Origin of the sequence: Streptomyces arenae (genome assembly GCF_022343545.1) — a bacterium.
Taxonomy (GTDB): domain Bacteria; phylum Actinomycetota; class Actinomycetes; order Streptomycetales; family Streptomycetaceae; genus Streptomyces; species Streptomyces humi.
Window position 1 is genome coordinate 1 of the sequence record NZ_JAKQYH010000050.1, and the last position, 106,509, is coordinate 106,509.

Annotated in this window: 88 protein-coding genes and 2 pseudogenes; 48 read left to right on the plus strand and 42 right to left on the minus strand. The window is 72.3% G+C overall.

Annotated features, from left to right (window positions below):
• Positions 1–70: 70 nt before the first annotated feature.
• Both MB828_RS21785 and MB828_RS21790 read left to right on the plus strand, forming a co-directional pair.
• Positions 71–709, plus strand: coding sequence for a TIGR04282 family arsenosugar biosynthesis glycosyltransferase (locus MB828_RS21785; RefSeq protein ID WP_301649722.1), 639 nt, complete (start codon positions 71–73; stop codon positions 707–709).
• Positions 706–1,449 carry a class I SAM-dependent methyltransferase gene (locus MB828_RS21790; RefSeq protein ID WP_301649653.1) on the plus strand — a complete coding sequence of 248 codons (744 nt, stop codon included), beginning with the start codon at positions 706–708 and terminating at the stop codon, positions 1,447–1,449. Before MB828_RS21785 ends, MB828_RS21790 begins: the two co-directional genes overlap by 4 nt.
• Before the next feature lie 331 nt (positions 1,450–1,780).
• Here MB828_RS21790 and MB828_RS21795 read toward each other — a convergent pair whose 3' ends face one another.
• Positions 1,781–3,049, minus strand: coding sequence for a molybdopterin-dependent oxidoreductase (locus MB828_RS21795; protein WP_301649654.1), 1,269 nt, complete (start codon positions 3,047–3,049; stop codon positions 1,781–1,783).
• Positions 3,050–3,162: 113 nt separating this feature from the next.
• Here MB828_RS21795 and MB828_RS21800 point away from each other — a divergent pair, with 113 nt between their 5' ends.
• Complete coding sequence (locus MB828_RS21800) at positions 3,163–4,506, plus strand: hypothetical protein (protein ID WP_301649655.1); 1,344 nt, start codon at positions 3,163–3,165, stop codon at positions 4,504–4,506.
• 18 nt (positions 4,507–4,524) lie between these two features.
• Here the strand turns inward: MB828_RS21800 and MB828_RS21805 are convergent, their stop codons facing one another.
• Positions 4,525–5,064 carry a MarR family winged helix-turn-helix transcriptional regulator gene (locus MB828_RS21805; protein ID WP_301649656.1) on the minus strand — a complete coding sequence of 180 codons (540 nt, stop codon included), beginning with the start codon at positions 5,062–5,064 and terminating at the stop codon, positions 4,525–4,527.
• Between the two features lie 112 nt (positions 5,065–5,176).
• Between MB828_RS21805 and MB828_RS21810 the strand changes: the two genes are divergently transcribed.
• Together MB828_RS21810 and MB828_RS21815 are read left to right on the plus strand one after the other, a co-directional pair.
• Positions 5,177–6,247 carry a substrate-binding domain-containing protein gene (locus MB828_RS21810; RefSeq protein ID WP_301649657.1) on the plus strand — a complete coding sequence of 357 codons (1,071 nt, stop codon included), beginning with the start codon at positions 5,177–5,179 and terminating at the stop codon, positions 6,245–6,247.
• 135 nt (positions 6,248–6,382) lie between these two features.
• Entirely contained in the window at positions 6,383–8,083 is a 1,701-nt protein-coding gene (locus tag MB828_RS21815; RefSeq protein WP_301649658.1) for a purine-cytosine permease family protein, read from the plus strand.
• Positions 8,084–8,279: 196 nt separating this feature from the next.
• Here MB828_RS21815 and MB828_RS21820 read toward each other — a convergent pair whose 3' ends face one another.
• Complete coding sequence (locus MB828_RS21820; RefSeq protein ID WP_301649659.1) at positions 8,280–9,437, minus strand: NAD(+)/NADH kinase; 1,158 nt, start codon at positions 9,435–9,437, stop codon at positions 8,280–8,282.
• A 206-nt stretch (positions 9,438–9,643) separates the two neighbouring features.
• Between MB828_RS21820 and MB828_RS21825 the strand changes: the two genes are divergently transcribed.
• On the plus strand, positions 9,644–12,085 hold the full coding sequence (locus MB828_RS21825; RefSeq protein WP_301649660.1) for a SpoIIE family protein phosphatase: 2,442 nt from the start codon (positions 9,644–9,646) through the stop codon (positions 12,083–12,085).
• Positions 12,086–12,121: 36 nt separating this feature from the next.
• On the opposite strand, the gene MB828_RS21830 is transcribed toward MB828_RS21825, so the two are convergent.
• Positions 12,122–13,108, minus strand: coding sequence for a serine/threonine-protein kinase (locus MB828_RS21830; protein ID WP_301649661.1), 987 nt, complete (start codon positions 13,106–13,108; stop codon positions 12,122–12,124).
• Between the two features lie 126 nt (positions 13,109–13,234).
• The gene (locus tag MB828_RS21835; protein WP_301649662.1) at positions 13,235–13,876 is read right to left on the minus strand and encodes a phosphoribosyltransferase; all 642 of its coding nucleotides are present in this window, start codon (positions 13,874–13,876) and stop codon (positions 13,235–13,237) included.
• A 134-nt stretch (positions 13,877–14,010) separates the two neighbouring features.
• On the opposite strand from MB828_RS21835, the gene MB828_RS21840 reads away from it, so the two are divergent.
• From MB828_RS21840 to MB828_RS21850, 3 genes are all read left to right on the plus strand, one after another.
• Positions 14,011–14,826 carry a polysaccharide deacetylase family protein gene (locus MB828_RS21840; RefSeq protein ID WP_133026427.1) on the plus strand — a complete coding sequence of 272 codons (816 nt, stop codon included), beginning with the start codon at positions 14,011–14,013 and terminating at the stop codon, positions 14,824–14,826.
• A gap of 243 nt (positions 14,827–15,069) precedes the next feature.
• Positions 15,070–15,510 (plus strand): SRPBCC family protein, encoded by a 441-nt coding sequence (locus MB828_RS21845; protein ID WP_301649663.1) that lies wholly within the window; start codon positions 15,070–15,072, stop codon positions 15,508–15,510.
• Positions 15,511–15,615: 105 nt separating this feature from the next.
• Entirely contained in the window at positions 15,616–16,272 is a 657-nt protein-coding gene (locus MB828_RS21850) for a Crp/Fnr family transcriptional regulator (RefSeq protein WP_301649664.1), read from the plus strand.
• A 214-nt stretch (positions 16,273–16,486) separates the two neighbouring features.
• On the opposite strand, the gene MB828_RS21855 is transcribed toward MB828_RS21850, so the two are convergent.
• The 5 genes from MB828_RS21855 to MB828_RS21875 all read right to left on the minus strand — a co-directional run bounded on the left by MB828_RS21855 (position 16,487) and on the right by MB828_RS21875 (position 23,122).
• On the minus strand, positions 16,487–17,644 hold the full coding sequence (locus MB828_RS21855) for an XdhC family protein (protein WP_301649665.1): 1,158 nt from the start codon (positions 17,642–17,644) through the stop codon (positions 16,487–16,489).
• 57 nt (positions 17,645–17,701) lie between these two features.
• Positions 17,702–19,162, minus strand: coding sequence for an NCS2 family permease (locus MB828_RS21860; RefSeq protein ID WP_301649666.1), 1,461 nt, complete (start codon positions 19,160–19,162; stop codon positions 17,702–17,704).
• Between the two features lie 83 nt (positions 19,163–19,245).
• Positions 19,246–21,657 (minus strand): xanthine dehydrogenase family protein molybdopterin-binding subunit, encoded by a 2,412-nt coding sequence (locus MB828_RS21865; protein ID WP_301649667.1) that lies wholly within the window; start codon positions 21,655–21,657, stop codon positions 19,246–19,248.
• Positions 21,658–21,662: 5 nt separating this feature from the next.
• The gene (locus MB828_RS21870; protein WP_133026433.1) at positions 21,663–22,232 is read right to left on the minus strand and encodes a (2Fe-2S)-binding protein; all 570 of its coding nucleotides are present in this window, start codon (positions 22,230–22,232) and stop codon (positions 21,663–21,665) included.
• Positions 22,232–23,122, minus strand: coding sequence for an FAD binding domain-containing protein (locus MB828_RS21875; protein WP_133026434.1), 891 nt, complete (start codon positions 23,120–23,122; stop codon positions 22,232–22,234). Before MB828_RS21875 ends, MB828_RS21870 begins: the two co-directional genes overlap by 1 nt.
• Before the next feature lie 353 nt (positions 23,123–23,475).
• Between MB828_RS21875 and MB828_RS21880 the strand changes: the two genes are divergently transcribed.
• Entirely contained in the window at positions 23,476–25,170 is a 1,695-nt protein-coding gene (locus MB828_RS21880; RefSeq protein ID WP_301649723.1) for a PucR family transcriptional regulator, read from the plus strand.
• A 168-nt stretch (positions 25,171–25,338) separates the two neighbouring features.
• The gene (locus tag MB828_RS21885; RefSeq protein ID WP_301649724.1) at positions 25,339–26,106 is read left to right on the plus strand and encodes a hypothetical protein; all 768 of its coding nucleotides are present in this window, start codon (positions 25,339–25,341) and stop codon (positions 26,104–26,106) included.
• A gap of 505 nt (positions 26,107–26,611) precedes the next feature.
• On the opposite strand, the gene MB828_RS21890 is transcribed toward MB828_RS21885, so the two are convergent.
• Positions 26,612–27,379, minus strand: a complete 768-nt coding sequence (locus tag MB828_RS21890; protein ID WP_301649668.1) for a GntR family transcriptional regulator — start codon at positions 27,377–27,379, stop codon at positions 26,612–26,614.
• 163 nt (positions 27,380–27,542) lie between these two features.
• Between MB828_RS21890 and MB828_RS21895 the strand changes: the two genes are divergently transcribed.
• Together MB828_RS21895 and MB828_RS21900 are read left to right on the plus strand one after the other, a co-directional pair.
• Positions 27,543–28,367, plus strand: coding sequence for a (2Fe-2S)-binding protein (locus tag MB828_RS21895; protein ID WP_301649669.1), 825 nt, complete (start codon positions 27,543–27,545; stop codon positions 28,365–28,367).
• Positions 28,368–28,684: 317 nt separating this feature from the next.
• Positions 28,685–29,716, plus strand: a complete 1,032-nt coding sequence (locus tag MB828_RS21900) for a DUF2637 domain-containing protein (RefSeq protein WP_133026438.1) — start codon at positions 28,685–28,687, stop codon at positions 29,714–29,716.
• Positions 29,717–29,798: 82 nt separating this feature from the next.
• On the opposite strand, the gene MB828_RS21905 is transcribed toward MB828_RS21900, so the two are convergent.
• The 3 genes from MB828_RS21905 to MB828_RS21915 all read right to left on the minus strand — a co-directional run bounded on the left by MB828_RS21905 (position 29,799) and on the right by MB828_RS21915 (position 31,749).
• Positions 29,799–30,248, minus strand: coding sequence for an ATP-binding protein (locus tag MB828_RS21905; RefSeq protein ID WP_133026439.1), 450 nt, complete (start codon positions 30,246–30,248; stop codon positions 29,799–29,801).
• Positions 30,249–30,554: 306 nt separating this feature from the next.
• Positions 30,555–31,016: a hypothetical protein gene (locus MB828_RS21910; protein ID WP_301649670.1), complete on the minus strand. Its 462-nt coding sequence runs from the start codon at positions 31,014–31,016 to the stop codon at positions 30,555–30,557.
• A gap of 112 nt (positions 31,017–31,128) precedes the next feature.
• Entirely contained in the window at positions 31,129–31,749 is a 621-nt protein-coding gene (locus MB828_RS21915) for a hypothetical protein (RefSeq protein ID WP_301649671.1), read from the minus strand.
• Between the two features lie 177 nt (positions 31,750–31,926).
• Here MB828_RS21915 and MB828_RS21920 point away from each other — a divergent pair, with 177 nt between their 5' ends.
• Entirely contained in the window at positions 31,927–33,432 is a 1,506-nt protein-coding gene (locus MB828_RS21920) for a helix-turn-helix domain-containing protein (protein WP_301649672.1), read from the plus strand.
• A gap of 9 nt (positions 33,433–33,441) precedes the next feature.
• Here the strand turns inward: MB828_RS21920 and MB828_RS21925 are convergent, their stop codons facing one another.
• Positions 33,442–35,184 carry a pyruvate dehydrogenase gene (locus tag MB828_RS21925; protein ID WP_301649673.1) on the minus strand — a complete coding sequence of 581 codons (1,743 nt, stop codon included), beginning with the start codon at positions 35,182–35,184 and terminating at the stop codon, positions 33,442–33,444.
• A gap of 78 nt (positions 35,185–35,262) precedes the next feature.
• Positions 35,263–36,717 carry a protein phosphatase 2C domain-containing protein gene (locus tag MB828_RS21930; protein ID WP_301649674.1) on the minus strand — a complete coding sequence of 485 codons (1,455 nt, stop codon included), beginning with the start codon at positions 36,715–36,717 and terminating at the stop codon, positions 35,263–35,265.
• Between the two features lie 449 nt (positions 36,718–37,166).
• Here MB828_RS21930 and MB828_RS21935 point away from each other — a divergent pair, with 449 nt between their 5' ends.
• Positions 37,167–37,652, plus strand: coding sequence for a DUF456 domain-containing protein (locus MB828_RS21935; protein ID WP_301649675.1), 486 nt, complete (start codon positions 37,167–37,169; stop codon positions 37,650–37,652).
• Between the two features lie 4 nt (positions 37,653–37,656).
• Here MB828_RS21935 and MB828_RS21940 read toward each other — a convergent pair whose 3' ends face one another.
• From MB828_RS21940 to rsgA, 4 genes are all read right to left on the minus strand, one after another.
• A complete protein-coding gene (locus MB828_RS21940) occupies positions 37,657–38,838 on the minus strand; it encodes an SGNH/GDSL hydrolase family protein (RefSeq protein WP_133026531.1) in 1,182 nt (393 codons plus the stop codon).
• 146 nt (positions 38,839–38,984) lie between these two features.
• A complete protein-coding gene (locus MB828_RS21945; protein WP_301649676.1) occupies positions 38,985–39,488 on the minus strand; it encodes a methylated-DNA--[protein]-cysteine S-methyltransferase in 504 nt (167 codons plus the stop codon).
• Between the two features lie 83 nt (positions 39,489–39,571).
• A complete protein-coding gene (locus tag MB828_RS21950; protein WP_301649725.1) occupies positions 39,572–40,954 on the minus strand; it encodes a bifunctional transcriptional activator/DNA repair enzyme AdaA in 1,383 nt (460 codons plus the stop codon).
• An 87-nt stretch (positions 40,955–41,041) separates the two neighbouring features.
• A complete protein-coding gene (rsgA, locus tag MB828_RS21955) occupies positions 41,042–42,136 on the minus strand; it encodes a ribosome small subunit-dependent GTPase A (protein ID WP_301649677.1) in 1,095 nt (364 codons plus the stop codon).
• 317 nt (positions 42,137–42,453) lie between these two features.
• Between rsgA and MB828_RS21960 the strand changes: the two genes are divergently transcribed.
• The 3 genes from MB828_RS21960 (at position 42,454) to MB828_RS21970 (ending at position 46,077) form a co-directional block, all read left to right on the plus strand.
• Positions 42,454–43,773 carry an acyltransferase family protein gene (locus MB828_RS21960; protein WP_301649678.1) on the plus strand — a complete coding sequence of 440 codons (1,320 nt, stop codon included), beginning with the start codon at positions 42,454–42,456 and terminating at the stop codon, positions 43,771–43,773.
• A 198-nt stretch (positions 43,774–43,971) separates the two neighbouring features.
• The gene (locus MB828_RS21965) at positions 43,972–44,175 is read left to right on the plus strand and encodes a cold-shock protein (RefSeq protein WP_046734107.1); all 204 of its coding nucleotides are present in this window, start codon (positions 43,972–43,974) and stop codon (positions 44,173–44,175) included.
• A gap of 87 nt (positions 44,176–44,262) precedes the next feature.
• On the plus strand, positions 44,263–46,077 hold the full coding sequence (locus MB828_RS21970) for a DEAD/DEAH box helicase (protein ID WP_301649679.1): 1,815 nt from the start codon (positions 44,263–44,265) through the stop codon (positions 46,075–46,077).
• A gap of 94 nt (positions 46,078–46,171) precedes the next feature.
• Here the strand turns inward: MB828_RS21970 and MB828_RS21975 are convergent, their stop codons facing one another.
• On the minus strand, positions 46,172–47,182 hold the full coding sequence (locus tag MB828_RS21975; protein ID WP_343236185.1) for a LacI family DNA-binding transcriptional regulator: 1,011 nt from the start codon (positions 47,180–47,182) through the stop codon (positions 46,172–46,174).
• A 200-nt stretch (positions 47,183–47,382) separates the two neighbouring features.
• On the opposite strand from MB828_RS21975, the gene MB828_RS21980 reads away from it, so the two are divergent.
• The 3 genes from MB828_RS21980 to MB828_RS21990 are packed head-to-tail and all read left to right on the plus strand — an operon-like array spanning position 47,383 to position 50,230.
• Positions 47,383–48,177 (plus strand): ATP-binding cassette domain-containing protein, encoded by a 795-nt coding sequence (locus tag MB828_RS21980; protein ID WP_301649680.1) that lies wholly within the window; start codon positions 47,383–47,385, stop codon positions 48,175–48,177.
• Positions 48,174–49,205: an ABC transporter permease gene (locus tag MB828_RS21985; RefSeq protein WP_301649681.1), complete on the plus strand. Its 1,032-nt coding sequence runs from the start codon at positions 48,174–48,176 to the stop codon at positions 49,203–49,205. The genes MB828_RS21980 and MB828_RS21985 overlap by 4 nt, the downstream gene beginning before the upstream one ends.
• A 23-nt stretch (positions 49,206–49,228) precedes the next feature.
• Positions 49,229–50,230, plus strand: a complete 1,002-nt coding sequence (locus tag MB828_RS21990; RefSeq protein WP_133026451.1) for an ABC transporter substrate-binding protein — start codon at positions 49,229–49,231, stop codon at positions 50,228–50,230.
• An 89-nt stretch (positions 50,231–50,319) separates the two neighbouring features.
• On the opposite strand, the gene MB828_RS21995 is transcribed toward MB828_RS21990, so the two are convergent.
• The 5 genes from MB828_RS21995 to MB828_RS22015 all read right to left on the minus strand — a co-directional run bounded on the left by MB828_RS21995 (position 50,320) and on the right by MB828_RS22015 (position 56,333).
• Positions 50,320–51,825 carry a cellulose-binding domain-containing protein gene (locus MB828_RS21995; RefSeq protein ID WP_301649682.1) on the minus strand — a complete coding sequence of 502 codons (1,506 nt, stop codon included), beginning with the start codon at positions 51,823–51,825 and terminating at the stop codon, positions 50,320–50,322.
• Positions 51,826–52,142: 317 nt separating this feature from the next.
• Positions 52,143–53,462, minus strand: coding sequence for a radical SAM protein (locus MB828_RS22000; RefSeq protein ID WP_133026453.1), 1,320 nt, complete (start codon positions 53,460–53,462; stop codon positions 52,143–52,145).
• Positions 53,463–53,520: 58 nt separating this feature from the next.
• Positions 53,521–54,183, minus strand: coding sequence for a pyridoxamine 5'-phosphate oxidase family protein (locus MB828_RS22005; RefSeq protein WP_301649683.1), 663 nt, complete (start codon positions 54,181–54,183; stop codon positions 53,521–53,523).
• A gap of 24 nt (positions 54,184–54,207) precedes the next feature.
• Entirely contained in the window at positions 54,208–55,296 is a 1,089-nt protein-coding gene (locus tag MB828_RS22010; protein ID WP_430381413.1) for a LacI family DNA-binding transcriptional regulator, read from the minus strand.
• 29 nt (positions 55,297–55,325) lie between these two features.
• Positions 55,326–56,333: a hydroxyacid dehydrogenase gene (locus tag MB828_RS22015; protein ID WP_301649685.1), complete on the minus strand. Its 1,008-nt coding sequence runs from the start codon at positions 56,331–56,333 to the stop codon at positions 55,326–55,328.
• Between the two features lie 142 nt (positions 56,334–56,475).
• On the opposite strand from MB828_RS22015, the gene MB828_RS22020 reads away from it, so the two are divergent.
• The 5 genes from MB828_RS22020 (at position 56,476) to MB828_RS22040 (ending at position 61,847) form a co-directional block, all read left to right on the plus strand.
• Positions 56,476–57,729 (plus strand): FAD-binding protein, encoded by a 1,254-nt coding sequence (locus MB828_RS22020; protein ID WP_301649727.1) that lies wholly within the window; start codon positions 56,476–56,478, stop codon positions 57,727–57,729.
• A gap of 92 nt (positions 57,730–57,821) precedes the next feature.
• Entirely contained in the window at positions 57,822–59,057 is a 1,236-nt protein-coding gene (locus tag MB828_RS22025; RefSeq protein WP_301649686.1) for an ROK family transcriptional regulator, read from the plus strand.
• 180 nt (positions 59,058–59,237) lie between these two features.
• Positions 59,238–60,236, plus strand: a complete 999-nt coding sequence (locus MB828_RS22030; RefSeq protein WP_301649687.1) for an ABC transporter ATP-binding protein — start codon at positions 59,238–59,240, stop codon at positions 60,234–60,236.
• Between the two features lies 1 nt (position 60,237).
• Positions 60,238–61,041 (plus strand): ABC transporter permease, encoded by an 804-nt coding sequence (locus MB828_RS22035; protein ID WP_301649688.1) that lies wholly within the window; start codon positions 60,238–60,240, stop codon positions 61,039–61,041.
• Between the two features lie 5 nt (positions 61,042–61,046).
• Complete coding sequence (locus tag MB828_RS22040) at positions 61,047–61,847, plus strand: ABC transporter permease (RefSeq protein WP_133026460.1); 801 nt, start codon at positions 61,047–61,049, stop codon at positions 61,845–61,847.
• Here MB828_RS22040 and MB828_RS22045 read toward each other — a convergent pair.
• From MB828_RS22045 to MB828_RS22055, 3 genes are all read right to left on the minus strand, one after another.
• A complete protein-coding gene (locus MB828_RS22045) occupies positions 61,826–63,115 on the minus strand; it encodes an MFS transporter (RefSeq protein WP_301649689.1) in 1,290 nt (429 codons plus the stop codon). The two genes, MB828_RS22040 and MB828_RS22045, sit on opposite strands and share 22 nt — an antisense overlap.
• Before the next feature lie 99 nt (positions 63,116–63,214).
• Positions 63,215–64,912 carry a DUF2264 domain-containing protein gene (locus MB828_RS22050; protein ID WP_301649690.1) on the minus strand — a complete coding sequence of 566 codons (1,698 nt, stop codon included), beginning with the start codon at positions 64,910–64,912 and terminating at the stop codon, positions 63,215–63,217.
• A 69-nt stretch (positions 64,913–64,981) separates the two neighbouring features.
• Positions 64,982–66,037 (minus strand): rhamnogalacturonan acetylesterase, encoded by a 1,056-nt coding sequence (locus MB828_RS22055; protein ID WP_301649691.1) that lies wholly within the window; start codon positions 66,035–66,037, stop codon positions 64,982–64,984.
• A gap of 199 nt (positions 66,038–66,236) precedes the next feature.
• On the opposite strand from MB828_RS22055, the gene MB828_RS22060 reads away from it, so the two are divergent.
• Positions 66,237–67,916 carry a rhamnogalacturonan lyase B N-terminal domain-containing protein gene (locus MB828_RS22060; protein ID WP_301649692.1) on the plus strand — a complete coding sequence of 560 codons (1,680 nt, stop codon included), beginning with the start codon at positions 66,237–66,239 and terminating at the stop codon, positions 67,914–67,916.
• Between the two features lie 40 nt (positions 67,917–67,956).
• Positions 67,957–69,030 carry a pectinesterase family protein gene (locus MB828_RS22065; protein ID WP_301649693.1) on the plus strand — a complete coding sequence of 358 codons (1,074 nt, stop codon included), beginning with the start codon at positions 67,957–67,959 and terminating at the stop codon, positions 69,028–69,030.
• A gap of 18 nt (positions 69,031–69,048) precedes the next feature.
• On the opposite strand, the gene MB828_RS22070 is transcribed toward MB828_RS22065, so the two are convergent.
• A complete protein-coding gene (locus MB828_RS22070; protein WP_301649694.1) occupies positions 69,049–70,458 on the minus strand; it encodes an RICIN domain-containing protein in 1,410 nt (469 codons plus the stop codon).
• A 207-nt stretch (positions 70,459–70,665) separates the two neighbouring features.
• Here MB828_RS22070 and MB828_RS22075 point away from each other — a divergent pair.
• The 3 genes and pseudogenes from MB828_RS22075 to MB828_RS22085 all read left to right on the plus strand — a co-directional run bounded on the left by MB828_RS22075 (position 70,666) and on the right by MB828_RS22085 (position 75,030).
• A pseudogene (locus MB828_RS22075) lies at positions 70,666–72,767 on the plus strand (autotransporter).
• Between the two features lie 110 nt (positions 72,768–72,877).
• A complete protein-coding gene (gene mmuM, locus MB828_RS22080; RefSeq protein WP_301649695.1) occupies positions 72,878–73,795 on the plus strand; it encodes a homocysteine S-methyltransferase in 918 nt (305 codons plus the stop codon).
• 176 nt (positions 73,796–73,971) lie between these two features.
• A complete protein-coding gene (locus MB828_RS22085) occupies positions 73,972–75,030 on the plus strand; it encodes a LacI family DNA-binding transcriptional regulator (RefSeq protein ID WP_301649696.1) in 1,059 nt (352 codons plus the stop codon).
• On the opposite strand, the gene MB828_RS22090 is transcribed toward MB828_RS22085, so the two are convergent.
• From MB828_RS22090 to MB828_RS22120, 7 genes and pseudogenes are all read right to left on the minus strand, one after another.
• Entirely contained in the window at positions 75,004–76,560 is a 1,557-nt protein-coding gene (locus tag MB828_RS22090; RefSeq protein WP_301649697.1) for a carboxylesterase/lipase family protein, read from the minus strand. The two genes, MB828_RS22085 and MB828_RS22090, sit on opposite strands and share 27 nt — an antisense overlap.
• Before the next feature lie 108 nt (positions 76,561–76,668).
• The gene (locus MB828_RS22095; RefSeq protein WP_301649698.1) at positions 76,669–77,907 is read right to left on the minus strand and encodes an alginate lyase family protein; all 1,239 of its coding nucleotides are present in this window, start codon (positions 77,905–77,907) and stop codon (positions 76,669–76,671) included.
• Positions 77,908–77,936: 29 nt separating this feature from the next.
• Positions 77,937–81,059, minus strand: coding sequence for an alginate lyase family protein (locus tag MB828_RS22100; protein WP_301649699.1), 3,123 nt, complete (start codon positions 81,057–81,059; stop codon positions 77,937–77,939).
• Positions 81,056–82,582 (minus strand): glycosyl hydrolase family 28 protein, encoded by a 1,527-nt coding sequence (locus tag MB828_RS22105; RefSeq protein ID WP_301649700.1) that lies wholly within the window; start codon positions 82,580–82,582, stop codon positions 81,056–81,058. Before MB828_RS22105 ends, MB828_RS22100 begins: the two co-directional genes overlap by 4 nt.
• 37 nt (positions 82,583–82,619) lie before the next feature.
• A complete protein-coding gene (locus MB828_RS22110; protein ID WP_301649701.1) occupies positions 82,620–83,471 on the minus strand; it encodes a carbohydrate ABC transporter permease in 852 nt (283 codons plus the stop codon).
• A pseudogene (locus MB828_RS22115) lies at positions 83,468–84,459 on the minus strand (carbohydrate ABC transporter permease). The gene MB828_RS22110 and the pseudogene MB828_RS22115 overlap by 4 nt, the downstream one beginning before the upstream one ends.
• Positions 84,456–85,799, minus strand: a complete 1,344-nt coding sequence (locus MB828_RS22120; RefSeq protein WP_301649702.1) for an extracellular solute-binding protein — start codon at positions 85,797–85,799, stop codon at positions 84,456–84,458. The pseudogene MB828_RS22115 and the gene MB828_RS22120 overlap by 4 nt, the downstream one beginning before the upstream one ends.
• 332 nt (positions 85,800–86,131) lie before the next feature.
• On the opposite strand from MB828_RS22120, the gene MB828_RS22125 reads away from it, so the two are divergent.
• The 6 genes from MB828_RS22125 (at position 86,132) to MB828_RS22150 (ending at position 92,394) form a co-directional block, all read left to right on the plus strand.
• On the plus strand, positions 86,132–87,460 hold the full coding sequence (locus MB828_RS22125; protein WP_301649703.1) for an ABC transporter substrate-binding protein: 1,329 nt from the start codon (positions 86,132–86,134) through the stop codon (positions 87,458–87,460).
• A 7-nt stretch (positions 87,461–87,467) separates the two neighbouring features.
• Positions 87,468–88,352 (plus strand): carbohydrate ABC transporter permease, encoded by an 885-nt coding sequence (locus MB828_RS22130; RefSeq protein ID WP_301649704.1) that lies wholly within the window; start codon positions 87,468–87,470, stop codon positions 88,350–88,352.
• Positions 88,352–89,257, plus strand: a complete 906-nt coding sequence (locus tag MB828_RS22135) for a carbohydrate ABC transporter permease (RefSeq protein ID WP_301649705.1) — start codon at positions 88,352–88,354, stop codon at positions 89,255–89,257. The genes MB828_RS22130 and MB828_RS22135 overlap by 1 nt, the downstream gene beginning before the upstream one ends.
• Positions 89,254–90,894 carry a family 43 glycosylhydrolase gene (locus MB828_RS22140; protein WP_301649706.1) on the plus strand — a complete coding sequence of 547 codons (1,641 nt, stop codon included), beginning with the start codon at positions 89,254–89,256 and terminating at the stop codon, positions 90,892–90,894. The genes MB828_RS22135 and MB828_RS22140 overlap by 4 nt, the downstream gene beginning before the upstream one ends.
• Before the next feature lie 201 nt (positions 90,895–91,095).
• A complete protein-coding gene (locus MB828_RS22145; protein WP_301649707.1) occupies positions 91,096–92,160 on the plus strand; it encodes a LacI family DNA-binding transcriptional regulator in 1,065 nt (354 codons plus the stop codon).
• Between the two features lie 30 nt (positions 92,161–92,190).
• The gene (locus MB828_RS22150; protein ID WP_301649708.1) at positions 92,191–92,394 is read left to right on the plus strand and encodes a hypothetical protein; all 204 of its coding nucleotides are present in this window, start codon (positions 92,191–92,193) and stop codon (positions 92,392–92,394) included.
• Positions 92,395–92,517: 123 nt separating this feature from the next.
• Here the strand turns inward: MB828_RS22150 and MB828_RS22155 are convergent, their stop codons facing one another.
• From MB828_RS22155 to MB828_RS22165, 3 genes are all read right to left on the minus strand, one after another.
• A complete protein-coding gene (locus tag MB828_RS22155; RefSeq protein WP_301649709.1) occupies positions 92,518–92,772 on the minus strand; it encodes a hypothetical protein in 255 nt (84 codons plus the stop codon).
• Positions 92,769–93,641, minus strand: coding sequence for an isocitrate lyase/PEP mutase family protein (locus MB828_RS22160; RefSeq protein ID WP_133026481.1), 873 nt, complete (start codon positions 93,639–93,641; stop codon positions 92,769–92,771). Before MB828_RS22160 ends, MB828_RS22155 begins: the two co-directional genes overlap by 4 nt.
• Before the next feature lie 226 nt (positions 93,642–93,867).
• A complete protein-coding gene (locus MB828_RS22165) occupies positions 93,868–94,413 on the minus strand; it encodes a membrane lipoprotein (RefSeq protein ID WP_301649710.1) in 546 nt (181 codons plus the stop codon).
• A gap of 118 nt (positions 94,414–94,531) precedes the next feature.
• Here MB828_RS22165 and MB828_RS22170 point away from each other — a divergent pair, with 118 nt between their 5' ends.
• Positions 94,532–94,927 carry a VOC family protein gene (locus MB828_RS22170; protein ID WP_301649711.1) on the plus strand — a complete coding sequence of 132 codons (396 nt, stop codon included), beginning with the start codon at positions 94,532–94,534 and terminating at the stop codon, positions 94,925–94,927.
• Here the strand turns inward: MB828_RS22170 and MB828_RS22175 are convergent.
• Both MB828_RS22175 and MB828_RS22180 read right to left on the minus strand, forming a co-directional pair.
• Positions 94,916–95,587 carry a helix-turn-helix transcriptional regulator gene (locus MB828_RS22175; protein WP_301649712.1) on the minus strand — a complete coding sequence of 224 codons (672 nt, stop codon included), beginning with the start codon at positions 95,585–95,587 and terminating at the stop codon, positions 94,916–94,918. The two genes, MB828_RS22170 and MB828_RS22175, sit on opposite strands and share 12 nt — an antisense overlap.
• Before the next feature lie 112 nt (positions 95,588–95,699).
• Positions 95,700–96,845, minus strand: a complete 1,146-nt coding sequence (locus MB828_RS22180) for a YihY/virulence factor BrkB family protein (RefSeq protein ID WP_133026485.1) — start codon at positions 96,843–96,845, stop codon at positions 95,700–95,702.
• A 172-nt stretch (positions 96,846–97,017) separates the two neighbouring features.
• Here MB828_RS22180 and MB828_RS22185 point away from each other — a divergent pair, with 172 nt between their 5' ends.
• The 10 genes from MB828_RS22185 to cysD form a co-directional block, all read left to right on the plus strand.
• The gene (locus MB828_RS22185; RefSeq protein ID WP_301649713.1) at positions 97,018–98,652 is read left to right on the plus strand and encodes an acyl-CoA dehydrogenase family protein; all 1,635 of its coding nucleotides are present in this window, start codon (positions 97,018–97,020) and stop codon (positions 98,650–98,652) included.
• Between the two features lie 305 nt (positions 98,653–98,957).
• Positions 98,958–100,235: a GAF domain-containing protein gene (locus tag MB828_RS22190; RefSeq protein ID WP_301649714.1), complete on the plus strand. Its 1,278-nt coding sequence runs from the start codon at positions 98,958–98,960 to the stop codon at positions 100,233–100,235.
• A gap of 185 nt (positions 100,236–100,420) precedes the next feature.
• Entirely contained in the window at positions 100,421–101,755 is a 1,335-nt protein-coding gene (locus MB828_RS22195) for a hypothetical protein (RefSeq protein WP_301649715.1), read from the plus strand.
• Between the two features lie 43 nt (positions 101,756–101,798).
• Entirely contained in the window at positions 101,799–102,386 is a 588-nt protein-coding gene (locus MB828_RS22200) for a GNAT family N-acetyltransferase (protein ID WP_301649716.1), read from the plus strand.
• 109 nt (positions 102,387–102,495) lie between these two features.
• Entirely contained in the window at positions 102,496–102,579 is an 84-nt protein-coding gene (locus MB828_RS46915; protein WP_430381414.1) for a putative leader peptide, read from the plus strand.
• Between the two features lie 126 nt (positions 102,580–102,705).
• Positions 102,706–104,403 carry a nitrite/sulfite reductase gene (locus tag MB828_RS22205; RefSeq protein ID WP_301649717.1) on the plus strand — a complete coding sequence of 566 codons (1,698 nt, stop codon included), beginning with the start codon at positions 102,706–102,708 and terminating at the stop codon, positions 104,401–104,403.
• The gene (locus MB828_RS22210; protein WP_301649718.1) at positions 104,400–104,588 is read left to right on the plus strand and encodes a hypothetical protein; all 189 of its coding nucleotides are present in this window, start codon (positions 104,400–104,402) and stop codon (positions 104,586–104,588) included. Before MB828_RS22205 ends, MB828_RS22210 begins: the two co-directional genes overlap by 4 nt.
• Positions 104,585–105,295, plus strand: coding sequence for a phosphoadenylyl-sulfate reductase (locus MB828_RS22215; protein ID WP_301649719.1), 711 nt, complete (start codon positions 104,585–104,587; stop codon positions 105,293–105,295). Before MB828_RS22210 ends, MB828_RS22215 begins: the two co-directional genes overlap by 4 nt.
• Positions 105,296–105,333: 38 nt before the next feature.
• Positions 105,334–105,870 (plus strand): adenylyl-sulfate kinase, encoded by a 537-nt coding sequence (gene cysC, locus MB828_RS22220; protein WP_301649720.1) that lies wholly within the window; start codon positions 105,334–105,336, stop codon positions 105,868–105,870.
• Positions 105,867–106,509, plus strand: a 643-nt coding sequence (gene cysD, locus MB828_RS22225) for a sulfate adenylyltransferase subunit CysD (protein ID WP_301649721.1), incomplete at its 3' end; no start/stop codon positions are given. The genes cysC and cysD, both read left to right, overlap by 4 nt.

Consider the following 106,509-nt stretch of genomic DNA (forward strand, 5'->3'; position numbering starts at 1 on the left):
CCGCGCCCCACCCCCACCGCACCAGCACCCGCACCCGCACCCGCACCCGCACCCGCCGAGGACCCTCCACATGACCACCCTCAAGACCACCCTTCTCGTCATCGCCAAGGAACCGAGGCCCGGCCGGGTCAAGACGCGCCTCACACCGCCCTTCTCCCCGGAACAGGCCGCCGCTCTGGCCGAGGCCTCGCTCGCCGACACCCTGGACGCGGTGGCCGCGGCCTCCGCCGCCCGCCGCGTCCTCGTCCTCGACGGCAGCCCCGGCCCCTGGCTGCCGTCCGGCTTCGACGTCGTGCCGCAGTGCGGTGGCGGTCTCGACGCGCGGCTCGCCGACGCCTTCGCCGGCTGCACCGGACCCGCCCTGCTCATCGGCATGGACACCCCCCAGGTCACCCCGGCCCTGCTCACCGTGGACTTCGCCGACTGCGACGCGTACTTCGGACCGGCCGAGGACGGCGGGTTCTGGGCTCTGGGGCTGGCCGACCCGGATCCCGGGCTGCTGCGCGGTGTGCCGATGTCCGCTCCGCAGACGGGTGCCGTCCAGCGGCGGCGGCTCGTCGCCGCGGGACTGCGGGTGCGGGACCTGCCACTGTTGCGGGACGTGGACACCGCGGCGGACGCGGCCGCCGTCGCCGCGCTCGTCCCGCACGGCCGGTTCGCCGCCCGGTTGGCCCGGTGCTCGGCGCAGCGCGGTACGGAACGCCGGTGACCACCTGGGCGCCCCTCGCCCGGACCGGCGCCGACCCCTACGCGGCGGCGCTGCGCGCCGGGCACGGCCCGCTGTTCCTGCGGCGCGCCGACGGCTGGCTGCTGCCCCTGGAGGTCGAGCGCTGGTGCGCGCGGGCCGACCCGGTCGACCGGGCGGTCCTGGACCGTTGTGAGGGCGCCGTCCTGGACGTCGGCTGCGGCCCCGGCCGGCTGGTCGCCGAACTCGCCGCCCGGGGCCGTACCGTCCTCGGCGTCGACGTCAGCACGGCCGCCGTCGACCACACCGTGCGCCTCGGCGGGCAGGCCCTGTGCCGCTCGGTCTTCGAGCCGCTGCCCGGCGCGGGCCGCTGGGGCACCGTGCTGCTCATGGACGGCAACGTCGGCATCGGTGGCGATCCCGGCCTGCTCCTGGACCGTGTCGGTCAACTCCTCGCACCCGGAGGCCTGTTGATCGCCGAGACCGCTCCGGTGGACGTCGACGAGCGGGTTCACGTCCACCTCACCGACACCCGTGAGGCCGTCGGGGAGCCGTTCCTGTGGGCGCGGCTCGGCACCCCGGCCCTGCTGCGGTACGCGCGCGGCTGGACGCCTGCTGGTCAGTGGGCGGCCGGTGGCCGCCGCTTCGTGGCCCTGCGCACCCGCAGTGCCAGCAGCAGCGCCGAGCCGCCGAAGAGCACGGCGGTGATCAGCAGCCAGCGGGCCGCGAAGCCGTCCGGGGACTGGCCGGTGGCCGACCGGTAGTGCCCGGCGACCGTCCCGCTGATCAGCGGGAACCACACCAGCAGGAGCAGCCCGGAGAGCGCGGCGGGGACGCGGACGTACATGGTCCACTCCCGGTGCCCCGCGACGCCGAGACCGCGTGTCACCGTCCGGTCGGCCAGCGCGTACAGCGGCAGCAGCACCAGGTCGTGCAGCAGGGCCGCACCCACGATCCACAGCGCCACACCGAACCAGTCGCCGGCCAGCAGCCGTACACCGGCGTAGGCGGCGAGCGCGAACGAGCAGGCCAGCAGCAGGATCTGGAAGGGGCTGCCGACGGCGAGGCGGGGGCGCGTCACGAGACGGGGGCGCATCACAGGTCTCCGAAGGTCATCCGGGCCACCCACTTGGTGTTGAGCACACCGGGAGCGGCCGGCACGATCACGCGGGCCGGGTAGCCGTGGTCGGGGGACAGGTCCTCGCCGTTGACCTGCAGGGCGAGCAGCGAGCGCGGGTCGGCGACCTGGTTGGCGCGCAGCGCGGCGCGGCGGAAGGCGCCGTGCAGTTGCAGGGACTCGACGAGGACGTCCGGCGGATCGCCGTCGTGTCCGACGAGGGCGGCGAGGTCGCGGAGCCGTACCCCGCGCCACCACTGGTCGGCGGTCGACCAGCCCTCCACGCAGGCGATGGGCAGGGCGGCGCTGTGCTGCGGGAGCCGGAGGAGGTCGGCGCGGGTGAGCCGGACGGTCCGGCCGCCCCGCCCCGTGACGACGAGCCGCCAGGTCTCCGCCGCGGTCTGCTTCGTGCCGACGCCGGCGTACGCGGCCGTCTTGTTGATCTGGAAGCCGTTCGGACCGCCGCCCGGGTCGGCCCAGCCGTGCGGGGCGAGCAGCGCGGTGCGGCGCAGCGCGCCCCCGATGCTCTGTCCGGCCGTCGTGAGGAACAGCAGCAGGGACGCGCCCCCGACGAACCACAGCGCACCCCGCCGGTCCACCGTCGGCGCGTCCGGCCGCGGTGACGCCGGTCCGTCCTCGTCGGGCCCGGGTGACGCCTGCCCGTCCTCGCCCCGGCGCCGCTCGCGCACCGCCCGCAGCGCCTTGGGCGTCTTCAGGGCCGCGTGGGCCAGGAAGGCGGCGAAGAACACCCAGGCGCCGTAGAAGTGCAGGGGGTAGAAGGAGCCGGGGAAGACGTAGTCCAGCTGGACGTTGAGGACACCGGTGGTGAACTCGAACAGGCCGCCGCCGACCAGCAGCAGCAGCGAGATCCGCTCCAGGGCGTGGGCGAGCGAGCGGGCCGGGGGCAGCGCGAACAGCTTCGGCACCACGGACCACAGCTTGGCGAGCAGCACCGGGATCAGGGTGATCCCGAGGGTGACGTGCAGGCCCTGGGTGAGCCGGTAGAGCCAGGACGGATTCGTCGGCCAGGAGAAGAGGTAGAAGCCGAGGAGGCCCTTGTCCGGGGTCTGGTCGTTCACCGGTGCCAGGTCCGGGTTGTACGCGGCGTACGACACCAGTCCGGTCACGAACAGCACCGTGACGCCGACGAGCAGCACCAGGCCGAGCACCGAGGTGAACCAGGTGCCGCGCAGCGGACTGCGCCAGAATCCGGGTGAGGTGGGAAGCCGTGGATCGTCGTCTCGCATGTTCCGACCGTAGGCCGGGGAAACCCCTGGATCCCGTACCCGGCCCATGACGAAAGTCTGACGTCGGCCCACTGATCCACGGCGCCCCCGGCTCGCGGGCCTAGCGTTCCGGTGTGACCCGCGATTCCCTCCGCGGCCGGTACGCCGATCTGTCCGCCGTGCTCGCCGCCGCCCTGCTCGTACTCGCCGCCGTCCTGGTCGGCCGGCACATCCAGGACACCTACCGCACCCTGTTCGTGCACTGGCCGCCGCTGTTCGCCGACTGGGACCCGCACGTGGGCCCGGGGACACCGGCCGCCGTGCTCGTCGGGGCCGCGGTGGTGGCGTACGGGCCGAACCTCGCCGTACGGCTGCCGTGGCGCGGGCTGCTCGCCGCGGCCTGGGGCGGCTCGCTGGCCTGGACGTGGTCGCTGGCGCTGGTCGACGGCTGGCAGCGGGGTGTGGCGGGCCGGCTCACCAGCCCGAACGAGTACCTCACGGTCATCGGGCGCTTCCACGACATCCCGGCGACCCTGCGGGACTTCACCCACCACATCGTCAGCGGCACGCCCGCGCCCTGGCCCGCGCACATCGCCGGGCATCCGCCGGCGGCCACCCTCACCTTCGTCCTGCTGGACCGGGCCGGGCTGCACGGCGGCGGCTGGGCCGGGGCCTGGTGCGTCACCGTCGGGTCCACGGCCGGGGCCGCCGTACTGGTCGCGGTGCGGGCGCTCGCGGCGGAGCGGCTCGCCCGGCGGGCCGCGCCCTTCCTCGTACTGCTCCCGGCCGCCGTGTGGGTGGGCGCCTCGGCCGACGGGTACTTCGCGGCGGTCGCCGCCTGGACGGTGGCGCTGCTGGCCCTGGCGGTGACGGGACGCTCCGTGGCCTGGGCCGCGGCCGCGGGACTGCTGTACGGGCTGACCTGCTATCTGTCGTACGGTCTGACGCTCTTCGCGCTGATCGGGGCGGCGGTGCTGATGATCGGCCGACGGCGGGTCCGGGCGCGGCCGGTGATCCTGGTCCTGCTGGTGGCGGGGGCGGCGGTCGTGCCGCTCGGCTTCACGTTCGCCGGGTTCGACTGGTGGCAGGGGTACCGGCTGCTGGTCACCCGCTACTACCAGGGCGTCGGCGGGACCCGGCCGTACGGCTACTGGGTGTGGGCCAACCTGGCCTGCACGGTGATCATCACCGGCCCGGCGACGGTGGCGGGGCTGCGCCGGGCCGGCGCCGTGCTGGTCCACCGCCGTACCGCGCCCGGGCCGGAACTCCGGCTGGCCTTCCTGGTGTGCGTCACCCTGCTCGCGCTGCTGATCGCCGACCTGTCCGGGATGAGCAAGGCGGAGACGGAGCGGATCTGGCTGCCGTTCGCGATGTGGCTGCCGGCCGCCGGTGCGTTCCTGCCCGGGCCGCGGATCTGGCTCACGGCACAGGCGGTGCTCGCGCTGCTGCTGAACCATCTCCTCTTCACCGGTTGGTGAGCCGGCGCGCCCACCGGCTCAGGCGGTGGCCGGGCTCGGCGCGGACGGGTGCCGTGGGGCGGCGGTAGTGGCGGTGGCAGCGGGGCCCGGGGCGGCGGTGGCGGCGGGGTCCGGTGCGGCGGTGGCGGCGGGGTCCGGGGCGGCGGCCTTGGTCAGTTCGGGGAGCAGGCGGGTCAGTGCTCCCCCGTCGGCCATCTCGGCGAGCAGGCGGGCCTGGTCCGCGTGGACCCGGAGGGCGGTGCGCCGGTGCAGGTCGGCGCCGCGCGCGGTGAGGTGGAGCAGGACGCGGCGCCGGTCGTGCGGATCGGGGCGCCGGTGGACGAGGTTGTCGGCGACCATGCGGTCCACCAGCTTGGTCAGGCTGGGCGCCGGCATCAGCGCGTGGCCGGCGATCTCCGACATCGGATGCCCCGCGCCGTCGCCGACCAGCGACAGCACGCGCCACTCCTCGACGGTGCAGTCCTCCTCGGCCAGCACCGCCGCCAGCCGCCGGACGACCCGGCGTTCGGCGTGGCTGAGGAGGTGCGCGAGGTCCGGCGAGGAGGGTACGGACGGCATTGCCGGTGTCCTTCCGTCAGGTCTACTGTGCGACGCAGGATACGAGCCCGGGCGAGGGCGCCGGGGCCCGGGACCGTGGTCCGCGCTCTCCCGCCCGCACGGAGGTGGCCCGATGCGTCCGCCGCCGCGCGGGACGCGTACGACACTGAACGTCGCCCTCGTCGTGCCGTTGCAGGGTCCGGCGGGCGTCTTCGGACCGTCGTGCGAGTCGGCCGCACTGCTCGCCGTGGAGGAACTGAACGCCTCGGGCGGGGTGCTGGGCCGGGAGGTCCGGCTGGTCACGGTGGACGGCGGTGGTCCGCCGGCGCGGGTGGCGGCCGAGGTGGGGGCGCTGGTCTCGCTGGGCGCCGTGGACGGGGTGGTGGGCTGGCACACCTCGGCGGTCCGGCAGGCGCTGCTGCCCCGGGTCGCGGGCCGGGTGCCGTACGTCTACACCGCGCAGTACGAGGGCGGTGAGCGGACACCGGGCGTGTTCCTGACCGGTGAGACGGACGCGGCCCAACTGCTGCCCGCCATGCGGCTGCTGGCGGAGTCCGCCGGGGTGCGGCGCTGGTGCACGGTGGGCAACGACTACGTCTGGCCGCGGGTGACCGCCCGCGCGGCGCGCGGGTTCGCACGGGAGTGCGGCGGCCGGGTGCGGGACGAGGTGTTCGTGCCGCTGGGGACGGAGCAGTTCGGGCCGGTGCTGCGCCGGGTCGAGCGGTGCGAGGCGGACGCGGTGCTGATGCTGCTGGTCGGGGCGGACGCGGCCCGCTTCAACCGGGCGTTCGCCGGATACGGGCTGCACCAGCGGTGTCTGCGGCTGAGCACCCACATGGACGAGAACATCCTGCTGGCGACCGGCGCGGACGGCACCGACGGGCTCTGGGCGGCGGCCGGCTTCTTCGAGACCCTCGCCACCGCCGAGAGCCTCGACTTCGGCGCCCGCCACACGGCCCGGTTCGGCATGGGCGCACCCGTCGTGGGCAGTCTCGGCGAGTCCTGCTTCGAAGGGGTGCGACTGCTGGCGGCGCTGGCCGAACGGGCGCGGTCACTGGACGTGCGGACGATGTGCGCGGTCGGGGACGCGGTGTCGTACGAGGGCCCGCGCGGTGTCGTACGGCTGCGCGGCAACCATCTCGCGCAACGGCTGTACCTGGCGCGGGCGGACGTCTTCGACTTCCACGTCGTCGCCCAGCTCTGAACCCGACCGCCGCCTCGGGACCGATACTTCCCACGGGAAGTATCAAGCTTTGTCTTTTAAAGCAGGTGCAACGTCCGGGAAACAGCGTGCCGCGACTCTTCCGTGCAACGACCGGGGACGAGAGAGGGAAGAGTCGTGACGGAGATCGTCGGCAACGAGGCGCCGCCCGCCGTGGCGGAGGGCCGGACGGACGGCAAACGGACCTACAACGACTGGGCGAAGAACGACACCCTGGAGGACTACTCGCTGCGCTACGCGCCGAAGTCCTTCCGCCGCTGGACCCCCTACGTCGTGGCCACCACCGCGCTCGGCGGCATCGCCTACCTCGCGGACTTCGCGATCGGCGGTTCGATCGCCATCTCCAACGGCTTCTCCAGCGCCATGGTGGCGATCCTGACGGCCGCGGTGGTCATCTTCCTGACCGGGATCCCGATCTCCTACTACTCGGCCAAGTACTCCATCGACATGGACCTGTTGACCCGGGGGGCCGGCTTCGGCTACCTCGGCTCGACGCTCACCTCGGTCATCTACGCCAGCTTCACCTTCATCTTCTTCGCGCTCGAAGGCTCGATCATGGCGCAGGCCCTGGAGCTGGGCCTGCACATCCCGCTGGCCGTCGGGTACCTGATCTGCTCCCTCATCATCCTGCCGCTGGTCATCTACGGCATGACCGCGCTGTCGAAGATGCAGGTGTGGACACAGCCGGTGTGGCTGGTGCTGATGGTGGCGCCGTTCGTGTCCATCGCGATCCAGGAGCCGGGCAAGTTCTCGGAGTTCACGCACTTCGCGGGCAACTCGCCGACCGGGTCCGGCATCAGCATGCTCGGGGTGGGCGCGGGTGCGGGCGTCGCGCTGTCACTGATCGCGCAGATCGGTGAGCAGGTCGACTACCTGCGGTTCATGCCGGACAAGACACCGGAGAACGGCAGGAAGTGGTGGGGCGCGGTGCTCTCCGCCGGTCCGGGCTGGGTGGTGCTCGGCGCGGCCAAGCAGATCGGCGGGGCGTTCCTCGCCTTCTACATCGCGGGCAGCGTGGGCCTGGCCAAGGCCAACGAGCCGATCCAGCAGTACGTGTCCGGGTTCAGGACGTTCGCCGCACCCGTCGCGCTCGGCCTGGCCACGTTCTTCGTGATCCTCTCCCAGATAAAGATCAACTCGACGAACGCCTACTCCGGTTCGCTGTCCTGGTCGAACTTCTTCTCCCGGCTGACGCACCGGCACCCCGGCCGGGTCGTCTACATCTTCCTCAACGTCGGCATCGCGCTGGCCCTGATGGAGGGCGGCGTCTTCGGTTTCCTGAACACCGTGCTGGGCTTCTACTCCAACGTGGCGATCGCCTGGATCGGCGCGGTCGTCGCCGACCTGGTCATCAACAAGCCGCTGGGGCTGAGCCCTTCGTACATCGAGTTCAAGCGCGCCCATCTGCACAACTTCAACCCCGTCGGGTTCGGCTCGATGCTGATCGCGTCGGCGGTCTCGATCGCCGCGTACTTCAACGCGTTCGGGGAGTACGGCAAGGCGTACTCGCCCTTCGTCGCGCTGTTCCTGGCGATGGTGCTCTCGCCGTTGTTCGCGGTGCTGACCAAGGGCAAGTACTACATCGCCCGCGTCGACGACCTCGCGGAGCCGTTGCTGGGCGCGGACGGGCTGCCGTCGGCGGCCTTGCTGACCTGCACGGTGTGCGCGACCGAGTTCGAGCGGCCGGACGTGGCGGGCTGCCCGTTCCACTCGGGCGCGATCTGCTCGCTGTGCTGCAGCCTGGAGAAGGACTGCCACGACTCCTGCAAGAGCGGACCGGTCGCGCTCGGCATCCCCGCGGTGCGGTCCACGGACTGACCCGTCCCCTCGCTCACCGCTCCGGCCCGCGCCCCTCGGCGCGGGCCGGAGCCGTTGCCCGCAGGCCGTCCATCAGGAGCCTGATCTGGCGGTCGGCCTGGCCCTGCCATTCGTGCGAGCGACCGCCTGGCGGAACCGGCGCCGCGTGACCGGCGCGGGCCGGGTCGGGGGCGGCTCCCGCGCCGTGCGGACCGGGTCAGGGACGGCTCCCGTGCCGTGCGTGGCTCGGGACGGCCGGCTCTACCGGCGTGGGCTCGGCGCCGTCCTCCCCGTCCGCGCACCCCTCCGCCTGGGCGCGCTGGGCGGCCAGGAGCGGGAAGGAGAGGTGGTCGAGGTCGCCCGGCGGAGGCGCGGTCAGCGACCAGAGGGGGGCGGGGGTGCCGTCGGCGACTGCGGCCGGGGCGTCGGTCAGGTTCATGCGCTCGCGCAGCCGGCCGTAGAAGTCCATCGGCGCCAGCCGGACCACCCGCAGCCGGCTGGGGGCGGCGTACACCCCGATCCAGTCGCCGGGCTGCAACACACCGCGCACCTGGCCGTCGACGCTGACCGCGGCCGGCCCCGAGCGTTCCAGGACGCGCAGGCCGACGGCCTCGTCGGGGGCGGTGACGACCGAGCGGTCGAACGCCATGTGCGGGGCGACCGGGGTGAAGACCAGCGCCTCCGCGCAGGGCGACACGACCGGCCCGCCGGCGGCGAAGCTGTACGCGGTGGAGCCGGTGGGGGTCGCCACCAGCAGCGCGTCGGCGGAGTACGAGGCGAGCAGCCGCCCGGAGATGTACACGCCCACCGACACCTGGCGGTCCCGGGACAGCTTCTCCAGGACGATGTCGTTGACGGCGGTGATGTGCAGCGGGACACCCCACTCGGCGTCCTGTTCGCAGTCGGTGCGCACCTGGGGCGGGGGCAGCAGCGGCCCGCGGCCGTACTGCATCAGGTCCTCCATGTCGGCGGGCACCTCCAGCCGGCGGGAGGAGCGCATGGTGAGCAGCAGCCGGCGGTCGACGCTGAACCGGTTCTCGTACACCGCGTCCAGCGCGTCCGTGACCGAGCGGACCGGCACGTCGGTCAGGAAGCCGACCCGGCCCAGGTCGACGCCGAGGACCAGCGCGTCGTTGTGGGCGGCGAGCCGGGCGCCGCGCAGGAAGGTGCCGTCGCCGCCGAGGGTGACGATCAGATCGGGGTCACCGGCGGCCGCGACCTCCTCACCCGAGCTGTGCCGGCCGCCGTCGTGCCACACGTCGATGTCGGTACAGCGCACGTCGTGCGCGGCGGCCCACGCCCGTACGGCACCGGCCGCTTCCACCGCCTCCCTGCGCCCTCCGTGCACCACCAGTCCGAGCCCGTTCACCGTCATCTCCGCCTCCAGGACGCCATGGCCGCCACTGCTCCCACGCTGTCACGACGCGGGCGGATCTGTCGGGCGGAGCGCGAGCACAGCCCGAGGAAGCGCGATCGCGGCCCGAGGAAGACGACCAGCCGGAGCGGATTGGTGCTCCGTGGCGGCCGGGATCATCCTGGGGAGGAGAGCGGCCGTGCAGGTTCCGCGAAGGATGAGCGGCGATGGAACGACGTCCCACCCCTGCCAGCGACCCGGCGCAGACCCCCGCCGTGTCCCGGGGCGCCCGCACCGCGGTGGTCACGGTCGACGAGCGGGGCGTGGTGACCGGCTGGAGCGACGGGGCCAGGCTGATGCTGGGCTATCCGCCCGCCGAGATCCTGGGGCGCAGCGCCGTCGAACTGCTCGCCGAACCGGACGGGGACAGCTGGCGGGAGGCGGCCGCCGGGCCCCGCTGGAGCGGCACCGCGGCCCTGCGCCACCGCGACGGACACCGGCTGGACCACGACGTACTGGTCCACCGCAGACCCACGTCCGAGCGGCCGGGCGGCATCGAGTGGCTGGTCGTCTCGGCCGTCACGGGACTGCCCCCGGGCACCGGCCACGAACTGGGGGAATGGGCCTTCCACGAATCCCCCTGCGTCGCCGCCGTCTTCGACGAGGGGCTGCGGCTGGTCCGGGCCAGCGCGGGGATGCAGCGCGCGCTCTCCCTGGCCGAGGGGACGATACGCGGGCTGCGGCTCACGGACATCGCCCCGTACGAGGGCAGCGCCGAGGCCGAGGCCGGCATGCGGCGGATCCTCGACGGCGGCGCCCCGCAGGACGTCCACCTGCACCTGGACCCGGCCGACCCGACGCGCGACTGGCACGCCCGGATCGTCCCGCTGACGGACCCGGGCGGCCGGGTGCGGGCGGTCACCGTGACCGCCCACTCCGACCCGTCCGAACAGCTGGTACGGCAGCGGATGCTGCTGCTGAGCGACGCGGGGACGCGCATCGGCACCACCTCCGACGTGCAGCGCACCGCACGGGAACTGGCCGAGGTCGCGGTGCCCGGTTTCGCCGACGTGTGCGCCGTCGACCTGCTGGACACTCCCCCGCGCTCGGCCGAGCTCGTGACCCGGCGCGCCGGCCGGGACGGCACGCCCGAGCCCGGCGACCTGACGCTGCGCCGGGCGGCCGTACGGTCGGTGCCCGACGCTCCGCCGCCGCCCCACCCGACGGGCGACGTGCTGCGCTGCCCGCCCTGGTCACCGTCGGGCCGCTGTCTGGCCGACGGGCGGGGCTCGGTGTACACGGGGGACGACGAGAGCGTGGTCCGCTGGGCGCGGGAGGACCCGCCGGCCGCCGACTGGATCCGGGCGAGCGGGGCGCACTCACTGATGGCGGTGCCGCTCACCGCGGCCGGCGCCACCTTCGGGGTGGCCCTGTTCGGGCGGAACCGGCGGCCCGAGCCGTTCGACGAGGACGACCTGTGGGTGGCCGAGCAGCTGGCGGCCCGCGCGGCCACCAGCATCCACGGCACCGCGCGCATCGAGCGCCAGCACACCACCACGATGACGCTGCAGCGCAGCCTGCTCCCCCACACGCTGCCCGAGCAGTCGGCGCTGGACATCGCCACCCGCTACCTGCCCTCCGTCAGCCAGGCCGGCGTGGGCGGCGACTGGTTCGACGTCATCCCACTGTCCGGCACCCGGGTCGCGCTCGTCGTCGGCGACGTCGTCGGCCACGGCATCCGGGCCGCCGCCACCATGGGCCGGGTGCGCACGGCGGTCCGCACCCTGGCCGACGTCGACCTGCCGCCCGACGAACTCCTCAGCCACCTCGACGATCTGGTCGTCCACCTCTCCGCGGAGGAGGCGGGCGCCGAAGACGCCGAGGAGACCGCCGGTGGTGTCGGCACGACCTGCCTGTACGGCGTGTACGACCCCGTGACCCGGCGGTTCGACGTCGCCCGGGCCGGCCATCCGCCGCCCGCCGTGGTCACCGGGGGCACCGTCCACTTCCTCGACGTCCCCGCCGGTCCCCCGCTGGGCCTCGGCGGGCTGCCCTTCGAGTCCTTCGAGACGGAACTCCCCGAGGGCAGTCTCATCGCCCTCTACACCAACGGCCTGCTCGAACCCCGCGACCACGACATCGACGACGCCCTGGGCAAGATGTTCGCCGCGCTCGCCCGCCCCGCGCAGAGCCTGGACACCGTCTGCGACCGGGTACTGACGTCCATGCTCACCCACCGCCCCGACGACGACATCGCCCTGCTCGTGGGCCGCACCCGCGCCCTGCACGCGGACCGGGTCGCCACCTGGGAGCTGCCCTTCGACCTCGCCGCCGTCGCCGAGGCCCGCAAACAGGCCACCGACCAGCTGATCGCGTGGCGGCTGGAGGACGCCGCGTTCATCACCGAGCTCATCGTCAGCGAACTCGTCACCAACGCGTTCCGGTACGGCCGGCCTCCCGTCCGGCTCCGGCTCATCCACGACACCCACGCTCTCACCTGCGAGGTCTTCGACTCCAGCAGTACGGCACCCCACATGCGCCGGGCCCACACCTACGACGAGGGCGGGCGCGGGCTGCTCCTCGTCGGCCAGCTGAGCCGGCGCTGGGGCACCCGGCACGCCAGCACCGGCAAGACGGTCTGGGCCGAGCAGTTCCTCACCGCGGACTGAGCGCCGGGCGCGCCACTGAAACGAGCCGAGGCGGCTCTAGTGGCCCGGGCGGCCGCCGCCGAGCACGGGGCGGGCCCAGTCCGGCGGCGGTGGCGGTGGCGTAGGCGGCGGCGGTGTACGGACGGTGTGCCGGCCGACCGTGGGGGTCCTGTCGGCGGGCCGGCCCTGCATGTCCGGACCGCCCGGACCGGCGCCGTACGCGGCGAGCCGCAGCGCGCCCATGAACTCCAGACAGGTGCCGTAACGGTCCGCGGGGGTCTTGGCCAGCGCCTTGGCGAACACGTCGTCGAACCCCGCCGGCAGCCCCGACCGCACCTCGCTCAACGCGGGCGGGCGGTCGTGCTGGTGCGCCCACAGCAGCGCGATGTCCTCGTCCCGCACGAACGGCGGACCGCCGGTCAGCATCTCGAAGACCACACAGGCCAGACTGTAGAGGTCGCACCGCCCGTCCACCGCGCGGCCCGAGATCTGTTCCGGCGCCACGTAGTCCAGCGTGCCGACGAACTGGCCGGCGGTCGTGAACCCCGTCAGCGACAGCGACTTCTTGGTCAGCCCGAAGTCCGTGAGGTACACGTGTTCGGGATGGTCGCTGTCGGTGCCCTGCGCCACCAGGACGTTGCCGGGCTTCACGTCCCGGTGGACCAGATCGTGCTGGTGGGCCGCGTCCAGCGCGGAGGCCACCTGGGCGGCGATGCGCAGCGCCGTGGCCACCGGCAGCACCCCCTCCCTGTCCAGCAGTGCGCGCAGATCCGGACCGGACACGTAGCGCATCGCGATGTACAGCACTCCGTCCGTCTCACCGGCCTCGAAGACCGGCACGATGTGCGGGTGGTCGAGAGCGGCCGCCACCCGGGACTCGTGGCTGAAACGGCGGCGGAAGGTGTCGTTGCGGGCCAGCTCCGGGGCGAGCAGTTTCAGGGCGACGGTCCGGTCCAGGCGCAGGTCCCTCGCGCGGTAGACGACGGCCATGCCGCCGCGGCCGATCTCGCCCTGGACCTCGTAGCCCGCGATGCGCGTCGCCATCACACGTCCATCCCGTGACGTCCGGAACCTGCCCAAATGGTATCCAGCGGCGCGGTGGCGCGCCCGCGCTGGCGCGTACGCGACGGCTTGTGCTTCCAGAAAGCCGTGGGAGATCCGGCGTCTTCCTCAGGCCCCGCGCAGGGCGTCCAGCACGTCGTCGTCCGTCAGCTGCCCGAAGTCGTCGTACCACTGGCCGACCGAGCTGAACACGGCCGGCCGGTACGGGCAGACCACGAGGTCGGCCTCGGCGGCGAGCGCGTCGAGGGAGTCGGGCGCGCCCACCGGGACGGCCAGCACGGTCCGGGCGGGGCCGCGGCCCCGTACGTGGCGCAGGGCGGCACGGGCGGTGGAGCCGGTGGCCAGGCCGTCGTCGACGACGATCACGGTACGGCCGCGCAGCACCGGCGGCGGGCGGCCCTCCCGGTAACGGCGCTCGCGGCGGCGCAGCTCCCGCCGCTCCCGCTCCACGACGGGGGTCAGCGCCTCCGCGCTCAGGCCCAGGTGGGCCAGGGTCTCCCCGTCGAGGAGCGGCGGTTCGTCCCCGGTGATCGCGCCGACACCGAACTCCTCGTGGTGCGGGGCACCGATCTTGCGTACGACGAGCACGTCCAGCGGCGCCGGCAGCTCCCGCGCGACCTCCGCGGCCACGGCGGCACCGCCACGGGGCAGGGCCAGCACGATCGGTTCCGGCAAGGCGCCCTCGTCCCGCAACTCCCCCAGCACGGCGGCGAGTTCACGGCCGGCCTGGGCGCGGTCCCGGTAGCGCACGGTGTGTCCTCTCGGGCGGGTTCGATCCCTTTCGGGCCCCCCTCCGTCCATCGTCACACCGGGAGCCGCCGACGGCCGAGTCCTCCCGCAATAATTCGCACACGCTTTCTATAAACTGTGTGTATAGTCCCCGCATGCCACTTTGGAGCAAGCATCCGATCAGGAAGAGGGAAAGACAGCCCGGCGGGTTCCGCTCCGCCCGGCTTCGTGTCCCCGCCGTCACCGCCGCCGCCGTCTCCCTCGCCCTGACCCTGTCCGGCTGCGCACAGGTCGACACGACGTCCCCGGCCGCCGAGCGCGCCCGTCCCGTGCCGGCGAACGAGACCCGGTTCGGGACCGTCGACTGCCGTGAGGCCAAGTGCATCGCGCTCACCTTCGACGCGGGGCCCAGCGAGAACTCGGCCCGGCTGCTCGACATCCTCAAGGAGAAGCACGTCCCGGCGACCTTCTTCCTGCTGGGCAAGCGGCACATAGAGAAGTACCCGCAGCTGGTGAAGCGGATGGCGGCGGAGGGCCACGAGGTCGCCAGCCACACCTGGGACCACAAGATCCTCACGCAGATCTCGGACACGCAGATACGCGGCGAACTGGAGCGCACCGACGACGCGATCGAGCGCCTCACCGGCCGCAAGCCGAGGCTGATGCGCCCGCCCCAGGGCCGTACCGACGCGAACGTGCACCGGATCTGCCGCGAGCTGGGCCTGTCCGAGGTGCTGTGGAGCGTGACCGCGAAGGACTACCAGACCACCGACTCGGCGCTGATCGAGAAGCGGGTCCTCGACCAGGCGTCCCGGGACGGGATCATCCTGCTGCACGACATCTACCAGGGCACCGTGCCGGCCGTACCGGGGATCATCGACGCCCTCAAGGAGCGCGGGTACGTCTTCGTGACGGTCCCCCAACTCCTCGCCCCCGGAAAGCCGGAACCCGGGAAGGTGTACCGGCCCTAGGTCTGCCGAACCCGCCCGGCCCCCAGCCCCACCTCCGTCCTCGCCCCCAACCGGCCCGCGTCGCCGCGGCCACCCCCGCACGTGGGTGTCCGCCGGTACTCGCGCAGGCGGGCGGTTTGCCCGTCCATGGTGTGAATCGTGCGGGCCGGGGGCCGGTCCCCGCCTGGCTGAGACGATTCCGCAGCTCATGTGAACACTCTGTGTGTGCCCCGTTCACGGTGGCCGGGTCCCTACGATCGTGCCGTGGTCACTTTCCTTCTCCAGCGGACGGCTCCGCTGCCGATCGACGAGGCGTGGCGCCGGCTCACGGAGTGGTCCCGGCACGCCGACGTGGTCCCGCTGACCCGGGTCACCGTGCTCACCGATCCCCCGACCCACGAGGGCACCGTCTTCGTGGCCCGTACGGGCGTCGGGCCGCTCTCGTTCGACGACCCCATGGAGGTGACCGTCTGGGAGCCCCCGCGGGACGGCGGACCCGGGCGGTGCCGCCTGGTCAAGCACGGGCGGATCGTGCGCGGTTGGGCCGAACTCGCGGTGTACCCCGGGCCCGGCGGCCGCACCCGGGTGACCTGGCACGAGGAGCTGAGCGTCCGCGGACTGCCGTCGGCGTTCGACCCGCTGGTACGCCAGGCGTCCCGCGCGGTGTTCGGCCGTACGGTCAACACCCTGCTGCGCACCCCGTGACCGGCCGCCGCCGACCGCCCCTTGGCAGATCCCGCCCGCACGATGGACAGTGGCCCTCCGGTGCCGAACGGTCACCGTGGGTCGGCGCGGCCGGGAGGCTCGGAGGTGGCGTTCTTCTCGTCCGGTGAGGTCAGTCTGTTACGGGAGGCCGGGCACCCGCGTACCTGGGTGCGCGGCGAGGTGCTGATGCGGGAGGGCGAGGCGGCCGACTCCGTCGTGCTGCTCACCGGCGGCCTGGTGAAGGCGACGGTCGACTCGGCCAACGGCTACACCAGCCTGCTCGCGCTGCGCGGCCCCGGTGAACTCCTCGGTGAACTCGCCTGCATCGACGGCCGGCCCCGGGGCGCCACGGTCACCGCGATGCGCCGCTCGGCGGGTCTGGTGGTCGCCGGGGAGGCCTTCCTGCGGCTCCTGGAGCGGGACCCCGCGCTGTGCCTGGCGGTGCTGCGCAGTGTCGTGGGCCGGTTACGGGACTCCGACGGGCTGCGCGCCGATCAGGGCGCCCGCACCACCGGCGCCCGGGTGGCGGGGCTGCTGGTGAAGCTCGCCGTCAAGTACGGTTCGGCCGCGCCGGAGACGCTGCCCGGGGCCGTAGCCGTCCAGGTCAACCAGCGTGAACTGGCCTCCGCCACGGGGGCGTCCCGGGAGTCGGTGGTGCGCTGCCTGCGGGCGATGCAACGGGCGGGCCTGGTGGCCACGGGCCGGGGCCGGACCGTCGTACTCGACCTCGCGGGGTTGCGCCGCTGGGCCGAGGAGGAATGACCGGCCCCGCGCGCGCCGGCCCCGTCCGTGTTGCCTCGCTTGCACGGCAGACGCATGAGAACGGAACTCCCGGCGCCGAATGCGTCATTTGACGCTGTACGCCGGACCCGAAGACGCTTCGATCGTCCCCTGGCGCCCGGACCGGTTCGGCTGATCGGGGGAAACGGACCGGGCGCTCCGGGGGCCCACACCCGGTGGCCGCGCAGGGGGAGAGCTAGGCCACCGAACCGATCCGCCGCGCGGGGGACTGCGTCGAGGTGGTGTCGTGGTGGATCGGGGTGTGGGCGCCGGTCAGGGAGACGCCGGTGCCGCCCCGGCGGGCGGCGACGATCTCGGCGGCGATGGACAGCGCGGTCTCCTCCGGGGTGCGCGCGCCGAGGTCGAGGCCGATGGGGGACCTGAGGCGGGCCAGTTCCAGTTCGGTGACGCCGACCTCGCGCAGCCGGCTGTTGCGGTCCAGGTGGGTGCGGCGGGAGCCCATCGCGCCGACGTAGGCCACCGGGAGGCGGAGGGCGAGCCGGAGCAGCGGGACGTCGAACTTGGTGTCGTGGGTGAGGACGCACAGGACGGTACGGCCGTCGACCCGGGTCCGCTCCAGGTATTCGTGGGGCCACTCGACGACGATCTCGTCGGCCTCCGGGAAGCGGGCCTTCGTGGCGAACACGGGGCGCGCGTCGCACACCGTCACGTGGTGGCCGAGGAACTTGCCGACCCGGACCAGTGCCGACGCGAAGTCGATCGCCCCGAAGACGATCATGCGGGGCGGCGGGACGGACGACTCCACCAGAACCGTGAGCGGGGCTCCGCAGCGTGAGCCCTGCTCACCGATCTCCAGGGTGCCGGTACGGCCGGCGTCCAGGAAGGCGCCCGCCTCGGCGGCCACCGTGCGGTCCAGTTCGGGGTGGGCGCCGAAGCCGCCCTGCCAGGAACCGTCGGCCCGCACCAGGAGGGCGCGGCCCGTCAGCTCGGGCGGCCCGGTGACGATCCGCGCGACCGCCGCCGCGTCTCCCTGCGCGGCGGCGGCCAGCGCGGCCGCGATCACCGGCCGGACGGGATCGTCCGCCCGTACCGGGGTGACGAGGATGTCGATGACTCCGCCGCAGGTCAGACCGACGGCGAAGGCGTCCTCGTCGCTGTAGCCGAAGCGCTCCTGAACGGTTTCGCCGTCCTCAAGCGCCTGCCGGCACAGCTCGTACACGGCGCCCTCCACGCACCCGCCGGAGACCGAGCCGACAGCCGTGCCCGCGCCGTCCACCGCGAGCGCGGCACCGGGCTGACGGGGAGCGCTGCCGCCCACGGCCACCACCGTGGCCACGGCGAAGTCCCGCCCGTCGACGGCCCACCGGTTCAGCTCCTCGGCGATGTCCAGCATGTCTCGGTCTCCTTGACGGCGTCTGCGTGGAAGTTCCCGCGAGGGGCGGCCCGGCGTCTAGTGGACGCCCAGCCAGCCCTCGATGGGACTGAGTGCGAAATAGACCAGGAAGATGCCTGTCAGGCCCCACATGAATGCCCCGACCTCCCGGGCCCTGCCCTGGGCCGCCTTGATGGCGGTGTACGAGATCACGCCCGCGGCCACCCCGGTGGTGATGGTGTAGGTGAAGGGCATCAGCACGACCGTCAGGAACACCGGGACGGCGGTGGCCCGGTCGGCCCAGTCCACGTGCCGGGCGTTCATCAGCATCATCGCGCCGATGACCACCAGGGCGGCCGACGCGACCTCCTGCGGGACGATCGCGGTGAGCGGGGTGAAGAAGAGACAGGCCGCGAAGAACAGGCCGGTGACGACGGAGGCGAGACCGGTCCGGGCGCCTTCGCCGACGCCCGTGGCCGACTCGATGAAGACGGTCTGGCCGGAGCCGCCGGCCACCCCGCCGATCGCGCCGCCCGCGCCGTCGATGAACAGCGCCTTGGACAGCCCCGGCATCCGGCCCCGGTCGTCGGCGAGTTCCGCCTCGGTGCCGACGCCGATGATGGTGGCCATCGCGTCGAAGAACCCGGCGAGCACGAGAGTGAAGACGATCATCGCGACCGTCATCGCGCCCACTCTGCCCCAGCCGCCGAACTCGACGTGCCCGAAGAGCGAGAAGTCCGGCATGGAGACGGCGGAGCCGTGCAGCGCGGGGGCGGCGCCGCCGGCCCACTGCCGGGGGTCGACGACCCCGGCCGCGTTCAGGACGGCGGCCACGACGGTGCCGGCGACGATGCCGATCAGGATGGCGCCGGGCGTGTTCCGGGCCTGGAGCATGAAGATCAGCAGCAGGGTGCCGGCGAACAGCAGCACCGGCCAGCCGGCGAGTTCACCCGCCGGGCCGAGGGTGAGCGGGGTGGCCCTGCCCTGGTGCACGAAGCCCGACTTGTAGAAGCCGATGAGGGCGATGAACAGGCCGATGCCCATGGTGATGCCGTGCTTGAGCGCGAGCGGGATCGCGTTCATGATCATCTCGCGGAGGCCGGTGACCACCAGCAGCATGATGACCACGCCGTACATCACGCACATGCCCATCGCCTGCGGCCAGGTCATCTCCGGGGCCACCTGCGAGGAGAGCACGCCGGAGACGGAGAGGCCGGCGGCCAGCGCGAGCGGCACCTTGCCGACGAAGCCCATCAGGAGCGTGGTGAAGGCAGCGGCGAACGCGGTCGCCGTGATCAGCGCCTGCTGCCCGAGCGTGTCGCCGGCCGCGTCCTTGCCGGACAGGATCAGGGGGTTGAGCAGGAGGATGTACGCCATCGCCATGAAGGTGGTGACGCCGCCGCGCACTTCACGCGCGACGGAGGAACCTCTTGCGGATATGTGAAAGTAACGGTCGAGCCAGGAACGTCCGGCCGGGACGCGGGTGCCTGCTCCCGCGTCGTCGGCCGTGGTCCTGGGCTCCACTGACTGCTGGGTCACGGTGCCGTCTCCCAAGGTTCAAAGGGGGTTGGGATGTGCACGACCCGGGGGACGGCCCGAGACGAACGATGGTGCCGGCGCGCCTAGGCGTTGCCGGTCAGGTGCTCCGGGCGTACCGGTGTCCGGTTCAGCTCCAGGCCCGTCGCGTTGCGGATCGCCGCGAGGACCGCCGGAGTCGACGACAAGGTCGGTGCCTCGCCGATGCCGCGCAGGCCGTACGGGGCGTGGTCGTCGGCGAGTTCGAGGACGTCGACCGGGATGGTCGGCGTGTCGAGGATGGTCGGGATCAGGTAGTCCGTGAAGGACGGGTTCCTGACCTTCGCGGTCTTCGGGTCGACGATGATCTCCTCCATCACCGCGACGCCCAGGCCCTGGGTCGTACCGCCCTGGATCTGGCCGACGACGGAGAGCGGGTTGAGCGCCTTGCCGACGTCCTGGGCGCAGGCCAGCTCGACCACCTTGACCAGGCCCAGCTCGGTGTCGACCTCGACGACCGCGCGGTGCGCGGCGAAGCTGTACTGGACGTGGCCGTTGCCCTGCCCCGTGCGCAGGTCGAAGGGGACGGTCGGCCGGTGCCGCCACTCCGCCTCGACCTCCACGGTCTCGTCGCCGAGGACGTCCACCAGGTCGGCCAGCACCTCGCCGCCGTCGGTGACCACCTTGCCGCCCTCCAGCAGGAGTTCGGCGGTGGCCCAGGCGGGGTGGTAGGTACCGAACTTGCGCCGGCCCAGCTCCAGGACCTTCTCCCGGACCAGTTCGCAGGCGTTCTTCACGGCGCCGCCGGTGACGTACGTCTGCCGGGAGGCCGAGGTCGAACCCGCCGAGCCCACCTGGGTGTCGGCCGGGTGGATGGTCACCTGTGCCACGCCCAGCTCGGTACGCGCGATCTGCGCGTGGACGGTCACCCCGCCCTGTCCGACCTCCGCCATCGCGGTGTGCACGACGGCGACGGGTTCACCGCCGGCCACCTCCATGCGCACGCGGGCCGTCGAGTAGTCGTCGAAGCCCTCGGAGAAGCCGACGTTCTTGATGCCGACCGCGTAGCCGACACCGCGTACGACGCCTTCGCCGTGGGTGGTGTTGGACAGGCCGCCGGGCAGCTGCCGTACGTCGGTGCCCTCGCTGCTCTCCCACTGGCGCTCGGGCGGCATCGGCATCGCGGTGACCCGGCGCAGGAGTTCGGCGACGGGGGCGGGCGAGTCCACCGGCTGCCCGGTCGGCATGAGGGTGCCCTGCTCCATGGCGTTCAGCTTCCTGAACTCCACCGGGTCCATGCCGAGTTCCCTGGCGACCTTGTCCATCTGCGCCTCGTAGGCGAAGCACGCCTGGACCGCGCCGAAGCCGCGCATCGCGCCGCACGGCGGGTTGTTGGTGTAGAGGGCGATGGCCTCGATCTCGACGTCGTCGACGACGTACGGCCCGATGCCGAGCGAGGAGGCGTTGCCGACGACGGCCGGGGAGGCGGAGGCGTAGGCGCCGCCGTCCAGCACGATCCGGCACCTGACGTGCGTCAGCTTGCCTTCGCGGGTGGCCCCGTGCTCGTAGTAGAGGCGGGCCGGGTGGCGGTGGACGTGCCCGAAGAAGGACTCGAAACGGTTGTAGACGATCTTGACGGGCTTGCCGGTGCGCAGGGCCAGCAGGCAGGCGTGGATCTGCATCGACAGGTCCTCGCGGCCGCCGAACGCGCCGCCGACGCCGGCCAGCGTCATCCGCACCTTGTCCTCGGGCAGGCCGAGGACGGGCGCGATCTGGCGCAGGTCGCTGTGCAGCCACTGGGTGGCGATGTAGAGGTGGACACCGCCGTCCTCCTCGGGCACCGCGAGCCCGGACTCGGGGCCGAGGAAGGCCTGGTCCTGCATGCCGAAGTAGTACTCGCCCTTGACGATGACGTCGGCCCGCCGTGCGGCCTCGTCGGCGTCGCCGCGGATGATCGGCTGGCGGTGCACGATGTTGGGGTGCGGGACGTGGCCGATGATGGGGGTCCCCCCGGTCGAAGACTGGGGGAGGTCGTCGCGGTTCTCGTGGACGAGGACGGCTCCCGGGGCGGTCGCCGAGGCCTCGTCGGTGATGACGGGCAGCTCGCGGTACTCGACCTTGATCTTCGCGGCGGCACGGCGGGCCGTCTCCGGGTGGTCGGCGGCGACGATCGCGACCGGCTCGCCGTGGTGGCGTACCTTGCCGTGCGCGAGGACCGGGGTGTCCTGGATCTCCAGGCCGTAGTTCCGCACCGCGGTGGGCAGGTCGTCGTAGGTCATGACCGCGTACACGCCGGGCTGGGCGAGGGCCTCGCTCGTGTCGATCGACACGATTTCCGCGTGCGCGACCGTGGAGCGCAGGATCTGACCCCAGAGCATGTCCTCGTGCCACATGTCGGACGAGTACGCGAACTCGCCGGTGACCTTGAGGGTGCCGTCGGGGCGCAGCGTGGACTCGCCGATGCCGCCCTTGGTCCCCGAACCCTGGGTGATCTTCGTGGGAGCGCCGTTGGTGGGCATCCGGTTCAGACCGCCTCTGACTGCCGGGCGGCCGCGAGGCGGACCGCGTCCATGATCTTCTCGTAGCCGGTGCAGCGGCACAGGTTGCCCGACAGCGCCTCGCGGATGTCCGCGTCGGTCGGGTTGGGGTTGTGCTCCAGCATCTCGTCGGCGGCGACCAGCAGGCCCGGGGTGCAGAAGCCGCACTGGACGGCGCCGGCGTCGATGAACGCCTGCTGGACCGGGGAGAGTTCGGTGCCCTCGCCGGTCTGCGAGTCCTGGCCCTTCGCGGCCCAGCGCCGGGCCTGGTCGAGCGGGGTCCCGCACGCGGTGCCGCGGTCACGCTGCCTGGCGTGGTCGGCGAGGCCCTCGACGGTGACGACCTCCCGGCCCTCGGCCTGGCCGGCCGCGACCAGGCACGAGCACACCGGCACGCCGTCCAGGCGGACCGTGCAGGAGCCGCACTCGCCCTGCTCACAGGCGTTCTTGGAGCCGGGCAGGCCGAGCCGCTCGCGCAGCACGTAGAGCAGGCTCTCGCCCTCCCAGACGTCGTCGGCTTCCTGCGGGCGTCCGTTGACGGTGAAGTTGACGCGCATCAGGCGACACTCCCCTTCTGCTGAGTGGTGCCGCGGTACGACTCCCAGGTCCAGGTGAGGGTGCGGCGGGCCATCACGCCGACCGCGTGGCGGCGGTAGCTCGCGGTGCCCCGGACGTCGTCGATGGGGTTGCAGGAGGCGGCGCACAGGTCCGCGAACTGCTTGGCGACGGACGGGGTGATGATCTTTCCGTTGTCCCAGAAGCCGCCCTCGTCGAGCGCCGCGTCCAGGAACTCCTCGGCGGCCTTCGCCCGGACGGGCGTCGGGGCGGCCGAGCCGATGCCGGTACGGACCGTCCGCGTCGCGGGGTGCAGGGCGATCCCGAACGCGCACACGGCGATGACCATGGCGTTGCGGGTACCCACCTTCGAGTACTGCTGCGGTCCGTCGGCCTTCCGCACGTGCACCGCGCGGATCAGCTCGTCGGGGGCGAGCGCGTTGCGCTTCACGCCGGTGTAGAAGTCGTCGATCGGGATGAGCCGGGTGCCGCGCACCGACTCGGCCTCCACCTCCGCGCCCGCCGCGAGCAGGGCGGGGTGGGCGTCGCCGGCCGGGGAGGCGGTGCCGAGGTTGCCGCCGACGCCGCCGCGGTTGCGGATCTGCGGGGAGGCGACCGTGTGCGAGGCGAGGGCGAGGCCGGGCAGCTCCGCGCGCAGGTGCTCCATGATCCGGGTGTACGGCACGGAGGCGCCGAGCCGCACGCTCTCCTCGCCGACCTCCCACTCGTAGAGATCACCGATGCGGTTGAGGTCGAGGAGGTACTCGGGCCGGCGGTGGTCGAAGTTGATCTCGACCATCACGTCGGTGCCGCCCGCGATCGGCACTGCGGTGGGGTGCTCGGCCTTGGCGGCGAGCGCCTCCTCCCAGCTGGCGGGGCGAAGGAAGTCCATGACCGGCTCTCTTCTCCGTCTCGTTGAGTCTCGTGAGTCGTGCGGATTGAGCCAATCCGTGTGCGGCGGGCGAGGCTCGTTCATGTCCTGTTCACGCGGAACGAGGTCAGTACACCGCTCCGTACTCCAGCGGGGTCAGTCACCGAAACCATGAAGGAGTTGGCTGGCCAGCACGGGCATCTTGTAGATTCGTATGAACGGAGGTCATCAGTAACCTCTTGGTTTTCCCGTGGAAACGCGGGAAACGCTCAGGTGCCACGCGGTAGCGGCCCGTGACCACGCACGCCGGGCACCTCACCCACGACCCTCCAAGACTCATCGTAGATTTCGAGACACAGAACGGCGGCGACGAGATGCGGCTGCGCGCACTGCTGGACACCGATGCGCTGGGCCTGCGGCTGCTCGGCGGCGAGGACGAGCTGGACCGCACCCTGCGCGGGGTGATGACGACCGACCTGCGCGACCCGAGCCGCTATCTCGCGGGCGGGGAGCTGGTGCTGACCGGCCTGGCCTGGCGGCGGGACGCGGCGGACTCCGAGCCGTTCGTACGGCTGCTCGTGCAGGCCGGGGTGGTCGCGCTGGCGGCCGGCGAGGCCGAGCTGGGCGCCGTCCCGGAGGACCTCGTCGTGGCCTGCGCACGGCACCGGCTGCCGCTCTTCGCGGTCCACGAGTCGGTGGCCTTCGCGACGATCACCGAGCATGTCGTACGGCAGGTCAGCGGGGAGCGCGCCGGGGACCTGGCGGCGGTCGTCGACCGGCACCGCCGGATGATGACCTCGGGCCCGGCGGGCGGCGGACCGGACGTGGTCCTGGACCTGCTCGGCTCCGACCTGGACCTGCGGGCCTGGGTGCTCTCCCCCACCGGCCGGCTGATCGCGGGTTCCAAGGTGGCGGGGCCCGCGCTGCCCGCCGACGTCTGCGCGGCTCTGGCCGCCGAACACCTGGCGGCCACCCGCACCGGCCGCCGCGGCCCGTACCGCGTGCTGCTGGGCACGGTGACGTACTCGCTCTTCCCGATCCGGTGGGGGCACCTCCCGGCGGCAGCCGGCGGCCGCTCCGCGCAGGGCGCGCGGGACGTGCGTGAGTCGGTGCTGTCGGACTGGCTGCTCGCGGTCGAGGCGGACGCCGGTGACTGGCCCGCGGAGCGGCTCGACCTGCTCCAGGGCGTCACCCAGCTGATCGCCGTCGAACGCGACCGCCGGGACGCGGCGCGCACCGTGCGGCGCCGGCTGGCCCAGGAGGTCCTGGAGCTGGTGCAGACGGGCGCGGCACCGGCGGAGATCGCCGCGCGGCTGCGGGTGGCGGCCCCCGTCCTGCTGCCGGGCCTCGGCGCGGCCCCGCACTGGCAGGTGGTGGTCGCCCGGGTCGAATGGGCCGGCGGAGAGGTCGAGGGCGGCCCGGTCGCGCAGTGCCTCCTGGAGGAGATCCTGGTCGACCCGCTGGCCGTCGGTCCCGAGCCGTCCGACCGGATAGCGGTGGCCCACACCGGGGACGAGGCGGTCGCCCTGGTCCCGCTGCCCGCCGTCACCGCCGAGCACGACGGCTCCGAGGCCGGAGTCCACGCCGACGTCCTGCTGGCGGCCGTGCGCGACCCGCTGACGGCGGGGCTCGACGACGACGGCCGGCTCACCCTCGGTGTCAGCGCGGCCGTGCACTCGGCGGAGGGACTGCGCGGTGCCCTGGAGGAGGCCAGGCACGCCCGCCGGGTGGCCGCCGCCCGGCCCGGCCGGGTCTGCGCGGCCGGCCACCAGGAACTGGCCTCGCACGTCCTTCTCCTGCCGTTCGTGCCCGACGACGTCCGCCGCGCCTTCACCGCCCGGCTGCTGGACCCGCTCCGGGACTACGACCGCCGGCACCGCGCCGAACTGATCCCGACCCTGGAGGCGTTCCTCGACTGCGACGGCTCCTGGACCCGCTGCGCCACCCGTCTTCACCTGCACGTCAACACGCTGCGCTACCGCGTGGGCAGGATCGAGCAGTTGACGGGCCGGGACCTGTCCCGGCTGGAGGACAAACTCGATTTCTTCTTGGCGTTGCGGATGAGCTGAGGTCACGCGGGCATGCGACGGGCTCGTGCCAAGTGCCGTCGGTGTCCCACGACTTTGTGAAATTATTCACCCACCCTCTTGGCCCCGCGCGGCGATCGATGCTGGAATGCCGCCACCACTTCACTGCTCGACGGCGCGCTAGGGGAGGGCAACGTGGCGTACTCCGCCATGTCTGGGAACGGAACGACCGCTGGTGACGATCCGCTCCAGACCGCGGTATGGCGGCTGCGCTCGCGGGCCTGCTGGGCCGACGCGGCGGCCCTGCTGCCGTCGGACACCCCGGCGTACTCGCTCCAACGGGCGGGGCTGATGGTCGAGCGGTGCCTGTACACCGAGCGGGGCTGGGAAGAGGCGGAGGACGCGCTGCGGACGGCGGAGGCGCAGGCCCGTACCGACGAGGAGCGGGGCGCCGCCGCCTGCGAGCGCGGTCAGCTCGCCTACGCGGCCACGCTGCACGGGGTGCGCGACCGGGCCGACGAGGCGCGGGCCGCGCTCGGCAGGGCGGCGGCGCTGATCCCTCCGGGGGCGCCGGGGCGCGCCCTCCTCGACTTCCGCCGGGGTCTGCTGGCGGAGAACCTGACCCTGTCCCCGCAGGCGGCCCGCGCCGCCTACCGCCGGGCGCATGCGGCGGCCACCGCGCACGCCGACCCGCTGCTGCTCTCCTTCACCTGGCGGCACCTGGCCGGACTGGCGCTGCGGGACGGCGAGTTGACGGAGGCCCGGCACGGCTTCGCCGAGTCGCTGCGCATCAGGGAGGAACTGGGCTACCTGGTCGGCACGGCCCCGGCCCTCGCCTCGCTCGCCGAAACGGAACCCGAGCCGGAGGCGTCACGCCTACGGGAGGAAGCGGGCCGCCTGTTCCGCCTCCTGGGCGGCGTCCCGACCTGGCTGGCCCGACAGCTGACCCCACCAACCCCGGGCGCGGCAACGGCGTGACAGCTGGGGCCGGGGGTGTCACTCACCGGCGCTCACCAGGTGCCGCCGCGCCCACCCGTGCCGCCCCGCGGCACGCCTGCCCACAGCAAAGCACCCCCACCAGAGCCACGAGCCCCCACACGAACGCCCCACACCCGCACCCACGCACCCACACAAGCCCCGTCAGGGGCGCGGGGAACTGCGCGAACGACCCCCACGCACCCGCAGCCGGCTCAGCACCCGCATGGCCACGGCGGAACTCCGTGAACGCCCCACACACCCGCACCCACGCACCCACCCAAGCCCCGTCAGGGGCGCGGGGAACTGCGCGAACGACCCCCACGCACCCGCAGTCGGCTCAGCACCCGCATGGCCACGGCGGGACTCCGCGAACGACCCCCTACACCCGCACCCACACAAGCCCCGTCAGGGGCGCGGGGAACTGCGCGATCGGCCACGACGTGCCCGCGGCCGGCTCAGCACCCGCACAAGCTACGGCGAGACTCCGCGTAACCGGCCTCGCCCCTCACCCCGCGTCGGCGAAATGGCCGGCCACCAGCGCCCGCACCCTGTCCAACTCCCCCTCGACCAACGCCTCCAGCAACGCGGCATGCTCCCCGGCGTCCGACATCAGGTCGGCCCGGCCCCCGCGCAGCGGAACCGCCCGCCGGTGCAGGTCCTCCGCGATCCGCACCAGCTGCGCGTTCCCCGCCAGCCCCAGCACCGCCCGGTGGAACGCCCGGTCGGCCTCCGCATACGTCGCCCTGCACCCCGTCGCCGCCGCCCGCACCGACTCCTCGGCCAGCGGCCGCAACGCGGCCCACCGCTCGGCCGGCACGCTCCGCGCCAGCCGCATCATCACCGGCACCTCGATCAGCGCCCGCACCTCGGCCAGCTCGGCGAGCTCCCGCGCACCCCGCTCCACGACCCGGAAGCCCCGGTTGGGGACGACCTCGACGGTGCCCTCCAGGGCCAGCTGCTGCATCGCCTCGCGCACGGGCGTCGCGGACACCCCGAACCGCTCCCCCAGCGCCGGCGCCGAGTACACCTCGCCGGGCAGCAGCTCCCCGCCCATCAGCGCGGTGCGCAGCGCGTCGAGTATCTGCCCCCGCACGGACGCCCGCTGCACGACGGGCCTGGACTGCGGGATCGGCCGCTCGCCGTGGGTGTGCTCACCGCGCACGGCCGCCCCGCCGACGGCGTACCCGGCCGCTTCCCGCGCCGTCTCCTCGGACCGCGACTGCGCGGGCACCCGGGCCGTCTCGGCGGAAGCCGCGTGCGCGCGCTGGTTCACGGGTCCTCCTCCGGGCCGTCGGCACTTGGGTCATTAACGGCGGGTTGTTACTTGTCCGTCAAGCACCTTAGGCGCACAAGGCGCTGGTTCAAATTTCCGAACGGATGGGTAAGGTAAGGCTTACTTATCCGGCAGTCGGCCCGCACCCGATCGGTGGTAGCCCATGACGTCCCCCGTCTCCGCCTCCTACGCCCGCCTCGCCGAGGCCTGCCCCGACCTGGCGGTCACGGAGCTGGCGCCGGGCGAGGCGGCACCCCGGGGCGGCGGCTGGGTCGGCGCGGCCGAGCTCGCGGCGGGTGGCCCCGGCCTGGACGCCTTCCTCGCCTGGGACGAGGAGCAGATCCTGCGGGACTACGGCCGGCCCGGCCGCCCCGACGTGGTCGCCAGTTTCGGCCTGCACCGCTACGGCTGGGCCGCCTGCCTGCTGATCACCCTCCCCTGGTTCCTGGACCGCCGGGTCCCCCGCCTGCCCGCCACCGAGGTGTCGTACGACCGCACGGCGGGCCGGCTGGCCGTGCGCGTCGAATCCTTCGCCTGCCTCCCGGGGGATCCCGCGGCGGCACTGCCCGGCGCGGTCGTCGTCGGCGACGAGGAGGCGCTGCGGGCGGAGGTCAGGGCGGCCGTGGCCGAGCACCTGGAACCGGTCCTCGGCGGCTTCGGCCCGCGTATGCGGCGTCGCGGCCGCGCCCTGTGGGGCATGGCGACCGACGAGGTGGTGGAGGGCCTCTGGTACGTCGCCGGCGTCCTCGGCGAGGAGGAGCGGGCCGTCCGGGAGCTGGCGGCGCTGTTCCCCGGGACCACCAAGCCGTACGTCGGCTCCGCCGCCTTCCGGGTGCTGTCCGGTCCGGCCGGCGAGCCGCTGCCGACCCGGGACCGGGCGAGCTGCTGCATGTACTACACCCTGCGCCCCGAGGACACCTGCGCCACCTGCCCGCGCACCTGCGACGACGAGCGGATCGTCAAACTCGCGGCGGCCGCTGCGGCCTGAGGAACCCTCAGACCCCCCGGGTGGGCGAGGCACCGTCCCGGATCCACTAAGATCACGGAGGGTCGAGGTCGCCCCTGCGCCGACAGGGAATTCACAACTTCCTCACTTGCCGCAGGAACTTTCCGAGGAACCACCCGTATGGGTAGTCTTACTCGAACTCAACCTCCGCCCCTCAAGCGGCAGTTCGAGCAGAATGCCGCCCTGGGCATCCCCTTGCACTTCGTTGGCGGCCTCTTGCCCCGAAACCCCCTGAGGGTCTGTGGGATTGGGCCACTATGGCGGGCGATACGCCCTATCCCAATGCAAGGGACCCCTAGATGAGACTGACCGACATATCGCTGAACTGGCTGCTTCCCGGCGCCGTACTGCTCCTGGGCATGCTGGTCGCGGTGGCGGTGCTCGCGCGCTCCAAGCGGTCCGGCGGGGAGCACGCGAAGGACGACTCGTGGGAGCGCAGCGAGGAGCGGCGTCGGCGCAAGGAGGCCATATACGGCACCGTCTCCTACGCGCTCCTGTTCGCCTCCGCGTCGGTGGCCGCGGCTCTCTCGTTCCGCGGACTGGTCGGCTTCGGCCAGCAGAACCTCGGACTCTCCGACGGCTGGGAGTACCTGGTGCCGTTCGGCCTGGACGGCGCGGCGATGTTCTCCTCCGTCCTCGCGGTGCGCGAGGCGAGCCACGGTGACGCGGCCCTCGGCTCCCGGATGCTGGTGTGGACGTTCGCGGGTGCCGCGGCCTGGTTCAACTGGGTGCACGCGCCGAGGGGCGTCGACCACGCGGGCGCTCCGCAGTTCTTCGCCGGCATGTCGCTGTCCGCGGCCGTCCTCTTCGACCGCGCGCTGAAGCAGACCCGCAAGGCCGCCCTGCGCGAGCAGGGCCTGGTGCCGCGTCCGCTGCCGCAGATCCGCATCGTGCGCTGGCTGCGGGCCCCCCGTGAGACCTACAAGGCCTGGTCGCTGATGCTCCTGGAGGGCGTGCGCAGCCTGGACGAGGCGGTCGAGGAGGTGCGCGACGACCAGCGCCAGAAGGAGCAGAACCGGCTGCGCCGTCGCGAGCAGGACCGTCTGGAGCGGGCCCAGCTCAAGGCGATAAGCCGCGGCCACCGGGGCTTCGTCGGGCGCGCCGGCCGGCAGGAAGAGGTGCACCAGGTCGAGCGGGCGCCCGCCCAGGCCTCCGCGGAGCCTGCCATATCGGCGGCGGAGCTGCCCGTACGCCAGCGGCCCTCCCTTCAGCCCGTCCGCAAAGGGTCTGAGATGACCGTCGACCTGACCGCGGAGGACGACACAATGGCCCTGCCGCGCCTTGACTCCCTGGAGCGCAAGCTCAAGGACCTGGAGCAGCAGTTCGGCTGATCGCCCGCTGCCGTACGACACCTCGGGACGGGGGCGTGACCATGAAGGTCACGCCCCCGTCCCGTTGTCACGTGCGCGAGGGCTAGGCGGCCTCGGCGTCGAGTTCGAACCACACCGACTTGCCGACGTCGTGCGCCTGGACCCCCCACGCGTCCGCGAGGGAGTCCACCAGCACCATGCCCCGGCCGTGCGTGCCGTCACCGGTGTCCGGAGCGCACAAGCGGGGCCTGCGGGTGACGAAGTCCCGTACTTCCACCCGTAGTTGGTCCGGCTCCACGACGGCTGTCAGGACCGCCTCGCGGTCGGTGTGGACCAGTGCGTTGGTGACGAGTTCGCTGGTGAGCAGTTCCGCTATCTCGGAGCGGCCCGGACGGCCCCAGTGCCGCAGCAGTTCCCGCAGTTCCCTGCGCGCCTCGGGCACCGCCCGCAGGTCCGAACACCCCAACCGCCGCCTGAGCTGCGGCGGGTGTCCCCGTTCCGTCGTGTCGGTCTCTTCCCCCGCCGTCTGCGCCGAGGAGGCCCCGATGGCCACGGGACCGCCCCCTCGTGCCTGACTGTTCATGACCCCCGCCCGCACGTTGTTGCCGGATCCCCTCCTGATCGAACACGTTCACGGGGATCCATGCCCGCTCGGGCACGCGCCAGTCATGTCACGTCGATGACGACCGGGTGTTCGGCCAAGTCCTGGATCCGCCCCCGTGCGTACGCCGTCGCCCGGACCGTCCCGTACGCGCCAACGGTGCCGTGGACCGGCGCGAATCAGCCCCTCACGCGACCTCCTGGGCTGATTCCCCCGGTCCACGGCACAGGCGAACCTGGCCGAAACCCGTCCTCGCGGCTACTTGCTCCCGAGGCCCTTGGTGCCGATGTTGACGATCTTGTGGGTGTCGCGGGTCATGTCGACGACCAGCTTCGTCGTGGTGTTGCGGCTCCAGGTGAGCGTGACGACGGCCTCCGTGTACTTCCCGGTGCCGTTGTCCGTGACCTTCCACTTGAGCGGGGTGTTCTGGGCCCGCAGCACCCCGTCCGCGTGCTCGCGGTTCTCCCAGGCCTTCAGCTTCTTCAGGTAGGTCGGGGCGATGTAGTAGGTGCGCAGCGCCGTGGGCAGGCTGCCGCTGCCGTCCGGGTCGCTCTCCGCGTCGATGTAGGCGCCGTAGAAGTCGGCGATCCGGCTGATGTTGTCGGACGGGCTGCCACTGACGGTGCGCGGTGCGCCGGCCGAGGCCTGGGCGGTGGCGCCGAGCCCGAGGGCCACGGCGAGGACGCCGGCGGTGAGGACGGCGCGGGTCTTGCTGCTCATGTCTGTTCCCCGTTTTCTGTGGGTGGGTCTGCTGTGTCCGGGGCCGTCCTCTCCTCCCCCGAGCAAGAGGACGGCCCCGGTTCGAGTACCGGTCGTGCGTGCTGACCGCCGGTCAGTGGAGCTTGTTCACGGCCGTGGTGGTGGTCTTCTTGAAGGCCTGCACGGGCGCGTCCACGAAACCGCCGAGCTGCCCCCAGTCCACGACCGTGACGGTGCGCCCCTCCCGGCCGATGGAGATGAGCCGGATGTCGCTGGTACCCCAGGCGGTCACGGTGCGCAGGGCGTAGACGTGGGCGCCGTCCCCGACCGGGAGGGTGCCGTGGTCCTGGAACGTGGCCTGGATCTGCGGGTCCGCCATCTCGATCCGGTCCGCGCAGGACACGATGTCCTCGTCGAGCTTCGCGAATCGGCCCTTGGCCAGGCGGACGCTGGGCAGCTCGGCGCTGACCTGACGGGCGCTCGTGTCGAGGTCGGTCCGGAACTTCCGGTACCAGGAGTCCTGGCCGCCGCCGAGTCCGACGCCGATGCACATGTCCTGCTTGACCTCGTCCGGAATGCCGGCGGTGACCTTGCCGGCCGTCCAGGAGGTGCCGGCCCGTGGCGGCAGGTCGGCCGCCTTGAGGAAGCCGGGCGCCTTCGGCGCGGCCGCCGCGGGAGCGGCGAGTGCGGTGCCTACGACGAGTGCGGCGCCGGCGAGTGCGGTGAGCGCGCCTGCTCGGGTGCGCTTGGGCATGGGTGATCCCCCGTGGGTCGGTACATGGGTGTGGGCTGTCGCCGACGCGGCCGACTGGTCGGTCCGGCCCCGCTCGGTGCGACACCAAGAGCATCGGCCGTCACCTGCGTGGACCGCAACGGCGACCGCCCGTTTCCCCGGCCTGGAACCATCCCAGCCCTGTTGACGTGCAGGTATATGAGGGCCTGGGATGGCCACGACCGGGGGAAGGTGTCCGTGCGCGACGATGTCGAGGAGTTCGCGGCGCTGCTGCGGCAGCTGAAGGACCGTACGGACCGGAGCTACGGCTCCCTGGCCCGTCGGCTGAACATGAACACCTCCACCCTGCACCGCTACTGCGCGGGCGAGGCGGTGCCGCTGGACTTCGCCCCGGTGGAGCGGTTGGCGGCGTTCTGCGGAGCGACACCGCGGGAACGTCTCGAACTCCACGAGCGCTGGCTGCGAGCGGTGGCGGCCCGACAGCGACCGCGCGGAACGGACGCCGAACAGCCGCCCGCGGCACCCGCACGGGAAGCACGACCGGAGCACGCGACGGAGGCCGGGGCGGGATCAGCGGCAGGGCCGGGGGCCGAGATGGAGGCTGACGCCGAGCCTATGACGGAGGTCGACGCCGCGTCCGTAGTGGAGGCCGGCGCCGAGTCAATGACGGAGGTCGACGCCGCGTCCGTAGTGGAGGCCGGCGCCGAGTCCGTCGTGCGGCCGGTGGGTGTGGGAGGCGCGGGGGCGGCGGAGGCGCCCGGTGGTTCGCGGCGTTGGTATCGGCGGCGGCGCACACTGGTCGCCGCGGCCGTGGCCACCGTTCTGCTGTCGACGCTGGGCACGCTGGCCGCGCTCCCGGACGACCCGCCGCCCGCCGACGCGGCCGCCCGGCACCCGGGCTCCGCCGCCCCCACGACCGCCGCCGGTGACACCGGACGCCGGGAGGCCGCCGCGTCCACCGGTCCGGCCGCGGCCCCGACGTCGGCCACACCCTCGCCGTCCCCCTCGCCGAGCGGTGCCCGGCCCTCCGCGTCCCGCTCCGGCGGGGCCACCCCCACCGCCCAGGCCCCCACCGGCGTCCCGCTCACCTGGACCGCGAACTCCCAGCTGTGGGACCTGGGCTGCGACCACGACTACGTCATCGACAAGCAGCCGGCGCAGGTCCCGCCGCCGCCCGCCCCGCAGGACGCGGGTACCTGGGCGGCCACCCAGAACGCGGTGCACGGCGGCGACACCATCGTGGAGGTCTCGGTGCAGGGCCGTTCGTCGACCGCCGTGGTCCTGGAGGACCTGCGGGTGCGGGTCGTCGGCCGTACGGCGCCCGCGCCGGGCATCGCCTACTCCATGGCCGACGGCTGCGGCGGCGGGCTCACCCCGCGCTACTTCGACGTGAACCTGGACAAGGACCGCCCGATCGCCCGCCCGGTGGCCGGTGAGGGCCCGGACGGGAAGACCGTCTCCACCATGCACCTGCCCTACCGGGTCTCCGCCACCGACCCGGAGGTGCTGCGGGTGCAGGCGAACACCGTCGGCTGCGACTGCCGCTGGTACCTCGAACTCGACTGGTCCTCGCAGGGCCGCTCCGGCACGGTCCGGGTCGACGACCACGGGCAGCCGTTCCGCACCAGCTCCATCAAGGGCCTGCCGCACTACTGGTACGGCTTCGTGGACGGCGTCCGCCAGTGGGTGCCGACCGTCGGCTGAGCGACGGGCCTACGGACGCGGCACGTTGCGCAGGTTGGAACGGGCCATCTGGACCATCCGGCCCACACCCCCGTCCAGGACCATCTTGGACGCGGACAGCGCGAAGCCGGTGACCATCTCGGCCTTGATCTTGGGCGGGATGGAGAGCGCGTTGGGGTCGGTGACGACGTCGACCAGCGCCGGGCCCTTGTGCCGGAAGGCGTCCTTGAGGGCACCGGCCAGCTGCTTGGGCTTCTCCACCCGCACCCCGTAGGCGCCGCAGGCCTGGGCGACGGCGGCGAAGTCGGGGTTGACGTTGTGGGTGCCGTGGGCGGGCAGACCCGCGACCAGCATCTCCAACTCGACCATGCTCAGCGAGGAGTTGTTGAAGAGGACGACCTTCACCGGCAGGTCGTACTGGACCAGGGTCAGGAAGTCGCCCATCAGCATGGTGAACCCGCCGTCCCCGGACATCGACACGACCTGCCGTCGCCGGTCGGTGAACTGGGCGCCGATGGCCATCGGCAGCGCGTTGGCCATCGAGCCGTGCGAGAACGAACCGATCACGCGGCGGCGGCCGTTGGGCGAGATGTAGCGGGCCGCCCAGACGTTGCACATCCCGGTGTCCACGGTGAACACCGCGTCGTCGTCGGCGAGTTCGTCGAGGACCGAGGCCACGTACTCCGGATGGATCGGGACGTGCTTCTCGACCTTCCTGGTGTACGCCTTCACCACCCCCTCCAGCGCGTCGGCGTGCTTCTTCAGCATGCGGTCGAGGAACCGCCGGTTCTCCTTCGCCCGTACGCGCGGCACGAGACACCGCAGCGTCTCCCGTACGTCGCCCCACACCGCCAGGTCCAGCCGGGAGCGCCGGCCCAGCACCTCCGGGCGCACGTCGACCTGGACGATCTGCACGTCGTCGGGGAGGAAGGCGTTGTACGGGAAGTCGGTGCCGAGCAGGATCAGCAGGTCGCACTCGTGGGTGGCCTCGTAGGCGGCGCCGTAGCCGAGCAGCCCGCTCATGCCGACGTCGTACGGGTTGTCGTACTGGATGTGCTCCTTGCCGCGCAGGGCGTGGCCCACCGGGGACTTGACCTTCTCCGCCAGCTCCATGACCTCCGCGTGCGCGCCGGCCGTGCCGCTGCCGCAGAAGAGGGTGACCTTGTCCGCCGCGTCGATCATCTGGACCAGCTTGTCCAGTTCGTCGTCGCCGGGGCGGACGGTCGGACGGGAGGTGACGACGGCAGCCGAGGCGGACCGCTCCGGCGCGGGCTGGTCGGCGATGTCGCCGGGCAGGCTCACCACGCTCACCCCGCTGCGGCCGACCGCGTGCTGGATGGCGGTCTGGAGCAGGCGGGGCATCTGCTTCGGGCTGGAGATCAGCTCGCTGTAGTGGCTGCACTCCTCGAAGAGCCGGTCGGGGTGGGTCTCCTGGAAGTAGCCGAGACCGATCTCGCTGGACGGGATGTGGGAGGCGAGGGCGAGGACCGGGGCCATCGAACGGTGGGCGTCGTACAGGCCGTTGATCAGGTGCAGGTTGCCGGGGCCGCAGGAGCCGGCGCAGGCCGCGAGCCGGCCCGTGACCTGGGCCTCGGCGCCGGCCGCGAAGGCCGCGGTCTCCTCGTGGCGGACGTGGATCCAGTCGATGGCGGAGTTGCGGCGGACGGCGTCCACGACCGGGTTGAGACTGTCACCGACGACGCCGTAGAGACGGCGCACTCCGGCGCGGACGAGGATGTCGACGAACTGTTCGGCGACGTTCTGCTTGGCCATGGCGGTCGGGCACCCTTCGGCTCCGCGGATCTCGGTACTCCCCCGGCATGCCCTTCCATGTATCCACAGCGGCCGCCGTCACGCCTCCCAGACGGCCGCCGCCGTACGGTCGTCGGCGTACCCCTTGACCCGTACCTGGGTGTCCGCGAGGAACGCGGCGAGACCCGGCGGGGTACGGCCGGACCAGCGTCGTGCCAGGTAGGCGCAGAGGGCGGGCTCCCCGCGCAGCGGGTCGGCGAGGCCGCCGGTGCACATCACGAGGGCGTCACCCGGGCGGGCTACCGAGGCCCGGAAGAGGAAGGGGTCGCGGGGCGGCTCGGGGGCCGGTTCGTACGGGCTCGGCGGGGTGGGGATACCGAGGTCCATGGTGAGCCGGTCGCCGGACGGGGTCTCGGCGGGCGGCGAGCCGAAGCCGAGCACCGGTTCGCCGGCGGTGTCGGTGTCGACCCGTGGCTCGATGTCCTGCCACTCGCCGTCCCGCAGCCGGAACAGCCCGCCCTCGCCGACGCCGAAGAACACCCGGGTACGGCACTGGGGGTGGCCGGGGATGAGCAGGCAGCGCAGGCTGGCCGCGTACTCCTCGGCGGCGACGCCCTGTTCGGCGGCGCTGGCGCGGAGCTTGCCGAGGCTGCGGTCGGTGAGCCGGTGCAGTCCGGACTTGAGGTCGCCGCGGCGGGCGGCCTGGATGTCCTCGGTGAGCCGCTGGTGGCTGCGGCCCACGGCCCGCGCGATCAGCTCGCACACCTCGGCGGCGGCCCGGTGCGCGCCGGGCGTGGCCCGGGCGCCGGTGGCCATCGCGACCAGCACCAGTGCCTGGTCGCCGGTCCCGAACCGGGCGGTGAGCAGCGCGTCACGGCGCGGCTCGCCCCGGTACCGGGCGGAGTCGCCGCGCTGCGAGACGGCCCGCAGGGTGCAGGCGCCGTAGCGGGCGCCGTCCAGCACGGTGTCGGAGACCAGGTCGTCGAGCCGGTCGGGGTCGGCGCCGGGCAGGGCGGTGGGCTCGGCGTCGTAGGTGGGCGGACCGGAGCCGACGTACTCGACGGAGGAGGCGGGCGCGGCCCCCGCGGAGTGCGACGGGAGCGGGACCAGGTCCGGCCCGGTGGCGGGATGGAAGTCCACCGGGGTGTCGTCGTCCGCGTCCAGCGGCTCCTGCTCCTCCACGTCCCACGGCCAGGGCTTCGGACCGACCGACGCCCCCTGATCGCCACCAAACGACTCAGGAACCGCAGTCCCCTGCACGGGCGGCTCGGGAACGGCGGAGCTCTGCACGGGCGGCTCGGGAACGGCGGGGCGCTGTGCGGGCGGCTCGGGGGCGGGGGTGCGCTGGGTCGGTACGGACGGTGGTGGTGGGTCGGTCTGGTCCGGGTCCGCGGTGACGCCCCGACGTCCCCCCACCGTGTTCTTCGCCGAGGCGAACCGGTCGTCCAGGGAATCGGGTGCGGCCGTGGGTCCGGTGTCCTCCGTGGAGTCGTCGTACAACTGCCCCCACCAGTCGTCGTCATGACGGGCGGGCCTACCCCCTGGCTGGCTCATGCCCCTAATTGTCCACCGCAGGGGCCGGATGAAAACGGGGCATCCGGAAAATCCCCGCACACGACCCGGTCTCGAACGGCGTGTCGAGGGACAACCTGAACACCCGTACGAGGAAAGGGAGTCGTGCGCGCCCGGGAGCCGGACGGTGCCGCTGACACGTGTGAGTCGCCGGGTGATCCCACCCCCCACGGGAGAACCACCCGGCGACACCGGAGTGACCCGGCCCCAGATCCCCTGCGCGTGCGCGCGTCGTGGGCCCGGGTCACCGTTCGGCAGGCCGGACGCGGGGGCGCCGGCCGGAGGCCAGATTGTGACGGGTCTTCCTGGTGAACAGCTGTGAATCCCGGGTCGGAATCCGGTGTGAAGGCTTGGCGGTGCCGTGCACGCGCGGGACCGTGCACGCGCGGGGCCGGGTGGCCCGGGAGTGACCCGCACGGCACTCTGGGCAGATGGGAGCAGGAGAACTCCTGCTGGTCGGCCTGGTGCTGGTGCTCGGCCTGTGCGGGGTGCTGGTGCCCGGGGTGCCGGGTTCGTGGCTGGTGTGGGCCGGGGTGCTGTGGTGGGCGCTGTACGACCCGCGCCCGGTGGCCTGGGCCGTCCTGGTCGGCTCCACCGCGGCGCTGCTGCTGTCGCTGGTGGTGCGCTGGGCGCTGCCGCCCCGCCGGCTCCGCGCGAGCGGCGCGACCCCCCGGATGGCCGTGTACGCCGGGACCGGCGCGCTGCTCGGCTTCGTACTGGTCCCCGTGCTGGGCGCGGTCCCCGGCTTCATGGCCGGGATCTACCTGCATGAACGTCTGCGCCTCGGCCGGCGCGCCGAGGCGTGGGCCGCGCTGCGCAGCACGATGAACGCGGGCGGCTCCAGTGTGCTGGCCGAGTTCTTCGCCTGCCTGCTGATCACGGCGGGCTGGCTGGCCGCCGTGGTCTGGACCGGCTGACCGCTCAGAGCAGGTCGACGAGCGGGACGGCGGCGGCGAGGGCGCGCATGCCGGCGTCGTTGAAGTGCAGGTGGTCGCCGGGGTCGTAGGCGGGCCGGATGCGTTCGGGGTGCCGCGGGTCCCGCACGACGGCGTCGAAGTCGACGTACGCGTCGAAGACGTGCCGGGTGCGGATCAGCGCGTTGACCCGTTGCCGTACGGACTCGCCCGCCTCGGTGTACTCGCCGTATCCGGCGTAGGGCGTGAGGGTGGCGCCGACCACCCGGATCCCCCGCTCGTGGGCGCGGGTCACGATCGTCCGGTACGCCCGCACGAAGTCGGCGGGGTCGGTCGCCCGCGGGGTGCCCTTGATGTCGTTGATGCCTTCGAGCACGACCACGGTCCTGACCCCGGCCCGGGTGAGCGCGTCGGCGTCCAGGCGCCGCAGGGCCGCCGGGCCGCCGGTGCTGTCGGCCAGCAGCCGGTTGCCGGAGATCCCGGCGTTGAGGACGCCGATCCGGTAGGGCCGTAGCCGGTCGGCGAGCCGGTCGGGCCAGCGGTGGTTGGCGCCGAAGCTGGATCCGTTGCCGTCGGTGAGGGAGTCGCCGAGGGCGACCACGCTGCCGAGGGTGACGCTCCGCACGTCGACCCCGGTGACGTAGTACCAGTTCCCGGTGGTCCGGGTGTAGCCGTCCCCGTTCTCGTCGGCGGCCCGCCCGGCCCCCTGCCCGGCGACGTAGCCGGTCTGGAGGGCGACCCGGTGGTAGGTGGCGGGGCCGGAGTCCCCCGGCGTCTCGACGCTCACCAGCAGATCGGCGCCGGCCGGCACGGCGAGGGGTACCGGATCGCTGACCAGGTCCTGTCCGGCGGGTACGACGGCGGTACCGGCGCCGTCGAAGGTGGCCACGCGCATCGAACCGGGTACGGCGTCGGGCCCCGCGCCCTGCCGGCGGGCGACGGTGACCGCGCCGAGCCGCAGGGGGGCGCTGCCGAGCCGGTTGCTGATCCGCACGCGTACGGCCGCGCCGCCGACACTCAGATGGACGACGTTGCGGAACGCGGCGCCGGGGACGGCCGGGACGGTACCGGAGGGCGCTGCCTCCCAGCTCCCGGCCCAGAGCGAGGGGGCGGGGCCGGCGCCGGCCCGCGCCGTCGCACCCCACACCAGCAGCAGCGCCGCCGCGAGCACCTGCCCGGCCTTGCCCATCCGCACGTCCGCCCTCCGGAGATCCACTGAGGGGGAAGGTGGCACATCGGGGGGTGGCCGGTGAGCCGACTCGACGGTCAGTGCACCCGGCTGGCGGAGCGCGACAGTGAACGGCGGACGGGGCCCGTCGCGCCGTTTCCGCGCTCCTACGGGACGCTGTCCAGCCCCTCCAGCCCCTCCAGCCTCAGCAGGTGGACCTTGCGCTCCAGTCCGCCCGCGTAGCCGGTCAGCGAGCCGTCGGCGCCGATCACCCGGTGGCAGGGCCGCACGATCAGCAGCGGGTTGGCGCCGATCGCGCCGCCGACCGCGCGGACCGCCATCCTGGCCGCCCCGATGCGCGCGGCGATCTCCCCGTACGTCGTCGTCGCCCCGTACGGCAGGTCGTCGAGCGCGGCCCACACCCGTTCCCGGAACTCGGTGCCCCGCGCCCGCGACTCCAGCCGGAACTCCTTGAGTTCGCCGGCGAAGTACGCGCCGAGCTGTTCCTCGGCCGCCGTGAAGGGGCCGGGGTCCTGCCGCCATCCCGCCCCGACGCTCCTGCCGCCCTTCTGCCCGGGTACGGACAGGGACGTCAGCGCCCCGTCCGCGTCGGCGGTCAGCAGCAGCTCGCCGACGGGTGAGGGGATCCGGGTCCAGTAGGTGACGTCCATCAGTTCCTCGACTCTCCTTTTATGAGCCTTCAGGGAATGCGAGCGAGCCTTGCATGAGCCTTTTCGGGCGTTCCACGGGCCTTCTACGGGCCTTCCGCGAGCAGGTGCCGGACGGCGTACGAGCGCCACGGCCGCCATGCCTCCGGTACGTCCAGGTCCGGCGGGGCGACATCGGGGTCACCGAGCGCGCGGACGCGGATCACGGCGACGGCCGCCGGTGACATGCCGGGCAGGGCCCGCAGCGCCGCCTCCGCCGCGTCCCGGTCGGCGCCCGGGTCGAGTCGTACCGTGCCGTCCGCGAGCGCCGCGGTCAGCTCGCCGAGCGCACCCGCGGGCTCGGCCCCGGCGAGCACGGCGGGGTCCGGGAAGAGGTGGGTGAGGCTTCCGGACGGGGCGTCCAGTGTCTTGCCGTACCGCTGGACCAGCCGTTCGGCGGCGGGGCCGGCCAGCGCCCGTACCGCTGCCTCGGCGGGATCCGCGGCGCCGGGCGACCGCAGCCCCGGCCGGGCGGCGACCAGCGGAGCGAGCCGTGGGTCGGCGGCCAGCCGCTCGTCGACGGCGTACGGGTCGGCGTCGAGGTCGAACAGCCGGCGCAGGCGCTGCACGGCGGTGGTCAGGTCACGCGGGTCGCTGAGGCGGAGCAGGGCGTCGAGCCAGCCGCCGGGGTGGGCGCCGGTCCCCGCGGCGGCACGGGCGGTCCGCTCCTCGACGGCGACGACGGCATGGCCGTAGGGCAGCCGGAGGGTACGGCGGTAGGTGCGGGCGCCGGGAGCGCCCGTGACCTCTTCCACACCGGGCACGGCCTCGCGGGCCAGCAGGTCGAAGACGGGGCCGGCCTGGTAGGGGCCGCGGTGGGCGAGCCGGAGCGGGATCCCGGCGACCGGGTCGCCCCGCCGGGCGCCGCGGCCGCCGGGCGCCGCCGCGCGCAGGGCGCTCGGGGTCGTGGCGTACACGGCGCGGACGGTGTCGTTGAACTGGCGCACACTGGCGAACCCGCTGGCGAACGCGATCTCCGTGACCGGCAGCCCGGTGGTCTGGAGCAGCACGCGTGCGGTGTGGGCGCGCTGGGCGCGGGCCAGGGCGACCGGCCCGGCGCCCAGCTCCGCGGTGAGCTGCCGCTGCACCTGGCGTGCGCTGTAGCCCAGCCGGTCGGCGAGGCCGCCGACGCCCTCCCGGTCCACCACGCCGTCGCCGATCAGCCGCACGGCCCGGCCGACGACGTCCGCACGGACGTTCCACTCGGCCGAGCCGGGGACGGCGTCGGGGCGACAGCGCCGGCAGGCCCGGAAGCCGGAGCCCTGGGCCGCGGCGGCGGTGCGGAAGAAGCGCACGTTGCGCCGCTTCGGCGTGACCGCCGGGCAACTGGGGCGGCAGTAGATCCCGGTCGTCTCGACGGCGAAGAAGAACGCGCCGTCGAACCGCGCGTCCCGGCTGCGCACCGCCTCGTACCTGGTGTCCTCGTCCATCACGCGTTCCAGTGTGAGCGACGCCGGACCACGGCACTGGCGGAAAACGGACACGGCACTCCCGCCTCCGTCCCCACCCCAGGACGGCTACTCCCACCGCCCCCTCTTCGCCTCCATCGCCGCCTTGCCCTCGGCTCCCCTCTTCTTCCAGTCCTTCTTGATCTCGGCCCGGAGCCGCGCGTCCGTCTTGGCGACGATCCACTGGTTCTCGCGCACGAGCTTGCGGTAGCTCTCCAGCCGCCGCACCGGCAGTTCCCCGTTCTCCACCGCGAGGCGGACCGCGCAGCCCGGCTCGCTGTGGTGCGCGCAGTCGGCGAACCGGCACCCGTCGGCCAGCTCCTCGATCTCGGAGAAGACCTGCCCGACCCCGCCCTCGGCGTCGAAGAGGCCGACGCCCCGCAGACCCGGCGTGTCGATCAGCACGCCGCCGCCCGGGAGCGCCAGCAGGTTGCGGGTGGTCGTGGTGTGGCGGCCCTTGCCGTCCACGTCCCGGGCCGCCCGGACGTCCAGCACGTCCTCGCCGAGCAGCGTGTTGGCGAGCGTGGACTTGCCGGCGCCGGACTGGCCCAGCAGCACCGACGTACCGGAGCCGACGAGGGCGACGAGGACGTCGAGGCCTTCGCCCGCGAGTGCGCTGACGGTCAGGACGGGCACGCCGGGTGCCGTCGCCTCGACGTCCTGGACGAGGTGCGCGAGGGTCACCGGGTCCGGGACCAGGTCAGCCTTGGTGAGTACGACCACCGGCTGCGCCCCGGACTCCCAGGCCAGCGCCAGGAACCGTTCGACGCGGCCGAGGTCGAGTTCGACGGCGAGGGACACCGCGACCACGGCGTGGTCGACGTTGGCCGCGAGGATCTGCCCCTCGGACCGCTTGGAGGAGGTGGAGCGCACGAAGGCGGTACGGCGCGGCAGACACGCCCGTACGTAGCGCGGGTTGCCGCCGGGTTCGACGGCGACCCAGTCACCGGTGCACACGACGCGCAGCGGATCGTGCGGGGTGACGAACGCGGTGTCGGCGCGCAGCGTCCCGCCGGCGGTGACGATGTCGCACTGCCCGCGGTCGACACGGACGACGCGCCCGGCCAGCAGGCCTTCGGCGGCGTAGGGGGCGAACTCCGTCGCCCAGGCCTCGTCCCAGCCGTAGGGAGCGAGCGCGGAGAGGTCAGCAGAGCTGGAAGTCAAGGGTGACCCTTCACAAGGGCGGCCCCGGGAAAGAGAGTTGGTCAGCCGGTGGCCGCGGAGGTGGCATGGATGAACTTCTGGTCACGGGCAGCGCCCATCGCAACGACAGCCATCGGTCACACCTCCTGTTGTCCCGCTCGGCAGACGGCAGCGGCCCTCGGCCACTGCGTGAAGCGGGGCTCAGCCTAGGGGCGCGCGTGGAGGAGCGCCAACGAATTACGGGCCGGTGGTGCGGGGGGTGTCGTACCGGGCACGGAATGGTTGCGGCACGGGCGTCCCGGCCCGTCGGCGCCGGGGCTGCGGCAGCATGTCCGCTCATGAGCCGAGACCGCTACGTCGACTTCCTGCGTGCGTGGGCGATCGGGCTGGTGGTCCTCGGCCACTGGCTGATCACCGTCCTGGTCCGGGAGCCGGACGGCCGGATCGTCGCCCCGGAGCTGCTGGCGACCGTGCCCTGGACCCAGTGGCTGACCCTGGCGTTCCAGATCATGCCGCTGTTCTTCCTGGCGGGCGGCCATGCCGCGGGCGGCTCCTGGGCGCGGGCCCGGGAGGGCGGCGCCACCGCCGCCGGATGGCTGGGGCGGCGGGCCCTGCGGCTGCTCCTGCCGGTCGGCGTCTACAGCGGTCTGGTGCTGCTCGCCGTCGGTGTCGGCGCGGCGGCCGGCGTGGACGCGGACACCCTGGCGCTGGTGGGCTGGGCGATGGCGATGCAGTTCTGGTTCCTGCCCGTGTACCTCCTGCTCAGCGCGCTGACACCGGTGATGTACGCGGCGCACCGGCGCTGGGGGGCGGGGGTGCCGCCGGCGATGGGTGCGGCGGCCCTGGTGGTCGACGTGCTCGTGGTGCGGGAGCACGTGCCGTACGTGGGGCTGCTCGACTACCTGCTCGTCTGGGGGGTGGCCTATCAGCTGGGCTTCTGCTGGCGCGACGGGCTGCTGACCGGGCGGCGGCTCCTGCCGACGGTGATGGCGGCGGGCGGTGTGACCGCGTTCGCCGCGCTGGTGACCCTCGGGCCGTTCCCGGTCAGCCTGATCCTGGTCACCGGGCAGCACCCCGGCAACACCGATCCGCCGTCGGCCGCGATGCTGGCGTGGGTGGTGGCCCAGGCCGGGCTGTGTCTGCTCGTGGCGCCTCCGGTACGGCGGCTGCTGGAGCGCGAGCGGGTGTGGCGCGTGGTCCGTCCCGTGGGCGCGGCCAGCATGACGCTGTACCTGTGGCACATGCTGCCGGTGCTGGTCGCCGCCGCCGCGTTCTACCTGACCGGCCTCGCGCCCGAGCCGGGTGTGGGGTCGGCCGCCTGGTGGGCGCTGCGGCTGCCGTGGCTGCTGGTGCTCGGGGTGGTCCTGGCCGGGGTCGTGACCGTACTCGGTCCGCTGGAGCGCGGGCTGGGCGTGCTGTACGAGCGGACCAGTCCGGACGCCGGCCTGCGGCGCGCCTGGCCGCTGTGGCTCGGTCTGGCCATGACCGTCGCCGCCCTGAGCCGGCTGGCCGTGCGGGGCTTCGCGCCGGACGGCCGGCTCCCCCTGCTGCCCGCCGCGGGCCTGACGCTGGGCACCGCGCTGGTGCTGCTCACCGGGTGGACCGCGGCCCGCCGTCCCGGCCGGTCCGCGGTGCCCCGTGTGACGGACCGGGTGTGAACCGGATGTGAGGAGCCGACCGGGTGAACGGCGGCGCGTTCACCGACACGGTCCGGCGAGCTGTGCTACGGTCATTGAGTCGCAGTTGTGGTACCCATGAACTTATGTGCGCCTGACGGGAATGCTTCATCCATCAGGCGCATTGTTTGTTTTTCCGGCTTCTCCGGATGGGGCCTCTGCCTACTGAAGGAGAATGTCATGGCACAGGGAACCGTGAAGTGGTTCAACTCTGAAAAGGGCTTCGGTTTCATCGAGCAGGACGGCGGCGGCCCCGACGTCTTCGCCCACTACTCGAACATCAGCGCCCAGGGCTTCCGTGAGCTCCTCGAGGGCCAGCGGGTCAGCTTCGACGTCACGCAGGGCCAGAAGGGCCCGCAGGCGGAGAACATCGTCCCCGCCTGATCACCGGACGCGTATCCGCTGACCGGGGTCCGCACCGTCAAGGTGCGGACCCCGGTTTGTGCTGTTTCCAGGAAGGCAGACCACCGCATGTCCCGTAGGCCCCAGAAGCCGAACCGGCGCACCGCCCCGGCCAGACCCGCCGCATCGTCGTCGACGGAGTTCCGGCTGCCGGAAAGCACGACGCCCCCGCTTCCCGCCGTCGAGGACTTCGCGGCCCTGGACATGCCCGCAGGGCTGCTGAAGACCCTCGCCGCGCAGGGCGTGACCGACCCGTTCCCCATTCAGGCCGCCACCCTGCCCAACTCGCTGGCCGGCCGTGACCTGCTGGGACGGGGGCGTACCGGGTCGGGCAAGACCCTCGCGTTCGGTCTGGCGGTGCTGGCCCGCACGGCAGGGCTGCGCGCGGAGCCCAGGGCGCCGCTCGCCCTGGTGCTGGTGCCCACCCGGGAACTCGCCCAGCAGGTGACGGACGCGCTGACCCCGTACGCGACCGCGGTGAACCTGCGGGTGGCCACCGTGGTCGGCGGGCTCTCCATCACCAAGCAGGCCGCCACGCTCCGGCGCGGCGCGGAGGTGCTGGTCGCGACCCCCGGCAGGCTGAACGACCTCGTGGAGCGCGGTGACTGCGTGCTCGACCGGGTCGCCGTCACGGTGCTGGACGAGGCCGACCAGATGACCGACATGGGCTTCCTGCCGCAGATCACCAAGCTGATCGAGCTGGTACGGCCCGGCGGGCAGCGCATGCTCTTCTCGGCCACCCTGGACCGCAACATCGACCGGCTGGTGCAGCGGTTCCTGACCGATCCCGTGGTGCACTCCGTGGATCCGTCCGCGGGAGCCGTGACCACCATGGAGCACCACGTGCTCCACATGCAGGACGAGACCGACAAGAAGGCCGTCACCACGCGGATCGCGGCCCGTGACGGGCGGGTCATCCTCTTCCTCGACACCAAGAGGTCCGCCGACCGGCTCACCAAGCGGCTGCTGGCGGCCGGTGTGCGCGCGGCCGCGCTGCACGGGGGCCGCTCCCAGCCGCAGCGCACCCGGACCCTGGAGCAGTTCAAGAACGGCCAGGTCACGGCGCTGGTGGCGACGAACGTCGCGGCCCGGGGCATACACATCGACGACCTCGACCTGGTCGTGAACGTCGATCCCCCCACCGACCACAAGGACTACCTGCACCGGGGCGGCCGCACGGCCCGCGCCGGCGGCTCCGGCAGTGTGGTCACCCTGGTCCTGCCCGACCAGAAGCGGGACGTCACCCGGCTGATGTCCGACGCCGGCATCCGCCCCCGGACGGCCCGCGTCACGTCGGGCGACGCGGAACTGGCCACCCTCACCGGTGCCCGCGAGCCCTCCGGCGTGCCCGTCACCATCGAGGTCCCGCAGCCGACGCCCCCGCAGTCGTCCCGCCCGGACCGCAGGTCCGGCACCGACACCGGCCGCCGGTCCACCCGCCGCCGCGGCGGCACCCGCGGCTCCGGCTCCCCGGACACCACGACCCGGACGGCGAACACCACCGGCCAGGCCACCGGCACCGGCACCGGCACCGGCAAGCCCCGTGGCACGTCCACCGGTCAGGCCCGAGGCACGTCCACCGGTCAGGCCCGTGGCACGTCCACCGGTCAGGCCCGAGGCACGTCCACCGGTCAGGCCCGGACCGCGTCCACCGGCCAGACCCGGGGCACGTCCTCCCGCAGCACGAAGGGAAGCTCGTCCCGTACGGCGGGCGCCGCCGCCCAGCCGAGGTCGGCGGGCAACCGGGCGACGGGCGCCGGCGCCCGTGGCACGTCGGCCGCCACCCAGCGTGGCGCGGGCTCCCCGGCCCGCACGACCGGCGGCGCCTCCCGCACCAGGGGCTCCGCCACCCGCACCAGAGGCACCTCCACCCGCGGAGACTGACCGGACCCCGGCCCCCCGGCCCCCGGGCCCCCGGGCCCCCGGGCCCCCGGGCGAGCTTCCCGGATCCCGCCCGTGAGCACTCCGCCCGGCGGCCCTACGCGGCGAACGGGCCCGGGATTTCGCCTGAGCCTCGTTGGATCAGGCGGGTCGGCATCACCACGGTGCGGGCCGGGGAGGCGTCGCCGTGGATGCGGGCGAACAGCAAGTGGGCCGCGCTGGTGGCGAGGGCGACCGGGTCCTGGGCGATCACCGTGACGGGCGGGGTCAGCCGGGCGGCCAGCGCGAAGTCGTCGAAGCCGACGAAGGCCAGGCCCGGCGGGAGCTCGGCGAGGGCGCCGAAGGCGAGGATCTCGTTGCCGGCCAGCAGTGCCGTCGGCGGGTCGGGCAGCGCCAGCATCCCGGCGACCGCCCGCGCCGCCTCCGGCCCCGACCGCGCGCCCTCCCTGACCAGCGCCGGGTCCGCCGCGATCCCCGCCGCCGCCAGCGCCGCGGCATAGCCCCGCCGGCGTTCGCCGAACGTCCAGATCTCCGGCCTGTCCCCGACGTACCCGATCCTGCGGTGGCCGTGTGCCACCAGCGCCCCGACCGCCTCCCGCACCGCGCCGAAGTTGTCGACCACCACGGCGTCCACGTCCAGGCCGGGTGCCGCCCGGTCCACACAGACGATCTTCGTGCCCTGGACCTGGGCGGGGCGCAGGAACCGGTGGCTGCCGGCCGCCGGGGTGAGGATCAGCCCGTCGACACGGCGGGCGGTGAACGCGGCGATCACCTCGCGCTCCCGGCGCAGGTCGGCCCGGCTGGAGCCGATGAGCATGACGCTGCCGCGCTGCCGGGCCACGTCCTCGGCGGCGGAGGCGACCGCCGCCATGAAGGGGTCTGCCACATCGTCGACCAACAGCCCTATGGTCTGGCTCAGTTCATGGGTGCGGCGCAACTGCCTGGCCACGTCGTCCCGTTGGTAGCCCAGTTTGCGGACCGCGGCCTCCACCCGTGCGGCGGTCCGCGGGGCGACGGCCGAATCGCCGTTGACGACACGGGACACCGTCATCGCGCTGACGCCCGCTTCCGCGGCAACGTCCTTCATGGTCGGCCGGGTGGCTGCCACGCCACGTCCTCCACCTGCGTCACGTTTGAGCGTCGACTCGTTAACGTTACCAACTCGGCGGCATATCAACCGCCATGCAAATAAGGGAAATTGAGGGCCCGGCGGCGCGACGGCCGGCCGTGTGCACCACCCTTGACACCCCGCTGTGGGCGCCCCAAGAATCAGCCAAGCTGTTAACGATACCAACCAGAAGGCACAACATGGCCTCTGCAAGGGAACCACTGCTCACCGCACACGGCGTGGTCAAACGTTTCGGCCACGTCGAGGCGCTCTCGGGCGCCGATTTCACGGCATATCCCGGCGAGGTCGTCGCCCTGATCGGCGACAACGGCGCCGGCAAGTCCACTCTGGTGAACGTACTGTCCGGCGTCCTCGCGCCCGACGCCGGCGAAGTCCGCCTGGACGGGGCATCGGTGCGGTTCTCCGGCCCGATGGACGCCCAGCGGCACGGCGTCGAGACGGTGTACCAGGACCTGTCGCTCGCCCCCGATCTCGACGCGGCGGCCAATCTCTATCTCGGCCGGGAGATCGTGCGCGGCGGGCTGCTCGGCCGCATCGGCGTCCTCGACCGGCCCGCGATGCGCCGGGAGGCGGTCCGGGCGTTCGCCGAACTCGGCGTCGAACTGAAGGATGTGACGGCTGCTGTGACAACGTTGTCGGGTGGTCAGCGGCAGTCCGTCGCGGTGGCCCGCGCGGTCGCCTTCGCACACAAGGTCATCTTCATGGACGAGCCGACCGCGGCCCTGGGCGTCGTCCAGCGCGCCCGGGTCCTGGAGACCGTGCGCAGGGTCGCCGACCGGGGCATCTGCGTCGTGCTGATCAGCCACAACATGCCCGAGGTGCTGTCGGTGGCGGACCGGGTGGAGGTGCTGCGGCTGGGCCGGCGCGTCGCGTCGTACACCGCGGCCGACACCACGATCGAGGAGCTCGTCGGGGCGATGACCGGGTCACTGGACGGCCCGAACGGGGGCAGGGAAGCGGAGGGCGTGCGATGACCGCAGAGAGCCAGAAGGCGGCGGCCGTCGACGGCCGTCCGGGCGTGCCGGACTGGCTCCGGCGTGCCGCGACCCTCAACGAACTGTGGACCTTCGTGATCCTGGTGGCCCTGGTGGCGTTCTTCACCATCGCCGCCCCGGGCAAGTTCTTCACCACGTACGACATCACCCAGATCGCCGTGAACGCGGCCATCTACCTGGTGCTCGGTGTCGGCATGACGTTCGTGATCATCACGGCGGGCATCGACCTGTCGATCGGTTCGGTGCTGGTGCTGGCCGCGGTGGCGGCGGGTGAGTACAACCTCCATCACGGCGGCCCGAATTCGGGCTGGGGCACGGTCGCGTTCTGTGTCGTCATCGCGCTGGCGGTGGGCACGGCGTGGGGCGCGCTACAGGGCGCGGTGGTGGCGAGCGGCAAGGTGCCGCCGCTGATCGTGACGCTGGGCGGGCTGGGCGCGGCGCTGGGGATCGCCGAACTCGCCACCGGTGGCCAGGATCCCGCCGGAGCGGCCTCCACCCATCTGCAGAACAGCCTCGGTTTCGGGAAGGTGCTCGGCATCCCCTGGATGGTGATCCTGGCCGCGGTGGTGACCGCGCTGTTCGGCGCGGTGCTGGCCGGCACCCGGTTCGGCGAGCACACGCTCGCCATCGGTTCGAACCCGACTGCCGTACGGCGGGCGGGCATTCCGGTGGGCCGGCAGCTGGTGAAGGTGTACGGGCTGATGGGGCTGCTGGCCGGGCTCGGCGCGGTGATGTGGCTGGCCTCGTACGGTACGACGTCGATCGCCGGGCACTCCACCGACAACCTGAAGGTGATCACCGCGGTGGTGCTCGGCGGTACCAGCCTGTTCGGCGGCCGCGGTTCGGTGCTGGGCACGGTGATCGGCGTGTTCATCCCGGCGGTGCTGACCACCGGGCTGATCGTGATCGGCGTCCAGCAGTACTGGCAGGACGTGGCGGTGGGCGTGGTCCTGGTCGTGGCCGTGTACGTCGACCAGCTGCGCAGGAAGACCCGGGAACGCGCATGACGAGGGACAAGGAGAACTCTGTGATGGGGAGCATTCGCAGCAGGCGCGGGTTGCTGGTCGCGGTGGGCACGGTGCTGGCCCTGGGCGCGGCCTCGGCGTGCGGCTCGTCGGACGACGGTGGCGGCTCGGGGAGTTCGGGCGGCGCCAAGGGCAAGAAGGTGCGGCTGATCACGGGGGTGAAGAGCGACCCGTTCTACATCACCATGACCTGTGCGGCGCAGCAGGAGGCCAAGGCCAAGGGGATGGACTTCACGGCCGACGGTTCCGCCCAGTGGGACGTGTCGGTGCAGCGCCCGCTGCTCGACTCGGTGGCGGCGGCCCGCCCGGACGGGCTGCTGATCTCGCCGGTCGACACCAGCGCGCTGACGCCGTCGCTGAAGCAGATCCAGTCGGCCGGCACCAAGGTGGCGCTGGTGGACACGACGGTGAGCGACGACTCCGTCGGTATCACCAGGATCTCGTCGGACAACGAGAAGGGCGGCCGGGTGGCCGCCGACGCGCTGGCGAAGCTGATGAACGAGAAGGGCTCGGTCATCGTCATCAGCGTCAAGCCCGGCGTGTCGACGACCGACGCGCGGATCAAGGGCTTCACCGAGGAGATGGGCAAGTACCCGAACATCAAGGTGCTGCCCACGCTCTACGACAACGACCTGCCGGCCACGGCGGCCTCCCAGATCCAGTCGACGCTCGCCGCCCACCCGGACCTGGGCGGGGCGTTCGCGGGCAACACCAACACCGGGACGGGTATCGCCACCGGGCTGAAGCAGGCCGGCAAGCAGGGCGCGGTGAAGGTGGCCGCGTTCGACGCGGAGCCGGACGAGGTCGCCGCGCTGAAGGCGGGCACCCTCCAGGTGCTGGTCGCGCAGGACCCGGCGGCGATCGGCAGGCAGGCGGTGGACCAGCTCGCCGACGCCTTCGAGGGCAAGTCGGTCAGCAAGTCGATCGGCACCGACATGGTGGCGATCACGAAGGACAACATGAACGACGCTTCGGTCAGCAAGTACTTCTACAAGTCGCAGTGCTGACGCGGTACTCGGCAGCACTCTGACATACCGTCAGCGGCCGGGTCGACCCGCCCTCGTGGGTCCGCCCGGCCGCAGGTCGTACGAGCGGCTCAACTCAGCGAGCAGGATTCGCCGTTCAGGGTGAAGGCGTACGGCGCGGAGTTCTCGCCGCTCCAGGTCCCGAGGAAGCCGAAGGAGAGGCTGCCGTTCGCGGAGACCGACTGGTTGTAGTCGGCCGCGTCGGCGGTGACCTGCCCGCCGCTCTGGCTGACCGTGGCATCCCACATCTGGGTGACCTTCTGGCCGTCCCGGAAGGACCACTCGACCCGCCAGCCGGACAGCGCCTGGGTGGTCGTGACGGTGACGGTGGACTGGAAGCCGTCGGTCCACTGGTTGACCAGGTCGTAGGAGGCGTGGCAGGTGCGCGCCGTCGGGGCGGTGGGGCTCGCGGAGCTGGTGGCCCGGTGGTCGGGGCCGGTGCTCGCGGTGGACGAGGAGGTGCCCTGCGGCTCCGGGTCGGGGTTCTTGTGCTGCTTGCCGGTGGTGGCCGAGGAGGACGGGGCGGCCGAGGCGGTGTGCGTGGGCGCCGGGTCCGAGGCGGAGGGCAGGACGGAGGTGGGATCGGCGACCGGCTGACGGTCGTCGTGGGAGGCGGCGGCCGTGTCGTCGCCGGCGCCGCCGCCCATCGGCATCATCGAGACGCCGAGCGCGACCAGCGAGATCAGCACCGCGGCGCCGAGCAGGCCGTGGCGCAGCACCTTGCTCCGGCCGGCGCCCTCCTTGGGGTCGCCGCCGTCGCTCTCGGGGGCGGCCGGGCGGCCCGCGCCGAGCCGTACCTCGGCGGCACGGCGGCGGCGCTCCAGGTAGGCGAGGCCGCCCCAGCCTATGACCCCGCCGGCGAGCGCCGCGGGCAGTCCGCCGCCGTGCAGCCGCAGACAGGCGGCGGCCTCGGCGCACTGCACACAGGTGGCGAGGTGCCGGGAGAGGTCGTCGGGCGTGTCGGCCGCCGAGGAGCGGGTGACCGCGTCGAGCAGCCGGGCGTAGCTGCGGCACTCCGCTTCCATGGGCGTGTCGAGATGGGCCCGGTGGGCGCGGTCGCGGAAGAGTCCGCGTACCTGCTCCAGTTCCTGGGCGGCGACGGCCGGGTCGAGACCGAGCCGGCGGGCCACCGAGGGCAGCGGCAGCGCCTCCACCTCGGCCAGCCACAGCAGCGAGGCGTCCGCCTCCTGCATGTCCCGCAGGCCGCGCAGGGCGACGGGCCGCTGCAACGGCAGGCCCGTGTAGCGCGCGGCCTTCTCGGAGTTGAGCCACAGCCTCAGGTCCGGGTCGAGCTTGTGCCCGAGTCCCTGCGCCTCCCAGCCGGCGGCCGTGTTGCGGACCGCGGTGAGCAGCAGCGGGATCATCGGCAGCCGGGCGGCGCGCCGTCCGCTGGTGCGCGGGGGCGCGAAGTCCGCTTCACGGGCCTCGCGCATGCCGAGCGTGAAGGCCTCGGTGGCCAGCTGATTGGCCGTCAGAGAGCCGGACGTGCACAGGTCGGCATAGGAGAGCACCGCGTCCCAGCATTCGGAGAACAGCGCTGCCTCAGCGGCGTCCTGAGGGGTCGGCAGGTCAGGCATGGGTCTCCTGCATCCAATGCGAGGTCAACTCACCATATCGGCAATGGAGTTGGGGGGAACCTCGCGGCAGGACCCGAGCTTTTCACGTCTCCTGCACAACTGACAAGCGGCATATTCAAAACCGGTGACCGATGGTCGTCCGACAATTCCTTGCCGTCACCCATACCATCGGTCACCGGTGTTGCGTCAAGCCGCCGTGCTCAGTGCCGTGCCCAGTGCCGTACTCGGTGCCGTGACCCACAACTCCGGCCTCTTGTACGGACCGCGACCGCCATTCGACTCACCGTTCCCGGAAGTCTCGTACGAACAGTTCCGGATCAGGCCTCCACCGGCGTCTGCGCGGGGAGGCTGTCCATGAAGGAGCTCACCGAGAAGACGGCGCGGCCGGGGCCGGGCGGGCCGTAGCCGGGGGGCGAGGAGAGACCGAAGTCCTCCATGGTCTGGCGGTAGGCCTGGAGCAGCCGGATGTGGTACTCCAGCGGCGCGCCCGCCGGGTTGGCCTTGCCGAGCGGGGTGGTGGGCTCGGGGCACCAGGTGGTGAACCGGGGCGTGATGCCCTGGGACATGAAGAAGCGCAGGCCCTCGGTGGTGGAGGCGATCGCCTCGTCGACGGTCTTGAAGCCGAACGGCTCGGCCATCTCCACGCCGGCCACGAAGTTGGGGATCACGTTGCGGGCGCCGAAGATCTCGGCGGAGTCCAGGATCCGCTTGTGCCACTCGTCCCGGCCGACGTACCGCTCCTTGCCCGGGCAGTACATCTTGAACAGGTACTCGTCCCACACCTCGTAGTTCGGGTGGTAGATCTGCACGCCGTAGTCCTTGAACCGCTGCACGTCGTCACGCGGCAGCGCCTGCGCGACCACCTTGCCGATCCAGCGGCCCGGGAAGCGCTCCTCGATGGCCTTGGCGTAGTGCCCGTAGAAGTCGGCCTCGTCGCGCCCGGAGACGGTCTTGGTGATCGCGCCGCCGGTCAGCGTGTAGGCGGTGGAGGTCTTCGCGGTGTCGTACCGGTCGATGATCTCCAGCGCCTCCAGGACCTCCTCCACGTCCTTGACGCCGGTGTAGGGCCGGCCGGCCGCCTTGTGCTGGCGCCAGTTGTGGTTGATGTCGCAGTACTGGCACTCCTCCTTGGCGCCGAAGTACTGGCAGACCCGGAAGACGGTCAGGTAGATCAGGTAGCCCCACTGGATGGTCGGGGCGACCTCCATCACGGACTTCCCGTTGGCGAGCTTGTGCCGGTAGTACTCCGGCATCGGGGGCACGCCGACGTCGGCGATCCGCTTCCCGTCGAGGTAGAGGCCGAGCATCCCCTCGTCGTCGGCCGCGACCCGGTACGGCGAGGTGGGGTTCACCCGCACCGAGACCACGGTCCGCCGCAGGTCGTAGGGGCCGCCGGTGAGGATGATCTCCTCCGGGGGCCGGCGCAGCGCGGCCTCGCCCAGCTCCGGCAGGGTGCCGTGGTCGAAGGAGAAGATGAAGTACGACTTCGGCTTGACCTCGCCCCCTTCGTTGTCGCTCAGCGCGGAGGGATCGAAGGCCACACCGCCCCGAAGCAGGTCCTCCTTGAAGACGGCTTCCCGTGGTACGTGCGGGAACCTCTCCATCAGATCCTCGACCAGCGCGGTACGGCTGCCCATCCCGTGTCTCCTCCCGGCTCAGGCGTTCGACTCCTCACGGTATGCCCCCGCCCGGCCGTCAGCCGTGCCGGGTCCCCCCTCGACGCGCGATATGTTCCGGTACGGGGTGGTTCGGGGGCAGTGCGGGATCCGTCACGGGGTCACCCCAGACTGAGGTCAGCGGCAGGACACCCGCCCACAGCCCGAGTTCCGCGTCCGGTCCCTCCCCGTCCTCCGGGGCGCCGGTACGGATCTTGACGGACGCCTCTTCGAGGGAGAGGGCGAGCAGGGTGGTGGCGGCCAGCTCCTTCCGGTTCGGGCGGCGGGCGTACGTCCACTGCCCCGGGGCGGAGTGCTCGGTGAGCAGGCGCAGCCCCGCCAGTTTCTCCTCGGGGTCGGTCACCTTGCGGGCGGTGCCGTGGATCATGGCGCTGCGGTAGTTGACCCCGTGCTCGAAGACCGACCGCGCCAGCACCAGACCGTCCACATGGGTCACGGTGACGCACACCGGGGTGCCGCCCGCGAGGCTGCGGCTGGCGACCGAGCCGTGCAGGTACAGCTGCCGCCCGTCGCGCCCGTACACCGTCGGCACGACGAGCGGCCGCCCCTCGACCACCACGCCGAGATGGCAGACGAACCCGGCGTCCAGGATCGCCTCCAGATCGGCGCGGTCGAGGCTGCCCTGCTCACGGAGCCGGCGGTGCCGGGTGAGGTCGGTGTCGGGAAGCCGGTCTGCGCTCATGACGCCAAAGCTACCGGGGTCGCGCTACTGGGCCCCCGGCCTGCGTGTCGACTCCCGCAGCACCACATGGGTGCCCAGGACCAGGTGCTGGCCGTCGGGCAGTTCGTCGCGGTGCAGGGCGAGGCGGACCGCGGCGCGGCCCAGCTCCTCCTGGGGCACGTGGACCGTGGTGAGGGCCGGGTGGACGTCCCGGGCCACCGGGATGTCGTCGTACCCGGCCACCGCGATGTCCTGCGGGATACGGCGGCCCGCCTCCCGTACCGCCTGGATGACGCCCGTGGCGATCATGTCGGTGGCGGCGAAGATCGCCGTGAACTCCTTGCCCGAGGCGAGGAGTTCACGGGTCGCCTGGTAGCCGTAGGAGCGGGAGAAGACACCGTCCAGGATCAGCTCCGGATCGGGGGCGAGGCCGAGGAGTTCATGGGCGCGGGTGAAGCCGGCGATGCGCTGGGCGCTGGTGGACAGGCCGGGGACGCGGCCGAGGTAGGCGATGCGCCGGTGGCCGCCGGAGAGCAGGTGGCCGGTGAGGGCGAAGGCGCCGCCCTCGTTGTCGTAGTCGACCACCGTGGCGGGGACGCCCGGGCCGAGCGGCGGCCTGCCCACCAGCACCAGCCGGGATCCGGCCCGGTCGAGGGCGTGCGCGAAGTGGGTCATCCGGTCGTGGTAGGCCTTGTCCTGGAGGGCGCCGCCCACCACGATCACGGCGTCGGCCCGCTGTTCCCGCATGGTCTCCACGACGGCGAGGATGCGCCGGGGATCGCCGTGCGTGGTGCAGAGCATGCACAGCCGGCCCTCCGCGGAGGCCTGCTCCTCGACCCCGCGGGCGATGTGCGCGTAGAACGGGCCGGTGACGTCGTCCACGACGAAGGCGACCGTGTTGTTGGTGGCGCCGCCGAGCGCCCGGGCATGCGCGTTGACCACGTAGTCCAGTTCGCGCATCGCCTTCAGGACCCTGGCGCGGGTGGCGGTGGCCACCGGGTAGGTGCCGCCCAGGACCCGGGAGACGGTCGACGCGGAGACGCCGGCCCGCGCGGCCACGTCCCGTACCGTCGACGCGTCCCCGTTCAGTGCCGGCTGGGTCCTCTTCGCCACCGCTCGGCTCCCCTTCGTCATGTCGTTCACGTCACCCTACGAGACGGACCTCACGCGGCCCGCTCCAGGACCGAGTGGTCGATCGCGTACCGCAGCCCGTCGCCGGTCAGCAGCCGTTGCGCCTCTTCGACGACGGTGATGCCGAGCCGCGCCACCTCGTTGCCCTGGGAGCCCGCGAGGTGCGGCGTGAGGAAGGCGTTGGGGAGGTCGAAGAGCGGGGAGTCGGCCGGCAGCGGCTCGGGGTCGGTCACGTCGAGGACGGCGCTCAGCCGGCCGGTGCGCAGTTCCCCGACGAGGGCGTCGTGGTCGACCAGTGAACCGCGCGCGGTGTTGATCAGCACCGCTCCGTCGGGCATCAGGGCGAGTTCGCGGGCGCCGACCAGGTGCCGGGTCTCGGGGGTGCCCGGGGCGTGCACGGTGACGGTGTCCGAGGTGCGCAGCAGCTCGTCCAGCGGCAGCAGCGGGACCCCGAGCCGGGCGGCCTCGGCCTGGTCCACGTAGGGGTCGGCGAGGCTGACCGACAGGTCGTGGGGGCGCAGGAGTTCGATGAGACGGCGGCCGATGCGGGAGGCGCCGACGATGCCGACCCGGCGGTGGAAGTTGCCGATGCCGGGGACGATGTCGCCGTACGGGAAGGAGCGGCGGCCGCGCAGCAGGTCACGGAAGGCGAAGACGTCCTTCCCGGCGAGCAGGATCATCGCGAGGGTGTACTCGGCGACGGGCAGCGCGTTGGCGGCGGCCGCCGAGGAGACCAGGATGCCGCGCCGCCAGACCTCCGGTGTGGTGAAGCCCTTGACCGAGCCGGCCGCGTGCAGCACCGCGCGCAGCCTGGGCGCCGCGTCCAGCACCGCCGGGTCCAGGACCGGGCAGCCCCAGCCGGTGACGAGGACCTCGGTGCGGGCGAGCGTCTCCCGGACCCGGGGATCGGTGAAGTCGTGCGCCACCAGAGTGGGATCGATTTCTACGCACTCACGCAACCGCGCGAGCACCTCCGGCGGGAAGATGTGCGGCACGTTCTGGGCTGTCATGGCGAACAATGCCTGGGGACGCTCGGGCAAGGAAGTGACCTTCCGGCTCGGTGACGCACGGATAGCAACCGGTCTCTACCGTAGGTCTCGGCGAATGAGAGGGTCAATGGACAAGCACTCCCCGGAGCCGGTCCCGGCCGCTTCGGAGGACGACAGGAAAGGCACGGCGCAGATGACGGATCCGGTGCAGACGGTCACCAACTGGGCGCGCAACATCACGTACACCGCCGCGGAGTTCCACCGCCCGGACTCGCCCGACGCGCTGCGGTCCCTGGTGGCGGGCAGTGCACGGGTGCGGGTGCTGGGCAGCGGGCACTCCTTCAACCGCATCGCCGACCCCGGCCCGCGGGGCGTGCTGGTCTCGATCGCCGGGCTGCCGCCGGAGACCGAGGTGGACACGGCGGCCCGTACGGTACGGGTCGCGGGCGGGGTGCGGTACGCCGAACTGGCCCGCGCGGTGCACGCGCGGGGCCTCGCGCTGCCCAACATGGCCTCGCTGCCGCACATCTCGGTGGCCGGTTCGGTCGCCACCGGCACCCACGGCTCGGGTGTGACCAACGGGCCGCTCGCGGCGCCGGTCCGGGAGGTGGAGCTGGTCCTCGCCGACGGTTCGACCGAGACCGTCGCCCGCGGGGACGCCCGCTTCGACGGCGCGGTGACCTCGCTGGGCGCGCTGGGCGTCGTCACCGCGCTCACCCTGGACCTGGAACCGGCGTACGAGGTCGAGCAGACCGTTCATGTGGAACTGCCCTTGGAGGGGCTGGACTTCGGGGCCGTGGCCGGGGCCGCGTACAGCGTGAGCCTGTTCACCGACTGGCGGGATCCGGGGTTCCGGCAGGCGTGGGTGAAGCGGCGCACCGACCAGGCGCCCGTGGAGTTCGGGTGGGGAGTGCCCGCCAAGGTGGCGATGCACCCGGTACCGGGCATGCCGGGCGGCAACTGCACCGAGCAGTTCGGGGTGCCGGGGCCCTGGCACGAGCGGCTCCCGCACTTCCGCGCCGAGTTCACGCCGAGCAGCGGCGACGAACTCCAGTCGGAGTGCCTGCTGCCGAGAGCGACGGCCGAGGCCGCGCTGCACGCGGTCGACGGCATCCGGCGGACGGTCTCCGCCGTGCTCCAGACCTGCGAGGTGCGGACGGTCGCCGCCGATCCGCAGTGGCTCAGTCCGGCCCACGGGCGGGACTCGGTCGCCCTGCACTTCACCTGGATCGACGACCTGGCGGCCGTGCTGCCGGTGGTGCGCCGGCTGGAGGAGGCGCTGGAGCCGTTCGATCCGCGCCCGCACTGGGGCAAGGTGTACGCGATGTCCGGCGAGGCCCTGCGCGACCGCTATCCGCGGCTCGCCGACTTCCGCGCCCTGGCCCGGCAGCTGGACCCCGAAGGGAAGTTCACGAACCCCTTCGTCGCGGAGGTCCTGGAGGACTGACCCGTACACGGCGGCGCGGAGAGACGGACTTAATCCAACCCTTAAGGTAATGGCTTGTCGAAAGCGCTTCCCAGGCCATAGCCTTGCGCCGCGTGAAGCACACATCACGTGACATCCGCACCGCCAACCGCTATGAGGTGCTTCGGCACATCATCGCCGAATCTCCCACCTCGCGGCAGGAGCTGGCGTCCGTCACCGGGCTGAGCCTGGCCACGGTCGCCACGCTCGTCGGGGAACTGCTCGACCTGCGGATGATCACGGAGGTGGGGTTCGAGGACTCCGCGGGCGGCCGCCCCCGCGGCCTCGTCGCGGTCAACGCCTCGGGAGGCGCGCTGATCGGCGTCGACATCGCGGAGACGTACGTCCACGTCGAGCTGTTCGACCTCGCGCTGAACGTGCTGGCCCGCGCGGACGAGGACATGCGTCCCGGCGCCGACCGGCCCGAGCAGGTGGTGGGCCAGGTGGCCGCCGCCGTCGGGTCGGTGGTCGCCCAGGCCGGGATCGAGGGCGCCCGGGTGCTGGGGGTCGGGGTGAGCGTGCCCGGACAGGTGGACCGGGACACCGGCGTCGCCGAGTACGCGCCCAACTGGGACTGGCACGACGTGCCCCTGCTCGACCTGCTCTCCGACCACATCGCCTACCCGCTCCACCTGGACAATCCGCTGCGCGCCTGCGCGGTCGCCGAGCAGTGGTTCGGGGCGGCCCGCGGGCGCGGGGACGCCGTGGTGGTGAACCTCGGCACCGGGGTCGGCGCCGGGCTCGCGCTGGGCGGCGGGCTGCACCGGGGCGTCAGCAACAGCGCCGGCGAGTGGGGGCACACGACGCTCGTGCTCGACGGGCGGCCCTGCCACTGCGGCAACCAGGGCTGCGTGGAGACCTACGTCGGCGCGCCCGGCATCATGCTCAACCTGCGCGAGACGAGCCCGGACAGCCCGCTGCTGCGCCCCGACGACCAGACCGCCACCATCGAGGCGCTGGCCCGGGGCGTGGCGGACGGCGACCCGGTCGCCGTCCAGGTGGTGCGGGACACCGCCCGTTACATCGGCGCCGGCGTCGCGAACCTGGTCAACCTGCTCAACCCCGAACTGGTCGTGCTCAGCAGCTGGGTGGCCCGCAGGCTCGGCGAACCGCTGCTCGACGAGGTGCGCGAGGCCGTGCGCCGGCACGCGCTCGGGCGGCCGTTCGCCGCGACCGAGATCGTCCTCTCCCCCATCCCCAGCGACCCGGTGTGCCTGGGCGCGGCCACCTTCGCGCTGGAGGGCGCGCTGCGCTCGGTGGGGCTGCGCAACGGCGGACGCCCCGGCCGGGCACCCTCCGCTTCCCGGTGACCGACGCGGCATTTCCCTGCTGAGCGACCCGCCCGCACGGTGATCGAACAGTCCAATTCGCCCGTCGATTAATCCATTGCCGGGCCCTTCGGCGCTCTGCGAACGTCGTGACGTATCCGCGGCCGGTCGGCCTCCACCCGACCGGCCGTACGTCGTGTACGGAACGAGGGAGGTCCCGGCGTGGCCGGAAACATCGAGGTCCGCGGTCTGTCCCGCACCTTCCACACCACTGTCAGGCGCCCGGGCTTCGCGGGCGCCCTGCGATCCCTTGTCAACCCCGAACGCGTCGAGAAGCACGCGGTCTCCGACATCTCCTTCGACGTCGCCGCCGGCGAACTCCTCGCGCTGCTCGGCCCGAACGGCGCCGGCAAGTCGACCACCATCAAGATGCTCACCGGCATCCTCACGCCGACGTCCGGCGAGGCCCGGGTCGCGGGCGTGGTGCCGTACCGGGAGCGGGAGCGCAACGCCCGCAACATCGGCGCGGTGTTCGGGCAGCGCACCCAGCTGTGGTGGGACCTGCCGGTCCGGGAGTCGTTCGCGATCCTGCGCGACATCTACCAGGTCCCTCAGGCCGAACACGCGGCGCGGCTGCGGGAGTTCGACGAGCTCCTTGAGCTCTCCGCGTTCTGGGACACCCGGGTGCGGCATCTGTCGCTGGGCCAGCGGGTGCGCTGCGACCTGGCCGCCGCGCTGCTCCACGACCCGCCGGTGGTGTTCCTGGACGAGCCGACCATCGGCATGGACGTGGTGGTGAAGGAGCAGGTCCGCGAGTTCCTGCGGTACCAGGTGGCCGAGCGCGGCCGTACCGTGCTGCTGACCACCCACGACATGACCGAGGTGGAGCGGCTCGCCGAGCGGGTGGTGCTCGTCAATCACGGGCTGCTGGTGCTCGACGGCACCCTGGACGAGATGCGCCGCAGGTTCGGCTCGACCTGGCAGGTGCGGGCCACCCTCGCCGACGCGCACACCCCGGTCGGCCCGCTGCCCGGCGTCACGCTGGTGCACCGGGAGGGCCCGCAGGTGGTGTTCGGCCCGGACGGCGCCGCCGCACCCACGGTCCACGAGGCACTGAAGCTGGTCATCGAGCGGTACGAGGTGACGGGCGTCGCGGTGGACGAGGCGGACCTGGAGGACGTCATGCGGGCGGCCTACGCGCAGGCGAAGGCCGAGGTCTGAGATGGCCCTCCTGTACGCCTGGCGCGCCGCCCGGGTCACCCCGCTCGGCGAGCTGTACACCCCGCCCCGGATGACCGGGGTCCTGCTGCGGCTGACCGTGCAGGTGGTGCTGGTCGCCTCGCTGTGGCGCGGTCTGTACGCCCAGTCGGGTACGACCGCGGGCCTGGACCGCGGTCAGGCCGTCACCTACGCGGTGCTGGCCGTGCTCGCCTCCCGGCTGCGGGAGCTCGATCAGTACGCGGGCCGGGACTCGGTCATGCAGCACATGCACTTCGGCACCATCGGCTACTGGTATCTGCGCCCGCTGCCGCCGCAGCGCTACCACGCGCTGCGTGCGGTGGGCGAGCAACTGTACGGGCTGGCCTGGGCGTCGGCGGGGTACGTGGTCTGTCTGGCCGCCGGCGTGGTGGATCCCCCGGGGTCGGCGGCGGTGGCGGCGGTGTCCGCGCTCAGCCTGCTGCTCGGCCAGCTGGTCCTGTACTACGTCATGCTCCTCATCGACCAGTTCTGCTTCTGGACGCTGCGCAACAGCGCCGCCATGCTGATCCTGGTCTTCGCGCAGAACCTGCTGTCCGGGGTGTACGCGCCGCTCTGGTTCTTCCCCCACTGGTTCATCACGCTCAGCTCCTTCCTGCCCTTCCAGGCGACGCTGAGTGTGCCGTTGTCGCTGTACGTGGGCCGGATCCCGTTGTCGGACGCCGGTCTCCAGCTCGGTGTCCAGGCCGGCTGGGTCGTGGCGCTGTATCTCCTCACCCGTTTCGTGTGGCGGCGCGCCGCCCGCCGTGTCATCTCCCAGGGAGGCTGAGGCCGTTGAACGCCGTCCGGATCGCATGGCGCATCACGCGCCTCAACTTCCGCGCACAGCTGGAGTACCGCACCGAGTTCCTGATGATGATCGCGATCGGCGCGGTCTGGCAGGTGTCGGTGATCGTGTTCGCCACGGTGCTGCTCACCCGGTTCACCGGGATGGGCGGCTGGGACAGCTCGGAGGTGCTGCTCATCCCGGCGACGCGGATGCTGGCGCACGGTCTGTTCGTGCTGCTGCTGGGCCGGGTGCACGGGGTGGGCCGGTACATCCAGGAAGGCAGGATCGACGCCTATCTGCTGCGTCCGCTGCCCGTGTACCGGCAGGTGCAGCTGGAGTACTTCCCGACCAACGCCATCGGCGACCTGACGGTGGCCGCCGGTCTGATGGCGGGCGCGCTCGGCCGCAGCCATCTCGACTGGACGACGGGCCGCGTCTCGTACCTGATCGCGGCGGTCCTCGGCGGGATGCTGCTGGAGGCGGCCCTGTTCACGGTGGTGGCCTGCGCCTCGCTGCGCTACCCGGCCGCCGACTACTGGAGCCGCTGGCTGGAGGAACTGCTCGGCACCTTCGGCAGCTACCCGCTGAACGTGCTGCCCCGGGCGGTCGGCGGCCTGCTCACCTACGGCCTGCCGCTCGCCTTCGTCGCCTACCTCCCGGCCGCGGTCCTCACCGGCCACGGCCACGACACCGTCGTCCCCTACTGGCTGGCCGCGGCCTCGCCCCTGGTCGGGCTGCTGGCCTACCTGGCGTCGCGGTGGCTGTGGCGCTGGGCGCTCGGGCACTACACGGGCGTGAACGGCTGACCTGATGCCGGGGCGCGCCCCGCGCCCCGGATCGGGGTGCCCAGTCCGGCGAGGCCGGTCAGAGCGCAGCAGGCTCCGGCGACGGCCGCCACCCGGGCGGTGCCGTACTGCTCGGCCGCCCAGGTCAGGACGGCAGCGCCGACCGGGGCGACCGAGTACTGAAGCGTCCAGTGGGCGGAGGTGACCCGGCCCAGCAGCGGTTCGGGGGTGATCTCCTGACGCAGGGACATGGAACAGGTGCCGGCCATCCCGGCGCAGCCGAGGTAGACCGCGGTGAGCACGGCGACGGCGGGGACCGGGCGGACCCAGCCGAGCCCGGCGAAGGCCAGTCCGCACAGCGCGGTCGAGCCGATCCAGGTCGGTCCGAAGCCCAGCCGCCGCCGGAGCCCGGCGACCAGCAGCGCACCGGTGATGGTGCCGACGGCGCCGACCGCCAGCACCGTGCCGACCGTGCCGTCGTCGTGGCCGAGGTCGTGCTTCAGGTGGTAGATGACCAGGTCGGTGATGCCGAGGCTGAGGAAGCTGAAGACGGCGAGGAGGCCGGTGAGCGAGCGCAGGACGGGCTGGCGGACCAGGTGGTCGATGCCGGTGCGCAGGTCGCGCCACAGGCCCCTGCCCCGCGCCGCGTGCTCGTCACCGGCGCGTTCCCCGACCCGCACGAGGAACAGGCAGCCCGCCGAGACCGCGTAGCTGGCCGCGTCCACGGCCACGGCGTTCGCGGGGCCGGTCCAGGCGGCCACCAGGCCCGCGCCGAGCGGCCCGAGGACACCGGCGGCGGCCGCGGTGGCGTTCAGCCGGCCGTTGGCCTCGGTCAGCCGGCCGGTGCCGACGAGTCCGCGGACGACGGTGACGTACCCGACGGCGAAGAGCATGCCGACGCCCTCGCACAGGGGCAGGACGACGTACAGCAGCCAGAGCTGCGGACCGACGAGCCAGACGACCGGGACCAGTCCGTACAGGACCATGCGGACCAGGTCGCAGGCGATGAGGAGCCTCCGGCGGTCGACCCGGTCCACGACCACCCCGGCGAAGACCGCGGCCACCACCATCGCGGCGCCGCCGACACCGGTGAGCAGGCCCATCCGGGCCACCGAGCCGGTCGCCTGGAGGACCAGCAGGGGCAGCGCGATCAGGCTGAAGGAGTCACCGAGGACGGACAGCGTCTGGGCGAGCCAGAAGCACCCGAAGTCCCGCTGCCGCCACAACGGCCGCCCGTCGGCATCCCGTTCGCCCACCACGCGCGCCACCCGCCGCACCCGGTTCACCACGACTCCCTCCTCCCACCTCCGCGCAACCCTATGCTCCGCCGCCGACGCCCCGTGCGATACGGCCGGCCGGCGCCGGCCCGTGCATCACCCGGAGTCCGCTCAGTCCCGCGCGGCTTCCGCCACCTCCACTTCGGCGCCCTGCCACCGGACCCGGAGGGCGGCGCCGTCCCGCCACCGGACCGTCAACTCCCGCTGCCCGTCCGCGCGTACGGTCACCGTCTCGCCCAGCGGCTCCGCGTCCGCGGCACCCGTGAGCCGGCTCAGCGCGACGAAGAGGGTCGGGCCCTCCTTCGTGACCCCGGCCATCGTGTCGTCGAGGCCCACAACGGGCAGCAGTTCGGTCCGCAGTCCCGGCGCCGCCGCCCAGCCGGTCACCCGCACCGGTGTCCCGGGTTCCGCACCCGCCACCAGGAACGCCCGTACCTCCACGGCCCCGTGCACGAGCACGACGGTCGTCACCCGGGCGCCCGCACCGGCCGTGTGCCGGGAGGCCGCCCAGCCCTCCCCCACCCCCAGCGGCTCGATGTCCGTCCGGCCCGGGTCGTCGCCGACGATCACACTGTTGTCGTACGACGCCGAGGGCACCGTCACGGTCGAGTAGCCGAGCCGGGTGTAGTAGGGGTCGTAGCGGACGTCCTCGCTGCCGTGGTTGTGGAGACGGACGATCCCGTCCGAACGCGTCGACTGGAGAAGCCAGTTGGCGGGGGCGACCGGCGTGACCGCGTCCGTGCGCTCCACCGGCCCCGGTTCCTCGGTCGCGGTCCACACCTCGTGATCCGGCGGCAGCAGCAGGCCGATGAAACCCTTGCTCGCCCAGTAGGGGGACGCCGGACCCGAGTAGCCCTGGAGCACCGCCGTGTCGGGGCCGTGCCAGCCGAGGGTCAGGAGGCCGTGCGGATCCACCGCGCCCCGGTCCAGGAAGTACCTCAGCGCGCCGGAGGCGAGCCGCCGGGTCTCGCCGGGGGCCAGCGGGGTGCGGCCGGTGAGCGCGCCCAGCCACAGCGGGGCCGTCGTCGCGAAGCGGTAGGTCAGCGAGCGGCCCTGGTGCATGGGGGCGCCGTCGCCGCCGAACAGCCGGGCGTAGTCGGCGAGATGGCGTTCCAGCCGACCGCCGTACAGGTCGAGGAGTCCGGTGTCCGCGGCGAGCCAGGCGTGCAGCACCGGGTACAGGTGCATCGCCCAGCCGTTGTAGTAGTCGAACTTCCGGCCGTCGCCGTCGGTGTACCAGCCGTCGCCGAGGTACCAGTCCTCGATCCGGGCCAGGCCGTGGTCGACGGCCTTGTGCGCGGCCTCGGTCGCGTGGCCGATCTCCGCGAGGAAGCCGCCGACCGTGACGGGGAACAGCTCCCAGTTGCAGGGCCAGGGTTCGGCGGTGAGGGCGTCGGTGAGCCAGGCCGCGGCGCGCTGTCGGACGGCGTCGTCGAGCCGGTCCCAGAGCAGCGGGCGGGTCAGGCGCAGGGCGAGGGCGATCGAGGCGGCCTCGACCAGTGGCTGGCTGCGGTCCTCGATGCGCGGCCAGACACCGGACACACCGGCGGCGAGTCCGTCCGCGTACCGCTGGAGCGCGGTCTCGTCCCGCCGGAAGGCGGCGAGGAGCAGGGTGCGGGCGTAGCCCTCCAGGCCGTCGGAGAGCCGGCCCGACCAGCTCTGGTGGTCGCCGGGAAGGTGGTAGAGGGCGCGGTCCCCGGTGGCGTACGGCTCCACGGCGGCGAGCAGGGTGTCGGCCGCCGCCTCCCAGTGGGCCCGGGTGTAGCCGGTGCGCGGGCTGGAACGGCGGTCCTCGGGAGGCAGGTGCATCGGGGCTCTTTCTCGCTCGTACCGTTCGGACCTGGGGCGCCCCGGTTCCGGTCGGGACGCCCCAGGGGCTCAGTGCGCCCGCACGGTGCCGCGGGGCACCAGGTGCTGGGCGAGGAGTCCGTCGCGCACCAGGCCCGCGTAGACGGTGGCGCCGTACTCCGAGGTGTGCGTGTTGTCCTTCTTCTCGTTGTACAGGTACAGCGCCTTGGAGCCCTCCACGCCGAGCGACTCCACCAGCGCCTTGGTCAGCGCCGTGAGGTCGATCAGCGGGACGCCCTCGGCGGCGGCGACGGAGCGGATCACCTCAGGATGATTGACGCCGAGCCCGTTGACCAGAAGCGCGGTGTCGTTGTTCAGCGTGCCGTCGGCGTTGAACCAGCGGCGCACGATCGGGGTGACGAGCACCGGCCGCCCGCCTTTCTCCCGGGCGCCGGCCACCAGGGTCTCCAGGTTGGCGCGGTAGGTCGCCTCGTCCGTCGTCTTGTCGTTGTGCGCCAGCTGGATCAGGACCAGGTCACCGGTGCGGATCAACGGCTGGACGGTACCCCAGAGTTGGGGGTTCTGGAGGTAGGTCACCGTACTTTCGCCGGAGTCGGCGTAGTTGGCGACGGCGACCCCCCTGCGCAGGAACTGCGGGAGCTGCTGGCCCCAGCCGGTGTAGGGGGCGGCCGGCTGGTCGCAGACGGTGGAGTCGCCGACGAGGAAGAGCTGCCGGGTGTGCCGGGCGGGGGTGACGCTGATGCCCGCGAGGGCGGGCGCGGAGCCGCCGATCGTCAGGTCCAGGCCCGGGGTGCCGTCCGGGCCCGTCGGCTCGCCCTCGGGGGTACGGACGTCGACGGTGAAGGCGCGGGTGACGTGCCGGTCCGCCGCCACCGCCGTCTCGGGCAGCAGCGCGCGCCGGGTCTCCCCGCTGACGCTCGTGCTGGACGCGGCCGCGCCGCCGAGCCGGACCGTGACGTCGTAGTCGCCGGGCGGGACGTCGAAGTGACAGGCGGTGGCCGTGCAGTCGGCGAGACCGGGCGGCGGCTGCCGGGTGTCGGCCCCGGCGGCGGGAGCGGTCGTCAGGCAGGCACTGAGGACGGCCGCCGCGAGGGCGGCGACGCGAACACCGTTGAAACGTCTCACTCGGGACTCCTCCGTCACGGGACAGGGCACGCCGACAGGTCTGGCGGGGACCGTACCGCTGCTCGCAAGCGCTTTCTAGACCTTGGACCGATTTAGCGAGATTGCCAACTCCATGAAGACGAAAGCCCTTTCGCGAAATCGATTCAACTGTCACTCTCAGGGACACCCGCACCTCCGCCCCACCGAAGGAGGCACCCCCATGTCCGGATCCACCGGGAGGCCGCTCGGACGCCGCACCTTCGTCCTCGGCAGCGCGGCCGCGGCCGGTACCGCGGCCCTCACCGGACCGCTCGCCCAGACCGCCTCGGCCGCGGCCTTCGGCTGGTCGGACGACGGCTCCAACTACGTCGTCGACACCGGCGCGAGCCTCGTCTTCAAGGTCAGCAAGACCAACGGCGACCTGACCTCGCTGGTCTACAAGGGCACCGAGTACCAGGGCTACGGCGGTAAGAACTCGCACGTCGAGTCGGGCCTCGGCACCTCCACGGTGACCATCGCCCAGTCCGGCTCCACGATCCTGGTCTCGGTCACGTACGGCACGCTGAAGCACTACTACGCGGCCCGCAGCGGCGAGAACAACGTCTACCTGTGGACCAACAAGGCCGACTCGTCCGTCACCGCCACCCGCTACATCGTGCGTGTCAAGGCCGGCCTGTTCCTCAACGACGAGCCGGACTCCTACACCTACGCGCCCACCGTCATCGAGTCCGCGGACGTCTTCGAGAAGTCCGACGGCCAGACCCGCGCCAAGCACTACTCGAAGCTGCGGGTGATGGACTACAGCTACATCGGCTGGACGACCGGCAGCGTCGGCCTGTGGATCGTGCGCAGCAACCACGAGAAGGCGTCCGGCGGTCCGTTCTACCGCTCGCTGCTGCGCCACCAGAGCGCCGACGGCGGCGGGCTGTACGAGATCCTGTACTACGGCGAGAACCAGACCGAGTCGGAACGCTTCGGCCTCCAGGGCCCGTACGTCATCGCGTTCACGGACGGCGGCGCGCCCTCCTCGTCCCTGTACCCGGGCACCCTCACCACCTCCTGGGCGGACTCGCTCGGCATCTCCGGGTACGTGGCGGCGAGCGGGCGCGGACGGGTGGCCGGGGTCGGCATCTCGGGCCGGGACACGGCGTACGCGTACACCGTGGGCCTCGCCAACTCGGCTGCCCAGTACTGGAGTTCGGTGCGCTCCTCGGACGGCTGGTTCTCGATCGCGGGGGTGCTGCCGGGGACGTACACGCTGACCGTCTTCAAGGGCGAACTGGCTGTCTACACCGGCTCGGTGACCGTGACTGCGGGTGCCACGACCACCCTCAACACGATCGCGATCGCGTCCTCCAACGACCCCAGCAACGCCACCGCGATCTGGCGGATCAACAACTGGGACGGCACGCCGGGCGGGTTCAAGAACGCCGACCTGATGACGTACGCGCATCCGTCGGACGTGCGGGCCTCGTCCTGGACCGGGAACGTGGTGATCGGGAGCGGCACCGAGACCTCGTCCTTCCCCTGCTACCTGTGGAAGGACGTCAACAGCGGGATCATCGTCTACTTCAAGCTGACCGCCGCGCAGGCCGCCGCCGCGCACACCCTCAGGATCGGTGTGACGACGGCCTACGCGAACGGCCGGCCGCAGGTCGTCGTCAACGACACCTGGACCTCCGCCGTGCCCTCGCCGCCCACCCAGCCGAGCACCCGGTCGCTGACCGTGGGCTCCTACCGGGGCAACAACAACACGTTCACCTACAGCGTCCCGGCGTCCGCCTGGCTGACGGACACCAGCTCCTACAACACTCTGAAGATCTACGTGGCGAGCGGCTCGGGGACGACGTCCTTCCTCAGCGCCGGCACCGCGATCGACGCGATCGACCTGCTGGCCTGAGACCCGGCAACCCCCCGCGGCCGGGCGGCGACCTGAGGGCATGACCCCCTCGAACGAGCAACCCCCCACCTCCGCCCGGCGCCACACCCGCGCGCTGGCCGCCGGCACCGCGGCGGCCCTCGGGCTGGCCGCGGTGTCCCTGGCCGGGCCCGCCAGCGCCGCGTCCACCCTTACCGTCGCCAAGGACGGCTCCGGGATGTACACCACCGTCCAGGCGGCGGTGAACGCGGCCGCCTCCGGTGACACGGTCTCCGTCGCGAAGGGCACGTACCAGGAGATCGTCAACGTGCCGGTGACCAAGGCCGGGCTGACCCTCAAGGGCGCCACCGGCAACGCCGAGGACGTCGTCATCACCTACGACCGCGCGGCCGGTTACCCGGACTCCAGTGGCAACAAGTACGGCACGCTGGGCAGTTCGGTGGCGACCTTCTCCGCGAACAACGTCACCGTCACCGGCCTCACGGTCCAGAACACCTTCGACAAGGACGCCCACCCGGAGATCACCGACACCCAGGCCGTCGCCGTGACCGCGCAGGGCGACCGGCAGACCTTCCGCAACGACCGGTTCATCAGCCGCCAGGACACCGTGCTGAACTGGGCGCCGTCCGCCACCGGCCAGTACCGCCAGTACTTCTACTCGTCCTTCGTCACCGGGGACGTGGACTTCGTCTTCGGGAACGCGACGGCCGTCTACGACCGGGTGAACATCCAGCTGCGTGACTCGGGCGCCGCGGCGGGCGGCCTCAACGGCTTCCTGTCCGCGCCCGACACCAGCTCCGCGAAGACGTACGGCATCCTGGTCACCGGCAGCAGCATCACGAGTTCCGCGGCGGCGAACACCTACTACCTGGGCCGCCCCTGGCACCCGACCGCGGACGCCGTCGGGCAACTGGTGATCCGCCAGACCTCCCTGCCGGCGGCCGTGAAGACCGCCGGACCGTGGACCGACATGAGCGGTTACTCCTGGAAGAACGCCCGTTTCTTCGAGTACGCGAACACCGGAGCCGGTGCCGGTGTGAACGCCAACCGCCCGCAGCTCACCGACTCACAGGCCGCGAGCTACACGGCCCAGCAGTACCTGGCGGGTACGGACGGCTGGAATCCCGTCGGCTGACCGTCGGCTGATGTCGGCTCAGCTGCCGCGCGTCCACTGCTGGTTCGTGCCGCTGTTGCACGTGTACGTGATGACGGCGGCCGAGTTGGCGGTGGACGCGCCGTTCACGTCCAGGCACTCACCGGTCGTACGGGCCTTGATGTTGACGTAGGAGCCGGAGGTGACCACCGACCACTGCTGGGTGGTGCCGCCGGTGCAGTCCTCCTGGGTGACGTTCGTGTCGTTCTCCTGGAGGCAGAGCGAGCTGCCCCGGCCCATCAGCTCGTAGTAGCCGGTGCCCAGGTCCTTGAACCACCACTTCTGGTTGGTGCCGCTGTTGCAGGTGTACTGGCTGATCGCGACGCCCTCCCAGAGGGACTGGTCGGGGACGTCGGCGCACTTGCCGCTGTGCCGGGCGATCAGCGTGTTGTACGTGGCGCTGGTGCCGCTGACGGTGCCGGCGGCGGTGTCGACGGAGACCTCCGGGTACCAGGACATCGACATCGAGGTGCTGGTCGGGAAGGTCAACGGCAGCCAGACGTAACGGGAGTCGTTGACCGTGCCGCCGAAGGAGTTGCCCCAGCGGTCGCCCATGTAGAGGTACGAGGTGCCCGAGGTGCCGGTGACCGGGAGGACGTAGGCGGTCTGGGAACCGTACGCCGTGGAGTCGCCCACGTTGGCCCAGGAGGTCCAGGGTCCGGCGAGCGAGGTCGCGGTGGCGTACTTCTGCTGGTTGGGGCTCCAGCCGGTGGCCGCCGAGGTCAGCATGAAGTAGACGCCGCCCCGCTTGAAGAGCGCCGGGGCCTCACGGCTGGAACCGGCCCAGGGGTTGGCGACCAGGCTGTCGACGGCGGTGTAGTCGGCGGTGAGCCGGTAGATCTGCAGGTCGGCGTTCTCGTTGGCCGCGGACACCATGTAGGCGGTGCCGTCGGTGTCGACGAAGGTCGTGATGTCCCGGGACATGTACTGGCCGAGCGGCCGGAAGCTGCCCTGGTAGGTGTAGTTCCCGTCGACGGAGTCGGAGACGGCGACGGCGGCCTTCGCCTCGCTGTAGTCGACGCCGTTCTCCTTGTGCATCCACATCACGAACTTGCCGGTGGAGGCGTCGTAGATGACCTTCGGGCGCTCGATGTAGGCGGTGCCGAGCTCGGTGGCGGAGGACTGGGTGAGGACGTGGTTGCGGAACTCCCAGGTCTTCAGGTCGGTGGAGCGGTAGGCGTCCACGTACCTGAAGGTGTTGTCGGCGTTGCGGTCCTCGCCGAACCAGTAGTAGTAGCTGCCGACCTTGACGACCCCGCCACCGTGGGCGTGTACGACGTTCCCTGAAGTGTCGGTGAACCGGGTGCCGTTGGTGACGGTCTGGGAGGCGGCCGCGGCCGGCCCCGCGGTGGCCAGGGCGCCGATCACCGCCAGACAGAGGGACAGCAGGATCGCGTACGCACGTCTCAACTCACACGCTCCTCGGGGGGAAGGCATGCGGTTCGGGATGCCGAACGGCATGTGGTATGGCGAACGTTGTGATCGCCGAAAAGGTAAGGGCGTGTTACGCGTGGGTCAACGGGTCCGACGCGACACGGGGGAAAGCGATTTCCAGCCGTTCGCCGGCACGGCTCGTTTTTCTGTTATCGAGGCCGGTCGCCCGCCGTCTCCTCTCACGTGCGCACCCACCTCCACACCACCGCGGCCGCCGTCGGCGCCCTCGCCGCCCTGCTGGCCTCCGCTCCCCCGGCCCTGGCCGCCGGCGCCCGGGACGTCACCGCCGACGTCCTCGCCGGCCGGGACGTGACCCTCACCGGTGACACGGTCGTCACCGTGCCGGCCGGGACGACGACGTACGACGGCGCCTTCCACGGCGAGGGCACGCTCACCGTGCGCGGCGGCGGCACCCTGATCCTCACCAGGGACAGCGACTTCACCCTGCCGAAGTCCCGGCAACGGCAGGTCGTACGCACCCAGGGCGGCAACCACCCGTACACGACCGTCACCCACCCAGACCCGCCGGCGATCACCGTCGAGCGCGGTGCGACGCTGCAGTACGGCACGGGCGGCGGCACGGGACTGATCGGCCACTTCCCGTACGACACGCCCGGGTACCGGCTGAACCAGCTCAACGTCCGCGTCGACGGCACCCTGCGGCTGTCCCTGGCCCGCACCTTCAACATCGGCACGATCAGCGGCTCGGGCCTGGTGACCCAGCCCCGGAACACGTGGGGCACGCTGGACCTGGCGGGCACCCACCCCTTCTCCGGGGTCATCGACAACGGCACGGGCATGGCCGTCGGCCGCCCCGAGTACCCGGTGGCACTGTCCGCCGCCCGCGCGATCCTCAACCAGGGCTCCTGGATCATCGACACCCCGCTGTACCGGACGATCACCCTGCGCCAGGACTTCTACCAACGGGAGTACGGCAGCGACGTCAACGTCCATTCGCGGCCGGGCAGCAAGGTGGTGCTCACCGGGCAGTACAGCTACAGCGACCGGGGCGGCGACACCGACCCGGCGTTGAGCGACCCTTCGCTCAACTGGAAGGCGCTTCCCCACCAGTCGAACAAGCGCGGCACCAACATCGAGGGCGCCGACGTGCACTGGGGCGACGGCACCACCCATCGCATCTTCATGCCGGGCACGAAGGACACCGTCTACATCAACCTGCACGCGGCGAGCGGCCACCGCTCGAAGCTCACCTTCGACTACGACGGCCCGGTGACCCTGGGCGCCCCGATCGGCGGCGGCCGCTACCACGACACCCTGGCCGCCCCCGGCGCCGGCGACGTCGTCATCGCCGGGACCCGCGGGAACGACGTGACCTTCGCCGCCGCCCAGGACTACGACGGCTCCACGACCGTCGAGAAGGGCGCGGTGCTGCGGCTCGGTTCGGGCGCGAAGGGCGGCGACGGCTCCCTGCTGACCGGCACGGGACAGCGCCGGATCGTGAACGACGGCACGCTGTACGTCCGGAACACGTCGACCCCTGTGACGCTGGCGTACCTAGGGGGTCGGGGTCGTTCGTCCAGTCGGGCGGGGCCACCACCACCCTCACCGGCAGCGCGGTGTCGTACACGGGGACGACGACCGTCAGCAGGGGCACGCTGGCGCTGCGGTCCGGAGCGACCCTGGCGCACAGCAGGGCGATCCGGCTGACGTCGGCGGGCGCCCGGCTGGACGTGGGCACGGCCGGCCTGCGGGTCACCACCAGCCTCACCGGCAAGGGCACCGTACGAGGCTCGGTGACCAACGACAGCCTGGTGACGAGCGGGTTGACGGTGCGAGGGCACTACACCCAGCGCAGGCAGGGCGAACTGGTGCTGCGTGACCGGCCGTTGACGGTGACGGGCCGACTCGCCCTGGCCGGCGCCCTGGACCTGTCCGACGCGGGCACGTCGGCCGCCCGCCGCATCACGCTGATCGACCACACCGGCACGGACCGGACGACCGGCGCCTTCGACGGCCTGCGCGAGGGCACCGAGGTGAAACTGGCCGACACGGTCTACCGGATCACCTACCGGGGCGGCGACGGCAACGACGTGGTCCTGGTCGCGCGGACGGCCGAGGCGACGACGAAGTCCGACGCCACGGACTCCGGCACGTCGTCCGGCGCTTCCCCCGGCGTGACCACCCGCACCGCCGCCGACTCCACGGACGCCTTCGGCTGGTGGCCCTACGCCCTGTCCCTCGGCCTCCTCGGCGGCCTGATGGTCCCGGCAGGCCTGCGCACCCGGCGCGGGGGCCGCCGCGGGCCCGGCCGCCACGCGGGCTGACCCCCTGCCCGCGCCGTCCCGCGCCGGCGGTGGGTGCTCGGGGCGCGGGCGGTGCGGTCAGGGGGTGGACGGGGGCGGTCCGGTCGATCCGGGTCGGTTAGCGTCGGGGTATGAGCAGCGACAACTCCCTCAGTCTCGCCGACGCCCTCGCCGCCGGAACGGTCGTGCTCGACGGCGGCATGTCCAACCAGCTGGCGTCCGCCGGGCACGACCTCGGCGACGGGCTCTGGTCGGCGCGGCTGCTGGCCGACCGGCCGGACGCGGTCAGTGACGCGCACCTCGCGTACTTCAGGGCGGGCGCCGATGTCGCGATCACCGCGAGCTACCAGGCCACCTTCGAGGGCTTCGCCGAGCGCGGGATCGGTCACCAGGAGGCCGCCCGGCTGCTCGCGCTCAGCGTGGAGCTGGGGCGGGACGCGGTGCGTCGGGCGCGGGCGGAGGGGATCGTACGGCCGTTGTGGGTGGCCGCGTCGGTCGGGCCGTACGGGGCGATGCTCGCGGACGGCTCCGAGTACCGGGGGCGGTACGGGCTGAGCGTCGACGAGCTGGAGGCGTTCCACCGGCCACGGCTCGAGGTGCTGGCCGCGGCGGAGCCGGACGTGTTCGCGCTGGAGACGGTGCCGGACGCCGACGAGGCTGCGGCCCTGCTGCGGGCGGTGCGCGGGCTGGGGGTGCCGGCATGGCTGTCGTACAGCGTGGCGGAGGGGCGGACCCGGGCGGGCCAGCCGCTGGCGGAGGCGTTCGCCCTGGCCGCCGACGTGGACGAGGTGATCGCCGTGGGTGTGAACTGCTGCGCGCCGGAGGATGTGCCGGGGGCGGTGGAGGTGGCCGCGCGGGTGACCGGGAAGCCGGTGGTCGTGTACCCCAACAGGGGGGAGGCGTGGGACGCGGAGGCGCGGGCGTGGACGGGGCGGTCGACGTTCGGGGCGGAGCAGGTCGCGGGATGGCGGGCGGCGGGGGCCCGGCTGATCGGGGGGTGCTGCCGGGTGGGGCCGGAGGGGATCGCCGGGATCGCTCGGGTGGTGTGAGGGCGGCGCGCCGGTTCGCCGTAGGGGTGCGGCTGTTCGGCGGCTGACCGCCGTCGTCAGCCGGTCGCGCAGTTCCCCGCGCCCCTGACGGGACGCCGCGGCCCCGTTCCCTGTGTCCGGGACGGGGCGCTAAGGTCCCGTCGGGAACCGGTTGCCGTTCCCGGGAGGCGGGGGACGTGACCAGAAAAAGCGGGGACGCCGGGCGCAGCACCATTCGTGATGTCGCCGCTCGGGCCGGGGTGTCCGCCTCCACCGTGTCCCGGGTGCTCGCCGGTGACTATCCCGTCAGTGCCGCCGCCCGCGGCCGGGTGCTGCGGGCCGTCCGCGAGCTGGACTACGTCGCCGACGCCCGGGCCAAGGCCGTCGCCGGGGTGGGCACGCCCACCCTCGCCTTCGTGCTGGAGGACATCACGGGGCCGTCGTTCGCGCACATGGCGCACGGGGTGGAACGGGAGGCGGCGCGGCTCGGGCATCTGTCGCTGGTGTGCAGCACCGACGGCGACGTCCGGCGTGAGCTGGAGTTCATCGAGATGATGCGCGCCCAGCGGGCCGCCGCCGTGATCCTGGTGGGCGGGGCCGCGGACACCCCCGAGTACCGGGAGCGGACCGGCCGGATCGCCGACTCGCTGGCCGCGGCCGGGTCGCGGCTGGTGCTGTGCGGACGGCCGCCGCTGGGGCCCGGCGCGCCGGTCACGGTCATCGAGTACGACAACGAGGGCGGCGCCTACGCCCTGGTCGCCCATGTGCTCGCGCAGGGCCACCGGCGGGTCCTGTTCCTCGGCGGGAAGCCGGACCACACGACGGCGATGGGCCGGGAGCGCGGTTATATGGCCGCGCACCGGGCGCGGGGGCTGGAGCCCGACCCGGCGCTGCTGCTGCACGGCGACTTCACCCGGGACTCCGGACACCGGCTGATCCGGCGGGCCCTCGCCGCGGGGCTGGAGTTCAGCGCGGTGGTCGCCGCCACGGACATGGTGGCGGCGGGGGCCCTGACCGCCCTGCACGAGGCGGGGCTGGGCGTGCCCGGGGACGTGTCGCTCGCCGGGTACGACGACATTCCGTTCGCCCGCGACCTGCACCCCGCCCTGACCACCGTGCACGTGCCCTACGAGGAGCTGGGGCGGCTCGCGGTGCGCACCGCGCTGGGGCACGGCGAGGCGTCGGCCGCCGAGCACCTGCTGCTCGGCACGCATGTCGTCGTGCGGGACTCAGTGGCGGCGCACGGCGGCCACTGAGCGGCGCAGCCGCCGTACCGCCAGGGTCAGTTCGGCCGTCCTCTCGATGCGTGGTGCCGGGCCGGGCTTCCACAGGGCGAACTCCTCGTCCCGGGTGCCGGACTCCGTGCGGGGCGCGCCGTCCCCGAGGACGCGGACCGGGTGGGTGTCGTCCCAGGGCTGCCAACCGGGGTCGCCGCTGGTGACGAAGCGGACCCACGCGCCGTGCATCGTGTCGGCCAGCGACTGCGGGGCGCCGTCGCCGGCCAGCAGCGCCGAGTCCGGCAGCGTACCGGTGTCGAAGACGAAACCCAGCTCGAGGCCGTGGCAGGCGCCGAGACCGGGCCGGTTGGACGGCCAGGCGAACTCGTACAGGTACGACGAGCCGGGGCGGGCCTCGGCCAGCCGGTGCAGCGGGCGGCGCAGCAGGTGGTCGGTGACCATCTGGCCGACGATCTCGGCGGGGCCGGCGTCGGGGTGCAGGGCCCGGTAGCCGCGCGGCACCTCGTGGCCGGCGTGGCAGCGGGCCATGGCACCGGCGAGGGCGACCGGTCCGAGCCGGTCGACGTGGTCGACCAGGCCGCCGGGGACCAGCCAGAGCCGGTACTCGTCGCGGGTCCAGCCCATCAGGAGGTCGACGCCCCTGGCCGCGTCACCGTCGAGGAGGGCCCGCAGCGGGTCGCGCGGGACGAGGTCGCCGTCGACGACGATGCCGAAGGCGGGGCCGCCGAGGACGGGGCTGCTCAGCCGGCCCACCTCCGCCTGGGTGCGCAGGAGCAGTTCGCGGTCGATCCCGGCGAAGGCCTCGGCGGTGGCGGGGACCTTCAGGCGGCCGGCCATCCGGCGGACCATGCGCCGGACCTTGTCGCGTTCGGCGGCCTCGGGCGGGCCGCTCTGCAGGACGGCCCGCCGGATCAGCCCCTGGGTCTGGGGCGCGGCGAGCAGGGCGCCGGTGCTGATGGCGCCGGCCGACTGGCCGCACAGGGTGATGCGGTCCGGGTCGCCGCCGAAGCCCGCGATGTTCGCGTGGACCCAGCGCAGGGCGGTGAGCTGGTCGTGCAGGCCGGGGTTGGGCGGGGCGTCCGGGAACAGGCCGTAGCCCTCCACGCCCAGCCGGTAGTTCACGGAGACGAGGACGACACCGTCGCGGGCGAACGCGTGCCCGTCATACACCGGAACGGCGGAGGACCCCCTGGTCAGGGCGCCACCGTGCAGCCAGACCAGTACCGGGAGCCGGGCGCCCGGGCCCGGTTCCGGGGTCCATACGTTCAGGTTGAGGCAGTCGTCGCCGGGGACGGCCGGGTCGGACAGGTACTGCGCGAACGCCTCCGAGTACGGCGGTTTGGGCGCCGTCGGCCCGAAGGCGCCCGCGTCCCGGACGCCGTCCCAGGGTTCGGGCGGACCGGGTGGCCGGAACCGGTGGGCCGCGAACGGCGGGGCGGCGTACGGAATGCCGCGGAACACCGCGATCCCCCGCTCCCACCTGCCCCGCACGGCCCCGTACGGGGTGTCGGCCACCGGGTCTCTCGGGTCCGTCCCGTCTGCCGTCATCCGCCCACCAGCTCCTCCCGCCGCGTGTGCCAGTACGCCGGTACGACAAGAGCACCACATCCGCTCCCGGTATTCCGGCACACACGGCGTCCGAACGCGCACTCGGGGCTACTTGGCGTACATCAGGGTGCCGAAGCCGAGCTGGTCGTAGCCACCGCTGTCGGAGCCGTAGTCACCTCCTCCGCCCTCGGGGGCGACCAGGTCGTAGTACATGGCCGAGATGTACTTGTCGTCGAGGTTGACACGCCGGTTGTAGTGGAAGTGGAGCATGGCCCACACCGGGCGGATCTGGCCGCGGGAGGAGGCGGAGACCACCGTCTGGGAGGACTGGGCGCAGCTCTGCCCGGTGCCCCAGGTGTAGGTGGTGAACGGCACGTCCTGGCCGAGGTTGTACTTGGCGACGTACTGGGCGGCCTTCATGAAGCGCCGGCTGTCGTACGAGTACAGGTCGTCGCCCTGGTTCCAGGCCATCTCGCAGATCGCGCCCAGCTGGCCCATGCCCATGACGGTGTGGCCCTGGTCGCGGCCTGACTCCTGCCACTGGCCCAGCGCGTAGCCGTCGGAGTCGGTGTACAGGTAGGGCACGGCATGGGCGATGGAGCCGTTGCCGGCGCCCGACTTGAAGTAGGCGACCGCCTGGTCGTACTTGGCCTTGTCCTCGTTGAGGATGCCGATGGCCAGGACCGAGGCCATGTTGCACAGGTCCCAGTTGGCCCAGTAGTTGGTGATGCAGGCGTCGTTGTGGTTGGTCAGGAAGCTGTTGTTGAGGGGGTAGAAGACGTTCGCCAGCATGGACCGGGCGGCGGCGAGGTCGAAGCCGCCGTAGTCGCGCATCAGCTCGCACGCGTTGGCGAACTGCCAGCCGTAGAGGCCGGCGGCGAGGAACCGGTCGGCGTTCCCGGTGACCGTGGTCAGCGTCCTCGACCAGGCGTTGAGGATGTCGGCGGCGCACACGGCGTTCGCCTCGGTGCCGGCGACCTTCCAGCGCAGGGCGTTCTGGTAGGCGGCGGCGATGTCGTTGTACAGCAGGCTGTAGTTCTGCCCGTCGCCGCCACGGATGATCGTGGCCGTCGCCCGGTTGGTCCAGGTCGACTGGGAGTGGGAGTTGGCGGTCAGCCTGTTCCAGCCGGACAGCCAGGGGTCGGTGCCGGCTGCGACCCGCACCTTGGCACGGTTGATGTCACCGGCGTTGTGCAGCATTCCGGGGTGGGTGAAGGTGGCCGGTGCCGCGTCGGCCACCGTGGGGGCGGCGGCCGAGGCGGCGACGGCAAGCGCGGCGGCGGACTTCAGGACACCGCGGCGGCTCAGTCCGCTGGTTCCTGACCGGGGTGGTACGCGGCGGCTCATCGCGTGGTTTCTCCTTCGGTGGGGGGAGTTCAGGTGAGTCGGACGCTCACCTCTTCGAACTGCGCGGTGCCGAGAGCCAGGGGCGTGCGGGAGCACACCACCAGGCCCACGTGGTAGGGGGCGTCACCGAAGGTGGGGATCGTGCCCGAGGCGAGCGCGGTCCAGGTGACGCCGTCGTCGGTGGAGACGGCCGCGGCGAAGGCGGTCCCGGTGCGCTTCAGCCGCAGCAGCAGGGGCAGTCGGACGGTCGCGGCGCCGGTGAGGGCGGAGGCGCCGGCGACCGTGGGGCGGAGCATGAGCTGGGCGGTGCCGCCCGCGGTCACGACGGCCCCGGCCGCCTGGTCGAACGGCGACAGCGACTTGGCCATCAGCAGTCCGATCCGGTCGGCGGTGGCCCCGGAGCGGGACACCAGCCGGGCGGTGACCTCGCAGTCGCCGGTGACCTCCTGTCGTACGAACTGGCCGGTCATCGCTTGCGAGTTGACGTTGAGGTCCACTCCGGCGCCGCGCACCGTGAAGGTGCCGTCGGCGTGGACCGCGTCGCCCGGGGTGAGTACGGCGACGACCCCGAGGGTGCCGTACGCGCTCCGGTCGAGGACGACGTCGCCGAGGTCGCCGTTGGTCCAGGGCGCGGGCAGGGCCGACGGAGGGACCTCCGTGGGTTCGGTGGGCGTCGCGGTGCCGGCGGGTGCCACCGCGGTCACCGGTGCCGAACGCGGTCCCCGTCCCGCGCAGTTGGTCTTGGCGACGGAGTAGCGGTACGTCGTCCCGGACGTGCCGCTCGTGTCCGTGTACCGCACCCGGGTGCCGAAGCCGACCGCGCCCACGTCCCGGGCGAGGGTCCGGTACGAGCCGTGGGCACCGGGTGCGCGCAGGACGGTGTAGCGGGCCGACGGGTCCGGATCGGTCCAGGTCAGCCGGGTCCCGGCCGGGTCGGCGGCGGCGCGCAGGTCGGTGGCGGCGCGGGCGGGGCGGGGCACGCGCCACACCGTGCCGCCGCTCCCGGACACCACGCTGACGTTGTCGAAGGCGCCGGTGCCGGTCTCGGCGTACTCCTCCTCGACGCCCAGACAGGAGGTGAGGACGAGCCCGGCGTACGCGGTACGCGGCAGCGCGCACACGGTGGACCCGACCTCGGTCCATCGCACCCCGTCCGCCGAGATCGCCCCGGTGCAGTGGTCCCCCTCCCGGGTCACCCGCACCCAGTACGGGGCCCGGAGCCGGTAGCCGTCCCCGGCCCCTTCCACGTACGGGGCCGCGAGCGGGGTCGCCGACTCGGGCAGCGCGCCCAGGTCGGAGATCGGGAAGCCGGCTCCGGTGGTGATCGTCATCTGCTGGCTGGGCGGCACCGGTGTGCTCCCGGTCGCCGTGATCCCGGCACCGGCCGCGGGCCGTACGCTCCACACCCCGCTCCAGGTGTGCAGCGGCAGCCCCTGGATCAGCATCGAGGCATGGGCGCCGGCCGGGTCGAGCGAGCCCCTGAGCATGACGCCGGTCTTCGCGTACTGCGAGCTGAGCGGCCAGACGACGCGGGCGGTGACACTGCCGTCGCCGTGCAGCGGCAGGTGCGCCAGGCGGTAGGTGTCCGCGGTGCCGCTCGCTTCCAGCACGAACCGCTCGCCGTCGAAGCGCGCGGATCCCGGGACGCGTACGGCGCCGAGGTCCTGGGTCCGCCAGGCGTCCGGGAGCCCCGCGGTCGCCGACGCGACGGCCGACGTCCCGCTTCTTCCCAGTGAGTTGGTGGCACGGACCGCGTAGTGGTAGGTCCGCCCGGGCCGTGCGCGGCCGTCCGTGTACGACGGCGACTCCGTGTCGGCGACTCGCTCGTAGGGTCCGTCGGGGTGTCCGGCGCGCCGCACCTGGTAGCTGGTCGCGCCGGCCGACGGCAGCCAGGACACCGTGACGGCCCGCTCGTCGCCGTCGGCCGTGACGCCCGCCGGTGGTGCCGGGACGCTCGGGTCGGGGGGCGTGGCGCCGGCGTAGGCGAAGGTGCCCCAGCCGGGCAGGTCGTCGTTGCCGCCCTCGACGACGCGGGTGCCGCCGGTGCCCCGGAGGACGGCCGCCGTGGTCCAGGGGGTGTCGAGGCCGCGCACCCCCGCGTAGTGGGCCTGGTACATCTCGTAGATCGGGGGCAGGGTGGAGCGGGAGACCGCCGACACCGTCTTCTTGATGTACTTGCCGGTGCGGTCGAGGTCAGGGGTGAAGGGGACGTCCTGGCCGAGGTTGTAGCGGGCGGCGTACTCGGCGTTGGCGAGGATGCGGTTGCCGTCGTGGGCCCAGAGGTCGACGCCCTGGTTCCAGGCGACCTGGGCCGCGTCGCCCATGAGGCCGACGGCGAGCTGTTCGTGGCCCTGGTCGCGGCCGGACTCCTGGCCCTGGCCCGCGTCGGTGACCACCCGGTGGCGGACACTGCCGTTGCCGGCGCCCGCGGCGGCGAACCGCAGGGCGTCCTCGAAGAGGGTGCGCTCCTCGCAGAACACGCCGATGGCCAGGACGGTCTGGAGAGCCGTCAGGTCCCAGTTGCCGTTGGCGTAGAGCATGTAGCCGGAGACGGCCGGATACCAGACGTCGAGGAAGGACGCCTCGCAGCGGGCGACACCGGCGTCGCTCCAGCCGTCGTAGCCGGTGTGCCGCAGGAGTTCGGCGGCGTTGGCGAACTTGAAGCCCTGCAGGCCCGCGCCGAGCGGGCCGTCGGCGCCGGTGACGACGGTGAGCGAGGCCGACCAGGCGTCGAGGATGTCGCGGGCCTTGTCGGCGTGCGCGCGGTCACCGGTGACGGCCCACAGGAGGGCGTTCTGGTAGGCGGCGGCCGAGTCGGCGACGGCCTGGTTCTGGAAGTTGGCGGGTCCGCGGCCCCAAGAGGTGATCTGGCCGCTGTTCTGGACGGTGTACGACGCCTGGGAACGGGCGTGGGCGGCCAGGGCGAGGTAGCCGTCGTACACGGGTGACTGCCTGTCCTCGACCGCGGACCGCATCCGGGCCAGGTCACCGGCCGAGTGCAGGAGGCCGGGGTGGGTGAAGGTGAAGGGGCGGCCGCTGTCGTCCCCGTCCGCCGCCCGGGCCGCCGCGGGCACGAACAGGGTGTTCGCGCCCGTGGCGAGCAGCAGGGCGCCGGAGGACCTCAGCAGGCCGCGGCGGCTGAGCGGGTTCACCGGGCGGCCGCCTCCGCCTCGGCGGTCGTGATGAACCTCAGGTTCGTCACGTGCTCGTTGGCGAACCACTGGACGGTGTCGGTGGTGTAGTACCAGCTCGGCTTCTTCATCGAGTCGGCGATGACGACCCCGTTGACCACCAGGTTCTCGAAGGTGACGTTGTCGATGCCGTGCTCGGCGTCGTAGCCGAGGAAGAGCGACGGGTTGGCGCGGGTGCCCGTGTAGGTGAGGTTCTTGACGTACACGTCCTGGATGCCCCGGCCGACCGAGGTGTTGTACTTCGGGTTGTACATGACCTTCATGTAGATGACCTGGCCCCAGCGGAAGTCTTCGATCCGGACGTCTTCGATCCGGACGTTCCTGATCAGGTTGGAGTCACCGGGGTTGAGGGCGATGCACCCCTGGTAGTTCATCTGGGGTTCGCGGTGGTCGAGGATGTCGAGGTTCCTGATGACCAGGTTCTCGATGACCTCGGGGGCGTCGGTGTTGCCGTGCGTGCCGATGTTGACCGGGTGGGCGACGTCGGCCCACAGGGAGCAGTTCTGGACGGTGATGTTCCGGGTGTCGCCGTAGTAGTCCCAGCGGTGGGCGTACACGGCGATGCAGTCGTCGGAGTTGCGCAGGAAGCAGCCGTCGATGAGGACGTCGCTGGAGGAGAAGATGTCGATGCCGTCGCCGTTGCCCTTGGAGCTGAAGCCGCGGACCTTCCTGATGCGGACGTTCTGGGCCTCGCCGAGCGTGGCGATGTAGTTGCCGGGGTTCATGATGATGACGTCCTCGACCCGGATGTCCCTGCTGCCCTCGCACAGCACGCCCTGGCCCGAACTGGCCCAGATCATGCCGTGCCCCCTGAGGGCGGCCTTCTCCACGTCCTTGAAGTACACGGTCGCCTTGAGGACGGCGCCGCCCGCCAGGTAGACGGTCTTGCCGCTGGGGACGGTGAGGACCCCGCCGCTGACGGTCCCCACACCGGGGCCGAAGTAGATGACGTCGGGGTCGTCGGCGGCCGGGGCGTGGTGCTCGACCCGGTTGGTGACGACGTGCAGGCAGTCGAAGATCTCGTCGTTGATCTGGACGACCAGGTCCTTCGGCTCGTCGAGGGTGAACCGCAGGGTGTCGCCGAGGAGTTCGGGCCTGATGCCGTACGAGTCCGGTCTCACCCGGGCCTTGGTGGTGCCGCCCTTCAGGTACGTCACCTCGATCTCGACGGAGCACTGGAAGTCGAAGTACACCAACGAGGAGTTGTAGACCTTGCCGCCGCCGGTGCCGGCGTTGATCTCCTCGAACTGCGGCCGGTAGACGTCCAGGGTCTGCCAGTCCCCGGCCGGGGAGGTGCGCACCCGGACCTGGAAGCTGGTGTTGGTCGGCACGGCGGACGGACGGGGGTAGGTGACCAGTCGGGGCGCGGGGCCGCGGCCCTCCGCGTGCGCGGCGGCCGCGGTCGGCCCGCCGGACAGTCCGGCGGCGAGCGCGGTGGCTCCGGCGGCCTGCAGAGCGGTACGGCGGGACAGGGGAGCGTTCATGGGTGACTCCTTGCGGCGAACGGGTCGGCGGGCGGGACTACTTGAGACCGGACGTCGACATGCCGGCGACGAAGCCGCGCTGGGCGACGAGGAAGACCAGCAGGATGGGGACGACGTACATGACGGAGGCGGCGGCCTGGAGATGGGTGACCGGCTGGCCGGCCTCGGTGACGTAGGTGGTCATGACGGCGACCGCGAGCGTGGTGCGGTCGGTGGACAGCAGCAGTTGCGGAGCGATGTAGTCGCCCCAGGTCCAGGTGAAGGCGATCACGAAGCTCGCGGCCAGCACCGGCCAGGACTGCGGCAGGAAGATCCGCCAGAAGATCCCGGCGTAACCGCAGCCGTCGACGATCGCGGCCTCCTCCAGCTCACGCGGCAGCCCGGCGAAGAACTGCCGGAAGAGGAACACCAGATACGGGGTGGCGGCCAGCCCCCACAGCACCCAGGGCCAGTAGGTGTCGACCATGCCGAGCTTCGCGAAGATCAGATAGGTCGGCAGCAGCGTGACCATCTGGGGCAGCATCATCGAGCCGAGCAGAACGCCGAACAACGCCTTCTTGCCGGGCGCGGTCAGCCTGGCGAAGCCGAAGCCGACCCAGGCGGAGCTCAGCGTGACGAGGGTGGCGTAGACCGTGGCGATGATCAGGGAGTTGCGGGCGTAGCCGAGGAAGTCGATGAGCTGGTAGGCGTCGGCGAAGTTGTGCCACTGGACGTGGCCGGGCAGCCAGTGGACGGGGGACGCGGCGAGTTCCGTGGGGGTCTTGAGGGCGGTGAGGACCAGCCAGCCGAAGGGCCCGAGGAAGAGGCCGGTGATCACCACCAGGACGGTGTAGAGGACGACGCGGCGGCCGTGGATCCGGGCCCGCGGCCCGGGGAGGGTGGCGGTCACTTCTTCGCCTCCGGGTCGACGTTGTAGAACACCACGCCGGACGTGGTTCTGAAGATGACCGCGGTCACCAGCAGGATCAGCACGAAGAGCACCCACAGCAGCGCCGAGGCGTAGCCGTAGCGGCCGAGCGCGAAGTACTCCGCGAAGACGTGCATCATGTAGAGGTAGTTGGACTGCGGGATGGCGGTGACGCCCGCGGTGGTGCCGTCCGGGGCCAGCAGCAGCGGCATGATGGTCTGCACCGAGGCGATCACACCGGTCACGGTCTGGAAGAGCAGGACCGGTGACAGCAGCGGCACGGTGACACCGCGGAAGCTGCGCCAGGCACCGGCACCGTCGATACGGGCCGCCTCCAGGAGTTCCCTGGGGATGTCCTGGAGCCCGGCCAGGGAGATGATCATGATGTTGCCGGCGGCCCACAGCACGGTCATCAGCAGGACGTAGCGGGCGTGGGGTCGGCCAGCCAGCCGACCGCGTCGAAGCCTAGACCGGTCAGCACCCCGTTCGCGGCGCCGGAGTTCTGGTCGAAGAGCCATTTGAAGGCGAGGCCCGCGCCCACCGGCGGCACCACGGCCGGCAGGTACAGCAGCGTCCGGAACCATCCGCGTGCCCGCAGCGGCCGGTTGACCAGTACCGCGAGTCCGAGACCGGCGACGATCGACAACGGGACCGAGGTGACGGCGAACAGGCCGGTCCGGCCGAGCGCCTGCCAGGTGACCGAATCACCCAGTAACTCGCGGTAGTTGGCGAGCCCGACGAAGCGCCAGCGGGGCGAGAGACCGTCGAAGGTGGTGAGGCTCAGCCACAGGGCGTAGCCCATGGGAGCGACGGTCAGCAGCAGGAAGCCGATGATCCAGGGCGCGGTGAAGAGGTAGAAGGCGCGGTGCCTGCGCGCGGTCATCGAGGAACGGGGACGCGCCGCCGTGCGGGTCCGGCCTTCCGCCGTGCCGGTCCGGCCCCGCACGGCGGGTATCCGCTCGACGCTCATCCCACCTGCTCCTTACCGCGCTTGAGCTGCTCGTTCATGGTCGAGTTCAGGCGCCGGGCGAGGGTGTCGACGGACATCTCGCCGCGCATCGCGGCCGGGGCGGCCTGGTTGAAGAGGGCATCGAGGGAGTCCGTCCGGGCGTACGGCGTGAAGGAGATCACCGAGAAGTGCTTCAGTTCGGCCTCCTGCACCTTCAGCACGTCCTTCTGGTAGCTCTCCTGACGCGGCATCAGAGGCCGCAGCGACTTGAGCGTGGGTATCCCCCAGCCACCCGACGCGCGTGCCTTCGCCGGCGCCTCGCCGAAGAACCACTCGAAGACCCGCCAGGCCGCGTCCTTGTTCCTGGCCTTCTTCGGCATCCACATCCCGGTGCCGCCCTGGCACGAGCTGATGCGCGGACCGCCGGCGAAGACCGGGGCCGGAGCCAGCCGGGAGACGGCGGCGAGCTTCTTGTCGGTGTTGATCAGACCGCCGAGCCAGTAGCCCGAGTTGGACATGGCCATCCGGCGGGCCTGGTAGGTGGGCCCGTCCCAGCCGTTCGGGTCGGGCTGGACGAGACTCGGCCCGACCTTGGCCCGGCACAGCTCGATGTACCAGTTCAACGCCTTGCGGGCCTCGGGGGCGGTGAAGTCGATCCGGGAGAAGTCGGCGCTGAAGAGGCTGCCGCCGGCCGACGCGGTCAGTCCGGCGAGCAGGGTGGAGGCGCCGAGACCGTTGTAGCTGCCGCCGAACACGGTCGTCTGGCCCTTGCTGGTCCGGGTCAGCCGCTTCGCCTTCGCCAGCCACTCGTCGAAGGTGACCGGCTCGGTCTCCGAGGGGTGGCCGACGCCTGCGCTGTCGAACAGGACGGTGTCGTACCAGTACATGGAGTCCTGGGAGAAGTCCTTGGCCATGCCGTAACGGGGCCCCTTGCCCTGGGTACGGCCGTCGTAGCGCCACAGGTCGTTGACCGGGTCGAGGTCATCGACCCTGAGGACGCTGCTGCGGGCGAAGTAGGAGTCGAGTTCCTGGGCCACACCGCGGGCGGCGAGGTACGGCGTGTCGACGGCGCCGACACCGCGCACCAGGTCGGGCGGGTTGCCGCTGGTCATCATCGCGATCAGCTTGGTGATGTCGTAGCGCACCGAGTTGATGCGGATGCCGAGTTCGTCGTGGGCCTGCCTGACGAGGTCCGCGCTGACGTCTTCGGCCTTGGCCATGAGGGTGACGGTCTCGCCCGGGCCGCCGACGCTTCCGGACACCGGAAGGGCGCAGCCGCCGAGGACGGCCGTGGCGGCGGCGGCGCCACCGAGCGCGAGTAACCGGCGCCGGCTCACCGGGGCACGGGCGTGCGTCTGCATGGACTTCCCACTCTCTTCACGGAGGTGACAGGACGTCGGCTCGTTTTGGCAACCGGTTGCTATGGGCGGTGAGGGGAGCTTCAACCCGTAAGCAGGCACCGTCAAGAGGAGTGACGAACTTTCGAAAACCGTTCGGCGGCAACCGGTTGCTCTTGCGTACCGGTTGCTGCTCACGGGCCGTTCGACCGACCGTACGTCGAAAGATTCCGACTCATACCCCTTGCTGGGAGCGGCTGAGCCGTCCTACTGTCCCGTGGAAACCGGTTTCTAAGGCCCTGCCGAGCCGCCGCCCTCCTCCCCGAGAGCGCCAACCTCCGAAGGAACACGGTCAGATGAACTCCACCAGGTTGGTCCGCGTCGCGATCGCGGGCCTCGCGTTGTCAGGTCTGCTCACCGCCTGTGGCGGACCGGGCTCCGGGTCCGGCGGCTCCGACGCGGCCTCCGGTCCGGTCACCCTGCCCTTCTGGGGCTGGGCGAACGGCCAGGAAGCCGTGGTGAAGGCGTTCAACGCCGCCCACAAGGACGTCCAGCTGAAGTACACGAAGGTCACCGACCAGCTGACCATGCAGAAACAGCTCACCAACGCGGTGAAGGCGGGCAACGCGCCCTGCCTCGTGCAGAACACCGCCGAGTACGTGACGAGCTGGGTCGCCCAGGGCGCCCTAGCCGACATCACCAAGTACGTCGGCGCCCACAAGGACACGTTCAACCCGGGTTCCTGGTCGGCCGCGCAGGTGCAGGGCAAGCTCTACGGCGTCCCCACCAGCTCCTCGCCGAACTTCACCATCTACCGCACCGACGTCTTCCAGAAGTACGGCCTCAAGGCGCCGGCCACCTGGGACGACTTCATCGCGGCCGGCAAGGTGCTCAAGAGGCACGGCGTCAAGATCACCAACTACGCGGGCGAGGACCCCAGCACCCTCGAAGTCCTCGCCATGCAGGCGGGCGCCCACTGGTACGCCATCGACGGCGACTCCTGGAAGGTGGACTTCCAGGACGCGGGCACCCTCAAGGCCGCCCAGGTCATCCAGCAGATCATCGACGACGGCCTGGACTCGAAGCTGTCGTTCGCCGACTACGCGGCCGTGCAGCGCAACTACGACGACGGCGGCACCGCGACCCGGCAGATCTCGACCTGGCAGATGGCCGGCATGGTGCAGAACTTCACCAAGTCCTTCGGCAAGTGGGCCCTCGCCCCCTGGCCCGCCTTCACCGGCGAGGCCGCGAAGACCCCGGCCGGCACCAACCTCACCGGCGGTGTCACCCTCGTCACCAAGCAGTGCGGGCACCCACAGCAGGCAGCCGAGGCCGCGTTGTGGATGTCCACGAACCCCGGCGCGGTGCGGACGATGGCGAGCCCGACCACCGGCAACGGCGTGCTGCCCGCGCTGGCCGACAGCGGCGCCTACGCCGACGAGGCGATCTCCCAGAAGCTGCTCGGCCCGAACTACGCCCCGGCGAAGAAGGTCGTCACCGACAGCCTGGACACGGTCACCACCGACTGGACCTTCGGCCCCGACTGGACCGCCATGTTCACCGAGCTGCAGAGCGGCTGGGCGAAGGTGGTCAGCAAGCAGCAGGAGGTCACCGACCTGCTCGCCCACATGCAGCAGTGGACGGTCGCCGACCTGAAGTCCCGCGGCATCAGCGTCAAGGGCTGAGGCACGGATGGTCCGCTCCCAGCGCTGGAAGGGCGCCGCCTTCACGGTGCCCTTCCAGCTCGGTTTCGTCTTCCTCTACCTGGTCCCGATCGGCTACGCCGTCCACGAGTCCCTCTACCGCTCGCAGTCCTCGGGGCTGGGCCTGGGCGGCACCACGGACGAGTTCTCGGGCCTCGCCAACTACCGTCAGGGCCTCGCCGACTCGGCGTTCCTCGGCTCGGTGTTCCGCGTACTGCTGTTCGCCTGCGTCCAGATCCCCGTGATGCTCCTGGTCAGCCTGCTCCTGGCGCTCTTCCTCGACACGCTGGCGTCCCGGGCGGCCGGCCGTTTCCGGGTGCTGCTGCTGGTGCCCTACATGATCCCGGGCGTGGTCGCGGCGATCGTCTGGATCAACCTCTACAGCCCGGACGTCGGCCCCCTCACCCCTCTCGGCAAGGTGTTCGGCCTGACCTGGAACTTCTTCGCGCCGTCGATGGTGTGGCCGGCCATCGGCAACCTGCTCACCTGGCACGGCATCGGCTACAACATGGTGATCATCTACTCGGCGCTCCAGGGCGTCCCGCGCGAGCTCTTCGAGGCGGCCCGGCTGGACGGGGCGTCCGAGCGCCGCATCGCCCTGAGCATCAAGGTCCCGTACGTCCGGGGCGCGCTGGTCCTCACCGGCATGCTGTCGGTCATCCAGATGCTCCAGCTCTTCAACGAGCCCGCCCTGTTCCGCAACGTCACGCCCCAGACGGTGAGCGACGGCTTCACCCCGATCATGGTGATCTACAACCAGGCCTTCAACGCGGGCAACTACCACTACGCGGCGGCCCTTTCGGTGCTCCTCGCGCTGATCCTCGGTGTCGCCTCCTTCCTCTTCTACCGGCTCACCTCGAAGGAGGCCGACTGATGGCACTCACCGAGGAACGGACCAGGACCCGTCCCGTGCGCCGCATCAGCAAGCCCGATCCGGCGGCCCGCTCCCGGGGCGGTCAGCGTTTCCTCCTCGTCGGTCTGGTCCTCGCGGCCGCCTACAGCCTCTTCCCGGTCTGGTGGCTGCTGGTCGCCGCGACGAAGGACCGTACCGCGCTCTACCAGAGCAACGGCCTCTGGTTCTCGGGCTGGCACCTCTGGAGCAACCTGCACCAGGTGTTCACCTACGAGAACGGCATCTTCCTGCGCTGGACGGCCAACTCCTTCCTGTACGCGGGAGTCGGCTCGCTCGGCGGCACGCTGGTCGCCCTCGCCACCGGCTACGGCCTGGCCCGCTTCGAGTTCCCGGGCCGCGGCCTCGTCTTCGCCTGCGTGGTCGGCTCCTTCCTGGTCCCGATCGCGTTGCTGACCCTGCCGCTGTACCTGCTGTTCTCGAAGACCGGCCTGGTGGACACGCCCTGGGCGATGCTGATCCCCTGCCTCGTCAACCCGTTCAGCGTGTACCTCGCCAAGGTCTACACGGAGGCCACGGTCCCCTACGAGCTGCTGGAGGCGGCCCGCATCGACGGGGCAGGCGAACTGCGCATCTTCTGCTCGATCGTCCTGCGGATGATGACGACCGGCGGCGCCACGGTGTTCCTGCTGGCCTTCGTGAACACCTGGAACGCCTTCTTCCTCCCCCTCACCGTGCTGCGCGGCGAGAAGAACTGGACCCTGAACCTGGGCCTGTACAACTGGTCCGGAAAACGCCTGGAATCCGGGGTCGACCTGACCGGTCTGGTCCTCACGGGCGCGCTCCTGTCCATCGTCCCGATGGCGGTCATGATGGTCGCGATGCGCCGCTACTGGCGTACCGGCGTCACCCTGGGGGCTCTCAAGTGACGGTGCTGCACAACCCGGTGATCCGCGGCTTCGCCCCCGACCCGTCGCTGGTCCGCGCCGGGGACTGGTACTACCTGGCGAACAGTTCCTTCGAGTGGTTCCCGACGATCCCGATTCACCGTTCGCGCGACCTGGCGCACTGGGAGTACGCCGGTCATGTCGAGGGCGCGGCTCCCGGCGGCACCCTGGCCGGGGTCCCCGACTCGGGCGGCATCTGGGCGCCCTCCCTCAGCTGGGACGGCGAACGGTTCTGGGTGGTCTACTCGGTCGTCCGCTCGGTCGGCACGCCCTACTTCGACCAGGACACCTACGTCAGTACGGCGACGGAGGTGACCGGGCCCTGGTCTCCCCCGCGCCGCGTCCCGAGCCACGGCTTCGACCCCGCGCTGTACCACGAGCACGGCCGGCTCTGGCTCCTCAACCTCCAGAACGACCACCGCCCCGGCGGCCGGCGCTTCGCGGGCATCGTCGCCACGGAACTGGACCGCGAGACGCTCGCGCCGGCCGGCGCCACCCGACTCCTGTTGCGGCACGACCGGTTGATCGAGGGCCCGAAGCTGCTGAAGCGCCAGGGCTGGTACGTCCTGGTCCTCGCGGAGGGCGGGACGGGTTTCGAGCACGGGGTGCGGGTGGCCCGGAGCCGGCACCTGACCGGCCCCTACGAACTGGACGAACACCCGCTGCTGACCGCACGGGACGACCCCGAGTGGCCGTTGCAGAAGGCGGGACATGCGGAGTTGGTCCAATCGCGCGACGGCGACTGGTACTTGAGTCACCTGACGGCACGCCCGCTACGAACGCCGGAGGGCCCGCGATGCCCCCTCGGCCGGGAGACGGCGATCCAGGCGGTGACCTGGGACGCGGACGGCTGGCCGAGACTCCGGCACGGGGACGTACGTCCGGCGGTGACTGTGGACGTCCACGAGGGACAGCGCCCCGCCAGCGGTGCGGGGCCGCCTTCGACATGCGGCTACCGCCAGGCGCGCGCGACCAGCCCCCACCGGCCCGCGGACACGCACTACTACACCCTCCGCTCCTCACCCGGCCCCGCCACGATCGACCCCACCTCCCGCCCCGGCTGGCTACGCCTCCGCGGCCACCACGGCCCCGACTCCCTCTGGTCGCACAACCTCCTCGCGCACCGCGTCACCGAACACCGCACAGAAGCCCAGGTGACCCTCCAGGCGACCCCTGCCGCCTTCACCCAGTCCGCGGGCCTGCTCCTCTGGTACAACACCTCGGCCTACTACGCCCTGGACCTCACCTGGGCGGAACCGGACGGGGAGGACCAGCACGGCCAGCAGTGGCAGGGCACCGGCCGTACCGTCCTCGCCCTGACCACCCGTGACGGCGCGGAGACCGCCCGCCCCGCGGTCGTCGAAGTGGCGGCGGGCACCGCCCTGACCCTCGGCGTCACGGTCCACGCCACGGAGGCCCGCTTCTGGTACGCGGCCGACGGCGCCCGCCTCCCCGTCGGCCCGCCCCTCGACTTCAGCCGGCTCTCCGACGACCACGGTCCCCGTCTCCGCTTCACCGGCGCAATGGTGGCAATTCACGCCGTAGACCTCGTGGACGCCTCCTTCACCGCGGACTTCGCGGACTTCCGAGTCAGCTGCATATCTGAAATACCTGAATAAGCCGACCGCCTTTTGTTCGAAGTTTCGAAAGTTACGCCGCCGTCGATCCCGTGATTTCCCAGGTCTTCACGCCGTGTTGACGCGCACCTATCGTAGGAAGCGCTTACTACACGGCTTGCACGCAGACCGCGGAAGCAGCGTTGGTCGCAACTTTCGTTACTTTCGTTGGCCCAACGGCGGGCCGGAGAGGCGGGTTTCCCCATGGTCCGTGCCGGGAGTACGAGCGTGGCGACGGCCGGTCCGACCCTGGCGGTGGTGGCCCGCGAGGCGGGCGTCTCCGTGCCGACCGCGTCGAAGGTGGTCAACGGCCGCGACGACGTGGCCCCCGAGACCCGCCGCCGGGTCACCGAGGCCCTCGAACGGCTCGGCTACGTCCGCCGGCCGCGTTTCGACGCGACGAAGGCCCCCGCCCTGATCGACCTGGTCGTGCACTCGCTGGACAGCTCGTGGTCGGGAGCGGTGCTGCACGGGGTGGAGGAGGCGGCGTACGAGGCGGGTCTGGAGATCGTCGTCTCGGCGGGGCTGGCCCGGACGCGGGCCGGCCGTCCGGAGCGCGACTGGCAGGACAGGCTCACCGCGCGCGGCTCCTCGGGCGTGCTGTTCAACCTGGCCGAGCTGACGCAGGCCCAGTACGCGTGGCTGGACCACCACCGCATCCCGTACGTGCTGATCGACCCCGTCCACGAACCGCCGTCCGGTGTGGTGTCCGTCGGGGCGGCGAACTGGCAGGGCGGGGTGACCGCGACCGAGCACCTGATCGCCCTGGGGCACGAACGGATCGGAGTGATCGCCGGCAGCCGGCGCAAGATGTGCAGCGGCGCCCGGGTGGCCGGTTACCGCTCGGCGCTCGCCGCCGCGGGACTGCGCCACCGCGGCGAGTACATCCGGCACGCGGGCTTCGACGAGGGCACGGCCCGGCATCGTATGCACGAACTGCTCGACCTGGCGGAGCCGCCGACCGCCGTGTTCGTCTGCTCGGACCGGATGGCGCTCGGCGTGTACTCGGCGCTGGCCGAACGCGGCCTGCGGGTCCCGGACGACGTCAGCGTGGTCGGTTTCGACGATCTGCCCGAGGCGCGCTGGGCCGCTCCGGCGCTGACCACCGTCCGCCAGCCGCTGTCGGAGATGGCGGCGACGGCCTTGCGGCTGCTGGTACGGGTCATGCACGGGGACCGTCCCGAGGGCACCCGGACGGAGCTGTCGACGCGGCTGGTGGAACGGGCGAGCACGGCGGCCCCACCGGCCCGTTCGGCCGTACGACGGTGACCGCGTCCGCGTCAAGATCGTTTCCGGGGCATGAAACTCACCCCGCGTACCGCGGCTGCGGGCGCTCTGACCGTAGCCGCTCTGACCATGGCGCTGGGCACCGCCCACGCCACGACCCGGACGGTCGCCCCGGCCCGTCTGCACGCCACCGTGACCGCCCCGCACGACGAACACGACCCCAAGGAGGATGTGGAACTGGACGAGAACGGCCGCCCCGACCTCGGCGAGGACTGAACGCCCCCGAAGCGCGCCAGGGCGGCCGGACCGGGTCCGGCCGCCCTGCGGGGTGCGGTGTTCAGTCTCCGTGCGAAGTGCGGTGCGCGGTTCAGTCGTCGTGCGGAGTGCGGGGTGCGGTGTTCAGTCGTCGTGCGAGACGGGTTCGCCGAGCAGCGCCTGGATGGCGTCCACGGCGCTGCCGTCGTGGTCGCTGCCTGCCGTGCCCCGGCCGGTCTGGACGTTCGCCGTGCGGTCCACCTCCAGGATGGAGTCCGCGTGCGAGTTGTCGATCACCGTGATCAGGCTGTCGCCCGCGTGCGCCGGGGCCGCGGCTCCGGCCAGCAGGACGACGGCGACCACCGCAGCCGTCCGCAGCCCCGGCCGCGCGGCCGTCACACGCCCACGCCCTGGGGTTCCGGTGCGTCGAGCCGCTCACGAGCGATGTTGCGTTCCAGGAGCGTCGTGGACACCTTGACGCCGACCCCGCCGTCCGGGGCCACCTGGGGCAGCCGGCCGTCGGCCGCCCTGAGGTCGGTGAGCGCCGAGTCCATCGCCTCGTGCGCGGCGAACAGACACGGCGTGGAGTAGATCGCCACGTCGACGCCGAGTTCGTCCAGTTCGGTCAGCGAGAGCCGGGGCGACTTGCCGCCGGCGATCTGGTTGAAGAGCAGCGGTTTGTCGCCGACGACCTTGCGGATGCGGCGGATCCACTCCTCGCTGCGCACCCCGTCGACGAGGATCACGTCGGCGTCGGTGGCGGCGAGCCGCTCCGCGCGGTGCAGGATGTCGTGCTCGTCGGTGGCGTCCGTGCGGGCCACGACGACCAGGTCCTTACGGGTCTCCAGGACCCGCTCCAGCTTCTCCAGGTACTCCTCCAGCGGCAGCACCTGCTTGCCGTCGGCGTGCCCGCAGCGGCGGGGCCGCTTCTGGTCCTCCAGGATCACCCCGGAGGCGCCGATCCGCTCCAGGCCCTCCACGACGTGGCAGGCGACCTCGGGGTCGACGTAGCCGTCGTCGATGTCGACGAGCAGGTGGTGGTGCGGGAACGCGCCCCGCAGCCGCTGGACGAAGGCCACCATGTCGGGCCAGGCGATGAATCCGATGTCCGGCAGGCCGTAGTACGAGGCGGCGAAGCCGAAGCCGGAGACGAACATCCCGTCGTAGTGCTTGGCGGCGATCGACGCCGAGTACATGTCGTACACGCCGATCAGCGGGGTGGTCCCCGGCCCGGCGATCTGTTCGCGCAGCTTCTTCCCGTAAGTCAAGGTCCGGCTCCTCCTGTGGGTGGGTGGCGCGGCGGCTCGAGCGGCCGCCACGTCTCAACGCCCTTTGCCAAGACGAGAGCATCTCTAGATACGCACGTGACCATCTCCGTGCGCGAGCTTTACTCACCCCAATGGCGGATCCGGTTCACCGGAGAAACGTCACTGGCGGGCCGTGCGGCCCAGCGGCACCCCCGTTCGGGTGGGCCGGACCGGCCGCCCCGGCGGCTCAGAGGCCCGGCGTCGGCACACTGTTGTCCGGGGGGCCGCCGTCCCCGTTGGTCGGCAGGTCGCCGCGCTGCACCGGGACGCCGTCGGTGAAGGCCGGGTCGGGGGTCGGCAGCAGGGCGTCGAGTTCGCCCGCGGAGGGCCGGTGGACCGCGTGCAGGGCCTTGTCCAGGGCGGCCGCGGGGACCTGTCCCTCGCCCTCCAGCCACACCACGCAGCCCTTCTTCACCACCTCGTGGCGGTGGTGCCCGGCACGGTCCGGCCGGTCGGTGTAGAGGTGGATGACGGCACCGGAGCTGTCCACGTAGGCGGCGGAGAAGCCGTCGTCGCCCTGCACGCCGACGGACTGCTGGGCGAGCGTGAACCCGGGCGCCCTGGTGACGTAGATCAGCTCGGGGGCCATGCCCAGCGCCTGGGCCCTGGCGGTGAGTTCGGACGGATCGGCGGGCGGTCCCGAGCCGCCGGAGCCGGCCTTCTCGGAGCCGCAGCCGGCGAGCAGGGCGACGGCGAGCAGCAGGGGCGGCAGAGCGCGCACGGCACGGATCATGCGCCCATCGTGCCGCACAGGTGTTCCACAGACACGGGGTTTTCCGTCCGCCTGGCTGCCCGTCCGGGTGTCCGATTCGTTCAAGACCGGCTCGGTGGCCGCCGCCTACGGTGACGGCATGACTCCACGATTCGCCGTGCTCGGTCTGGTCGTCTCCGACCTGGCCGCGTCCCTCGCCTTCTACCGCCGTCTCGGCCTGGACTTCCCGTCCGGAGCCGAGGAACAGCCCCATGTCGAGGCCGAGTTGCCGGGCGGTCTCACGCTCGCCCTGGACACGGAGGACACCGTCCGTTCCTTCCACCCGGCCTGGCAACCGCCCTCGGGGGGCGGCCGGGTGGGACTCGCCTTCCGCTGCGGCTCACCCGCCGAGGTGGACGCGGTGTACGAGGACCTGTTCGGAGCCGGTTACCACGGCGAGCTCAAGCCGTGGGACGCCTTCTGGGGCCAGCGGTACGCCACGGTGCACGACCCCGACGGCAACGGTGTCGACCTGTTCGCCCCGCTAGCGCGCTAGCCCGCTCAGCGCCACCCCCGCCAGCTCCCGCACCTCGCGGGAGAGATGGGGCTGATCCGCGTACCCGGCCCGGACCGCCGTCTCGGCGAGTGGCACCCCGGCCCTGGCCAGCGCGAGGGCCCGCTGGAGCCGCAGCACCCGCGCCAGCGTCTTGGGCCCGTAACCGAAGGCCGTCCGACTGCGGCGGTGCAACTGGCGGACGCTGATGCCGAGTTCGTCGGCGACCGCGGCCACCGGCCGCCCCGCGTCCAGCGCTTCGACGAGCCGCCCGAGCAACGGGTCGGCGGGCGCCGCGCCGTCGAGGGCGATCTCCTCCAGCGCGCGGCCGGGATCGGCGGCGCGGGCGACCCGGTCCCGCAGCCTGCGCACGTCCGAGGCCGGCCAGAGCTCGGCCAGCTCGACGCGCCGGTCGAGCAGTTCGTACGCCGGCAGCCCGAGAAAGGCGGGCGCGGCCCCGGGAGCGAAGCGAAGCCCCGCCCATGCGCCGACGGCCCCCTCCGGGACGTGGGCGCGGGTGTCCGGCCCGGCGACGAGCAGCCGCCCCTCGTTCCACAGCAGGTCCATGCACCCGTCGGGCAGCACCCGGCCCACGCCGCCCTCGTCCGGGGTGTTCACCCAGACGACCGCACCACGGAGCCGAGACGCCCGTTCCCTGTACACAGACCTCAGCGTAGACGCGCCCCGAAGGGGCGCGGGGAACTGCGCGCCCAGCCCCCACCGAGCCCGCGGCCCGCTCACGGCGCGGTCCCCCGCGGCGGGACCGCGCCGGCGCTCACCCCTCCCGCTTGTGCGGCGGGTGGCTGCTCTTCACGTGCGCGCGCAACCGCGCCGTGACGTCCTCGGGCGGCAGGAACCGCGACCACCGCTCCGGGAACTCCGACGGCATGTCGGGGTCGTCGGGATCGTCCGCGCCGCCCTCGCGGGCCACCGCCGTCGCGCGGGCGACGTACTCGGCGACCTGGGCCTCCCGCAGCCGTTCGTTGGCGGCGCGGGCCGCGGCCGTGGCGGCGGCCGGCCAGACCCGGTCGATCGCGGCGTTCACGGCGGCGCCGACCAGCACCGCGAAGGCCGACACGCCGATCCACAGCAGCACGGCGACGGACGCGGCGAGCGAGCCGTAGATCGTCGCGCCCTCGATGGTGTTGGTGAGGTAGATGCGCAGCAGGAAGCTGCCGAGGACCCACATGCCGAGGGCGACCAGGGCGCCGGGCACGTCCTCGATCCATGGGGAGCGGACCGGCACGGAGACGTGGTACAGCGTGGTCAGGAAGACGATGGAGAGCACGATCACGACCGGCCAGTACAGGACCTGTACGAGCGTCTCCGACCAGGGCACGATCCGCACCACCGCGTCCGGCCCGGCCACCATCAGCGGCAGCGCGACCGAGCCGATCAGCAGCGCGGCGACGAAGAGCAGGAAGGAGACGATCCGGGTCTTCACGATGCCCCGGACGCCGTCGAGGCCGTACATCACGGTGATGGTGTCTATGAAGACGTTCACCGCACGGGAGCCGGACCACAGGGCGAACAGGAAGCCGATGGAGATGACGTCGGGGCGGCCGCCGCGCATCACGTCGTGCAGGATCGGCTCGGCGATCTCCTTGACGCCCTTGTCGGACAGGACCGTGTGGGAGGCCTCCAGGAGGTTGTGCTCCAGGCTGGCGATGGTGTCGGCGCCGGTCCAGTCGTCGACGTAACCGAGCAGTCCGATGAGGCTGAGCAGCAGCGGCGGCACGGACAGCAGGGTGAAGAAGGCGGCCTCGGCGGCCAGCCCGAGGATGCGGTACTCCATGCAGGAATTGACGGTGTCCTTGACCAGCAGCCAGGCCGTCCTGCGCTTGGAGACGTTCCGGTAGAGGGCTCTGGCCCGGTGGAGCCGGCCGGAGGGCCGCTCGGGGGTATCGCTTGCTGGCTGCACGTCCTAACGGTATCCGCCGTCCGGGCCGCCACTCATCCTCCGGGGTCCTGACCGGGCCCTTCCGGACCGGGCCGGGGATCGTACGGGCCGGACCGGGATCTTCCGGCGCGACCGGGGAAGTCGTTGTGTCACGCTGGAGACCACCGCCGTCGGCCCGGGTAGGTTCGCAGACATGGCAGGCACCACCACCCACACCGTGACCAACCAGCCGCCCCCGCTGGTCGGGTACGACCTGTTCACCGCCGATCACGCGCTGGTCGAGGCCGTCGAGCGGCACACCGCACCGGAGCTGCTCGACGAGGTGCGCTCCGAGCTGTCGGGGATCGGTGCCTCGGCCGGTTCGGCGCAGGTCCAGGAGTGGGGTGCGCAGGCGAACGAGCACCCGCCGCGGCTGCGCACCCACGACCGCTACGGTCACCGGGTCGACGAGGTCGAGTTCCATCCGGCCTGGCACCGGATGCTCGGCAAGGGCGTCGGCGCCGGCCTGACCACCGGTTTCGTACGGCCGTCCGGGCATGTCCGGCGGGCCGCCGCGTTCCTGGTGTGGACCCAGGTCGAGGCCGGCAACTGCTGTCCGCTGTCGATGACGAACGCGGCGGTGCCCGTGCTGCGCACCGATCCGGAGCTGGCCGCCGCGTGGGAGCCGCTGCTGACGTCGGTGATCTACGACCGGGAGCTGCGGCCGGCCGGCCAGAAGGCCGGCGCCCTGTTCGGCATGGGCATGACGGAGAAGCAGGGCGGCAGCGACGTACGGGCGAACACGACCGCGGCCGTCCCGCTCGCGGAATCCGGGACGTACACCCTGACCGGGCACAAGTGGTTCTGCTCGGCGCCGATGTCGGACGGCTTCCTGGTGCTGGCCCAGGCGCCGGCCGGACTCACCTGTTTCCTCGTCCCCCGCGTCCTCGCGGACGGCACCCGGAACGTCTTCCTGCTCCAGCGGCTCAAGGACAAGCTCGGCAACCGGTCCAACGCCTCGGCCGAGGTCGAGTTCGACGGCACCTGGGCGCGGCGGGTGGGCGAGGAGGGACGCGGGGTGCGGACCATCATCGAGATGGTCGCCGCGACCCGGCTGGACTGCGTGCTGGGCTCGGCGGGGCTGATGCGCCAGGCGGTGGCGCAGGCCGTGCACCACTGCACGTACCGCGAGGCGTTCGGCGGGAAGCTGGCCGACAAGCCGCTGATGCGCAACGTACTGGCCGACCTCGCGATCGAGTCGGAGGCCGCGACCGCGCTGGCACTGCGGCTGGCCGCCGCCTACGACGACGGGGGCGAGGCCGAACAGGCCCTGCTGCGGCTGGCGCTGCCGACGGCGAAGTACTGGGTGACGAAGCGCTGCGCGCCGCTGACGGTGGAGGCCGCCGAGTGCCTGGGCGGCAACGGTTACGTCGAGGAGTCGGGGCTGCCCCGTCTGGTGCGCGAGTCGCCGCTCAACTCGGTCTGGGAGGGGGCGGGCAACGTCCAGGCGCTGGACGTCCTGCGGGCCCTGCAACGCGAACCGGCCTCGCTGGACGCCTGTCTCGGCGAGCTCGGCCGGGCCCACGGGGCCGACCACCGCCTGGACCGCGCGGTCAAGGACCTGTTCTCGGAACTGGCGGATCTGGAGGGCATGGAGAGCCGGGCACGGCGGCTGGTGGAGCGCCTGGCGACGGTCCTCCAGGGCTCGTTGCTGGTCCGGTTCGCGCCGTCGGAGGTGGCGGACGCCTTCTGCGCGTCGAGGCTGGGCCACGACTGGGGTTCCACCTTCGGCACCCTGCCGCCGAGCCTGGACCTGGCGGCCGTGGTGGAGCGGGCCCGCGCCTGCTGAGAGCGCCCGGCGAGGGTTGGGGGTGGTGCTGCGCCGACACGGCACCACCCCCACCACTTCGGCCCATGTCAGGCCGGCGACGCCGTGGCGTCGGCTCAAGTTTCGGCCACCCCCGGTTCGTTCACCAGGGTTGCAAGGGGTTGCAACATATCGGTGTCTGTGTGCGGACTGTGTGCCTCCGGCGCCGGAGAACGGCAGTATGAGACGCACAGTCGGACCGGAAACCGCCGCCCGGACGGCTTGACAAGACTCTTCCATGCCTTTTCCGAGGACTGTCCGGGAGGACCTCAGTGGGGAACCCGCCGATGGACGTGGCGCGACTCGCCGCGAAGGACGCGGCACAGGCGGCTCGGCTACTGCGCGAGGTACGCGAGGCCAGACTCGCCGGACACCGTGGGCGGATCGCACCCCGGCCGGTGATCGAGCAGTCCTGGGGGCGGATGCTGCGCAGCGGCGTCGACCCCGACCACGACTTCCGTTCGGGGCTTTTGTCAGCCGACGAAGTCCGGCGCAGACGTGAGGAGTCACCGCTCAGGGACGTGCTGCCGGTACTGCGCGAGGGGTTGCTTTCGGTCGCGGACGTCGCCCAGCACATCATGGTGGTGGCGGACGCCGACGGCCGGGTGCTGTGGCGTGAGGGTTCCCCGCCGGTGCTGCGCAAGGCGGACGGGCTGGGCTTCGAACTCGGCGCCGACTGGCGCGAAGACGTCGTCGGCACCAACGGCGTCGGCACGCCCGCGGTGGTGCGCCGGCCCGTGCAGGTGTTCGCCGCGGAGCACTTCGTGCGCTCGCACGCCTCCTGGACCTGTTCGGGCGCCCCCATCACCGACCCCAGGGACGGCACGCTGCTCGGCGTGGTGGACGTCAGCGGCCCGCTGGAGACCATGCATCCGGCGACCCTGGCCTGGGTGAACTCGGTGGCGAAGCTCGCGGAGGCCCGGCTGCGGGAGCTGCACCTGGACGCGCTGGAGCGGCTGCGGGCGGTCGCGGCCCCGGTGCTGGCCCGGCTGGCCGGCCGGGCACTGGTGGTGGACGCCGACGGCTGGACGGCGGCGGTCACCGGGATGCCGTGTCCACGGCGCCTCACCCTGCCCAAGTCCCTGTCGCCGGGGCGCCGCTGGCTGCCCGCGCTCGGGCTGTGCTCGGTGGAGCCGCTGGCCGGGGGCTGGCTGCTGCGGACGGTGGACGAGCCCGCGCCGGTGGGTGGCGGCCGGCTGGTGCTCGACCTGAGCCGGCCGCGCCGCCCCTCGGTGACGGTGGGCGGCGGCGCGGGCTCCTGGTCCCGTGAACTGAGTCCACGGCACGCGGAGTTGCTGTACCTGCTGGCGGTACGGCGCGACGGGCGCAGCGCGGCGGGGCTGGCCGAGGACGTGTTCGGGGACGCCTCACGGACCGTGACCGTCCGCGCGGAGATGTCCCGGGTCCGGCGCTATCTGGGGGCACTTCTCGAACACCGGCCGTACCGCTTCCGTGAGGACGCGGAGATCGAGGTGCGGTTCCCCGACGACCCACGGGACCTGCTGCCGTGCTCGACCGCCCCGGCGGTGACGGAGGGCAGGGCCCCGGGCCGGCGGTCGAGGTGAATACCCTCGTCCTGGGGGCGCATTCGGCGCATCCGGGGCATCCACGGAGGTATCTTCCGCATATTTGCGGGGTCTTCGAGATACGACGGCCCCGGCTGCCGTAGCATCCCGGTACGGGCCTCCCCACCTGCTCCTCGGTCAACGTACGGATCATCAGGCGCAGTTGGCCCGCCTCGGGAGGAGACATGAAGCATCGCGGCAGACACCGGCGACGCAGGCGGGGCGCGGCACTGCGCGCCGCCCTGGCCGGGACCGCGCTCGCGCTCACCGCGACCGCCACGATCGTCAGCGCCTCGCAGGCCACGGTCGCCGAGGACCCCGGCGCGCTGAAGCCCCTGACCTCCACCACCGACACCGCGCGGCTCCGGCTCCGGGAACACCTCGTGCCGCAGCGCTCCCTGGACCGCCTCGCCTCGGCGACGGGCGGCACGGTCGGCATCGCCGACGTGCTGGAGAACGCCGACCACACCCTGCGCGAGGCGGCGGACTGCGACTCCGACGACCGGGACTCGCTGCCCGTCACCCCGGCGGCCGACGAGGCGTACTGCTGGGACCCCACCGACACCCTCACCGACGACTGGAAGCCGGCCTCGGTGACCACCTCCTCCGAGGCGGACGACGACGGCCTGTGGGGCGCCAACCGCGTCGTCCTGGCCGGCTGGACACACTCCACGACCGCCGGCCCCGCCGCCTCCCGGGGGCTGGCCCGGATCGCCGTGGTGGACGCGAACGACCCGGCCCACCCCTCCTACGCCTGGGTCCTGCTGACCGTGCCCAGCACCGACGGCAGCACCTACCGGGGCCTGTCCTCGCAGATCTCCGGCATGGCCTGGTACGAGGACAAGCTGCTGGTCACCACCACCCTGGGCAGTGCCGACGCGCTCTACGTCTACGACCTGAACCGCATCCTGCGGACCTCGGTCCTGACGGACGCGGTCGGGCGGGTCCGGGGCGGCTGGTCGGCCGACGGCTTCCGGTACGCGATGCCCGCCGTGGCCTCGTACCGCTTCACCGCCGGGGCCTGCTCCGAGAGCGGCGCGCCCTGTCCGAGCGCACTCTCCGTGGACCGGGGGACGGCCCCGGACAGCCTGGTCCTCGGCGAGTGGACGGCCGCGGACAGCAAGCACCGGGCCCGGCTGTGGCGGTACGCCTTCGACGAGAACCCCGAGCGGGACGGGCTGCTCGCCACCGACGCCGCCGGCCGGGCGGACGCGGTCGAGGCGTACTGGACGGGGGCCTCCGAGATCCGGGGCGTCCTGTCGTACCGCCCGCCCGGCGCGACCGGCTCCGAGTGGTACGTCGGCCACCTCCCCGGCGCCATGGACGGGCACGGCAGCCTGTGGCGCCAGGACACCGACGGCGCGCACGGCAGCCGCTGCGGCTCGGACTCCTCGCACCGCTGCTGGGCCGCGGGCACCGGCTCCCTGTCCTACGCCCCCGACACCGGCGAGGTCTGGTCGGTCAGCGACCGCATGCTGTTCTCGACACCCCTGCGCTCGATGGACGCGTCGCTCGGCTAGCCGGACATCGACACGTCCGGGGCCGGGATGATTGCCTGGCCCCATGAGCAGCAGCATCGTCGTGACCACCTGGTCCCTGGAGCAGACCTCCGCCGCCGACCTCCTGCCGGCCGCCGCCCCCGAGGGGGACGAGGTCAGGATCGTGCGCTCCGAGGTCCCCTCCCCCGAGTTCAGCCGCTTCCTGTACGCCTCGGTCGGCGGTGACATCCGCTGGACCGACCGGCTGGACTGGGACCACGCCCGCTGGCGGGAGCACCTGGAGCGGCCCGGCGTGGAGACCTGGGTGGCCTACGAGCGCGGCACCCCGGCGGGCTACGTGGAACTGGAGGCGCAGGCGGACGCCGTCGTGGAGATCCTCTACTTCGGCCTGCTCCCGGCGTTCCGGGGCCGCCGGATCGGCGGCCACCTGCTCTCGTACGGCACTGCCCGGGCCTGGGACCTGGCGCAGCGCTGGGCGGGCCGGCCGCCGACGAAGCGGGTGTGGGTGCACACCTGCAGTCTGGACGGCGAGCACGCGATGGCGAACTACCAGCGCCGCGGCTTCGTACTCTTCGACACGAAGGTCGAGGAGGAACCGGACGTCCCGGCACCCGGGCCGTGGCCGGGGGCGCACGCGGACATCCGCCGGTAAACGCGGTCGGGGCGTGACGCAGACCACCGCGTCTCACTATTCAGAATAGATTCGTCCGAATCACGGACGATGGTGGACTGCCCAGAGATCCGCGTGACACGCTTCCGTCATGTCTGGAACTGGGATCGCCTTGGTGAGTCGGCGGTACGTCGACCTCGGCCGCATGTCCAGCGCCATCTGTCCGGCGGGCTGAGAGCACAGCACCGCCGCCCCCGCCTGTCCAGACACCCGGGCCTGCGCAGTGTCGCGCAGGCCTCCCCGTGCGCCCGTACGCGCAGGTCAGAGCCGCTTCCCGCCTGTCCCGAAGGACGTATCAACCATGGCCGCCACCCCACAGAACCCTGCCGCCTCCGCGCCCCGCCGCAAGGTGAGCCGTCACCGCGGCGAGGGGCAGTGGGCTATGGGTCACCACACCCCGCTCAACGGCAACGAACAGTTCAAGAAGGACGACGACGGTCTCAATGTGCGGACACGCATTGAGACGATCTACTCCAAGCGCGGTTTCGACTCGATCGACCCCAACGACCTGCGCGGCCGGATGCGCTGGTGGGGCCTGTACACCCAGCGCAAGCCCGGGATCGACGGCGGCAAGACCGCGATCCTGGAGCCGGAGGAGCTGGACGACAAGTACTTCATGCTGCGGGTGCGGATCGACGGCGGCAGGCTCACCACCCAGCAGCTGCGGGTCATCGGCGAGATCTCGCAGGAGTTCGCCCGGGGCAGCGCGGACATCACCGACCGGCAGAACATCCAGCTGCACTGGATCCGGATCGAGGACGTTCCCGAGATCTGGAACCGCCTTGAGGCGGTCGGCCTGTCCACCACCGAGGCGTGCGGCGACTGCCCCCGGGTGGTGATCGGCTCGCCGGTCGCCGGCATCGCCGAGGACGAGATCATCGACGGCAGCTGGGCCATCGACGAGATCCACGAGCGGTACATCGGCAGCAAGGAGTTCTCCAACCTGCCCCGCAAGTTCAAGACGGCGATCTCCGGCTCCCCGCTCCTCGACGTCGTGCACGAGATCAACGACGTGGCGTTCGTCGGTGTCGAGCACCCCGAGCACGGCCCCGGCTTCGACCTGTGGGTCGGCGGCGGCCTGTCCACCAACCCGAAGATCGGCGTCCGGCTCGGCGCCTGGGTGCCGCTGGACGAGGTCCCGGACGTCTGGGCCGGCGTGGTGGGCATCTTCCGGGACTACGGCTACCGGCGGCTGCGCACCCGCGCCCGCCTGAAGTTCCTGGTCGCCGACTGGGGCCCGGAGAAGTTCCGCCAGGTGCTCCAGGACGAGTACCTCAAGCGCGCGCTCGTCGACGGCCCCGCGCCCGCCGAGCCCGTGTCCCGCTGGCGCGACCACGTCGGTGTGCACCGGCAGCAGGACGGCAACTTCTACGTCGGGTTCGCCCCGCGCGTCGGCCGGGTGGACGGCACCACCCTGGCGAAGATCGCGGATCTCGCCGAGGCGCACGGCTCGGGCCGGGTGCGCACCACCGTCGAACAGAAGATGATCGTCCTCGATGTCACCGAGGACCAGGTCGAGTCGCTGGTCGAGGCGCTGGAGGCGCTGGACCTGACCGCCAAGCCGTCCTCGTTCCGGCGCGGCACCATGGCCTGCACCGGCATCGAGTACTGCAAGCTCGCCATCGTCGAGACCAAGCAGCGCGGCAGCGCCCTCATCGACGAGCTGGAGCGCCGCCTGCCGGACTTCGAGGAGCCGCTCACCATCAACCTGAACGGCTGCCCGAACGCCTGCGCCCGTATCCAGGTGGCGGACATCGGTCTCAAGGGCCAGCTGGTCCTCAACGACCAGGGCGAGCAGGTCGAGGGCTACCAGGTGCACCTGGGCGGCGCGCTGGGCCTGGAGGCCGGTTTCGGCCGCAAGGTCCGCGGTCTCAAGGTGACCTCGGAGGAACTGCCGGACTACGTCGAGCGGGTGCTCAGGCGTTTCCAGGCGGAGCGCGCGGACGGCGAGCGGTTCGCCGCCTGGGCGTCCCGCGCCAGTGAGGAGGCCCTGTCGTGAGCGAGCGGGCCGCCCCGTTCTACTGCCCCTACTGCGGCGACGAGGACCTGCGTCCGAGTGAAGCCCTGCAAGGCAGCCACGGTGCCTGGGAATGCGCGGCCTGCAACCGTGCATTCCAGCTGAAGTTCCTCGGGCTGCTCGCCCGGGGGCTGAAGCACTCCGAAGCTGGAGGGGAACAGATATGACCACGGCTCAGGAAGACCGCACGACCGACGAGTTGAAGGCGCTGGCCGAGCAGGCCGGGCGCGATCTGGAAGACGCCTCCGCCCTGGAGATCCTCCAGTGGGCGGTGGACACCTTCGGCAAGGGCTTCTGCGTGACCTCCTCCATGGAGGACGCGGTGGTGGCCCATCTGGCGTCGCGCGTCCAGAAGGGTGTGGACGTCGTCTTCCTCGACACCGGCTACCACTTCCCGGAGACCATCGGCACCCGGGACGCGGTGGAGGCCGTGATGGACGTCAACGTCATCACGCTCACCCCCCGTCAGACGGTCGCCGAGCAGGACGCGGAGTACGGTCCGAAGCTGCACGACCGCGACCCCGACCTGTGCTGCAAACTCCGCAAGGTCCAGCCGCTGGAGCAGGGCCTGACGAAGTACGCGGCCTGGGCGACCGGGCTGCGCCGCGACGAGTCCCCCACCCGGGCGAACACACCGGTCGTCGGCTGGGACGAGAAGCGGCAGAAGGTCAAGATCTCGCCGATCGCCCGCTGGACCCAGGACGACGTGGACGCCTACGTCGCCGAGCACGGCGTGCTGACCAACCCCCTGCTGATGGACGGCTACGCCTCCGTCGGCTGCGCCCCCTGCACCCGCCGGGTGCTGGAGGGCGAGGACGCGCGCGCCGGCCGCTGGGCGGGCCGGGCCAAGACCGAGTGCGGACTGCACGGATGACCGCGAATGCCCTTGAGGCGAACACGGAGGAGTTGCACGTGACGACCGGAGCCACCGTCTGGCTCACGGGTCTGCCGAGCGCCGGCAAGACCACCATCGCGTACGAGCTGGCGGGCCGGCTGCGCGCGGAGGGCCACCTCGTCGAGGTGCTCGACGGCGACGAGATCCGCGAGTTCATCTCGGCGGGCCTCGGTTTCACCCGCGAGGACCGGCACACCAACGTGCAGCGCATCGGCTTCGTCGCCGAACTCCTGGCCCGCAACGGCGTCAAGGCCCTGGTCCCGGTGATCGCCCCCTACGCGGACAGCCGGGACGCGGTGCGCAAGCGGCACGCGGAGAACGGCACCGCGTACGTCGAGGTGCATGTGGCGACCCCGGTCGAGGTGTGCAGCGAGCGGGACGTGAAGGGGCTGTACGCCAAGCAGGCAGCCGGTGAGCTGACCGGGCTGACCGGTGTCGACGACCCGTACGAGCAGCCCGAGACGCCCGATCTGCGGATCGAGTCGCAGCACCAGACCGTGCGGGAGTCCGCGGCGTCCGTGCACGCGCTGCTCAGCGAGAGGGGACTGGCATGACGACGACCGTGGCGACCCACGGGGAGGGCACGGACACCCCGTACGCCCTCTCCCATCTGGACGCGCTGGAGTCCGAGGCGGTCCACATCTTCCGTGAGGTGGCGGGCGAGTTCGAGCGGCCGGTGATCCTGTTCTCCGGCGGCAAGGACTCGATCCTGATGCTGCACCTGGCGCTGAAGGCGTTCGCGCCGGCGGCGGTCCCCTTCTCCCTGCTGCACGTGGACACCGGGCACAACTTCCCCGAGGTCCTGGAGTACCGCGACCGCACCGTCGAGCGGCACGGGCTGCGGCTGCACGTGGCCTCCGTGCAGGACTACATCGACCGGGGAGTGCTGCGCGAGCGCCCCGACGGCACCCGCAACCCCCTCCAGACACTGCCGCTCACCGAGAAGATCCAGAGCGAGCGCTTCGACGCCGTGTTCGGCGGCGGCCGCCGCGACGAGGAGAAGGCCCGCGCCAAGGAACGGGTGTTCTCACTGCGCGACGAGTTCTCCCAGTGGGACCCGCGCCGCCAGCGCCCCGAGCTGTGGAACCTCTACAACGGCCGGCACGCCCCCGGCGAACACGTCCGCGTCTTCCCGCTGTCCAACTGGACCGAGCTGGACGTCTGGCAGTACATCGCCCGCGAGGGCATCGAGC

Bases quoted from the DNA above. Each gene is read 5' to 3' on its own strand.
- MB828_RS22095 (WP_301649698.1), bottom strand. From the start codon at position 77,907: ATGAGCCGCCGCGTACCACCCCGGTCAGGAACCAGCGGACTGAGCCGC.
- MB828_RS22005 (WP_301649683.1), bottom strand. From the start codon at position 54,183: ATGAGCGCAGACCGGCTTCCCGACACCGACCTCACCCGGCACCGCCGG.
- MB828_RS21805 (WP_301649656.1), bottom strand. From the start codon at position 5,064: ATGCCGTCCGTACCCTCCTCGCCGGACCTCGCGCACCTCCTCAGCCAC.
- MB828_RS21875 (WP_133026434.1), bottom strand. From the start codon at position 23,122: ATGGACTTCCTTCGCCCCGCCAGCTGGGAGGAGGCGCTCGCCGCCAAG.
- MB828_RS21785 (WP_301649722.1), top strand. From the start codon at position 71: ATGACCACCCTCAAGACCACCCTTCTCGTCATCGCCAAGGAACCGAGG.
- MB828_RS22185 (WP_301649713.1), top strand. From the start codon at position 97,018: ATGGCAGGCACCACCACCCACACCGTGACCAACCAGCCGCCCCCGCTG.
- MB828_RS22150 (WP_301649708.1), top strand. From the start codon at position 92,191: ATGAAACTCACCCCGCGTACCGCGGCTGCGGGCGCTCTGACCGTAGCC.
- MB828_RS21940 (WP_133026531.1), bottom strand. From the start codon at position 38,838: ATGGGCAAGGCCGGGCAGGTGCTCGCGGCGGCGCTGCTGCTGGTGTGG.
- MB828_RS22205 (WP_301649717.1), top strand. From the start codon at position 102,706: ATGGCCGCCACCCCACAGAACCCTGCCGCCTCCGCGCCCCGCCGCAAG.
- MB828_RS21880 (WP_301649723.1), top strand. From the start codon at position 23,476: ATGCGGCTGCGCGCACTGCTGGACACCGATGCGCTGGGCCTGCGGCTG.
- MB828_RS22130 (WP_301649704.1), top strand. From the start codon at position 87,468: ATGGTCCGCTCCCAGCGCTGGAAGGGCGCCGCCTTCACGGTGCCCTTC.
- MB828_RS22195 (WP_301649715.1), top strand. From the start codon at position 100,421: ATGAAGCATCGCGGCAGACACCGGCGACGCAGGCGGGGCGCGGCACTG.
- MB828_RS21840 (WP_133026427.1), top strand. From the start codon at position 14,011: ATGCCACTTTGGAGCAAGCATCCGATCAGGAAGAGGGAAAGACAGCCC.
- MB828_RS22065 (WP_301649693.1), top strand. From the start codon at position 67,957: ATGACCCCCTCGAACGAGCAACCCCCCACCTCCGCCCGGCGCCACACC.
- MB828_RS22035 (WP_301649688.1), top strand. From the start codon at position 60,238: ATGGCCCTCCTGTACGCCTGGCGCGCCGCCCGGGTCACCCCGCTCGGC.
- MB828_RS22215 (WP_301649719.1), top strand. From the start codon at position 104,585: ATGACCACGGCTCAGGAAGACCGCACGACCGACGAGTTGAAGGCGCTG.
- MB828_RS22170 (WP_301649711.1), top strand. From the start codon at position 94,532: ATGACTCCACGATTCGCCGTGCTCGGTCTGGTCGTCTCCGACCTGGCC.
- MB828_RS22145 (WP_301649707.1), top strand. From the start codon at position 91,096: ATGGTCCGTGCCGGGAGTACGAGCGTGGCGACGGCCGGTCCGACCCTG.
- MB828_RS21895 (WP_301649669.1), top strand. From the start codon at position 27,543: ATGACGTCCCCCGTCTCCGCCTCCTACGCCCGCCTCGCCGAGGCCTGC.
- MB828_RS22135 (WP_301649705.1), top strand. From the start codon at position 88,352: ATGGCACTCACCGAGGAACGGACCAGGACCCGTCCCGTGCGCCGCATC.
- MB828_RS21970 (WP_301649679.1), top strand. From the start codon at position 44,263: ATGTCCCGTAGGCCCCAGAAGCCGAACCGGCGCACCGCCCCGGCCAGA.
- MB828_RS21960 (WP_301649678.1), top strand. From the start codon at position 42,454: ATGAGCCGAGACCGCTACGTCGACTTCCTGCGTGCGTGGGCGATCGGG.
- MB828_RS21810 (WP_301649657.1), top strand. From the start codon at position 5,177: ATGCGTCCGCCGCCGCGCGGGACGCGTACGACACTGAACGTCGCCCTC.
- MB828_RS21945 (WP_301649676.1), bottom strand. From the start codon at position 39,488: ATGGACGTCACCTACTGGACCCGGATCCCCTCACCCGTCGGCGAGCTG.
- MB828_RS21935 (WP_301649675.1), top strand. From the start codon at position 37,167: ATGGGAGCAGGAGAACTCCTGCTGGTCGGCCTGGTGCTGGTGCTCGGC.
- MB828_RS22125 (WP_301649703.1), top strand. From the start codon at position 86,132: ATGAACTCCACCAGGTTGGTCCGCGTCGCGATCGCGGGCCTCGCGTTG.
- MB828_RS22000 (WP_133026453.1), bottom strand. From the start codon at position 53,462: ATGGGCAGCCGTACCGCGCTGGTCGAGGATCTGATGGAGAGGTTCCCG.
- MB828_RS22060 (WP_301649692.1), top strand. From the start codon at position 66,237: ATGTCCGGATCCACCGGGAGGCCGCTCGGACGCCGCACCTTCGTCCTC.
- MB828_RS22190 (WP_301649714.1), top strand. From the start codon at position 98,958: ATGGACGTGGCGCGACTCGCCGCGAAGGACGCGGCACAGGCGGCTCGG.
- MB828_RS21910 (WP_301649670.1), bottom strand. From the start codon at position 31,016: ATGAGCAGCAAGACCCGCGCCGTCCTCACCGCCGGCGTCCTCGCCGTG.
- MB828_RS22090 (WP_301649697.1), bottom strand. From the start codon at position 76,560: ATGACGGCAGACGGGACGGACCCGAGAGACCCGGTGGCCGACACCCCG.
- MB828_RS21795 (WP_301649654.1), bottom strand. From the start codon at position 3,049: ATGCGAGACGACGATCCACGGCTTCCCACCTCACCCGGATTCTGGCGC.
- MB828_RS21870 (WP_133026433.1), bottom strand. From the start codon at position 22,232: ATGCGCGTCAACTTCACCGTCAACGGACGCCCGCAGGAAGCCGACGAC.
- MB828_RS21885 (WP_301649724.1), top strand. From the start codon at position 25,339: ATGTCTGGGAACGGAACGACCGCTGGTGACGATCCGCTCCAGACCGCG.
- MB828_RS22200 (WP_301649716.1), top strand. From the start codon at position 101,799: ATGAGCAGCAGCATCGTCGTGACCACCTGGTCCCTGGAGCAGACCTCC.
- MB828_RS21855 (WP_301649665.1), bottom strand. From the start codon at position 17,644: ATGCTGGACATCGCCGAGGAGCTGAACCGGTGGGCCGTCGACGGGCGG.
- MB828_RS21925 (WP_301649673.1), bottom strand. From the start codon at position 35,184: ATGGCCAAGCAGAACGTCGCCGAACAGTTCGTCGACATCCTCGTCCGC.
- MB828_RS21865 (WP_301649667.1), bottom strand. From the start codon at position 21,657: ATGCCCACCAACGGCGCTCCCACGAAGATCACCCAGGGTTCGGGGACC.
- MB828_RS46915 (WP_430381414.1), top strand. From the start codon at position 102,496: ATGTCTGGAACTGGGATCGCCTTGGTGAGTCGGCGGTACGTCGACCTC.
- MB828_RS22050 (WP_301649690.1), bottom strand. From the start codon at position 64,912: ATGCACCTGCCTCCCGAGGACCGCCGTTCCAGCCCGCGCACCGGCTAC.
- MB828_RS21830 (WP_301649661.1), bottom strand. From the start codon at position 13,108: ATGGCGACGCGCATCGCGGGCTACGAGGTCCAGGGCGAGATCGGCCGC.
- MB828_RS21930 (WP_301649674.1), bottom strand. From the start codon at position 36,717: ATGAGCCAGCCAGGGGGTAGGCCCGCCCGTCATGACGACGACTGGTGG.
- mmuM (WP_301649695.1), top strand. From the start codon at position 72,878: ATGAGCAGCGACAACTCCCTCAGTCTCGCCGACGCCCTCGCCGCCGGA.
- MB828_RS22010 (WP_430381413.1), bottom strand. From the start codon at position 55,296: ATGACGAAGGGGAGCCGAGCGGTGGCGAAGAGGACCCAGCCGGCACTG.
- MB828_RS22165 (WP_301649710.1), bottom strand. From the start codon at position 94,413: ATGATCCGTGCCGTGCGCGCTCTGCCGCCCCTGCTGCTCGCCGTCGCC.
- MB828_RS21990 (WP_133026451.1), top strand. From the start codon at position 49,229: ATGGGGAGCATTCGCAGCAGGCGCGGGTTGCTGGTCGCGGTGGGCACG.
- MB828_RS21950 (WP_301649725.1), bottom strand. From the start codon at position 40,954: ATGGACGAGGACACCAGGTACGAGGCGGTGCGCAGCCGGGACGCGCGG.
- MB828_RS21915 (WP_301649671.1), bottom strand. From the start codon at position 31,749: ATGCCCAAGCGCACCCGAGCAGGCGCGCTCACCGCACTCGCCGGCGCC.
- MB828_RS22020 (WP_301649727.1), top strand. From the start codon at position 56,476: ATGACGGATCCGGTGCAGACGGTCACCAACTGGGCGCGCAACATCACG.
- MB828_RS21820 (WP_301649659.1), bottom strand. From the start codon at position 9,437: ATGACGGTGAACGGGCTCGGACTGGTGGTGCACGGAGGGCGCAGGGAG.
- MB828_RS21965 (WP_046734107.1), top strand. From the start codon at position 43,972: ATGGCACAGGGAACCGTGAAGTGGTTCAACTCTGAAAAGGGCTTCGGT.
- MB828_RS22105 (WP_301649700.1), bottom strand. From the start codon at position 82,582: ATGAACGCTCCCCTGTCCCGCCGTACCGCTCTGCAGGCCGCCGGAGCC.
- MB828_RS21985 (WP_301649681.1), top strand. From the start codon at position 48,174: ATGACCGCAGAGAGCCAGAAGGCGGCGGCCGTCGACGGCCGTCCGGGC.
- MB828_RS22120 (WP_301649702.1), bottom strand. From the start codon at position 85,799: ATGCAGACGCACGCCCGTGCCCCGGTGAGCCGGCGCCGGTTACTCGCG.
- MB828_RS21825 (WP_301649660.1), top strand. From the start codon at position 9,644: ATGGAACGACGTCCCACCCCTGCCAGCGACCCGGCGCAGACCCCCGCC.
- MB828_RS21980 (WP_301649680.1), top strand. From the start codon at position 47,383: ATGGCCTCTGCAAGGGAACCACTGCTCACCGCACACGGCGTGGTCAAA.
- MB828_RS21900 (WP_133026438.1), top strand. From the start codon at position 28,685: ATGAGACTGACCGACATATCGCTGAACTGGCTGCTTCCCGGCGCCGTA.
- MB828_RS21995 (WP_301649682.1), bottom strand. From the start codon at position 51,825: ATGCCTGACCTGCCGACCCCTCAGGACGCCGCTGAGGCAGCGCTGTTC.
- MB828_RS21920 (WP_301649672.1), top strand. From the start codon at position 31,927: ATGAGGGCCTGGGATGGCCACGACCGGGGGAAGGTGTCCGTGCGCGAC.